Consider the following 83,596-nt stretch of genomic DNA (forward strand, 5'->3'; position numbering starts at 1 on the left):
CGCTTTTTGGTTGTTTGTTTATCTTGGTCGAAAACATCCTACCCAGGAAGCGCTCTTCTCTTACTCCCTCAACGGCTCAACGACGAACCCACACCCACGAAAACAACACAAGCGCCATTTTTTCACGCATTGAAGTCATGCCCCCGTATTCGGTTTGCACTGAATCATACCTAGTTGTCGGCTCTTTTGATTCTGAAGATGAAGCTCTAAATTGTGCGGAATATCTCAAGACTGCGTTCGTTAGATTCTTGGTCTCGACTGTTCTTCTTACCCAGAACATTACGAAGGGCAAATTTGAGTTTGTTCCACTAGTAGATTTCCGCAGGCGCTGGACTGATCCCGAACTTTTCGAAAAGTATGGCTTGTCATCAGATGAGCGCAGCTTCATCGAAAGTCGTATCCGTCCGATGAACGGAGCAGACAATGCCTGACAACTTCTTCCCGCAGCGTCCTGACATCACTCCAACCATCTATGCCTACGCGATTGACGCTCCGACTCATAAAGGTCTATTGAAGGTCGGATATACGGGACGTGATGTACCCACTCGTGTCAAGGAGCAGGTGAGTACGGCCCATGTCAGTTACAGGATCGTGCTGGAGGAAAGCGCGATGCGTGACGACGGATCTGCCTTCGACGATAACGCCGTACACAAGATGCTGGCCCAGCAATTCCCCTGTGAATTTGGTGAGTGGTACCGCTGCTCGGTCAAGGATGTGCGGAACGCTGTCGCGGCGGTGCGTGAGCGTCGTGATTCGATGACGCAGCGCACGCAGAGTTTCGGTATGAGGCCGGAGCAGCGTGCGGCAGTGGAGAAGACACAGGCGTTTTTCGCCCGGTTCGAGAAGGACAATCCGGGGGTTCCGCCGCGTTTCCTGTGGAATGCGAAGATGCGTTTCGGCAAGACGTTCACCAGCTATGAGTTCGCCAAGGCGCAAGGATATAAGCGCGTGCTTGTCCTGACGTTCAAGCCGGCCGTGGAGAACTCGTGGCGTGAAGATCTGGAGTCGCACAAGGACTTCGCCGGGTGGCAGTTCATCTCCCGCGAGACCGAGCTCGACTACGATCACGCGGACAAGAACCGTCCAATCGTGTGCTTCGGCTCGTTCCAGGATTACTTAGGCAAGAACGAGGCCGGCGGCATCAAGGCCCGTAATGAGTGGGTGCATGAGGTCAACTGGGATCTGGTCATCTTCGACGAATACCACTTCGGCGCTTGGCGTGACAGCGCACGCGAGCTCTTCGAGGAAGAGGACAAGCGCGAGCAGAACGACAACATGAACTCGGTCGCGCAGATCATCGACGAGAGCTTCGAGCAGGGCGACACCGACTTCCTGCCCATCACCACGGGCGCGTACCTGTTCCTGTCGGGCACGCCGTTTCGTGCTATCGCCAACGGCGAGTTCATCGAGGAGCAGATCTTCAACTGGACGTACTCCGACGAGCAGCGGGCCAAGGAACGCTGGAAGCCTGCGGACGGCAGGAACCCGTACGAGTCGCTGCCGCGTATGGTGCTGATGACCTATCAGATGCCCGACCAGATCCGCGAGATCGCATCTGGCGGTGAGTTCGACGAGTTCGATCTGAACGAGTTCTTCGCCGCGAAGGGCGACGGGCAGGATGCCGAGTTCAAGCATCCCAGCGAGGTGCAGAAGTGGCTCGACCTGCTGCGCGGCGGGTTCGCCGAAACCACGGTGGACATGCTCAAGATGGGAGCAAAGAAACCGCCCATGCCGTACTCGGACTCCCGCCTGAAGAACATCCTGACTCATACGTTCTGGTTCATGCCCTCGGTCGCCTCGTGCTATGCGATGGCGAACATGCTGGCGCAGCGGCAGAACGTGTTCTACCACGACTACACGGTGAACGTGTGCGCCGGCGCCGCCGCGGGCATCGGTCTTGAGGCGTTGGGCCCCGTGCGCAAGTCGATGGCGGATCCGCTGGAGTCGAAGACCATCACCCTGTCGTGCGGCAAGCTGACCACGGGCGTGACCGTCAAGCCGTGGACCGGCATCCTCATGCTGCGCAACCTCAAGAGCCCGGAGACGTATTTCCAGGCGGCGTTCCGCGTGCAGTCGCCGTGGACCATCGACAACCCCGACGGGCTTCACCCCAACGAGACCGCGATCCTCAAACGCGAGTGCTACGTGTTCGACTTCGCACCGACACGAGCGCTGCGGCAGATCGCGGATTACAGCTGCTCGCTGCACCCCGACCAGACCATTTCTCCGGAGCAGAGCGTGGGCGAGTTCATCCACTTCCTGCCGGTGCTGGCCTATGACGGCAGCAGCATGAAGCAGGTCAACGCCACCGACGTGCTCGACATCGCGTCCTCCGGCACCTCGGCCACCCTGTTGGCGAAACGTTGGGAGAGCGCTCTGCTGGTGAACGTGGACGACCTGACCCTGCGCAAACTGATGAACAACCAGCGCGCCATGGAAGCGCTCATGAGCATCGAGGGCTTCCGCAAGCTCAACGACGACTTGGAGAAGATCATCAACAAGTCCGAGCAGATCAAGGAGATGAAGAGCAAGGACGAGAAGCCCTCCAAGGAGGAAAGGAAGGAGCTGCGCGACGCGGAGAAGGAGACCAAGAGCCTTCGCAAGCAGGTGCAGGAAAAGCTCATCAAGTTCGCCACGCGCATCCCGATCTTCATGTACCTGACCGACTACCGCGAGCAGACGCTCAAGGACGTCATCACGAAGCTGGAGCCTGAACTGTTCAAGAAGGTCACTGGCCTGACCAAGGACGATTTCGAGCTGCTGTTGAGCCTGAACGTGTTCAACCCGGCGCGCATGAACGACGCCGTGTACAAGTTCAAGCGCTACGAGGATGACAGTCTCTCGTACGCCGGCATCGACAAGCACCAGCAGGATACGCAGGTCGGCCTGTTCGACACCGCCATCCCGGCGCAAGAGTTCGAGGAGATGTAAGGAGCAGTGCAAATCGGCGATTACAGTCTGCTATCTGTCGGTGTTGACACATCCGACAGTGTGGAGTGCGCTGTATTGGACACGAATGTCGTTATCGATATGGAGCATTTTTACTTCACTCAGACAAGCGAAGAGAGGCGTCAATCTCTAAAAGATTTACTGCTGTATCTTGTGAAGGACAGAGTGGAGCCCAGCATAGGTTTTGCTTTATTGGAATCGTGCCATCAGTGGCGTTCTGGCTTCGACGAGAATAATTTCCAGAGGAAGCGTTATGTCGCAGAGACCTTGTTCCAGTGGGATGAGGATGTGATTGAAAGACAATTCGCCAATCGGCATCCTCCGGCCAATCGTGATAAGAAATGGCGCGACCGTCCATACCAGACTCGAATAGACCCATTGATCTATGGTTTTGATGGGATAATCAGCGACCATATCCAATTTGCAATTCATTATGCTTCGTTGTTAAAAATAATGCTGTTGGCTCAAAAGATGAAGGCGGATAATCGTCTGGATTTGCTTGCCGATTATGTCTCGTGGGTCAACACTCGGTTGGGCTCACTTTCAGCGTATGAGCTTCAGGTCGCCGTTGATATGCTGGTTGGGAACAGCAGTCGATCGGAACAAGCACGTAAATTGATTAAGTATTCCGGCAATGAATCCATCGACGACTTATCACATAAGGCATGGAATGCCGCATGGGACTGTTATTTCATAAGCGTCACTGATGCTTATGAAGCAGGACTGGAATACGAAACGGGAATGCCTAAACGAAAAACGGTACTGGTCACAAGGAATATCGATCCAGTATGGCTGCGAGAAAAGGCCACCTTGTCCGATGTCGAAAGTGAGGGATATTCACTTCCGCTTCCTAAGATTGAGTGCACACTAGATCTCAGAAAGGGGATTACAGATTCAGAGGTTCTTTCCATACTGAACACCGTTCATGAAACGAAAAATGCACGTCAAATGGTGAACCCTGATAACAAATCAATGATGAAGTATATCCAGAGTTTTGAAGGCGAAGCCGGATTAAATCAGTCTGCCTTTGTGGATACACCTCTCAGATAGAGAACTTCCACTCTCAGGAAAGGCTCAGACATTGAAGAGGCGACGAAAACAGAGGTTACACGACGATCGCAGGTGACGTGAGTTGGGAGCAGCTGTCGCACTTCTCAGATCATCCGTTCGGCACAGGCCGGAGCGGGACAGGGGAAGCGCGGTAACAAACTTTTGAGACCGTGTTTCGACACGCCGAGTGATTCCGCCATTACGGGGCCTAATCACAGTAACAATCCAGTAACAATGACCGTCACGATTCGCCAATCCGAGTGGTCTGAGCAAAGAAACCGAAAACCCGAAAATGGCTTGATTCCAACGATTCTGAGACGCACCAAGATGGCTGTTCTGAGCCAAGAACCCCCGAATCCTAACAGAATGTCGCAGGTTCAAATCCTGTCAGCCCGACCCAAAAGCCCTGCTTCCGGTACGGAATGCAGGTTTTTTGCATGATAGGAGCGCTTATGCGGTGCGGGCCGCGCTAGGGTTTACAGTGCGGGCTCGCCGCATCATGTGCGTGTCGTGATTTGACGGAATCGCGATTGACCGATACAGTACCTATCTGTTGTCTGAATGACGCACTCGTCCGGGTGGCGGAATGGTAGACGCGCTAGCTTGAGGTGCTAGTGCCTATTTTATACAGGCGTGTGGGTTCAAGTCCCATCTCGGACACGAGCGAAACCCCGTGGAAACACGGGGTTTTCTTGTATCTGTCGCTGATCGCGGCGGCATATGTCATCATATGCTTGCCTGATAAGGAAGGACCTCACATGCTCGTGGCGTCATGCGTGTTCGCGATACTTGCCGGACTGCTTCACGTCCTGATCTTCGTACTGGAATCGTTTCGATGGACCGACCCGAAGACGATGACGACCTTCTCCATCCCCTCGGTCGAGGAGGCCGAAGCGACGAAGGAGATGGCCTACAACCAGGGATTCTACAATCTGTTCCTCGGTGTCATGGCTTTTGCGGGTGCCGTGACCGTTCTGGCCGGTCACCATACCGTCGGCGTCACGCTGATGGTCGCCGGCACGCTGTCCATGTCGCTCGCCGCCGTAGTACTGTTCGCGGGCAGTCCCGACAAGCGTGGGGCGGCCGTCAAGCAGTTCGCATTCCCCGCGCTTGCTCTGGCGTTCCTGCTGATCTCCGTCGTCCTGTAAGAGGCTTGTGTCGCGTCGCGCTGGCGACTGTTCGCGATCGACCGGCGTATGCAATCGCAAGGTGAATCATATGGAGCATTCGATCTCGTTACGTATCCGTGCATACCGATCGGATGATGCCGCCGCGACGATGGATGTGTTCCGCCGCGCCGTCACCGAGACCGCGTCGCGGGATTACGACGACGTGCAGGTTCGCACGTGGACCGGCAATACGGGAACATCGACGCAATGGGATGCGCGGCGGTCGGCCGTACACACGTGGGTCGCGGAGACGGCGGATCGCCGGCCATCGATCGTCGGTTTCATCGATATCGACGACGACGGCTATATCGACATGCTGTTCGTCGACCCGTCGATCGCACGTCGCGGCGTCGCCTCGCAACTGCTCGACCAAGCGGAACGGTATGCGGAGGCCAACGATATCGCTCGGCTCTCCGTCCACGCCAGCATCACCGCGCAACCGTTCTTCCTGCGTCACGGGTTCCGCGCGGTCGAAACACGCCATCCGCGCATCGGCAATGTGACATTCGTCAACTATCTCATGCTCAAACCGATGCCGGTATGATCGATGTCATGCGCATTGCGATCATCGGATACAGCGGCAGCGGCAAATCGACGTTGGCGAGGAAGCTCGGCGAACGGTTGGCCATCCCGGTCATGTACCTTGACCAAGTGCACTGGCTGCCCGGATGGAAAGAACGCGATGACGATGACGCTCGTGCCGTCGTCGCCACGTTCATGAACGATCACGAATCGTGGGTCATCGAAGGCAACTATACGAATCTGCTGTATGACGAACGCATGACGCAAGCCGATGTCATCATCGTCATGCTGTTCGGCCGATTCCGATGCTTCGCGCGGGCCGTTCGCCGCTGGCTGCGCTACCGCGGCGCCAGTCGACCGGACATGACGCCGGGCTGTCCGGAGAAGATCGATGCCGAATTCGCATGGTGGCTGCTCATCAAGGGACGCAATGCCGCCCGCCGGCAACGATTCGTCGACACGACGCATGCACATCCCGACACGGCGATCATCGTGCACAATCCCGCGCAACTTGCCCACGTATACGCCGATATCGGATGATCCGCGGGAACAACCGGCAGACGGATGCAGTGACGGCTGCGCTACCGTATCGGAATCATCATTGATGCCGGTGTCCGTCATGTAATGGACGTATTGCCGGTATGCGGCAAACGTAACATCATGGTCGTCGGTCATATGTGAGACGCATGGTTGAAACGGTCAGAAAATAAGGAAGGGACGGCATATGGTCACGTCACATCGCAGTCGTGTGGTGATCGTCGGCACGGGCAGCGTCGGCGCGGCGACCGCCGGAGCCATCGTCCTGCAGGGATTGTGCGACGAACTGGTACTCATCAACCACAATCCCGACAAGGCGTCCGGACTGGCCATGGACCTCATGGACGGCTCCGATTACACGGGCCGTTTCGTGTCCATCCGCCGCGGTGACTGGGCCGACTGCCGCGATGCCGACATCGTGATCGTCACGGCCGGACCGAAACCCAAGCCCGGCGAGACGCGGTTCCAGGAGCTCGGTGCGGCCATCGACATCGTCGACCCGATCCTGTGTGCCATCCGCGACTCCGGATTCGACGGCATCCTCATCATGGTCTCCAATCCGGTCGACGTGCTCAGCTGGTTCGCATGGAAGCGCACCGGACTGCCTCGCTCGCAGGTCATCGGCTCCGGCACGGCGCTCGACACGTCCCGCATGAAGGCGATCATCGGCGACATCACCAGACTCGACCCGCGCATGGTGTCCGGCTATGTGATCGGCGAACACGGCGATTCCCAGTTCGTGCCGTGGTCGACGGTCTCGTTCGTCGGCAAAAGCTTTACCCGATATCTGCAGGACAACCGGTCCCGCTATGTGGATATCACGCTGGACGGCATCGAGGAGCGGACGCGGCGGCGCGGTCTGCTCATCAAGTCGCTGCGCGGCGGCACCAGTCAGGGCATCGCCGCCACCGTTGCCGGACTGGCGCGCACGATCCTGTGGGACGAGCGGCGCGTGGTCCCCGTTTCCACGCTGATCGACGGCGAATACGAATACGACGAGCATGACGTGTTCCTGAGTCTGCCGGTCGCGTTGAACGCCGACGGCGTGGGTGATTTCGTCGACCTGCATCTCGACGAGAGCGAACTGGCCAAGTTTCATCGGTCCGCGCGCATCGTGCGGGAGCATTGCGCGATGATCGCGGATCGCCTGTAGAGGAGCGCTTGACTGTGATGGTGCCGGTACGCATCCGCGCATACCGATCGGAGGACGCCGTCGCGACGATGGATGTGTTTCGCCGCGTCGTCACCGGCATCGCGTCGTGCGACCACGATGCCGAACAGGTTCGTGCGTGGGCCGGCAATACCGGCACGGTGGCGCAGTGGGATGCGCGGCGGTCGGCCGTCCGTACGTGGGTCGCGGAGACGATGGGTGACGGTCCATCGGTCGTCGGTTTCGTCGACGTCGAAGACACCGGCTGCATCGATATGCTGTTCGTCGATTCGGCGGCCGCGCGCCGCGGCGTCGCCTCGCGGCTGCTCAATCATGCGCAACGATATGCGGCGGCCAACGACATCACACGGCTCACCGTCCATGCCAGCATCACCGCACGGCCGTTCTTCCACCGTCACGGATTCCGTACGGTCGAAACACGGCATCCGCGCATCGGCGAGGTGACGTTCGTCAACTACCTCATGGCGCGGGAGATGCGGTTCCCGGGATTACGCTCGGAAAATCCCGGGAACTGAAGCATGTTCACATGAACAAGCCATGCACGTCATATCGCGGTTGGCTGCTGACGTGATGTTCATTATTGTGCGTTTACCGGTTCCCGGGATGGAATGCGGTAATCCCGGGAACCGGACCCATACAGAAATCCTGTATCGCGCGTTGCCATGCCGCGGTGGTTGCCGAATAATCAGGGCATCGACATCCGCGACATCGAGAAACGAGCACATCATGGAACATCCATCGCACGTCCACATCGCCGGCCGGCCGCCCCGCATAGTCGCCGCGATCATTGCGGCCGTCATCATGGCGGCGCTGCTGATCCCGCTGGGACGGTCATTGGCCGTGCGCGCGGCATACGCGCATGTTGCCGTCACCACATCCGACCAATGGGCCGATCATTGCAGCGACATCGCAACCGACGATGCATTCGCGATCGACCGCACGCGTGCCGTCATGATCAACGGCGAAGCCAATCCGCTGCTGTGCACGTTCCGCGACCCATCCGCGGCATTGCGAGCGTTGCGCGGCGTCACTGACCTGTCTGCCATCCAGCGGCACTGCGTCCTGCCGCTGAACACGCTGACGTGGCGCTGCTACGCCGGCTGGGTCGCTGGTCATGCGCCGTACGACGACCCGCAGGTCGCCGCGTTCTTCGACATCTACGAGAACACGGCAGACAACGATCGCATCGTCACGACGCTCGCCGCCATGCAGCGACATGCCAAGGATGACATGCTTACCAATGCGCAGTTGGGTGAGCTGGCCATGCTGTTCCCCGACTACGCACCGATCAGTCGGTACGTGCGTACGTATGTGGATGATGCGGCGACGGCCGACGAGTGACATTGATATATGACCGGTCGATCAAGGGAAACTGATATGACGGACGTTATGGATCAGATGACGAACGATCACGACGGACGAGGACGGATGTCGCCGGTGATCATGACGATACTCGCCGTCGCGGTGCCGATACTGGTCATCGTCGGCGGACTGGGATTGAGCTACTGGTACACGCACCGCACGGCCGACACGTCACACATCATCTATGAATATTCGCGGTCCGCGAAATTCACCAAGGCGCAGCTCGACGCAGCCGGGCACAAAACCGCCGAAGTATTCTCCGGCTTTTCTGGCTGTACGATGAACGCATCTCCTACGACGAGACATGGGCCGACAGGCTGCTTGACCTCGAGGACGAATCCAAGGCCGAGTCGCCGTCCTACTGGTCGGCGATCTACGATGCCTACCACCGGTACGGCCGCAACCGTATCTTCATCGCGACCGTCGACCTCACCTGCGACGGCAGTGACGCGACGCTCAGCTCCGGCGAACAGTCGATGACTGATTACCTGTATCTCAACGATGACGGCAGAACCTGGACCGAAATCGATCACGGCAACGGCTGACGATTGGTCGGCGGCCGTTGCGTGACAGACGTTCGCCTGTCGATGAACGGACGATCGGTCTGCGGCGCGGCATAATGGATGACGAAACCATCTATGCCGTCAAGGAGGAATCATGGCCATCGAGAACGCCAAAGCGCTGATCATCGTGAACAACTGGGGCATCGAGGAGACGGAGCTGACCCGTCCGCTGCGCGACCTCAAGGCCGCGGGCGCCAAAGTCACGCTCGCCGCGACCGAACTGGAACCGTGCGAAACCGTACAGCACGACCGTTATGAAGGCGAGACGCTCACGCCGGACGTGAAGCTGTCCGACGTGCAGGCCTCCGACTACGACCTGCTCGTCGTGCCCGGCGGCACCTGCAACGTCGACCGTCTGCGCGTGAACGAGGACGCGATCACGCTCGCGCAGGAGTTCGCGCACGAAGGCAAGCCGATCGCCGCGATCTGCCACGGCGCATGGCTGCTCGTCAACGCCGGGCTGATGGAGGGCAAGACCGCATCGCCGTGCCGTTACATCGCCGCCGACATCGAAAACGCGGGCGGCCATTACGTCAACGAGGAAGTGACCGTCGACGACGCGAACGGCTGGCGGTTCATCACCTCGCGTACGCCCGCCGACCTCGACGCGTTCGTCGGCGCGATCAAGAACACGCTCGCCTGATCCACCAGTGCCGCAACGAGATCAACGTTGGTTCCAACGTTCGCCGTATGACGGCAGTTCATTGCGCGGATTGGCATCCTGCGCGGCCTGCCAGTTGGCTCGGTCGGCGAACAGCAGACTTTCGTTGATACCGTTGCGCACCGCGATTTTGATGACGTAGTAGAGCATCAGCAGTACGACCGCGATGATCGCGATGCCGGCGGCCAGCCAGAGGATGGCATACAACGGTTCCAACATGACAAGCTCCTTTGCCTGTGTGGATGACTGCTACCATCAAGAATATCGCTGGGGGGGTACGTCAGGCGACGAAGCGCAGGTAGGTGCGGTCGTCGAAGGATGCCTGACCGGGCGTGAAACCTTTGGTGGTGCGGTAGTCGCGGATGAGCTGCGGGTCATCGCGGCGCAGACGGTCCAGTTCCCGCTCCGATTCGGCCAGCGTCGGACGCAGCAGGGGATAGCCGTCCGAGGCGAGCACCACCTCGTCGCCTGGATTGATCGGGACCGTACGAATCGGATACATCGGGTCGGTGAACCCGTCGAACACGAAATAACCGTATTCGCCGCGCCGGTTCGCGAACCGCGACTGCAGACGCAGGAACGGCAGGATCATGTCACGGGCCGGATCAACCGTTTCGGGCGTCGCCGTCCGGCAGTTGGAAGCCGGTGACGACGTCATATCATCCTGCGTGCGGTCCGACGCATCGTCATCCAACGCCAACGCCTGCGCGGCGAACGATCGCAGTTCGCCCAGCAACTCGTCCACGCGCTTCACCGTCGGCGTCTGCACGCCATTCACCATGATCTGACAGTCGCCGAACAGCCACGCCTCATGCCGGGCCGCACTGTAGACCACCGCGTTCGCCTGCAACCGTTCCCACGGTTCACGTTCGAACAGGCGCGCGTCGGCGGTCGTGTCATATTGCGCTCGCAAGCGGCCATCCAGCGATGACTGCACCTGCCGCATCGTCGCATCCGCCGGTAATCCGGCGATCGCGTCCAGCAGCAGATCCTTCGCGACGACCCCGCCGCTCGGTCGCCACAACCGCCGCACGCTCTTGCTCGTCACGCCATCCACCACGGCCGCGAACCCGTCCGTGACGACGAGACCATCCTCATTCAACGACCGGTCGGCCCTCTTGCCCCGGCAGCACCGTTCGATCACACGCATGCCTTCCACCATAGTCCCATAACCGCAGCATGCGAATACGGACGCGACCCCGCCGTTTTTTCGATGGAACCGATACGATAAGGCACATGAGCGAAACGAACAATCCCGAACTGTGGCCCGCACCAACGGCGAACGGGCCGATCAACGCCACCGTCACCATTCCCGGCAGCAAATCGCTGTCCAACCGCTACCTCATCCTCGCCGCACTCGGCTCCAAGCCGGTAAAGCTGGTCGGTCTGCTGCGTTCACGCGACACCGAACTCATGATGGGAGCGCTCACCGCGCTCGGCGTGCGCTGTGACGTCGATCCGAATGTTGAAACGACTGTCACCGTGACGCCGCCGGCCTCCGGACGATTCCACGGCAACGTCGACGTGTACTGCGGTCTCGCCGGCACGGTCATGCGCTTCGTGCCCGGACTCGCGCTGTTCGCCGACGGGCCGGTGCGGTTCGACGGCGACGAACAGGCGTATGCGCGTCCGATGAAGCCAGTGCTTGACGGACTCGAACAACTTGGCGCGACCGTCGACTACCACGGCGAGATTGGACGGCTGCCGTTCACGATCACGCCGCCAGCGCAGTTGCCGGGCGTTGACGGTGCCGCTGGTGCCGCGCATGTCGCGATCGACTCGTCCGGCTCGTCGCAGTTCATCTCCGGACTGCTGCTGATCGGCTCGCGACTGCCCGGGGGGCTGTCGCTCACGCATACCGGCGAGAAGACTCCGAGCCTGCCGCACATCCGCATGACCGTCGCCGACGTGAACGGGGCCGGCGGGCATGCGCTCGCCGACGAGGACGCACGCGTGTGGACGGTGCAGCCGGGCGCGTTGCAGCTGCCGGAACGTGTGGTCGTGGAACCGGACCTGTCGAACGCGGCACCGTTCCTCGGTGCCGCGCTGATCGCGGGAGGTACGGTGCGTGTGCCGCATTGGCCGGTTGAGACGACCCAGCCGGGCGGCCTGCTGCCGGGGTATCTGGAACGCATGGGCGCAACCGTTACGTTCCCGGAACATGACGGGATTCGCTACTGCGAGGTGGCGGCTGAAGCCGGTGCGATTCGAGGCCTTGGAGACTTCGATCTGACGGCGGCGGGGGAGATCGCGCCGTCGCTGGCGGCGATCCTTGTATTCGCGGACGCGCCGACGCGCATGATCGGCATCGGGCACCTGCGTGGGCATGAGACGAATCGGCTCGAGGCGCTGGTCATTGAGATCCGACGCGTCGGGGGAGAGGCACGCGAACTGCCGGACGGCGTCGAGATCACGCCGGTGCCGCGTGCCTCGCTGCATGGTGCGGTGATGGAATCGTACGCAGATCACCGCATGGCCACGTTCGCCGCGATGATCGGACTCGCGGTACCGGGAGTAGAGATCGTGAATGTGGCGACCACGCGCAAAACGCTGCCGGATTTCGTGGGCATGTGGACTGGCATGCTGGCGTAAAGTGCTTCCTGAGGCTGCATCTTGCAGTTGTAGGGCCGCGCCGCTGCGATAGCCATTGATCCCTGCAATAATAATGGCGGAAAATGGCGGGAAGCTTATGGCGGTGTGCGTGCTTTCCGCCATGTAAGGCCCTACAACTGCAAGATGCGTGATGTGGCGTCGCATATGAAACGGCCCGGCGGTTCAAGATTGAACCGCCGGGCCGTTTTTTGCCATATCTGGGGATCTGTCAGATCAGTATCAGACTCACTTGGCGAACTTGTTGCCGTAGGTGTCCTCGCCGGCTTCCGCGATGGCGGCGGACTTGCGGGCGATGGCCAGCTCCTCGTTGGTCGGGATCACGGCGATGACCACGGACGAATCCGGGGTGGAGATGACGCGCGGCTCCTTGGAGCGCTTCGCGTTCTTCTCCTCGTCGAGCTTGACGCCGAACGGGGCGAGCTTGTCGCACACCATCTTGCGCACGATGTCGTCGTTCTCGCCGACGCCGGCGGTGAAGGTGATCACGTCCACGCCACCCATCTGAGCGGTGTAGTTGCCGATGTAGCCGACGATGCGGTGCACGTACACGTCGAGCGCCAGCTTGGCGTCCTCATTGCCCTCGGCCACCAGACGGTGCACCTCGCGCAGATCGCCGAAGCCGGTCATGCCCATCATGCCGGAACGCTTGTTGAACAGGGCATCCAGCTCGTCCACGTTCATGTGGGCGTTGCGGATGAGGTGGAAGACGACGGCCGGGTCGATGTCGCCGGTGCGGCCGCCCATCATGAGGCCCTCGAGCGGGGTCAGACCCATGGAGGTCTCGACCGGCTTGCCGGAGATCTCGGCGGAGGCGGAGGCTCCGTTGCCGATGTGCAGGACGATCTGCTTCAATCCCTCGGCCGGCTTGCCGATGACTTCCGGCACCACGGAGGAGATGAACTCGTGGGAGGTGCCGTGGGCGCCGTAACGGCGGATGTGGTACTGGTCGGCGATCTCCTTGTTCAGCGCGTAGGTGCTGGATGCCTTCGGCAGCTGGAAGAAGAAGGAGGAGTCGAACACGAAGATCTGCGGCACGTCCGGCAGCAGGGAGCGCATGACCTCGGCGCCCTTGGCCTCCGGGCCGTTGTGCAGCGGGGCGAGCACGGCCAGATCCTTGACGGCGTTGATGGTCTTGTCGTTGACCAGGGCCGGCTTCGGGAAGAGGGAGCCACCCTGGACCACGCGGTGGCCGACGGCGACGATGTTCGCGTCGGCGAGCTTCGGGCCGTACTCCTCGAAGAAGCCGAGCACACGCTTCAAGCCCTGCTCGTGATCGTGGATCGGCTCCTCGAGCTCGTGCTTCTCGCCGTTGTACTCGTGCTTGTAGTGGCCATCGACCGGCTCGCCGATCTTCTCGACGAGGCCGGAGGCGATACCTTCGCCGGACTCGAGATCAACCAGCTGGTACTTGATCGAGCTGGAACCGGAATTGATGACAAGGACGGTTTTCGCCATTGTGGGCATCCTCCATATTGTTTGCCGTGCCGCGAAAACGCGGCTTTCCAAATCTTCAGACTACTCGTTGCTTGCTACAAATCGTTTCGTTGAGTCTGATGTTCGTGACCGACTGGCGGGTATGTCCGTGGTCTGCTGGTGATGTGCGACGCCGAACACGCTCCAGGGCGCTCGCCCAAGTCTTACGGTCCGGCATCGCACATCACCAGCAGACCACTCGCCTCGACGATAACGGAACGTTTCCTGTATACGAGTGTTGGGTTGGGATATTGCGCTGCAGACCGTAAGACTTGGCCGAGCGGCCCAGAGCGTGTCGGCAGCGCAACACCCTCATCCCAACACGGGCACCCGCGAAACCGGGGTGAGGGGAAGGGGCTATTGCTGGGCTTCGATGGCGGTGAGGGCGATCGTGTTGATGATGTCCTGCACGAGCGCGCCGCGCGACAGGTCGTTGACCGGCTTGTTGAGGCCCTGCAGCACCGGGCCGATGGCGAGGGCCCCGGAGGAGCGCTGCACGGCCTTGTATCCGATATTGCCGGCGCACAGGTCGGGGAACACGAACACGTTCACGTGGCCGGCGACGTCGTTGCCCTTGGCCTTGGTGGCGGCCACGGTCGGCGACCATGCGGCGTCGAACTGGATGGAGCCGACGACCGGCAGATCCGGGGCCTTCTCCTTGACGATGCGGGTGGCCTCCTCGACGACGTCCACGTCCGGTCCCTTGCCCGAGCCGAGCGTGGAGTAGGAGAGCATGCCGACCTTCGGTTCGATGCCGAACGCCTTCGCGGTCTCGGCGGACTGGATGGCGATGTCGGCCAGCTGTTCGGCGGTCGGGTTCAAGTTGATCGCACAGTCGGCGAACACGGCCACATGATCCTTGAAGCACATGAGGAACGAGCCGGAGACGAGCGACTGGCCGGGCTTGGTCTTGATGACCTGCAGGGCAGGGCGCACGGTGTTCGCCGTGGAGTTGACCGAACCGGAGACGAGGCCGTCGGCGTAGCCGAGCACGACGAGCATCGTGCCGAAGTAGCTCGCGTCCTTGAGCTGCTGGCGCGCCTGGTCCTCGGTCATGCCCTTCTTGGCGCGCAGCTCGCACAGCTTGGCGACCATCGGCTTGACGATGTTCTCGTCGTTCATCGACTGGAAGCGTGCCTTGTCGAGCGAATGCAGCCCGAGTTTGGCCCCGCGGGCGAGGATCGCGTCGCGTTCGCCCACGATGATGAGGTTCGCGACCTCGCGTTCGAGCAGGTAGTCGGCAGCCTTGAGGATGCGGTCTTCCTCGCCTTCGGGCAGCACGATCGTCTTCTTGTTGACTTTCGCGCGGCCGAGCAGGCTGTGCTGGAACGCGTACGAGGTGACGGGGAAGTCGATGTCGACGTCGAGCGCCTTGAGCACCTCTTCGGTCGGCACGTTGTCCTGGAACGCCTTGAGCGCGGCGTCTGCCTGCGACGCCTCGGTGAACGGGGTCTGCGGGATGGTCCACACCGGCAGACCGAACTCGGCGAGCGTGTTCTTGACGAACACCGAATGACGCGGGTCGCAGCCGGTCACGAAGATGCCGAGCACCTTGTTGCCGGCGGCCTCCATGCCTTCGATCGACAGCTGCACGGTCTCGCGCAGCTCGTCGGGCCAGCGGTCGATCGTGCACACGGCGAGGAAGACGCCGGCCTGCAGATCGGCGGCGATGTTCGCATTGAACTCGTAGGCGGTCGGATCGTTGACGTGCGATTTGTCGGTGCCGACGATCAGCGCCGCGTCGGCGCGCGAGACGCTCATCGCATCGTCGAACGCCGCGACGATGTCGCCGCGCGATGCCTCCTTGTCGCGGCGCACCTTGTGGATGTCGAGTCCGGAGGACAGCGCCACGCCGAGGCCGGCGTTCGATGCGTTCAGCAGGATCGGCGTGAAGTGGTCGTGGTTGGACACGGCAGGACGGAACACCGCGGTCTTGTACTTGGTGGTCAACGCCTTGAGCACGCCGTATGCGACGACGTTGCGGCCGTTGGCCCCTTCGGGAGAGGCGATGTAGATGTTGGTGACTGCCACAGTGAAACTCCTTGCTTGGGAATGATGCTGCCGTGTGACCACGCTGTTCACACTTACCGATCATTCTAGTACGTGGCAGTTGCGGATACGGTTTGCCCCGCAATGTGACCTGCGTCACACTTGCGGGGCAAAACTTCGTCGCCGGAGCACGCGATTACTTGTGGTAGAGGCTTACGCGCTCGTACTTCGGTTCGCAGCACACGTTGATGCCGAGCTTGCGGTACAGCGCCTCGTCGGTCGGGGAGAGGATGACCGAGAAGAACGCGTCGCAGCCGCGCAACTGTTCCAGTCCGGCGATCACCTTGGCGGCGAGCGGACTGACGGAGCTGGTGATCGACAGCGCGATCAGCGTCTCGTCAGAATGCAGACGGCGGTTCATGCTGTTGAGATGCTCGGTCTTGAGCCGGCAGATCGGTTCGATCGTGTTGTCGTCGATCACCGGCAGTTCCGCGTCCACGCCGGTCACGGCTTTGAGCGCGTTCATGAGCAGCGCGCTGGCCGTTCCCATGAGCACGCCGGTCTTGCCGGTGACCACGCGGCCGTCCGGCAGCACCATCGCGCCGGCCGGGGCGCCGGTCAGCTCCTCTTTGCGCAACGCGGCCGCACGCGCCGGCGACAGGTTCTCGTCCACGCCGGCGCGCTGCATGATCGAACGGAGACGCTCGACCTGTTCCTCGCCGGTGCCGGTGCGTTTGAGCTGTTCGGCGGCCGTGAAATAGCGCCGCACGATTTCCATCTTCGCGGCCTCGCGGCATGCATCGTCGTCCGAGATCGCGTAGCCGGCCATGTTCACGCCCATGTCGGTGGGGCTTTGGTAGGGGCTTTTGCCCATGATCCGTTCCATCATGGCCTTGAGTACGGGGAACGCCTCGACGTCGCGGTTGTAGTTGACCGTCGTCTTGCCGTATGCCTCGAGATGGAACGGGTCGATGATGTTCGCGTCGTCGAGGTCGACGGTGGCCGCCTCGTATGCGATGTTGACCGGATGGTTGAGCGGCAGGTTCCAGATCGGGAACGTCTCGTATTTCGCATAGCCGGCCGTGATGCCGCGCTGATGCTCGTGGTAGAGCTGCGACAGGCAGGTGGCGAGCTTGCCCGAGCCGGGGCCGGGCGCGGTGACGACGACGAGCGGCCGGCTGGTCTCGATGTAGTCGTTGCGGCCGTAGCCTTCCGGCGACACGATGCGTTCGATGTCGTGCGGATAGCCGGCGATGGGGTAGTGCAGATGGCAGGTGATGCCGAGCTGGGCGAGACGGCGGCGGTAGACGTCGGCGGCCGGCTGGTTCGCGTACTGCGTGAGCACGACCGAGCCGACGTGGAAGCCGCGTGAGCGGAACACATCGATCAGGCGCAGCACGTCCTCGTCGTAGGTGATGCCGAGATCGCCGCGCATCTTGGCCTTTTCGATGTGATTGGCGTTGATCGCGATGACGATCTCCACGTCCTGCTTCATGCTGTCGAGCATGCGGAACTTGGTGTCCGGCTCAAAGCCGGGCAGCACGCGCGACGCATGGTAGTCGTCGAACAGCTTGCCGCCGAATTCCAGATACAGCTTGCCGCCGAACTGCGCGATGCGCTTTTTGATGTTGTCGGCCTGCAGCGCGATGTACTTGTCGTTGTCGAATCCCTGTCGCATGGTCGCCCACCCTTTTCGATGTCGTCGTAAACGCAAGGATTATACCGGAAAACCGCTCCGGTCGCGACATGCAAAAGCGGGTCGGAACCACAACGATTCCGACCCGCTTCTTGCTACGTTCCTTCAACCGGCAAGGACCATCTTATGAAGGTTTCCGAAGGAATAATTGAACAACGTGTGCGGCCTCTAGGCGCACCGAGGGAAGACGTACTCAGTACGCCGACCGAGGAGCAACGACGAGGACACTTGTCTGAGAGGAATAATGTGATGACGTGTGCGGTAGCAAGGCGCGGGAGACGAAGGCGTGCGAAGGTACGTCGAGTCTCCCGCAACGCAGCTAACGCTCCGTCATCCGGTGAAATTCGGCGATGCGTGCGGAGACCGACGTCTGAGGCCGAAGGCGTGCTGAGCACGTCGAGCGCCGAAGAAAGTCGGTATACGCACGCATCGCCGAATTTCACTCCCATTCGATGGTTGCCGGGGGCTTGGAGGTGCAGTCCAGCACGACGCGGTTGATCTGGCGGCATTCGTTGGTGATGCGCGTGGAGATCGTGGCGAGGACGTCGTAGGGCAGGCGCGACCAGTCGGCGGTCATGGCGTCTTCGGAAGAGACGGGGCGCAGGACGATGGGGGAGCCATAGGTGCGCTCGTCGCCCTGGACGCCGACGGAGTGGACGTCGGCGAGGAGCACGACGGGGCACTGCCAGATGTCGCGGTCGAGGCCGGCCTTGGTGAGTTCCTCGCGGGCGATGGCGTCGGCTTCGCGCAGCAGGTCGAGGCGTTCCTTGGTGATTTCGCCGATGATGCGGATGCCGAGGCCCGGGCCCGGGAACGGCTGGCGCCAGACGATCTCGTCGGGCAGTCCGAGTTCGGTGCCGATGGCGCGCACCTCGTCCTTGAACAGGGTTCGCAGCGGTTCGACGAGCTGGAACTTGAGGTCCTTGGGCAGGCCGCCGACGTTGTGGTGGCTCTTGATGTTGGCCGCGCCGTCGCCGCCGCCGGATTCGACGACGTCCGGATACAGCGTGCCCTGCACGAGGAACTTGACTTCCTTGCCGCGTGCGCCGGCCTCTTCGAGGACCTGGCGCTGGGCCTTTTCGAAGGTGCGGATGAACTTCTCGCCGATGATCTTGCGCTTCTTCTCCGGTTCGGAGACGCCCTTCAAGGCGGTGAGGAAGTCGTCGGCCGCGTCGACGGTGATCAGACGGATGCCGGTGGCGGCGACGAAGTCGTGCTTGACCTGCTCGACTTCGCCCTTCCTGAGCAGGCCGTGGTCGACGAACACGCAGGTGAGCTGGTCGCCGACGGCCTTGTGCACGAGGGCGGCCGCGACGGCGGAGTCCACGCCGCCGGACAGGCCGCAGATCACTTCGGCGTCGCCGACCTGTTCGCGGATCTTCTTGACCTGGTCTTCGATGATGCTGGAGGCGTCCCAGTCGTTGGGCAGACCGGCGCACTGGTGGAGGAAGGTTTCGATGAGCTGCTGGCCCATCGGGGTGTGCTTGACTTCGGGGTGCCACTGCACGCCGTAGAGCTTGCGGGATTCGTCCTGCATGGCGGCGACGGGTGCGCCTTCGGTGTGGGCGAGGACCTCGAAGCCGGCGGGCGCGGTCTTGACGGCGACGCCGTGGCTCATCCACGTGTTCTGTTCGGCCGGGGAGCCGGCGAGGATGCCGTCCGCGTGGTCGATCGTGGTTTCGGTCTTGCCGTATTCGCCGAGCGCGGCCTTGTCGACGTCGGCGCCGAGCGCGTAGGCCATTGCCTGGAAACCGTAGCAGATGCCGAGCACGGGGACGCCGGCGTCGAACAGCTTCGTGTCGACGCGCGGGGCACCCGGCTCGAAGACGGAGGCCGGGCCGCCGGACAGGATGATGGCCTTGGGATCCTTGGCGAGGATCTCGTCCGCGGGCATGGAATGGGGCACGAGTTCGGAGTACACGCCGGCCTCGCGCACGCGGCGCGCGATGAGCTGGGCGTACTGGGCTCCGAAGTCGACGACGAGCACAGGACCTGTTGCCATAATTCTCCCTTATATAACGAGATGACTGACGGACGGATAACAGATCCATTGTGGCGGCGCAAGGCGACATTGGGCCGTATCGCCACGCTGGTCAAGTAGGTGACCGCAATGTGACATCGCGTTATGTTCAGTTGAACAACACGCGCGTGTCTATCGGCTGAAACGAACGCGGCGAAACGGTTCGAGATGCTGTTTTCGCGCGGAATGGAGCCGTTTCCGGGTTACGATAGGGTAAACCGCGTGTTCACAAAATGACCATGAAAAGCAAACAAAACCGGAATTTTTTCTAACAATTACGAACACACACGCAAAAAATCGGCCAAAAGTCGGGCTTCGATCGTATGATGCCAAGTGATTGGGATTGAGCACGGCTAAATCGCAAGGTTCGGCACGGCCCATGACCTACCGATAACAATCAATCGCACAACACAGTGCAGGAGTACAGGAGTACATATGACGAGTCCTGTTATTGGCACCCCTTGGAAGAAGCTCAACGCTCCAGTTTCCGAGGAAGCCCTCGAAGGCGTTGACAAGTACTGGCGCGCCGCCAACTACCTTTCCATCGGCCAGATCTATCTGCGTTCCAACCCGCTGATGAAGGCGCCGTTCACCCGTGAGGACGTCAAGCACCGTCTGGTTGGCCACTGGGGCACCACTCCGGGCCTGAACTTCCTCATCGGCCACATCAACCGCTTCATCGCCGACCACGGCCAGAACACCGTGATCATCATGGGCCCGGGCCACGGCGGCCCGGCCGGTACCTCCCAGTCCTACCTGGACGGCACCTACACCGAGACCTTCCCGAAGATCACCAAGGACGAGGCTGGTCTGCAGAAGTTCTTCCGTCAGTTCTCCTACCCGGGCGGCATTCCGTCCCACTTCGCTCCGGAGACCCCGGGCTCCATCCACGAGGGTGGCGAGCTGGGTTACGCCCTGTCCCACGCTTACGGCGCCATCATGGACAACCCGTCCCTGTTTGTGCCGGCCATCGTCGGCGACGGTGAGGCCGAGACCGGCCCGCTGGCCACCGGTTGGCAGTCCAACAAGCTCGTGAACCCGCGCACCGACGGTATCGTGCTGCCGATCCTGCACCTCAACGGCTACAAGATCGCCAACCCGACCATCCTGTCGCGCATCTCCGACGAAGAGCTCCACGAGTTCTTCCACGGCATGGGCTACGAGCCGTACGAGTTCGTCGCCGGCTTCGACGATGAGGACCACATGTCCATCCACCGCCGCTTCGCCGAGCTGTGGGAGACCATCTGGGACGAGATCTGCGACATCAAGGCGACCGCCCAGACCGACAACGTGCATCGTCCGTTCTACCCGATGCTCATCTTCCGCACCCCGAAGGGCTGGACCTGCCCGAAGTACATCGACGGCAAGAAGACCGAGGGCTCCTGGCGTTCGCACCAGGTGCCGCTGGCTTCCGCCCGCGATACCGAGGCCCACTTCGAGGTTCTCAAGAACTGGCTCGAGTCCTACAAGCCGGAGGAGCTGTTCGACGAGAACGGCGCCGTGAAGGAAGACGTCACCGCCTTCATGCCGAAGGGCGAGCTGCGTATCGGTGCCAACCCGAACGCCAACGGCGGCGTGATCCGCAAGGATCTGGACCTGCCGAACCTCGAGGACTACGAGGTCAAGGAAGTCAAGAAGTACGGCCACGGCTGGGGCCAGCTCGAGGCCACCCGTACCCTCGGCGCCTACACCCGCGACATCATCGCCCGCAACATGCACGACTTCCGCATCTTCGGACCGGATGAGACCGCCTCCAACCGTCTGCAGGCCTCTTACGAGGTCACCAACAAGCAGTGGGATGCCGGTTACATCTCCGACGAGGTCGACGAGCACATGCACGTCTCCGGCCAGGTCGTCGAGCAGCTGTCCGAGCACCAGATGGAAGGCTTCCTTGAGGCCTACCTGCTCACCGGCCGTCACGGCATCTGGAGCTCCTACGAGTCCTTCGTGCACGTGATCGACTCCATGCTCAACCAGCACGCCAAGTGGCTTGAGGCTACCGTTCGCGAGATCCCGTGGCGCAAGCCGATCGCCTCCATGAACCTGCTGGTCTCCTCGCACGTGTGGCGTCAGGATCACAACGGCTTCTCGCACCAGGACCCGGGTGTCACCTCCGTCCTGCTGAACAAGTGCTTCCACAACGACCACGTCATCGGCATCTACTTCGCGACCGACGCGAACATGCTGCTGGCCATCGCCGAGAAGTGCTACAAGTCCACCAACAAGATCAACGCCATCATCGCCGGCAAGCAGCCGGCCGCCACTTGGCTGACCCTCGACGAGGCTCGCGCCGAGCTCGAGAAGGGTGCCGCCGCTTGGGATTGGGCTTCCACCGCGAAGACCAACGATGAGGCCGAGGTCGTGCTTGCCGCCGCCGGCGATGTCCCGACTCAGGAGATCATGGCCGCCTCCGACAAGCTGAAGGAACTGGGCATCAAGTTCAAGGTCGTCAACGTGGCTGATCTGCTCTCCCTGCAGTCCGCCAAGGAGAACGACGAGGCCCTGACCGACGAGGAGTTCGCCGACATCTTCACCGCCGATAAGCCGGTGCTGTTCGCGTACCACTCCTACGCTCACGACGTGCGCGGCCTGATCTACGATCGCCCGAACCACGACAACTTCAACGTCCACGGCTACGAGGAGGAAGGCTCCACCACCACGCCGTACGACATGGTTCGCGTGAACCGCATCGATCGTTACGAGCTGACCGCCGAGGCCCTGCGCATGATCGACGCCGACAAGTACGCCGACAAGATCGCCGAGCTCGAGGCCTTCCGTCAGGAAGCCTTCCAGTTCGCGGTCGACAACGGCTACGATCACCCGGACTACACCGACTGGGTGTACTCCGGCCTGAACACCGAGGAGAAGGGCGCCATCACCGCCACCGCCGCCACCGCCGGCGACAACGAGTGACGATAGCCTGATCGCTAGGTCATAAGGAGCAACGCTCCCCGAGGGAAATCTCGGGGAGCGTTTTTTTATCGCAACACACCGTGACGCGGAGCGTGACCGGGATCGGGCGCAATACACCGTTGATGCCGCAAAACCCTTATTTTTCAATGGTTCGAAGGTTTGATGACATTGGATGGCCCGATCCCGGTCACGCTCCGCGTCACGAAAGGTGGATCGGCCGTAGGCGATGGCACAACGATCGCAACACGACACGGATGATGTGACTACGTAGCCACGTATCGTATACAATCGGACTGTTCGATTCCCGCCCCTCGAAGAAGAAGGACCGATTCCCCGTGGATGTGTCCCTGTCGTATTTCGTCCAACAGGTGCTTTCCAATCCCGCATTGGCCGTGACAACGTTGCTGACGCTTGGCGTCATCTTCGTCAACGGATGGACCGACGCGCCCAACGCCATCGCCACCTGCGTGACCACCCGGTGCATGCGCGTGCGTTCGGCCGTCATCATGGCCGCCGTGCTCAACTTCCTCGGCGTGTTCCTCATGACGCAGCTCAACGCGTCGGTCGCCTCCACCATCTCCACCATGGTCGACTTCGGCGGCGACACGCACGCCGCGCTCATCGCCCTGTGCGCGGCATTGTTCTCCATCGTCATCTACAGCGTCGGTGCATCCATGCTCGGCATCCCCACGTCGGAAAGCCACAGCCTTATCGCCGGCCTGTCCGGCGCGGCCATCGCCATCCAGGGCGGCATGGGCGGCATCAACATGGGCGAATGGGTCAAGGTGCTCTACGGCCTCGTGGCCAGTCTGCTCATCGGATTCGGCATGGGATGGATCGTGTGCAAGGCCGTCACGCTGATCTGCGCGAGTCTCGATCGCCGCCGCACCAACGGGTTCTTCACCTATGCGCAGATCGTCGGCGCGGCCGCGATGAGCTTCATGCACGGCGCGCAGGACGGCCAGAAGTTCATCGGCGTGCTGTTCCTCGGCATGGCGTTCTGCAACGGCCAGCCGAGCGTGGCGGGCGTGGTCATCCCCGTGTGGCTCATGATCCTGTGCAGCACGATCATGGGCGTCGGCACCTCCGTCGGCGGCGAGAAGATCATCAAATCCGTCGGTCAGGACATGGTCCGCCTCGAAAAATACCAAGGATTCTCCGCCGACCTGTCGAGCGCGCTGTGCCTGCTGCTCATGACCGTGCTCGGCATCCCCGTCTCCACCACGCACACCAAGACCAGCGCCATCATGGGCGTCGGCGCGGTCCGTCGCCTGTCGGCCATCAACTTCGGCGTGGTGCGCGACATGATGCTCACCTGGGTGTTCACGTTCCCCGGCTGCGGCATCATCAGCTTCGTCATGGCCAAACTGTTCATGTTCGTGTTCTAAACCGCCGTATCCGAGTAAGTTCAGGAGGAAACCCCAATGGCAAGGAAAAACGACTCGTTCTATTTCGACGGCTTCAAGCAAAGCGCCGACTACGCCTGCCAGGCCGCGCACCTGCTGAGCGACGTGATGCACGCGTTCGACCCGACGCGGCTGCGTGAGCGGATGGACGACATGCACCGCATCGAGCAGTCCGCCGACGAGGTGCGCCACCGGATGCTCGACGAACTGGTGACCGCGTTCATCACGCCGTTCGACCGCGAGGACATCGCCGAACTGAGCCACATCCTCGACAACGTCACCGACAGCATCGAAGGCGTGCTCGACCGCATGTACTACGACAACGTGACCGTGATGCGCGAGGACGCGCTCGAGATGGCCGACATGGTCGTGCGCGCCTGCGAGCGGATCGCGGAGCTTGTCGCTCAACTGCCGCAGTTCAAGCGCTCCAAGACGTTGCGCGAACTCGTGTTCGACATCAACACCATCGAAACCGACGCCGACCATGTGTTCATCGAGGCGATGCGCACCCTGCACACCACCTGCGACGATCCGATGCAGGTGTTCGCTTGGCATGACGTGTACCGTCACCTCGAACAGTGCGCCGACGACTGCGAGCATGTGGCCGACACCGTCGACAGCATCGTGATGAAGAACAGCTGACGATAGTCATTGGTGGACGGTCGTCAGCTCTGAACAGATTTCTCGACTCGGCTTTGCCTCGCTCGAAATGACATGGTGGCGTCGGACCGAGAAAGGACGGACAATCAGCGGTGGGCGTTGAGCCATAGGATCGCGAGCTGGGTGCGGTTCGTCAGTCCCAGCTTGTCGAGGATGCCGCTGATGCGGTTGCGCACCGTGCCCTCGCTCAGGAACAGTCTGGCGGCGATGTCGCGGTTGTCGAGTCCCTCGGCGACCAGCGCGACGATGTCGAGATCGCGGTCGGGCAGCATGGCGAACGCCTCACGGTCGGCCTTGGCAGGGGATTCCGATTCGGACAGTTTGCCGAGCACTTCGGCGCCGAGCACGATCTGCCCGGCCATCACCGCCTGCAACGCCGGTCCGACCGACGCGACATCCTGTTTGATGAGATAGCCACGCGCGCCCAACGCCACCGCCTGCGTGATATACGACTTGTCCGCGAACGTGGTCAGGAACAGGATCTTCGCGGCCGGGTCCTTCGCGAGAATCTCCCGGGCCGCCGTCAGCCCGTCCTTGCCGGGCATCTGCACGTCGATGAGCAGCACGTCCGGTCGGCTCGACGGCGAGCGGAAATACTCCGTCGTCGCCGCATTGCCGTCGTTCGCCGTCCACAGCACGTCCGACACATGCGTCGCCGTCAGAATCGTCGCCAACGACTGGCATACGATCGGATCGTCGTCCACAATCGCCGTTCTCATGTCAGCTCCTTACGCGCTCCGACCAACAGCTTCGTCATGCTTCCCCTCAGCTTCATGGTACGTCCAGCGCCGTTTGGGAATCGTGACGAACACACGCCAACCGTCGTGATACGGGCCGCACGACGCCATGCCGTCAAGCGCACGCACACGGGCGTCGATATCGGCCAGCCCCATGCCGCGCATCGCCTCGGGGTCGGATTCGGCATGGCGGGAGGACTCAGGCTTCGCCGGCCCCGGATCTTCGACGATCAGCTGCCAGATCGCCGGAAAATCACGCAGCGTGACCGTCGCGACATTCGCGTCGCTGTGCCGCGCCACATTCGACAACGACTCGCGGATCACCGCGGCGAAACAGCGCGTCACCGGCGCCGGCGCATCCGTGATCTCGTTCGACAGGGTCACCGTGAACCCGGCGGACGTCTCGCCGAACGAGTGCGCCGCGTCCGCGATCTGCGCGACGAAATCCGTGCCGTCATCCTCCAGATCATGCACGGAGCGACGCACCATCGTCATCGCCTCATCCAACGTGCCGTGCAATGCGCCGAATCCTTGCGCGGCGACCGTGTCGCCCGTCGCATCGGCCACCGCCTTGCCGGCCTGCGCCTGCATGATCGCGCGGGTGAGCAGATGACCGACGTTGTCATGGATCTCGCGGGCGATGCGCGTGCGTTCGCCCAAGGTCGCCATACGCACCGACTGGGCGCGTTCCTCGGCGACATCGGCCATGCGGCGGCGGTTGACGCGATTGCCGTCACGGGCAAGATCCTGCGTGCGCCGCAACGACAGGCGCAGACGCATCGCCGTCGCACGCGACACGCCCAGCATCAGACCGATCACGGTGACCACAGCGGCCACGAGCAGCATCAGACGGTCGGCGACGGCAGCCGTCCGAACCATCGCGACGGCCACCGGCGCCACCGGCAGCAGCCATCTGATCAGCCGGTCCGCACGCGCATCATGCAGCATCGACGGCAGACGCGCCAAGTCATAGGCGACGACCGGCATGAACACGCACCAGCCCGGCACGAGCAAGGAAGCCGTCATCAAGACGAGCGCCGGCACGGTCGCCATGGCGCCGCGTCGCGCCATCAGCCATTCGGTCAGGTACGACAGGGAGATCGCGGCCAACAGGCCGACCAGCGAGAGCACATCAACGCCGGAGACCGCCGCCATGGCCGTCGAACAGGCCAGGAGCAGCGCTTTGTCCAGCAAGATGAGCATGCCCCCATGGTAGCCGGTTCCCGGGATTCGACAGGAACATCCCGGGAACCGTCACACGCACATAATCGAACATTGCGCACATTGCGACCGGCAGCATTCCAACGATTGCGGGAAAAACCGAACAGGGGGGCTGGTTCCCGGGATCTTCCGCCGGAAATCCCGGGAACCGGCAAACCCGTGACAAATGTCACGGACAAGCGCCCAAGTCGTGACGGATAGCTGTGGTGTCACCGCCGCCGACGCGCGATGATGAAACCACCCCCAAGGAAAGGAACGGACATGACCGACAACACACCGGCCGTCCACGTCAGCCAATTGGTCAAACGATACGGCGACATGGTCGCGCTCGACTACTTCGACCTTGACGTGAGCCAAGGCGAGATCTTCGGTCTGCTCGGCCCCAACGGCTCCGGCAAGACCACCGCCATCAACTGCATCCTCGCGCTGCTCACCTACGATTCCGGCACCATCCGCGTGTTCGGTCAGCCGATGACGCCGACCAGCTATGCGCTCAAACGCCGCATCGGCATCGTCCCGCAGAACGTCGCCGTGTTCAACGAACTGACCGTCACCGAAAACATCGACTACTTCTGCTCGCTGTACGTGCCGAAGAAAGCCGACCGCGCACCGCTCGTCGAAGAGGCGATCGACTTCGCCGGACTCAACGAGTTCCGCAAGTTCCGCTCCGGCAAACTCTCCGGCGGCCTCCTGCGCCGACTCAACATCGCCTGCGGCATCGCGCACAAGCCGGACCTGATCTTCTTCGACGAGCCGACCGTGGCCGTCGACCCGCAGAGCCGCAACGCGATCCTCGAAGGCATCCAAAAGCTCAACCAGGCCGGCGCGACCGTGATCTACACCAGCCACTACATGGAAGAGGTCGAACAGATCTGCGACCGCATCCTCATCATGGACCACGGCCGTCACCTCGCGCTCGGCACCGCCGACGAACTCAAAGCCATGATCGACACGGGGGAGCGGATCACCATCGAAACGTTCGATCTGAGCGACGACGCGCTCGCGGCCGTACGCGCGCTCGCCTTCGTGATCGACGCGACGTACGACGGGCACGAACTGACCGTGCGATGCCGGCGCGGCGACCACAATCTCGTCGACCTGATCGGCGTGCTGCGCGGGACGAACGCGAACATCGGCCACCTGACCAGCCGGCCGCCGAGCCTCAACGACGTGTTCCTCGAACTGACCGGCAAGGCGCTGCGCGACTGAGCGCACGCTCCCGACCGCGTGCGGCAAGGAAAGGAGAACACCATGTGGAGCACCTTCATCGTCACCCTGAAATCGAACCTGCGCGACAAAAGCGCGCTGTTCTGGCTCATCGTGTTCCCGATCGCGCTGTCGACCATGTTCAACGGCGTGTTCGGCGGACTCGACAAGGCCATGAGCATCACCCCGGTGCCCGTCGCCGTCGTCCAGGACACGAACTGGACGAACGCGCTCGGCGCGGACACGCTGATCGCCGCGCTCGCCGGCCAATCCGACGGCGGCAAGACCGGTGACAACGCGGACACGGCGATCGGCGACATCGACATCGGCGTACGGCTGCTGGACGTCACCAAGGTCGATTCCGCATCGCAGGCCCGCGACCTGCTGAACCAAGGCAAGACGGACGGCATCATCGCCGCGGACGACGACGGGCGCATCGAACTCACGCTCGGTTCCGACACCGTCGCCACCGCCAACAATGGCACGCAGGACGTGGGACTTGACGTCTCCCTGGCTGCGCTCGACAACGTGATCGACCAATACAACCGCACCAGCGCGACCGTGAAGTCCGCGCTCAAGGACAACCCGACCGCCGCCCTCACGCGCACGTTCTGGAACGGCATCGGTTCGTCCGTGAACGGCACGAAGGAGATCTCGCTCACCAATTTCAAACCCGACGTGATGGCCAGATACTACTACGCGCTCATGGGCATGGCCTGTCTGCTCGCCATGTCGTACATGATCCATACGGTCACCACCTCGCAGGCGAACCTCTCCGCACTCGGCATCCGCCGCACCGTCGCGCCGCTCGGCCGCGCCAGACAGCTGCTCGCCGGATTCCTCGCCGGATGGCTGTGCGCATGCGCGTGCCTGCTCGTCGCGCTCGCCTACATCCGCTACGGGTGCGGCATCGAGGTCGGCGGACGCGAACCATTGGCCGTGCTCGCCGTGCTCGTCGCCTCGTTCATGACCTGCTCGTTCGGCACGATGATCGGCGCGATCCCCAAACTCACGGACGGTGTCAAACAGGGCATATCCACCGCGATCGCCTGCGGACTGTCGCTGTTCAGCGGCCTGTACGGCGGGTTCGCGATGGAATTGAGCGACCTGATCTCGCGCAAGACCCCGCTGCTCGCCGCCATCAACCCCACCCAACAGGTCACCAACCTGTTCTACTCGCTCATGTATTACGACAGCACCCAACCGTTCGTCCGCACCTGCGTCATCCTGCTCGCGATGAGCGCAGTGTTTCTCGCGGCCGGCGTGATCATGCTCAGGAGGCAACGTTATGAACACCTGTAAGGCCACCGTGCGCGTCCTGCTCGCGCACCGCACGTACATCATCATCTATCTCGTGCTCATGGGCGTCATGATGTTCACGCTCAGCTGGTCGCAGATCACCGCCGCCAACCGGCCCGTGGCCGACACGTACGAGCCGGCCAAGGTCAACGTCGCCGTCGTCGACCGGGATGCGAACCGCGGCGGCATCGCCGACTGTTTGCGCGACTATCTGTCCGAATCCGCCACGCTGGTCGATCTGGACGACGACTCCGAATCGTTGCAGCAGGCCGTCGCCTCGAACTGGACGGATCTCATCGTCATCATCCCCGACGGCTATGCCGACCGGTTCCTCAAGGCCGCACGTTCCGGCGGCGACATGCCGCAGGTCGAGACGGTCACCAGCTACACGTCGGGAGCCGGCACGATCGGCGGCATGAACGTGAGCGGGTTCCTCTCGCTCGTCCGCATCGCGTTGATCGGCGGGCACGCGCACGTCGATCAGACGGAACTCAAGGCATGGTATGAACGCATGGCGGGCACCGTGAACGGCGGGGGAGCGCAGGCCGGTTCGTCCGCAAGCCCGGATGCCGGAACGGCCGGCGACTGGTCGAATCTCACGATCGACCCGTCGACGTTCGACTTCGACTCGCTGCCGGAAGGCACGCTGACCGATCTGACGATGGACGATGTGCGCGACGCGGCCGGGAACGCTGCGAAGACCGCGCACGACACGGACGTCAACCGGCCGGTCTCCGTGGAGAAAACCGAATCGCAGGACGAACGGGACACCGGCGCGGTCAATCCGGTCGCCTCCGGATTCGGCGACACGATGAAGACCGCGCTCTACCCGCTGTTCCTCACGCTGAGCGTATGCGTGAGCCTCGTGGCCCGCGTGTTCGGCGCCGGCGAATTGCGGCGCAGGCTCACGGCATCCCCGGTCAGCGCGTCGATCGGATTGAAACGCATGGGCGTGCTGTGCGTGTTCGCGCTGCTGATCTGCGTGGCCTATCTGATCGCCGCGCTGGGACTGACGGCGGCGGCCGGGGCGAATCCGGCCGCATTGCCGGCGGGCGGCGTGGCGATGGCGTTCGGTTCGGTGTGCATGTTCAGCCTCATGTGCGTGGCCTGCGGGTTCATGCTCGGCGAATTCGGGGCCTCCGACACGGCCGCCAACGGGTTCGCCAACGTATTCGGGCTGCTCATCCTGTTCACGTCGGGCATCGCGTTCCCCGTGAGCATGATGCCCGACGCGATCATCCCGTTCGTCAGGCTGACGCCCGGCTGGTGGTACACGTCGTCGATCGACGCGGCGCTCGGCGTCGGCGCGGGCGGTGCGGATGCCGTCGGCTGGATGGGCGGGATCGGCATCGTCGCCCTGTATGCGGTGACGTTCGTGTGCATCGGGCTCGCCGTGGGACGGGTGCGCAGGATGCGGCCCACGGATGCGGCCGCCGCGACGACGCAGCTCGCGGAAGCGTAAGACGCATCCCCTGCGGCGTCGGCCGTTCGGTCAGGAGTTGTGACCGATATTCAACCGGTACCGCTGGTCCGGGTCGTCCTGGAATCGCACCGGGGTGACCCGGCCTTCGCGCAGCAGTTCGCGCAGGCCGGCGGTGGCGGCGAGCGGGGTCAGCTGCAGCTCGCGCATGATCTCCTTGACGCTCATCGCCGAATGCCGTTCCAGCACCGTGGTGATCGCCTTGGAAATGTCGCTGGGCGAGCCGAGCCGTGCGGTGCGCTGTTTGGTGATCGTCATGGTGAACGTGTTGATCGTGTTCACCGTGGTCGCCGGTTCGATGCCGGCCTCGCGCAGGGCGGCGGCGATGCGCTGGTAGCCGTCGCCGCCCTCGGGGTTCACGTATCCGCCGCCCGGATACGGGGTCGATTCGAGCAGCGTGAACAGGAACTGGTTTCGGGTCGACTGGAACGGCGTGCCCGACACCGGATGGGGATCGGTGAGCACGTTGTGCGTGACGGTGCCGTACAGTCCGCCCGGATTGGCGATTTCGATGCGGTCGGTGAACACGTTGACATGCACCTGCGTGCCGCGGGCGTCGGGGGAGTAGTCGCGGTGGGTGAGTGCGTTCGCGATCGCCTCGCGCAGCACGACGGGCGGATAGTCGGGCTTCTTGGCGCCGATCCAATGCATCAGCGATTCGACCGTGTCGTCGATCATCACCGGGATCGGGCCGACGATCGACTTTGAAGCGACCAGCCGTTCGTCGCCGCGGAACACGTCGTTGAGGCTGGTTCCGGGGAACACGGCGATCGTGACGCCCAGACGCGGATGATACTTCTGCGGATAGCGCCCCAACGCCAGCAATCCGGCGAGCGTCGGGCGCAAAACGCCGCCGACATGGGTCTCGTCCGAATCGTCGTGGCGCAGCACCTGCAGATCCAGCAGCGTGTCGGTGTCGCTCCGCCCGGCGAACACGTGCGGATGCTGGTCGCGTACCCGCTCCAGCAGACCGGTCACGAGCGTGGGATCAAGATCGTCGAGCGTGGCGTTCGGCACGATATCCAGATCGTAGGTCGGCTGCAGATGCTCCTCGATGAGCCGGTCGACCTCGTATGAATTCATGTGCCGGTCGCCGTCGCCGGTGCGGATGTACGAGCCGTTGTACGGTCCCTGTTCGGTCAGGAAGCACGGCTTGTCGCGCGGCAGCATCTCGTCCACGCGGGCGAACACGAGATTCGTGCCCTCGAACGGGCAGGTCACGATCGTCGGACGCACCACCGGCGTCATCTTCTCGCATGCCTGGCTGAGCGACTCCTGCATGGCGCGCGCGTTGAATCCCTCGACCGGCGTGAACCCGGCCTTTTCCGACAATCCCAGGATGATCCAGCCGCCCGACCCGTTCGAGAACGCGGACAGCGTGTCGGTGATGGTCGACGAGATGTGGCGTTTGCATTCCTTGACCTCGCACTGCTGCGTGTCGTTGCCGATCAGACGCATCAGGTCGATCAGCTCGGTCATTTTCGCGGTGTAGTCGTCGGTCATGGCGCGCCTCCTTGACACCATTGTGCCGCAGGTCAGGCCGTCGGGACGGCGGTTCATGGAGAATTCACATACAGGAAAGGCTTCCCGTCGCGATCGGCGGGAAGCCTTGGAATGGTGATTATGACTGGTGCCTTGTCGTTTTATTCCCCGCTCTTCGCTGCGAGGAAGTGCTCCTCGCTCGGCAGGACGGCGTTGAGGATGACGGCGACGACGAAGGCGACGGCGATGCAGTTCGAGGCGAAGATCTGCTGGAACAGGGCCGGGAACTGGCTGAAGATGTCGCTCACCTGCGTGAAGCCGATGCCGATCGTCAGGGACAGCGCCGCGATCGTGATGTTGCGCTGCGAGAAGCCGGCCTCGGCGATCATCTGGAAGCCGGAGAGGATGATGTTGCCGAACATCATGATCGTGCAGCCGCCGAGCACGGCCTGCGGCAGCGAGTTGAACACCTCGGCGATGGCCGGCACGAAGCTCGCCAGCACGAGGATCAGGCCGCCGGAGAGAATCACCTTGCGGTTGACGACCTTGGTCATGGCCACCAGTCCGATGTTCTGCGCGAACGAGGTCAGCGGCAGGCAGCCGAACAGGCCGGACACGGAGGAGATCAGTCCGTCGCCGGCGATCGCGCCCGCGGTCTCGCGCTCGGTGGGCTGACGGTTCAGACCGACCTTGGTCAGAGCGGCCGTGTCGCCGAGCACCTCGACCGAGGAGACGACGTAGAGCAGGCCGAGCGAGATGATCGAACCCCAGTCGAACGTCGGCTTGAACGGCATGAACTGCGGCAGGGACACGATGGCGAGGTTCTGGAAGCCGGAGAAGTCGACCTTGCCCATGGCGATCGCGACCACATAGCCCACGACGAGGCCGAACAGCACGGACAGCTGCTTGGCGGTGCCCTTCATGAGCAGCTGGAACGCAAGGCAGGCCACGAGCGAGATCAGGCCGAGCGTCAGGTTCTGCCACGAACCGAAGTCCTTCGCGCCCGAACCGCCGCCGAACGAGGTCGCGCCCACGTTGAGCAGCGAGAAGCCGATCGACGTGACGACGATCGCGGAGACGATCGGCGGCACGAAACGACGCCAGTACTTGGCCGTCAGACCCAGCACGAGTTCGAGCAGACCGCCGACCATCACCGCGCCGACGACCGCGCCGTAGCCCTTGTCGGCGCTGATCGCGACGGCCGCGGCGACGTACGTGAACGAAATGCCGGTGACCATCGGGAGCCTCGAGCCGATCAGCCACGCGCCGTACAGCTGCAGGCAGGTGCCGAGACCCGCGACCAGCAGGCCGGCCTGGATGATCGCCGCGGACTGGGCGGCGTCCATCTTCGCGGCGGACGCGACGATGAAGATCGGGGCGAGATTCGCCACGAACATGGCCATGACATGCTGAAGTCCGAACGGGATACCCTTCCAGAACGAGACGGGCGCGTCGAGGCTGCTCAGCGCCTCGAACGAGACGGCTTCGGATTGCTTCTTCTCAGACAATGGGTTCCTCTCTTCTTGTCTTCTTGTTCTTCTCTTAGGAATCAGTGACGGAATTCGATGTCGCCGGTCTTCGGGTCCATCGACTCGACGATCGCGAGCGAATCGACGTCGTAGCCCTCCTCGCGCAGCTGGTCGCCGCCGCCCTGGAATCCCTTCTCCACGGCGATGCCGATGCCCTCGACGGTCGCGCCCGCATGCTTGCAGATGTCGATCAGACCGTGCAACGCCTTGCCGTTCGCAAGGAAATCGTCGATGAGCAGCACGTGGTCCTCGGGGCCGAGGTACTTGCGCGAGACGATCACCGGGAACTCGCGCTGCTTGGTGAACGAGTACACGGTCGTCACGTACTGGTCGCCGTCGAGGTTGATCGACTGCGCCTTCTTGGCGAACACAACCGGCACGTTGCCGAAGTGACGCGCGGCCACGCACGCCATGCCGATGCCGGACGCCTCGATGGTGAGGATCTTGGTGATGTGCTTGCCGGCGAAATGCTCGGCCCATGCCTTGCCCATGGCATCGTAGAGCGCCACGTCGCACTGGTGGTTCAGGAAGGCGTCCACCTTCAGCACATTGCCTTCCTTGACGGTTCCTTCCTTGCGGATGCGATCCTCGAGTTCCTGCATACCACTCCTTTGACGAATACGGATGGGCGAATATTGTGTAAGTTGCCAGTCTACGCCGTCCAGATGACCGCATCGGAGAATGAAAACACGCTCGCCATGCGGACGCTCACGATGCCCGGCCGACTTGCAAATCAGCCAAAAACACCCCTTGAATACCCCGATTCCACGCGTGCCCGATCATCCCACGCCGACCACCCCGTTTCTGTCCGCTCCCGTCGTAACATGACGGGGTGATGGAAACGCAAGCACAATCGACCAGACAACATTCCGCGGCCCGATACCGTTGCATGGACGGCATCAAGGGCATCGCACTCATCGGCATCATGTGGTACCACCTGTCGCAGCGCACGCTGCCCGGCGGCTTCGTCGGCGTCGATATGTTCTTCACCGTTTCCGGATTCCTGCTCGGCACGAGTCTGCTGCGCGAACTCGAACGCAACGGCCGCATCGCGTTCGGCTGGTTCTACCTGCGCCGGCTGGCCCGCCTGTGGCCGGCGATGCTGCTGACGATCGCCGCATCGGTGGGCCTTGGCTGGCTGGTGGATCACGATACGCTGGTCCATATCGGCGGCACGAGCGCCGCCTCCGCGCTGTTCGCATCGAACTGGTACGAGATCGCCACCGGCGGCAGCTATTTCGATTCGACGTCGCCGCAGCTGCTGCGTCACCTATGGTTCGTCGCGTTGCTGGCCCAGTTCACGATCATCATGCCGCTGCTGGTGATGCTGCTGCAGCGCATCCGTTCGTTCGTGGCCAGGCTGTCGGCGGTCGTCGTGCTGGCCGCGCTGTCCGCCGTGGGCATGGCGCTGCTGTACCGTCCGCAGGCCGACCCGACCCGCGTGTATTTCGGCACGGACACGCACTGCTTCGGGTTGCTGATGGGTCTCGCCTTGGCACTGGTCGTGCATCGCATCGAAACGGCGGCGGCCGACGGACAGCCGGTCGAGGCGACGATCGGAGCGGGCAAGTCGGCCGTGACGATCCCGGCCTCATGGACGCGCACCGGCGCCCCATGGCTGGCGACGGTCGCGTTGCTGACGCTGATCACCCTGATGATGCACGTCGGTCAGAATGCATCCGCATTCCGTGGCGGACTGTTCGCGGCGTCGATACTGACCGTGATCGTCATCGCCGGCAGCATCGTCGACGACTCGTGGATGAACGACCTGTTCACATGGAAGCCGTTGGCATTGCTCGGCAAGTATTCGTACGGCATCTATCTGTGGCATTGGCCGCTGTTCCTGCTGATCCAGCTGCTGCTGCCCGCGTGGCGCGGCCGTGGCATGTGGCTGATCTGGCTGCTGACGCTGGTGGCCAGCGGACTGATGGCGGCATTGTCGTGGTGGATGGTCGAACGTCCCGTCGCCGATTGGATCGCGGCGCTGCGGTCCCGTCGGGCCAAGACCGGCTCCGGCGCACAGGCTGCGCCCGCGCCCACCGCGCGCGTCGTGTCCAATGCGGATCGCGACGCGCCGGCGTTCGCCCCGATGAGCGAGCAGGAACAGGCCGCGCTGCGCCCGGTGCGTGGCATCCCCTCGTGGCAGCGGGTGACGGCCACCGTGGTCGTCGTCATGCTGGCCGCCGTCGGATTCCTCATGGGCGTCAAGGACGCCCCCGCCAAGTCGCGCATCCAGATGGAACTCGAACAGAACCAGGGCGTGCTCGACCAGCAGGCCGACAAGCGCCAAAGCGACGCGGCAGCGGCGAAGGCCGCCGCCGAAGCGCGCAAACGCGCCGAGGAGGCCGCCCGCAAGCGCGAACAGGCCAAGCAGGAGGCGTTGAAGCATCTCGACGGCAAGAACGTGACCGTGGTCGGCGATTCCGTGACGGTCGGCGCGTCCCCGGCCTTGAGCAAGCTGCTGCCCGGCGTGGTCGTCGACGCCCAGGTGTCCCGTTCGGTGCTCAAGGGCCCCGGCATCGTGTCCACGCTCAAGACGCAGGGCCAACTGCGCAAGTACGTCGTGATCTCGCTCAACACGAACTCGGAAACCAACGCCGAGGAACTGGATGCCGTCGTGAACGCGGCCGGCGACGGCCATGTGTTCATACTCGTCACCGCATACGGCGACCGGTCGTGGATTCCGCTCGCCAATCAGGCCACGTTCGACTACGCGAGCGCCCATGCCGGCAACGTGACCGTGGCCGACTGGAACGCGGCCATCGGCGCACACCCCGAATGGCTGGGCGCGGACGGCATCCATCCCGGCCCGCAAGGCCAGGAACTGTACGCGCAGACCGTCAAGGACGCGATCGCCGGCTGGATCGTCGACCACGACGTCTGACCGTGACCTATGGTAGACAAGTAGGGCCCGCACGGGCCGTATGAACCGAACGAACGTGAAGGGGAACAGCGTGCAGCAGGATCCGGATCTCATCGCCCGAACCGCAGACGAACTGGTGGGCGACCTCAACCCGCAGCAGGCCGAGGCCGTCCAGTACCGCGGTCCCGCGCTGCTCATCGGCGCGGGCGCCGGCTCGGGCAAGACGCGCGTGCTCACACGGCGTATCGCCTACATCCTCAGCCAGTTCAACGCATGGCCGAGCCAGATCCTCGCCATCACGTTCACCAACAAGGCCGCCGCCGAAATGCGCGAACGTCTCGCCACGCTCATCGGACCGGTCGCCGAACGCATGTGGGTGTCCACGTTCCATTCGGCCTGCGTGCGCATCCTGCGCCGCGACGGCAAGGCCATCGGCCTGAACTCCGGGTTCTCGATCTACGACACGGCCGACTGCGAGCGTCTCGTCAAGCTCATCGCTGCCGATCTCAACGTGGACGTCAAACGCTACACGCCGCGCGCGATCCTGAGCCGCATCTCGGACTACAAGAACAATCTCGAAAGCTGGCAGAGCCGGCTCAAGCAGTACGCGCCCGACTATAAGCCCGGCCAGCGCGGCTACCAGATCGGCAACCCCGGCGACATCGAAGTGCTGTACGCGGTCGTCTACGCCGAATACCAGCATCGTCTCGCCGCCGCGAACGCCGTCGACTTCGACGACCTGATCGGCCGCACCGTCGAACTGCTGCGCGCCGATCCGGCCGTCGCCGACTACTACCGTCACAAGTTCCGCTATATTCTCGTCGACGAGTACCAGGACACGAACCACGCACAGTACGTGCTGGTACGCGAACTGGCCGGCGTCGACGCGGCCCAGCACGCCGGCGCGACGCCCGGGGCCGTCGACTCGCCGTCTCCCGTGACCGCACCCGTTTCCGTCCTGCAGCCGACGCCGATGATGCCTCCCGCACCGCAGGACGAATGGGACGACTGGGGCGGCTGGGAGGACGAGACCGCACTGCCGATGATGCCGGTCATGCCGGCCGCCGCGCCGTCCGCTCCCGCCATGCAGCCCGTCCAGGCTCCGCGCAACGCCGGCCGCGACGGCCAGGCATGGATCACCGTCGTCGGCGACTCCGACCAGTCGATCTACGCGTTCCGCGGCGCGGACATCCGCAACATCCAGGACTTCGAGCAGGACTTCCCGAACGCGAAGACCATCATGCTCGAACAGAACTACCGATCCACACAGACCATTCTCGACGCGGCGAACGCGGTGATCGCCCGCAACGAGGGCCGCAAGCCGAAGAAGCTGTGGACCGCGCTCGGCAAAGGCGAGCCGATCGTCGGCTACGCGGCCGACAACGCGCAGCAGGAGGCCGGCTGGATCGCCAACGAGATCGCGCGGCTGCACGGCGAGGAGGGCATCGCGTATTCGGACATGGCGATCATGTACCGTGCCAACGCGCAGTCGCGCTCGCTGGAAGAGGGACTGATCAACGCCGGACTGCCGTACCAGCTGGTCGGCGGCACGCGCTTCTACGAACGTCGCGAGATCAAGGACGCGATCGCCTACCTGCAGGCCATCGTCAACCCGGCCGACAACGTGAACATGCGGCGCATCCTCAACGTGCCCAAGCGAGGGCTTGGTGCGCGCGCCGAGGCGGTGGTCGCGGGCTACGCCGATACGCATGCGATCCCGTTCTACGGGGCGATCGAACGGCTCGACCAGATCGAAGGCGTGCCGACCCGCACCGCGAACCAGCTGCGCGCGTTCCGCGACCTGATGGACGGGCTGCGCAAGTTCGCGGCCGACCCGGCCAACAAGCCGAGCATGATCGTGGCCGAAGTGCTCGCGAAGTCCGGGCTGCTTGACGAACTCAGGAAATCCGAGGACCCGCAGGACGCCTCGCGCGTCGAGAACCTCTCACAGCTGCAGTCCGTGGCGGCCGAATTCGAGCAGAACACGCCGGACGCGACGCTGGCAGGGTTCCTCGAGACGACCGCGCTCGTGGCCGACTCCGACCAGCTGCCCGCCGAAGGCGAGGATTCCGGCAAGGTGACGCTGATGACGCTGCACACGGCCAAGGGCTTGGAATACCCGGTCGTGTTCCTGACCGGCATGGAACAGGGCACGTTCCCACATTCGCGGGCGATGGAGGATGCCAGCGAACTGGCCGAGGAGCGGCGGCTCGCGTACGTGGGCATCACTCGCGCCAAGCGACGGCTGTACGTGACCCGCGCCGCCGTGCGCGCCCAATGGGGGCAGGCCAACGAGATGATGCCAAGCCAGTTCCTCGACGAGATCCCGGACGGGCTGATCGACTGGAAGCGGCGCGAGGCCGGCGTCGAACGCATGCGCGGCGGATGGCAGGGCGGCTTCGGCGACGATGACGAGTTCGGCGGCTGGGGCGACGACGACTTCGGCTCGGGCACCACGTTCGGCGGTTCGTCGTACGGCGGTTCCGGTTCGTCCTACGGCAGGGGAGGGTCGTCGTCGTACGGGTCGCGCGGATACGGTTCGTCGGGGCGATCGACGTATGGCGGGTCCTCATACGGATCGTCGTCCTACGGTTCCGGGTCGTCGTATGGCTCGGGATCGTCCGGCCGGTACGGTTCCGGTTCAACCGGCAGATCGCATTCCTCGTATGGTTCGGGAACATCATCCCGATACGGCTCTCGATACGGTTCGTCGTCCGGCTCCGGTTCGTCGCGAGGCGGCAAGGTGACCACGCGACGCGTCGCGCCGAAGAGCGGTTCGTCGTCCGGCGTGCCCGCATCGTCGCTGAACAAGGACAACCAACTCAACATCGCCGACTTCCACATCGGCGACCGCATCACGCACGACCAGTACGGTCTCGGCAAGATCGTCGACACGCAGGACAAGGGCCGCAACTCGATCATCACCGTCGACTTCGGCTCCGCCGGCGTCAAGCGCCTGATGCTGCGTGTTGCTCCTATTGAAAAGCTCTGATGAGCTTTCCAATAGGAGCCTTCGCGGCTGTGCCGCTCACTTCGCCTACGGACAGTCCACCGGACTGTCCGCTTAACGGCTCGCCTTCGGCTCTGCAATTACGGACTCGCCTACGGCGAGACCTGAATACACCTTCATTCGGCTATCGCCTCATTCAGGCTGAGCCTACGGACAGTCCACTGGACTGTCCGCTTAACGGCTCAGCTATTGAGAAGCTCCGAGGAGCTTCGAAGGGAAGGTATCGCGCTGTTGCGCGATGCTGTGTTGTTGGCGGCTGACGCCGCGTACCCCAACCCGTCAGCTTCGCTGACACCCTCCCCTGAAAGGGGAGGGAAAGGCCGAAACACTTCCCTCCCCTTTCAGGGGAGGGTGCCCGGCGAAGGCCGGGCGGGTTGGGGTACGCGGCGTCAGCCGCCAACAACACAGCATCGAGTGCACGATAGTGCAATCGATTCAGATACCAAGGTCATGATGTAGCAGAAAAAGCGGATAAGTCAAGTCTTGTTTTTTCATTTCGTTACTGGAATAATCTGCACAGTTCACAGACACCTACGAGAGGAAGACATGACCCGCAAACTGTTCGCCACCCTGCCCGCCATCGTGCTCGGCGCGCTGATCGCCGTCGCCCCGCAGACCTTCGCCTACGTGTGCAAGGTGGAGGACGGCATGAAGATGGCCTGCCACTACACCGCGCAGGCCGCGCTCGGCATCGGCGTCGTCATCGCGCTGCTCGGCGTGATCGGCCTGTTCGTCGAACCGAAGGTGCGTGCCGGCCTCAACATCGCGGTCGTGCTCAACGCCGTGCTCGTCATCGCCGTGCCGACCGTGCTCATCGGCGTGTGCAAGGGCGCGATGATGCACTGCCATATGGTCACCCTGCCCACGCTCATCGTGCTCGGCGTGCTTGCGATCATCCTCGCCGTCATCGCGGTGTGGCTTGACATCCGCGACACCAAGACGGCGCGGTGATCATGCCTCGCATCACCCTCGGGCGACTGCCCTTCGAGAACCTCAAGCGCAAGCCGTTCCGCACGGCCGCGCTCGTCATCGTCGTCACCATGCTCACCGTCGCGTTCTACGGCGGCGCATTGCTCGCGACGAACCTGAAAGCCGGCCTGGACAGCATGCAGGAACGCATGGGCGCCGATCTCATGGTCGTGCCGCAGAACACCGGTTCCAAGGCCGAGGCGCTGCTCACCAGCGGAAGCTCGAGCACGTTCTACTTCACCAACGACATCGCTGGCCTCGTCGCCAAGGCCGACGGCATCGGCCAGGCCACCAAGCAGACGTACATCTCGTCGCTCGCCGCCGCATGCTGCGACGAGAAGGTGCAGATCATCGGCTTCGACCCGGCCACCGACTTCGTCATCGAACCGTGGATCACCTCGCAGTACGACGGCACGCTCAAAAACGGCGAGGTCGTCGCCGGCGCGAACATCAACGTGTCCGAAAACGGCACGATCAGGCTGTACAACCATGATTTCCCGGTCGCCGCGCAACTCGCGTCCACCGGCACCAGCCTCGACAATTCGGTGTTCGTCAACGAGACCACCATCCCCGACGTCGTCTCGTATTCGGCCAAGGTCGGCCACGCCGCCATCCCGCAGGAATACGCCGACACGGCCGTTTCCGCGGTGCTCATCAAAACCGCGGACGGCTACGACGCGCACACCGTCGCCGCGAACATCACCAAGGCAAGTGGCATCAGCACCCTCGGCTACGTGTATCCGGGCGGCGTGACGGCCACCACCCGCGCCAACATCGGCGCGCTCGTCGGCTACGCCGGCCTGTTCCTCGCCGTGTTCTGGACGATGGGGCTGGTCGTGCTGTTCGCCGTGTTCGCTTCCTCGATGAACGAACGCAAGCGCGAATTCGCCGCCTACCGCATCATGGGAGCCACGCGAGGCATGCTCGTCGGCCTGATCGTCAGGGAATCCGCGACGATCGGCCTTATCGGCGGCGCGGTCGGCATCACCGCCGCGACGCTCGCGATCCTGCCGTTCAACACGCTGATCGGCAAGCAACTGCAACTGCCATACCTGCAGACCGGCATCGTGACCGTGCTCGCACTGATCGCGGCCGGACTGCTGTTCGCCGTGGCGACCGGCCTGATCGCCTCGATCGCGACGGCCGTGAAACTGTCCGCGCCGGAGACGTACCTGACGCTGCGTGAAGGGGAGTGAGGCATGGCGATACTCGACATCCACGACCTGACCCGCGAATTCACGCGCCGCGGCAGCGCGTTCGCCGCCGTCGACCACGTGAACCTGAGCGTCGACGGCGGACAGTTCGTCGCGATCGTCGGCCGGTCCGGCAACGGCAAAAGCACGCTGCTCAACCTGATCACCGGACTGCTCAGACCGACCTCGGGCACGGTGAGCGTCGACGGTCGGACGGTCGACTCGCTGAACGACCGCGACATGGCGCGGCTGCGCAACCGCACGATCGGATTCGTCACCCAGTCGGCCACATTGCTCGCGAACCTGACGGTGCTCGACAACGTGATCCTGCCGGCCGTGATGATGGGGGAGCCGTCGGTTGACGACGGTGCCGATGATTCGCCGTCTGATCGGCTCCAAGCGCAAGGCTCGACCACGGTGACCGCGGCCGACCCGGATATGCCTGACGTGATCGCCCCGGCAGATCGGGAGCAGACCGAGGATGCGCTCACACGCCGTGCCCGGATGCTGCTCGGCTCGCTGCAGGTGGCCGATCTGGCCGACTGTTATCCGAAGGAGCTTTCCGGCGGCGAGATGCGCCGCGTGTCCATCGCCCGCGCGCTGATGAACCGGCCGAAACTGCTCATCGCCGACGAGCCGACCGGCGATCTGGACGCGGACAGCACGGCGATCGTCATGCGGCTGCTGCGCGAAACCGCCGACGCCGGCACCGCCGTGCTCATGGTCACGCACGATCCGGACGCGCTCGACTACGTCGACCGCACCTACCGGATGGACCGCGGCGTGCTCGCACAGGCGTGATCGCGCCGTGTGCGGCATGCCGGATATCCCTGTCCGCACCCCATGTGTATAGTTGACGATTGGTGTGTGCCGTCAGGCCATGCCGTCTGGGAGCCTTAGCCCGTCAGCGGGTCGGCGACCGGGAACCGCAAGATTCCCTGCCGTTCGCGCGTCGCGCGAGACAAGCGCTGGAGAGGCCGGCTCAGCGTGGGCGTCACCCGATGCCCGCGTTCCGTTCAGACAACGACAGAACAACCAAAGGAATAAACCAATGACGAACGTTCAGCGTTCCCGCCGTCAGGTGCGTCTTTCCCGCGCCCTCGGCATCGCACTGACCCCGAAGGCTCAGCGCATCTTCGAAAAGCGCCCGTACGCTCCGGGTGAGCACGGCCGCACCCGCCGCCGCACCGAGTCCGATTACGCGGTGCGTCTGCGCGAGAAGCAGCGTCTGCGCGCCCAGTACGGCGTGTCGGAGAAGCAGCTGCGTCGCGCCTACGATGAGGCCACCCGCACCGCCGGCCAGACCGGCAACGCCATGCTGACCGATCTCGAGACCCGTCTCGACAACCTGGTCCTGCGTGCCGGCATCGCCCGCACCACCGCCCAGGCCCGTCAGTTCGTGGTGCACCGTCACATCCTCGTCGACGGCAACATCGTGGACCGCCCGTCCTACCGCGTCAAGCCCGGCCAGACCATCCAGGTGAAGGCCAAGAGCCAGACCATGGTTCCGTTCCAGATCGCCGCCGAAGGCGTGCACCGTGACGTGCTGCCCGCGGTCCCCGGCTACCTCGACGTGAACCTCGCCTCCCTGAAGGCCACTCTGACCCGCAAGCCCGAAGCCGAGGAGATCCCGGTTCAGGTCAACATCCAGTACGTCGTCGAGTTCTACGCTCGCTGATCTGGATCCTCTTCACCCTGTAAGAATTTACAGCTTAAGGACATACATACGCACGAACGCCCCGTGGCATACGCCCGGGGCGTTCGTGTATTCGCGGGGCGTTTGCGCGCAACGCGGGCGGTCCGTGGCCGGCGTCCGCGGCACGACCACATGCGGTGCCATAATCGAACCATGATTCTGCATCTGCATCTGGTCCGCCACGGGCAGACCACGTTCAACCGCTACAACCGGCTGCAGGGCTGGTGCAACGCGCCGCTCACCGAATCCGGACTCGCCGACGCCGACAAGGCCGGACACAAGCTCGAACACTACGACTTCGCCGCCGCGTACTGCTCTGACACGTCGCGAGCGCAGATCACCGCCGCCCGCATCCTCGACATCAACGAGGCCGCCGGGCACGCCCGCCCCGAACTCGTGTCCGACATGCACTTTCGCGAGCAGTGCTACGGCTACTTCGAAGGCCAGGACATGTCGCTCGCCTGGACGGCCGCCGGCGGCCCCCACGGCGCGAAGAACTACAACGACATCGTCGCCAAGTTCGGGCTGGCAGCCACGCGCGACTTCCTCAAGGAGGCCGACCCGTTCCACGATGCGGAATCCGACGCCGAATACTGGGAACGCGTCGAGGGCGCGTTCGCGCTGATCGCGTCCAATCCCGACCTCAAGGACGGCGACGACGTCCTGCAGATCTCGCATGGCAACACGCTGCTCAGCCTCGCGCACCGCTTCGGCGGCGACGATCTCGATTTGAGCGAGCGACCGGCCAACGGATCGGTCACCGACGTCGATTTCGACACGATGAAGCCGTTCGGCGAGGCACTCACGATCGTCGGATACAACCAGTGACCGCCCGATGGGCGCAGGCCGTCGGCTTGCGTGCGTCGCACCCGTTGGCTAGTGTGGTGCGGGTATTGTGTGCACGGCTATGCCGTGATGCAGGAAAGAGGTTCAGATGGGTGTTGGAGAAATCGCCGGACTGATCGCCGCGATCGCGTTCGCCGTGCTTGCGGGATTCATGATCTACCCGCTGATCCGCCTCGGCAAGCTGTTCGATCAGATCTCCGAGACGGTCAGGGAATCGGGCGAGCACGCGATCCCCGCGCTTGACGAGGGCGTGACCACCGTCAAGCAGGTGAACAAGTCCCTCGAGGACGTCAACCGCATCTCCGCCGCAGCATCCACCACGGCCAACAACGTCGGCGCGCTGACCGACCTGTACGGTTCGTTCCTCGGCAAGCCCATCATCAAGATCGTCTCCGCCACCTACGCGCTCAAGTCCACGGCGCGCTCCTTCCTCGCGAAGCAGACGGCCGGCAAGACGACCAAGGGGGAGTGATGTTCAAACGACTCTTCTGGATCGGACTCGGCTTCGCGGCCGGCGTGATCGCGGTATCCAAGGCGAACGCCTATGTGAAGGCGAACACGCCCGACGCGATGCGCCAGTTCGTGCTCGGCCCCGATCAGGACCACGTGACCATGCGCACGCTCGAAGGGCTGGTCAACGAATTCAACGCGACCCGTCGAGCCCGCGAGGCTGAACTGACCAAGACCTATACGGAGCGCGCGGGCCGGTAGCCGCAAACGTTCCGCAGTCTTCCATCCAGCACAGCCCTATCGGACGGCAACGCAAACATCCGGGCGGCTCGCATCGAGGTCCCGTCCAAAAACAAGGAGTTCAAACCACCAATGCGCACTTCAGAAATCGCGAAGCGCTATCTTGACTATTTCGGCAAGCACGACCATCTCATCGTGCCTTCGGCATCCCTGATCTCGCCGAACCCGACGACGCTGTTCACCATCGCCGGCATGGTGCCGTTCATCCCGTACCTCATGGGCGAGCAGACCCCGCCGAAGCACCGCATGGCCTCCAACCAGAAATGCGTGCGCACGCTCGACATCGACGAGGTCGGCAAGACCACCCGCCACGGCACCTTCTTCCAGATGCTCGGCAACTTCTCCTTCGGCGACTACTTCAAGGAGGAGGCCATCCACTACGCGTGGGAGCTGCTGACCACCCCGCGAGAGCAGGGCGGCTATGGCTTTGACCCGGAGAAGCTGTGGATGACCACGTTCACCGACGACGAGGAAGCCCGTTCGATGTGGAAGAACGAGGGCGTCGACCCCGAGCACATCCAGATCATGGGCATGGAGGACAACTTCTGGACCACCGGCGGCCCCGGCCCCGGCGGCCCGTGCTCCGAGATCTACGTCGACCGCGGCCCCGAATACGGCGTCGAGGGCGGCCCGATCGCCGACGAGAACCGCTACATCGAGATCTGGGACCTCGTGTTCGAGAACTACGAGGTCGACAACGTCAAGTCCAAGACCGACCTGCACATCGTCGGCGAGCTCGAGAACAAGAACATCGATACCGGCGCCGGCCTCGAGCGTCTCGCCTACCTCATGCAGGGCAAGCAGAACATCTACGAGACCGACGAGGTCTTCCCGGTCATCGAGGCCGCCGAACGTCTGTCGGGCCGCAAGTACGGCGAGGACGAGAAGGCTGACGTGAAGTTCCGCGTCGTGGCCGACCACGTGCGTTCTGCCCTCATGATCATGTCCGACGGCGTGCGTCCGTCCAACGTCGGCCGCGGCTACGTGCTGCGCCGCCTGCTGCGCCGCACCATCCAGGCCATGCGCGTGCTCGGCGTGACCGATCCGGTCATCCCCGAGCTGCTGCCCGTGTCCAAGGACGCGATGGTCGCCAGCTACCCGGAGCTCAACGACACCTTCCACGACGTGTCCGAAGCGGCCTACGGCGAGGAGGACGCGTTCCGCCGCACGCTCGACAACGGCATCCAAATCCTCGACGTGGCCGTCAAGAAGGCCAAGGAATCCGGCGCCGACGCCACCGTCTCCGGCGCCGACGCGTTCACGCTGCACGACACCTACGGCTTCCCGATCGAGCTGACCCTCGAAATGGCCGCCGATCAGGGCGTCAAGGTGGACGAGGCCAAGTTCCGCGAGCTCATGGCCGAGCAGAAGTCCCGCGCCCGCGCCGACGCGCTCAAGAAGCGCCACAATGTGGACCTGTCCGTCTACGACGACTTCAAGAAGACGCTCGCCAAGCCGATCGACTTCCTCGGCTACACCGAATACTCCGCCCGCGGCACCGTGCTCGGCATCATGCAGGAGGGCAAGGGTTCCGTGCCGGTCGTCATGGCCCCGGCGAACGTCGAGGTCATCCTCGACCGCACCCCGTTCTACGCGGAGGCCGGCGGCCAGCTCGCCGACCAGGGCGAGATCCTCACGGACGACGGCGCCGTGCTCGAAGTGGACGACGTGCAGAAGCCGATCAAGGGACTGACGGTCCACCAGTGCCGCCTGACCGAAGGCACGCTGCGCGTCGGCGCGCCGGTCAGCGCGAGCATCGACCTCGACCGCCGCGGCGCGATCGCCCGTTCGCACACCGCCACGCACATGGTGCACAAGGCGCTGCGCGAGGAGCTCGGCCCGCAGGCCACCCAGCGCGGCTCCGAGGATGCCCCGAACCGTCTGCGCTTCGACTTCCAGTGGTCCAAGGCCCCGTCGAAGTCCGTGATGAACGCCGTCGAGGCGCGCGTCAATGAGAAGCTGCGCGACAACCTCGCCGTCACCACCTGCGAGATGAAGTTCGACGACGCGATCGCGCTTGGCGCGATGCACCTGTTCGGCGAGAAGTACGGCGACATCGTGCGCGTCGTCTCCATCGGCGAGGACGGCTGGAGCCGCGAGCTGTGCGGCGGCACCCACGTCGACCACGTCGGCAAGATCGGCATGGTCAACATCATGTCCGAAGCGTCCATCGGTTCCGGCGTGCGTCGTGTCGATGCGCTCGTCGGCGCCGGCGCGTACGACTTCAACGCCCGCGAGCATGCGCTCGTCTCCCAGCTGAGCGACAAGCTCAACGCCCGTCCGGACGAGCTGGCCGAGCGCGTGAACACGCTGCTCGCCAAGCTCAAGGAATCCGACCGCCGTCTCGCGGCCATGTACGAAAGCCAGCTGGCCGCGGCCATGCCGGCGCTTGTGGCCGAAACCCGCGCCTCCGCGGCCCCGGTCAAGGTCGCCGCGAAGAACGTCGGCCACTTCGGCTCCTTCGACGCGCTGCGCAAGACCGTGCTCGACGTGCGCGCCCAGCTCGGCGATGAGGCTCCGGTCGTGGTCGCCCTCGCCGGCGTGTCCGAAGACGACAAGCCGATGGTCGCCGTGGCCACCAACGAAGCCGCCCGCAAGGCCGGCATCAAGGCCGGCGACCTCGTGCGCGGCGCGTCCAAGATCCTCGGCGGCGGTGGCGGCGGCAAGCCGGACTTCGCCCAGGGCGGTGGCGCCGATGCCTCGAAGATCGACGAGGCGGTCGCCGCGCTGAAGAACGAGGCGCAGAAGGGCTGAACCGCCTAGTGGTATGGCTCGGTGTTGATCTGGGTGACGCCCGGGTCGGACTCGCATTGTCCGACCCGGAGCTCACCCTCGCACACCCCGCGGGCAACGTGCGGGTGTATGGAGACTCTTTTCAGGCCCTGGACGAGGTCATCGGCGTCATCGAAGACGAATCGGTGGAACACGTCGTGGTGGGGCTGCCGCTCATGCTGGACGGTACGGAAGGCAAAAGCGCGAAAAAGGCCCGACGGTGGGCGGCGAACCTCGCCACCCGCATCCAACGGCTGATTGACGACGGGGAATGCGACATCGAGTCGGTTCCCGGGATAAGCCTGCTTGACGAGCGACTGACCACGGTCAGCGCGCACCGGCAGCTGCAGCAGGCGCAATTGAAGACGAAGAAGCACCGGCCGTTCGTGGACCAGCAATCGGCCGTGGTGATTTTGCAGACGGCGTTGGACGGTCGCATCCAACCATAACGGCACTATGAGGAAGGCGGAGTAGTCCAATGGCTGAGGATTTCGAGGAATTTTTCTCCGATAACACCCAGTGGGTCGACGATCACGGCGCGCCGGTCAGTTCGTCCGCACCGCAAAAACCGCCGAAATCACGCAGGGAGATGCGCCGCCGCCGCGAACAGCATCAACGCAAACTGCTCACGGTCGTGATATCGCTCATCGTCGTGATCGTACTGGCCGTCGTCTGCGGCAGGATCGGCTACCGTCAGCTTCAGGCGTGGAACGCGGCGCGCAACGGCAGCGTCACCGTGGTCGCCGACTACAGCGGACCGGGCACCGGAGCGGCGGCGTTCACCGTGGAATCCGGTCAGGGGCCGGCCGAAATCGGCCAGAACCTCATGGACCAGGGCATCGTCAAATCGGTCGAGGCGTTCACCAACGCGGTGGCCGCGACCAACGCCACGCTGTATCCGGGCACGTACCAGCTCAAGCTGCAGATGAAGGCGGCCGACGTGGTCACGATCCTGTCGGATCAGAGCAAGGCCGGCGGGTTCCTTGAAGTCAAGCCGGGGGAGCGGGTGAGCACCGTGCTTGCGAATGTGGCGAAGATCGATGGGGTCAACGTCGACGACTTCACGAGCGTGCTCAAGGGCAAGGGTGACGGCATCCTGCCGTCCGAAGCGGGCGGCAGTTTCGAAGGATGGCTGGAACCGGGCGTCTACACCGTGACGAACCGCAGCGCGTCCGACGTCGTCAAGGACATGGTCGACGCGCGCATCGCCAAGTTCGACGAACTCGGCGTGGCCGCGAAGGACCGCCAGCGTGTGCTGACGATCGCGTCGATCGCCGAAGCGGAAGTCAACCGCGACGAATACTACGGCAAGGTCACGCGCGTGATCGAAAACCGGCTCGCGCAGGACATGACGCTCGGCATGGACTCGACGGTCGCCTACGGCAACGACGTCGAACCGTCGAAGATCACGCAGGACATGCTCGACGACGCCAGCAACCCGTACAACACGCGGCAGAACAAGGGACTGCCGCCCACGCCGATCAGCAATCCGGCCGACAAGGCCATCCAGGCCGCGATGAACCCGGAGGAGGGCGACTGGCTGTACTTCGTCACCGTCAACCTGAAAACCGGCGAAACGAAGTTCACCACCGGAACGCTGGACGAACAGACCAGCCAGTTCCAACAGTACGTCAACGAATACAAAACCAACAACGAGAACGCGAACTAGACCAGCAGCGTCACGCACACCGCGATCAGACCCGCGATCACGATCACCGGAGCGAACGGCACCCTGCCCGCATACGGCGTATCGGATTGCGGGTCGAATCGTATCCAAAGCGCCATCCACGCCAATCCGACCAAACCCATCGCCAGCCACCAGACGACCATCGCCGTCAAACCGAACAGCCCCACGCCCAAACCGGTCATCAACGTGCAGGTCACGTCGCCGAACCCCAGCGCTCCTGGTCTGGCCAGCGCAAGCAGACATTGCAGCACGGCCGCGATGGCCGCGAACAGCAGCGACTGCACGACCACGAACAGGCTGTTGATCGCCAGCCCGTAGACGACGTTCGCCACCAGTTGCGCCAGCACGCCCGCCGCGATCCACGCACGCGGCACACGGCGGCGGCGCACGTCTTCGACACTGACCGCCAGTCCACAAAGCAGACTCGGCAACAACGCAAGGTAAGGCATACCGCTACAATAGCCCGCAGTTGACGACGACAAGTAAAAGGAGAACGGCATGTTGCGCTGGCAGACGGCGGGCGAATCACACGGCGAGGCGCTGGTCGCCATGATCGAAGGACTACCGGCGGGCGTGGAGGTGACCAGCGGCGACGTCGTGGACGCGCTGGCACGCCGCCGTCTCGGATACGGCCGCGGGGCGCGTATGAAGTTCGAGCAGGACAAGGTGCGTCTGCTCACCGGTGTGAGGCACGGCAAGACGCTGGGCTCGCCGGTCGCCATCGAGATCGCGAACACCGAATGGCCCAAGTGGACCGAAGTGATGAGCGCCGACCCGCTCGACCACGACATCCCCCGTGAGGGGCGCAACGCGCCGCTGAGCCGTCCGCGCCCGGGCCACGCCGATCTGACCGGCATGCGCAAGTACGGATTCGACGATGCGCGTCCGGTGCTCGAGCGTTCCAGCGCCCGCGAGACCGCCTCGCGTGTCGCGCTCGGCGCGGTGGCCGCGAAGTTCCTCGAACAGACGGTCGGCATCCGCACCGTCGCCCACGTGCTGTCCATCGGCGGGGCCGGCGTGGACGAGACGGCCGGCGACCGCGTGCTGCCGACGCCGGACGACGTCGCCGCACTGGACGCGTCGCCCGTGCGCACGCTCGACAAGGATGCCGAGGCCCGCATGATCGCGCGCATCGACGAGATCAAGGCGAACGCCGACACCGTCGGCGGCGTGATCGAGGTGATCGCCTACGGCGTGCCGGCCGGACTGGGCACGTACGTCGAATCCGACCGCCGGCTTGACGCCGCGCTGGCCGGCGCGGTCATGGGCATCCAGGCCATCAAGGGCGTCGAGATCGGCGACGGCTTCCTCGAGGCCGTGCGCGCCGGCTCCCAGGCGCACGACGAGATGGTGCCGGGCGAAGACGGCCATATCACGAGACTGACGAACCGTGCGGGCGGCATTGAAGGCGGCATGTCGAACGGCGAACCGATCCGCGTGCGGGCCGCGATGAAGCCGATCCCGTCCATCCCGCGCGCGCTGCGCACCGTCGACGTGGCCTCCGGCGACGCGGCGGCCGCGATCAACCAGCGTTCCGATTCGACCGCCGTGCCGGCCGCGTCCGTCGTGGCCGAGGCGATGGTGCGACTCACGCTGGCGAAGTTCGTGCTCGAGAAGTTCGGCGGCGACAGCGTCGAGGAGATCCGCCGCAACGCGGCCGGCTACCTCGCCTCTTGGCCGGAGCACATGCGATGAGCGATTCCGGAACACGACATCCCGTCGCCGTCATCATCGGCATGATGGGGGCCGGCAAGACCCGTGTCGGCCGTGAGGTCTCGCAGATGCTGGGACTGTCGTTCCGCGACGCCGATATCGAGATCGAACGCGAGGTCGGCATGTCGATCCCCGACTATTTCGCACAATACGGCGAACCCGCGTTCCGCGAGGTCGAAAGCGATCTGATCCGCCGTACGCTGGCCGATTTCGACGGCCTGTTCGCGCTCGGCGGCGGCGCGCCGATGACCCCGGCCACGCAGGACGCGCTGGCTGACTACATCGCCGACGGCGGCCGCGTGATCTACCTGCAGGCCGATCCGAAAGAGGCGATGGAACGGGCCAACCGCGGCGGCGGACGCCCCATGCTCAACGGCGGCGACGCCAACGAACGCTGGATGCGGCTGTACCGGCAGCGCGACCCCGTGTTCACCCGCATCGCCAACATCCACGTACGCACCCACGGTTCCACGCCGCAAATGGCGGCGAGAAAGGTGATGAACATGATCGAGGAACGCGTCGTCCACGTCGATGTCGTCGCCGCGGACGACTATAACGTGCGCATCGGCGAAGGGGCGCTCAACCATCTCGCCGGCGTGCTCGGCGACAAGCCGGCACGCATCGCGCTCATCCACACGCAGCCCGTGCAGCGGCACTCCGACCGCGCCCGCGCCCTGCTGCGCCAGGCCGGCTACGAGGTGTCGGACATCGTCATCCCCGACGCCGAGGCCGGCAAGACCATCACCGTGGCGAATGGCATCTGGGAACGGCTCGGCAATGAGGGCTTCACTCGCTCCGACGCCGTGGTCGGCGTGGGCGGGGGAGCGGCCACCGATCTGGCCGGATTCGTCGCCGCCACCTGGATGCGCGGCATCCGCTACGTCAACTGCCCGACCTCGCTGCTCGCGATGGTCGACGCGTCCACCGGCGGCAAGACCGGCATCAACACGAAGGTCGGCAAGAACCTCGTCGGCTCGTTCTACACGCCGGCCGGCGTGCTGGCCGACACGACCACGCTCGCCTCGCTGCCGAACGACATCTTCATCGAAGGCCTCGGCGAGGTTGCCAAATCCGGATTCATCTCGGACCCGGAGATCCTGCGCATCCTCGAGGACCACGCGGACGAACTGCGCGCGTTCGACGGCGCGACGCTCATCGGCTCGCCGCTCGAGGACGTGGTCGCCGAACTCATCGAGCGCACCGTGAAGGTCAAGGCACGGCACGTCTCCGCCGACCTCAAGGAGGCGGGCCTGCGCGAGTTCCTCAACTACGGGCACACGCTCGGCCACGCGATCGAGAAGCTCGAGCACTTCCGCTGGCGTCACGGCAACGCGGTCGCCGTCGGCATGGTGTATGCGGCCGAACTGGCCTCGCTGCTCGGGTACATCGACCGCGATCTGGTCGACTACCATCGTTCGCTGCTCGCCTCGCTCGGACTGCCGACCTCGTGGAACGGCGGCTCGTTCGAGGACGTGCTCGCGCTCATGCACCGCGACAAGAAGGCGCGCGGCAACAAGTTGCGTTTCGTCGTGCTCGATGGCATCGGGCACCCCGTGCACCTCGACGACCCGCCGGCCGACGCCGTCGAAGAGGCGTTCCGCCGCATCCAGCACTAGTACTTTGCCGGGCTTAATGTGATGGTCTGACGCTCCCTCAGTCCGCTTCGCGGCCAGCTCCCTCAACCGAGGGAGCCGAGAATACAGAACGCGTCAATATAAGTCCGACAGAGCATCGCCAGGAATCAGCAAAGGAGCCAACCATGACCACAGTCATCGTCGTCAACGGACCGAATCTCGGTCGTCTCGGCGTCCGCCAGCCCGACGTCTACGGGCGTCAGGATCTTGAGGAGCTGCGCCGCCTGTGCACCGCATGGGGAGCTGAACTCGGCCTCGACGTCGAAGTACGGCAGACGGACGACGAGTCCGAGATGGTGCACTGGATGCACCAGGCCGCCGACGAGAAGACGCCGGTCGTCATGAACCCGGCCGCGTTCACGCACTATTCGTATGCGCTGGCCGATGCGGCGCACATGGTCGGCGACGCCGGCCTGCCGCTCATGGAGGTGCACATCTCCAACCCGTCCGCCCGCGACGAATTCCGCAAGCGCTCCGTCATCAGCCCGGTGGCCACCGGCACCATCACCGGGCTCGGCTTCTACGGCTACAAGCTCGCCCTCGAAGCCATCGCGCACCTCGTCAACGAGTAGACGGACAGCGGCCACGCGCACCAGCGTGTTGCGCATGATTCCATTACCAGGCCCGTCCAGGCATGATCCCACGCGGAACCGTGGATGCTTGGACGGGCCTGTTTGCGGTAACACGCCGGGTCATATGTGGATGATAGAGTGAAATTCCATGGTTAGAAGACAACATGGTAATTCCCAAGAACACGTCACCAAGCATATCTTCGTCACCGGCGGCGTGGTTTCCTCCCTCGGCAAGGGCCTGACCGCATCTTCACTTGGCCGTCTGCTGCGCAGCCGCGGCATCCACGTTCTCCAGCAGAAGCTCGATCCGTACATCAACGTGGACCCGGGCACGATGAACCCGTTCCAGCACGGCGAGGTCTACGTGACCGAGGACGGCGCCGAAACCGATCTCGACATCGGCCACTACGAGCGCTTCCTCGACGTCTTCCTGAGCCAGAAGGCCAACGTCACCACCGGCCAGATCTACCAGGAAGTGCTGCGCAAGGAACGCGCCGGCGAATACCTCGGCCAGTGCGTGCAGGTCATCCCGCACATCACCAACGAGATCAAGTCGCGCATGCGCGCCCAGGCATCCGACGACGTCGACGTGATCATCACCGAGATCGGCGGCACCGTCGGCGACATCGAATCCCAGCCGTTCCTCGAGGCGGCCCGCGAGGTGCGCCGAGACCTCGGCGCGGAGAACTGCATGTTCGTGCACGTCTCCCTCGTGCCGTACATCTCCGCCGCCCACGAGCTCAAGACCAAGCCGACCCAGCACTCCGTCATGATGCTGCGCCAGCTCGGCATCACCCCGGACGCGCTCGTGCTGCGCTCCGACCGCCCGCTCAACAAGTCCATCAAGGACAAGATCTCCCTGATGTGCGACGTGGACGAGGAGGGCGTCGTCAACTGCGTGGACGCGCCGAGCATCTACGACGTGCCGAAGATCCTGTTCAACGAGGGCCTCGACGCGTACGTCGTGCGCGAGCTCGGACTGCCGTTCCACGACGTCGACTGGGACGAGTGGGCCGATCTGCTCGAGCGTGTGCATCACCCCAAGCACGAGGTCAATATCGCGATCGTCGGCAAGTACATCGACCTGCCGGACGCGTACCTGTCCGTCACCGAGGCCATCAAGGCCGGCGGCTTCGCCAACTGGGCCAAGGTCAACGTCAAGTGGGTCGCGGCCGACAAGTGCGAGACCGAGGAGGGTGCGGCCGCCGCGCTCGACCAGGTCGACGGCATCGTGATCCCGGGCGGCTTCGGCATCCGCGGCATCGACGGCAAGATCGGCGCGCTCAAGTACGCGCGTGAGAACAAGCTGCCGGCGCTCGGCCTGTGCCTCGGTCTGCAGTCGATGGTCATCGAATACGCCCGCCACGTCCTGGGCATCGAGGACGCGAACTCCACCGAATTCGAACCGGAGTGCGCGAACCCGGTCATCGCCACGATGGAGGAGCAGAAGGACATCGTCGCCGGTAAGGGCGATATGGGCCACACCATGCGCCTCGGCTCCTACCCGGCCGTGCTCGAGGAAGGTTCGCTGGTAGCTGAACTGTACGGCACCACGCATGTGACCGAGCGCCACCGCCACCGCTACGAGGTCAACGTGGCGTACAAGGACCGACTGCGCGAGGCCGGTCTGCGCATCTCCGGCCAAAGCCCGGACGGCGAGCTCACCGAGTTCGTCGAGCTGCCGCAGGACGTGCATCCGTTCTATGTGGCCACTCAGGCGCACCCGGAGTTCAAGTCCCGCCCGACCAAGCCGCACCCGCTGTTCGCGGGTCTGGTCAAGGCCGCGCTCGACCACCAGGAAGCCAGCCGTCACTGATGCATCGTCCGCTGTGAGATGATTCACAGTCCGACGCCGATTTCGCATGGTCATGGACTCGTTCGAGTTCATGACCATGCTGCATAATGGTGGACAGTGCACAACCAATCGGGCATTGTCCGGTTACCAAGAGAATGAACAGCAGTATGAACGAGAACAATGAGATGAGCAAAGCCGGTACCTACGCCGACGGCGAGGTGACCGCGGTGTTCGCGCCGCTCGACCTGAGCGCCGTCGCCACGCCGGCGCATGCACGCGGTACGCGTTCCTCCGTCCGCTCGCACAAGCGTCACGCCATCTGGCCGTGGATCGTATCGGCCGTCATCGTCCTGCTCGCCGCCGTCGCGGGAGCAGGCGTCTGGTTCTTCCAGTCCCACGCCCTGCCTGGCGTCACGCTGTGGGGCACGCCGGTGACCGGCCGCTCGTACAGCCAGCTGGTGTCGCAGATCGACGATGCCGTCGACAAGGCGGCCGTGAACGTCTCCTATAACGGCACGAGCGCGAAGGTCACGCTCAAGGACCTCGGTCTGAGCGTCGACTCCGAAACGATCGCCACCCAGGTCATGGACGCCAAGCGGTCCGACGCATGGTGGCAGCGCTACGCGTTCTGGAACACCACCGACGTCACCGCCGAACCCGCCAACCCGACGGCCGCCGTCTCCGACACGCTCAACCAGAAGCTGGGCATCGCGGAGGTCAAGCCGGTGGACGCCTCCGTGCAGCTCAACGTCGACGGCAACGGCTTCGACGTCGTCGCCGGCCAGCAGGGACAGGGCGCGGACCCGACCGAAGTCGCCAAGGCCGCGGTCAAGTCCGTCGAGGCGCTCGGCACCGGATCGGTGAAAACCGTCAACGTGACGCTCAAGTCAACCAACCCGTCCGTCACCGACGACATCGCCGCCAAGGCCAAGGACACGCTCGACAAGCTCGCGTCCAAGCCGGTCGCCATCACCATCGGCGACCACACGATCGCAACGCTCGACGCTGCCGCGCTGGCCGCATCGAGCCGTATCGACGCCAACGAGAACGGCAAGCTGTCCAGCAACGAGACCCGCAACGGCTACGTGGTCTTCGACGCCGACAAACTGCAGCAGTACTACGATTCCAACATCAAGAACACGCTGCAGTCGAGCCGTGAGGACCGCGACGTCATCGTCAACAACAACGGCGACGAGATAGACGTGCTCAAGGAAGGCCATGACGGCGTGACCATCGCCGCCGACGGCGACACGAACGTCGGCCACGACGCGGTCGCGGCCCTTGCCAACGGCGGCGGCTCCGTCACCGTCGAAGGCACCGTCGACCCGATGCAGACCAAGAAGACCAAGCGCCACGTCGTCGTCGACCTGTCCGACAACAAGGTGTACGCCTACGAGAACGACAAGCTCATCCGCACGATGAGCATGTCCGCGGGCCAGGGCAACGACCGCAAGACCGGCGAATGCACGGGCGGCGACCTGTGCACGCCGACCGGCGACTTCACCATCTGGCTCAAGTACGAGTCGCAGGACATGAGCGGCAACCTCACCCTGTCCGACGGTTCCAAGGAATCGTGGGACGTGAAGGGCGTCGGATTCGTCAACTACTTCTCGCACTCCGGCTGCGCGATCCACCGCATCGCCACGCAGACCGCCATGAACGACTCGCAGGTCGCCGCGCTCGGCAACACCTCCCACGGATGCGTCGGCATCGGCTGGGATCAGGCCGAATGGTTCTACGGCTGGGCCGTCATGGGCACCTCTGTGCACGTTCAGGTGTGACCTGTAGAGCGACTTCAGCCAAATCATCGCAAACCCCGCTTGAAGGCGGGGTTTGTTCGTTTTCCGGGCCTGTTGCCGCTCCGATTCGCGCAGCAGGCCACGGCCGACGCACTGTCGCGTGCATCACGTTTGCGCTCAGCCAATATTCGACGTGACTACTAGAGTCGGACCCCGGTATATGTTAGGTTTACGTAGGAACGTTGTGAAGTCGATTGGAGGGAAGCGTACGGTGAGCGAAAACCAAGCGCCAAACGCCGCGGCTGACGTGGAGATGAGCCAGTATGTGGCCGATCGCGCCCGCGTCAACGAGGAGAAAATCAAACAGGATGACGAGATCATCCAGCAGTTCGGAGACTACAGCTACGGCTGGCATGATTCCGACGCGGCCGGCGAGGCCGCGAAACGAGGCATCGACGAGAACGTCGTGCGGGCCATCAGCGCCGACAAGGGCGAGCCGGAATGGATGCTCGACATGCGTCTGCGCGGGTTCAGGGCGTTCCTCGACAAGCCGATGCCCGACTGGGGCGTCGACTTGACCGGCTTCAACGCCGACGACTTCAAGTACTACGTCAAGCCGATCGACAAGCAGGCCAAGACGTGGGAGGAACTGCCCGACGACATCCGCTCCACCTACGACCGTCTCGGCATCCCCGAAGCCGAAAAGAAGCGTCTCGTCTCCGGCGTCGCCGCGCAGTACGAGTCCGAGGTCATCTACAACTCCATCCAGGAGGACTTGAAGAAGCAGGGCGTGATCTTCGTCGACACCGACACCGCCGTGCGCGAATACCCCGACCTCGTGCGTAAGTACTTCGGCACCGTCGTCTCCCCGGAGGACAACAAGTTCGGCGCGCTCAACACCGCCGCATGGTCCGGCGGCTCGTTCGTCTACGTCCCCAAGGGCGTGCACGTCGACATCCCGCTGCAGGCGTACTTCCGCATCAACACGCCGGCCATGGGTCAGTTCGAACGCACGCTCATCATCGCCGACGAAGGCTCCTACGTGCACTACGTCGAAGGCTGCACCGCCCCGATCTGGTCCGAGGATTCGCTGCACGCGGCCATCGTCGAGATCATCGTCGAGAAGCACGCCCGCGTGCGCTACACCACCGTGCAGAACTGGTCGAACAACGTGTACAACCTCGTCACCCAGCGCGCCTACGTGCGCGAGGGCGGCACGATGGAATGGGTCGACGGCAACATCGGCTCCAAGGCCACCATGAAGTACCCGGCCTGCATCCTCGCCGAACCCTACGCCACCGCGTCCACGATGTCGCTCGGCTTCGCCGGCAAGGGCCAGTATCAGGACACCGGCGCGAAGATGATTCACCTCGCCCCGCACACCAAGTCCACGATCGTCGCCAAGTCGATCTCCCGCGGCGGCGGCCGTTCCGCCTACCGCGGCCTCGTCAAGATCGTCGACGGCGCGTACGGCTCCTCGAACTCGACCGTGTGCGACGCGCTGCTCGTCGACGACTTCAGCCGATCCGACACGTACCCGCATGTGGACGTGCGCGAGGACGACGTGACGATGGCGCACGAGGCGACCGTCTCCAAGGTCTCCGAAGACCAGCTGTTCTATCTGATGAGCCGCGGCCTCGAGGAGAAGGAGGCCATGGGCATGATCGTGCGCGGCTTCGTCGAGCCGATCAGCCGCGAGCTGCCGATGGAGTACGCGCTCGAACTGAACCGTTTGGTCGAACTGCAGATGGAAGGATCGGTGGGCTGATTCCATGCAAACGAACACAACTGAACTCAACATTCCCGTCGCTGACCCGAACGACCCGTACGCGATCCCGGCGGCCATGCCGTCGAGCGCCGACAAGGAACCGCGTTCGTTCAATGTGGCCGACTTCCCGCAGCCGACCCGCAAGCAGGAGGACTGGCGCTACACGCCGCTCGAACGCATCGAGGAGTTCTTCGACGTGTTCAAGCCGAGCGGCGAAACCACGCTGGTGATCTCCAACGTGGACGGCACGCCCGTCGACCCGGAGCATGTGACCGTCAGCCAGACCAAGCTCGGCGAGGGCGGCTCCGGCACCGTGTCCAAACCGAACGACCGCGCATCCGTCGTCGAATGGAACTCCGGACACACCGCCACCGTCGTCAACCTGACCGGCGAACTCGCCCAGCCCGTGCTCATCCGCGTGATCGGCGGCGGCGAGGATCTCGACGCGCTGCACCTGGTCATCGCCGCGGCCGACGGCACGCACGGCGACATCGTCGTCGAGCACAACGGCACCGCGCGACTCGCGGAAGGCGTCGAAATCACCACCGGCAAGGACTCCCACGTCTCCGCCACGTTCATCCAGGAATGGGACAAGGGTTCCAAGCATGTCGGCAACCACCGCATCCACGTCGGCGAGAACGCCTCGCTGCGCCACTCCGTCGTCACGCTCGGCGGCGACGTCGTGCGCATCCGCATGGACCAGGACTTCGGCGGCCCGCAGGGCGACCTCAACATGCTCGGCATCTACTTCGTCGACCCGGGCGAGCACATCGAACACCGCACGATGGTGGTGCACAACCATCCCGAATGCAAGTCGCGCGTGGTCTACAAAGGCGCGCTCGACGGCAAGGACGCGCACTCCACGTGGGTCGGCAACGCCCTGATCGCGCCCACCGCGCCCGGCACCGACTCCTACGAGCTCAACCGCAACCTCGTGCTCACCCCCGGCGCGATCGCCGACTCCGAGCCGAACCTCGAAATCGAAAACGGCAACATCATCGGCGCCGGCCACGCCAGTTCCGTCGGCCGTTTCGACGACGAGGAACTGTTCTACCTGCAGTCGCGCGGCATCCCCGAAACCGAGGCCCGCAAGCTCGTCGTGCGCGGCTTCTTCGGCGAACTCGTCGAAGAGATCGGTGTGCCGTCCGTCGCCCAGCACCTCATGGACGTGATCGACCGCCGCCTCGCGCGCGGCGAGGACGCGGCCATGCAGGCGGTGCTCGAAGACAAGTAACCCACAGACTTACATTCGTCAATCACAGGAGAATCCAATGTCCACTCTGGAAATCAAGGACCTGTACGCCTCCGTCGAAACCAAGGAAGGCCGCAAGCAGATCCTCAAGGGCGTGAACCTGACCGTCAACTCCGGCGAAACGCACGCCATCATGGGCCCCAACGGCTCCGGCAAGTCCACGCTCGCCTACACGCTCGCCGGCCACCCCAAGTACGAGGTCGATTCGGGCGAAGTGCTGCTCGACGGCGTCGACATCCTGAAGCAGACCCCGGACGAACGCGCCAAGGAAGGCCTGTTCCTCGCCATGCAGTATCCGGTCGAAGTGCCGGGCGTGTCGATGACCAACTTCCTGCGCACCGCCAAAACCGAGGTCGACGGCAAGGCGCCGGCCATCCGCACCTGGACCAAGGAACTGTCCGAAGCCATGAAGCGTCTGCGCATGGACCCGAAGTTCGCCACTCGCTCCGTCAACGAAGGTTTCTCCGGCGGCGAGAAGAAGCGCGCCGAAGTGCTCCAGCTCGAACTGCTCAAGCCCAAGTTCGCGATCCTCGACGAAACCGACTCCGGTCTCGACGTCGACGCGCTGCGCATCGTGTCCGAAGGCGTGAACCGCGCCAAGGAGGCCAACAACTTCGGCATCCTCATGGTTACGCACTACACGCGCATCTTGAAGTACATCAAGCCGGACATCGTGCACGTCTTCGCCGACGGCCACTTCGTCAAGACCGGCGGCCCGGAGCTGGCCGATGAACTCGAAGAGCACGGCTACGACGCGTACCTGCCCGAAGGCGCCGACTCCGAATCCGCACTGGCGTAAGTCGCTTTCGTTCAGTTAGTTCGCTCAGTTCCAGCGTTAGTCGCATGACGGTTGGTCCTTACCTGCGGGATGTTCCAACGCGATCGTAGTGGAGTGAGGATTGGCTGTATAAGTTCCAGCGGTGGCCGCAGGCAGTCGGGATGTTCTATTCTCGACACGCTCCGGGGCGCTCGCCCAAGTCTTACGGCCGCGAACAGAACATCCCGACTGCCTGCTCGGTAACGTTGTCCGATTGCGTAATACAAATCTGTACTCACTTGAGTTTGTATTACGCAACAGTTGTACGCAAGAGAGTGTGGGGGTGGACATATGCGTATCGCGACCGTAAGACTTGGCCGAGCGGCCTGGAGCGTGTCGAGATATGCATATGTCCACCCCCACACGGCAACGTCGGAACTTGTAAACGGTAAGCGCATAGAAAACAAGGGGAATATATGGTTGATTTTGGAGCGATTCGGGGGGAGTTCCCGATTTTGGATCAGGAGGTGCACGGGCATCCGCTCGTGTATCTCGATTCGGCGGCGACCTCGCAGAAGCCGCAGTGCGTGATCGATGCGGAGGCTGACTTCTACCGCACGATCAACGCCGGCGTGCACCGTGGGGCGCATGAGCTGGCGGCGCGTTCGACCGTCGCGTTCGAGGAGGCACGTGGCAAGGTCGCGCGTCTGGTCGGTGCGAACTCGGAAGAGGGCCAGGAGGAGGTCGTCGTCACCGGCGGTGCGACGGCTGGTCTGAACCTGCTGGCGACCGCGTTCGGCAACGCGAGCCTCGGACGCGGGGGAGCGGCGGCCAAGCGGTTCGCCCTGAAGCCCGGCGACGAGATCGTCGTATCCAAGGCCGAGCATCATTCGGTCTTGCTGCCGTTCCAGGAGCTGGCGTTCCGCACGGGTGCCACGCTCAAGTGGTTCGATCTGACCGAGGACGGTCGCATCCGCTCCGATACGGCCGATGAGGTCATCACCGAACGCACCAAGGTCGTGGCGGTCACGCATGTGGGCAACACCACCGGCGCGATCACCGACATCGCGCCCATCGTGCGCCGCGCCCACGAGGTCGGCGCCGTGTTCGTCCTCGACGCATGTCAGTCGGTGCCGCATCTCAAGGTCGACTTTCATGCGATGGACGTCGACTTCGCCGCGTGGAGCGCGCACAAGATGTACGGTCCGACCGGCGTCGGCTTCCTGTACGGCAAGCGCGAGCTGCTCGAGGCGTTGCCGCCGGCGAACTTCGGCGGATCGATGGTCGAGCTGGCGTGGATGGACAAGCCCGCGCAGTACATGGAGCCGCCGGCACGCTTCGAGGCCGGCACGCAGCCGGTCGCGCAGGTCGTGGCCGCCGGCGTGGCCGCCGAATGGATGATGAACATCGGCTTGGAGAACATCGAGGCACACGAGAAGACCATCGCCGCGGAACTCCTGAAGCTCGGAGACATCGACGGCGTGCGCATCCTCGGTCCGCGCGAGAACGTGGACCGCATCGGCACCGTCGCGTTCGACGTGGCCGGCGTGCACCCGCATGATGTCGGCCAGTTCATCGACGCGCAGGGCATCGCCATCCGCGTCGGCCATCACTGCGCCCAGCCGGTGCACCGTCACTTCGGCCTGTATGCGTCCAACCGTGCGTCCAGCGGCGTGTACAACAGCGTCGACGACGCGGCCGCGCTGGTCGAGGCGGTGGCGAAAGTCCGCCCGTTCTTTAAGGTGTGATATATGAACGATTTTGGTATGAGCGGCGACGACCTCGAGCAGATGTATCAGGAGGTCATTCTCGAAGCCGCACGCGATCCGCATGGCAAGGAGTCCTTCGCGCCCGACCTCGCGTCCGAGGACAGCGCGTCGGCCGGAGACAGCACGATCCGCGCCAGCCACGAATACTGCACGCCGGGTGAATCCCACCAGTTCAATCCGACCTGCGGCGACGAGGCGACTGTGCACGTCGAGGTCTCCGACGCCGAACCGCATCGCATCGAACGCCTCGTATGGGACGGTCACGGCTGCTCCATCTCGCAGGCGAGCCTGTCGGTGATGGTCGACCTGTGCGCCGGCAAAACCGTGGACGAGGCGATGGACCTGTTCCGCGACTTCCATGAGCTGATGGAATCGCGTGGCGCCGGCCTGAACGACGACGCCAAGGAGGAGAAGCTCGAGGATGCGGTCGTCTTCCAAGGCGTATCCAAGTATCCGATGCGCATCAAATGCGCCCTGCTCGGCTGGGAAGGCATGCGCGACTCGGTGGCCAAGGCGCTGGCAGCGAAATGACGGTTCCGGCTCTCCTCACAAGAGGGGAGCCGGAGTATATTGAATACCAACTGTTTCCCACAATGTCTGGAGTGATATGAGCGACAATCTGGTGCCCGAACCCGAGCCGTCGGTGTTCGACGCGGTGAACAAGGTGCTGGGCGACGAGGAGGCCGCGCGTCGCGTGATGGCCAATCCGAATCTGGCCGCGGGATTCCCGAACGGGCGCCCCGCGCCGGCCGGTTCGTCGGCGGACGGCGACGTCGAGATGTGCGCGTGCGGCCGTCACCCGAAGAGCGAATGCGGTCATGAGGGCGAACACAGCAGCGAGGACGACATCCCGCTCAAGGCCGTGGACGACATCGGCCGCGCCACCGCGGAGGACGTCAAGGAGGCCCTGCATCAGGTCATCGACCCGGAGCTTGGCATCGACGTGATCGATCTCGGTCTGGTCTACGGCATCGAAATCGACGAACTCAGCCGCGCGATCATCACGATGACGCTCACCACGCCCGCCTGCCCGCTGACCGATCTCATCGAGGACGAGTGCGCGAGCACGCTGGCCGGTCTGGTCGAGGAATTCCGCATCGACTGGACGTGGCAGCCGCGTTGGACGATGGACAAGATCACGCCGGAAGGCCGCGATCAGCTGGCCGCGCTCGGCTTCAACTTTGACAATCTGCCGAAGTACTGACCGACCCGACCGGTATGCGGCGGTGCGATGGACGAATGCGTTCGTCGCACCGCCGCTGTCGTATCCGCCGCATGCTGTCACGATGAAATCGGAAAAGCCCCGGCCATACGGTCGGGGCTTTCGTTATCCGGCTTGTTGCGCTGCCGATCAGTCGTCGACGATCGTGCCCTTCGGCACTACCGTGATTCCTTCCGGAGTCACGGTGAAGCCGCGCTCGAGATCATGCTCGGTGTCGATGCCGACGGTCGAGTTCTCGGTGAGCACGACGTTCTTGTCGAGGATCGCCTTGTACACGCGCGCACGACGGTTGATGATGACGCCGTCGAACAGTACGGAGTCCACGACCTGTGCCCACGAGTGGATGCGCACGTTCGGCGAAAGCACGGAGTGGTGCACCTCGCCGCCGGAAACGATCACGCCGGGGGAGACGATCGAATCAGTCGCGTGGCCCAGACGGTCGCGGCCGGCGTGCACGAACTTGGCCGGCGGCAGCGTGCCGGAATCGGTGTAGATCGGCCACGCCTGGTTGTACAGGTTGAACTCCGGCACATAGGCGATCAGGTCCATGTGCGCATCGTAGAACTGCTTGATGGTACCCACGTCGCGCCAATAGGCGTGATCGGTCTCCGTCGCGCCCGGGATGACGTTCGTATTGAAGTCGTACACGCCGGCCTCGCCTCGGGCCGCGAAGTATGGGGCGATGTCGCCGCCCATGTCATGCTTGGTGTCCTCGGCCTTCTCGTCCTTGGCCAGCGCGTCGAACAGGGCGTCGGTGTTGGCCACGTAGTTGCCCATCGAGGCGAGGAACGAGTTCGGGTCGTCCGGCAGACCCTCGGTCGTGGCCGGCTTCTCCTGAAACTCGCGGATCTGGTTCGGATGGTTCGGGTCGACGCTGATCACGCCGAACTGGTTCGACTGCGACAACGGCTGACGAATACCGGCGACCGTGAACTCGGCGCCGGACTCGATGTGCTGCTCGACCATCTGGCCGAAGTCCATGCGGTAGACGTGATCAGCGCCGACGATCACGACGATGTCGGGCTGCACGTCCTCGATGATGTTGATCGTCTGGTAGATCGCGTCGGCAGAACCGAGATACCAGTGCTTGCCGAGACGCTGCTGCGCGGGCACAGGGGAGACGTAGTTGCCCAGCAGGGAGGAGAAACGCCACATCTGCGAGATGTGACGGTCAAGGGAGTGGGACTTGTACTGGGTAAGCACGATGATGTGACGGTAATCCGAGTTCACCAGGTTGCTCAGCGGGAAATCGATCAGACGGAACACGCCTCCGAAGGGGACTGCGGGCTTCGCGCGATCACGGGTCAACGGCATCAGGCGAGTTCCTTCACCGCCCGCCAGGACGATGGACAGAATCTTCTGCTTGTTTTTCGCCATCCGATGCTCCTCTCTTTTCGGTCATCCACAGCGTCTTACGACACCGAACTGCTTGTACCCACGCTTCATCGCATGGGCGACACTGTCAATACTCGCACAAATTCGACGACACGCAAGGCAACCACGCTGGCATGTCGCCGTAATTTCATGACTTTTCAGCGAATTGCAGTCGAATAGAAAGCAACGGCGCTCGACGCGGCCACGTTGAGCGAGTCCACGCCGTGGCTCATCGGGATCTTCACCGTCAGATCGGCGTTCGCGATGGTGTGCCGGCTCAGCCCGTCGCCTTCGGTGCCGAAGATCAGTGCCAGCTTGTCGATATGGTCGGATTCGGCAGGATCGTTGTTCAGACGGCGCACCAGCTTGTCCAGACTGATCGAATCGTCGGTCAGCGCCATTGCCACGGTGGTGAAGCCGAGATCATGGAGTTCCTTCAGTCCCTCAAACGGCCATGTGTGCTTCGACTCCATGCCGATGCGGGTCCACGGGATCTGGAAGACGGTGCCCATCGACACGCGGGCCGCACGGCGGTACAGCGGATCGCCGCAGGAGGGAGTGACGAGCACGGCGTCCACGTCGAGCGCCGCCGCCGAACGCATCAGCGCGCCGACGTTCGTATGATCGACGATGTTCTCCATGACCGCCACGCGACGGGCATCGCGGCAGACCTCGGCCACGGACGGCAACGGCCAGCGGCGCATCGCGGCCAGCGCGCCCCGATGCAGACGGTAGCCGGTGAGCTGCTTCAACTGTTCGGGGGAGGCGACGTACACGGGGATGTCCGGGCCCCAATGTTCGTCCACGAACGCGAACGTGTCGGCCATGCCCTCGATCCACGGCTCCTCGACCAGCAGCGAGATCGGTTCGCGGCCGGCGGCAAGCGCCCGGTCGATGACCTTGGGGGATTCGGCGATGAACAGGCCCTTGGCCGGCTCCAGACGGTTGCGCAGCTGGATTTCGGTCAGGTTCGTGTACGCCGCGACACGTTCGTCGTCGATGGAATCGATGGTGATGAACCGCAAGGAAGCCTCCGCTGGTCGTCGCTCGAAAATCACTGGAGATACAAGAAAACCCCGTGTTTCCACGGGGTTTCGCTCGTGTCCGAGATGGGACTTGAACCCACACGCCTGTATAAAATAGGCACTAGCACCTCAAGCTAGCGCGTCTACCATTCCGCCACCCGGACGAGTGCGTTGTTCAGACAACGATTGATTACTATACTCATTCAGACTCAGACGTCAAATCGATCGGGTTTCACGGCGTGTTGCAAGCAATATCAACGGTTCCGATTGCGGAATAGGGGTTTGTGTACCCTAGTGTTCATGACGAATCCCCTGTTTCTTCTCGATCCTGCGCATGACGATGTGCCGGTGAACAGCGACGAACTCAACACCGGATGGAAACTCACCCTGCCGTCGGCGGTACGCCGGCATGCCATCCAGGTGATGAGACTGAAGGACGGCGACGAACTGGATCTGTCCGACGGTGCGGGACTGCGCATCCACGCCGTGATCGCCGACGCCGCGGCCGGATTGGCCGAAGTTCGCGAGGTCGGCCGCGAACCGCAGCCGGTCGCCAGACTCGCGCTGATCCAGGCGCTGGCGAAAACCGGACACGACGAACAGGCCATCGACATGGCCACGCAGATCGGCGTAGACCAGGTGATTCCGTGGCAGGCCGACCGGTCCATCGCCAAGTGGAAGGCCGGACGCACCGACCGCAAATGGGATCAGGTACTTGCCGCCGCAACCGAGCAGTCGCGCCGCACGTGGAAGCCGGAACTTTCCGAATGCGTCACCAGCAAGCAGGCGCTCGCCATTTGCCGACGCGCATGCGTGCACGGCGATCTGGTCGTCGTGCTCCATCAGGACGCGACCGACACATGGGATGGCATCGAACAACTGGCGCGGGCGCTCGCCGACCAGTGTCTGGATGACGGCAGGCCACGCACCATCAACGTGATGGTCGGGCCGGAAGGCGGCATCAGCGAGGATGAAGTCGCCGCGTTCCGTGACGCGGGGGCGCATGTGTGCGTGCTGGGCGGCAACATCCTGCGGGCCGCGACCGCCGGCCCGGTCGCGCTGACCCTGCTGGCGCGGGCGCTTGGCCGCATATAGGCGGCGGACAGTATCGTCGCGGACTGCGGCGCGCCGCTTCCCGCATTGCCGATCGTATGCGGATGTATCGCGGACTGCATGTGCCGCGCGGAACGGGACGTACATATTCCCACAGCCCAAACGACCACCCTGCGCAATAGCATGGAAGACGGCAACGAAACGCAACAAAGGAGCGATATGAGCGAGTCCACGGACTGCCTGTTCTGCAAGATCATCGCGGGTCAGATCCCCAGCACGAAGGTGTATGAGGACGACACCACCTACGCCTTCAAGGACATCAACCCGAAGGCCAAGGTGCACGTGCTCATCGTGCCGCGCAAGCATTACGCGAACGTGGCGGAACTCGCCAAGGCCGATCCGGCCGAACTCGCCCACATCGTCGAAGTGGCGCAGTCCATCGCCGACAAGGAGTTCCACGGCGCGTACCGTCTGATCTTCAACACCGGCCTCGACGCCGGCCAGACCGTATTCCACGTGCACGCCCACGTGCTCACCGGCGAGACCCTGGACGAGTAGCCCGTGGCGACGACGACACGAACCATCGCCATCCCGTCCGAACTTGACCCGGTCGCCGTGCTCGGCCCGGTCGACGAGGTGCTGCGCGAAGTCGAACGCGCGTTCCCCGACCTGACCATCATCGTGCGCGGCAACCGCGTCGCGATCATGTCGCACGGCAAGCAGACCGAATCCCAAGCCGCTCAGGCCGAGGACGTGGTCAACACGATCATCCAGGCGGCGTACAGCGCGCCGATGGACGCCGACACCGTGCGCAGGATGCTCGACCAGCAGGTGCTGCCCAACCATGTGCGCCAGGAACGGCTCGCGCAAAGGGCCGGGCAGACCGGACGCATCTCGCGCACGGGCCGCGCATCGTTTGCGGCGAGCGGCGAGCGGCACGCCGATCTCGCCCAGGATTCCCGTCATGCGGACGATCCAGCGCAGCGCAAACCGCGCGTTCCCGGCGTGATCACGTATGCGCTGGGAGTGCCGGTGCGGGCGAAGACCGCCGGCCAGATCGCCTACGTCAACGCGATCGAATCGCATACGATCACGTTCGCCATCGGCCCGGCCGGCACCGGCAAGACGTATCTCGCCGTGGCCAAGGCCGTACAGGCGTTCCAGGAGAAGAAGATCCGGCGCATCATCCTGACGCGTCCGGCCGTCGAAGCGGGGGAGAATCTCGGCTTCCTGCCCGGCACGCTCAACGAGAAGGTCGACCCGTACCTGCGGCCGCTGTACGATGCGCTCTCCGACATGCTCGGCGCCGACCAGATGCGGCGCTACATGGACGACGGCACGATCGAGGTCGCGCCGCTCGCGTACATGCGCGGCCGCACGCTCAACGACGCGTTCGTGATCCTCGACGAGGCGCAGAACACGACCGAACAGCAGATGAAGATGTTCCTGACCCGACTCGGCTTCAACACGACGATGGTCATCACCGGCGACATCACGCAGGTCGACCTGACCGTGCCACGCTCGGGTCTGGCCACCATCGAGCACATCCTCGGCGGCATCGACGACATCGCGTTCGCGCATCTCGAAGCGGCCGACGTGGTACGCCACCGGCTCGTCGGCCAGATCGTCGCCGCATACGAGCGACATTCGGCCATCGCCGGAGACCACAGCACCAAGGCACGTCGCGAATACGGCGAGGCCAAGCAGCGCGGACTGCACGTCGGCGCCGCGAACAACGGCGGCACGCAATCCGGTACGACGAACGATCACAGCGAAGGAAAGGACGAGCGACGATGAGCGTCGATGTCACCAACGAAACCCCTTGGACCATCGATCCGAAGGTGTTCTCCGACCTCGGCGTATGGGTGATGGACCAGATGCGCGTGAGCACGCAGTCCGACCTGACCATTCTGTTCGTCGACCCCGAGCCGATCGCCGAACTGCACGAACGCTGGATGAACCTCGAAGGCCCCACCGACGTGATGAGCTTCCCGATGGACGAACTGCGCCCCGGCGACGGCAAGACCGTGATGGAAGGCGTGCTCGGCGACCTCGTTATCTGCCCGTGGGTGGCCGCCCAGCAGGCCGCCGCGGCCGGTCACAGCACGCTCGAGGAGATGATGCTGCTTACCATCCACGGCATCCTCCATCTACTCGGCTACGACCACGTCGGTCCCGAACAGGAACGGCAGATGTTCGGTCTGCAGCGCCAGCTGCTGCTCACGTTCATCGCGGTGCGCCAGACCATCGGCGACCCGGTCGTCCTGCCGGCCGGCACTCCCGACGTGCTCGCCGAATACGATCGTGTCCACGGCAACAACCGTCATCTCGGCCACTGATCCGACTCTGGCCGGGTTCTGCCGATGTGCCGTCGTACCGGTCTGCCTCTTGGTACGACGGCGCACGGCAGCCGCGCATCAGCCGTCCAATCATCAATCCATTCATCCCAATCCACGAACCGATAAACCGTAAGGAATCCAGATGCCATCCGACACGTCGGCGATAGTGCTGACCGTTATCCTCATCCTTGTGGCCGCCCTGCTGGTGTGGCTCTCGCTCACGCTGGCCGCGGCCGAAGGCGCCGTGTCCCGCGTCACGCGGGCCAGCCTCAACAACCTCATCCTCGAAGTGCAGACCGACTCGGAGACATCGCAATTCCTGCGCATGAAGAAGATCGGCCGAATCCACAAGGTGCAGCATCTGATCGCCGACCGCTACGCCACGGCCGGTTCCTGCGCGTTCTTCCGCATCACCTGCAACGTGCTCGACGGCGTGCTGGTCGCATGCATCGCCGCGCTGTTCGAGGCGCCGATGTGGGCGGAACTGCTGGCCGGTTTCGTGTTCGCGATCATCGTGGGCGTCGTATCGATCCTCGTGCGCCCGCGGTCGGCCGGGGCGCTCAAGCCGGTCGACATCATGCTCGGCCGCGCCACGCTCGTGTCGATCGCCGCATGGCTGACCCCGTTCGCCCGCATCGGCGGCCAGCGTGACCCGAAGAAGCGCGACCGCGACTCCGACCTGTCCGATGACGAGGAGCTGGAGAAAATCCAGCTCGAACAGGGTCGCGCCACCATCGATCGGCTGGTCGAGGCGAACGACTTCGACCCGGAGGTCTCCGAGATGCTGCGCAACGTGCTCACATTGTCGGAGACGCTCACGCGCGAGATCATGGTGCCGCGCACCGACATGATCTGCATCGAGAAGACTGAGACGCTCGAAAGCATGCTCAAGCTGTGCTCGCGTTCCGGCTTCTCCCGCGTGCCGGTGATCGGCGACGACGTGGACGATCTGATCGGCGTCGCCTATCTCAAGGACGCGGTGCGGGCCACGGCGTTCAACCCGGCAGCGATCAGCCGCGAGGTCGCATCGATCATCCGCCAGCCGATGCTCGTGCCTGAATCGAAGCCCGTGGACGACCTGTTCCACGAGATGCAGCGCACCCGCCAGCATGTGGCCATCGTCGTGGACGAATACGGCGGCATCGCGGGACTCGTGACCATCGAGGACGCGATCGAGCAGATCGTGGGCGAGCTTGAGGACGAGCACGACCGCACGCAGCACGCCGAACCGGAGAAGATCGGGGATCACAAGTGGAGCATGCCCGCGCGTACGCCGATCGCCGATCTGGAGGAGATCTTCGAGATCGACATCGACGAGGACGACGTGGACACCGTGTACGGTCTGCTGACCAAGCTGATCGGCCGCGTGCCGATCGTCGGCGCGTCGGCCGTGACGCGTGGCCTGCGTCTGACCGCCGTGGATTCGGCCGGCCGACGCAAGAAGGTGTCCACGATCGTCGTGGAGCCGGCGCACGTCGAGGGCGTCGGGGATGATGGCGATTCATCGGATGAAGCAGATGGCAGCGCCGACAACGGTGCGCAGGCCGCCGACCGGGCGGGCCGTGACGACAGCAGCAAGGAGTGACATGAGCGATATCGAGCAGCAGTACGACGAGGACGCCGTCGACGACGTGAGCGAGGTGACGGATACCGAGGCGAATGATACGGCGAGCGACGGCCCGGTGCAGGGCGAACAGCCGTACCGTTCCGGCTTCGTGGCCGTGGTCGGACGCCCGAACGTCGGCAAGTCCACGCTGATCAACGCGCTGATCGGCAAGCAGATCGCCATCGCATCGTCCCGTCCGGAAACCACGCGTAAGGCCATCCGCGGCATTCTCACCACCGACAACGCGCAGCTCGTGCTGGTCGACACGCCGGGCATCCACCGCCCGCGCACGCTGCTCGGCCAGCGGCTCAACGACATCGTCGAGGAATCGTTGTCCGAAGTCGACGTCGTCGCGTTCCTGCTGCCGGCCGACCAGGAGATCGGCCCCGGCGACAAGCGCATCCTGAGCAGGCTCCGCGCCGATTTCGCGACCAAGCGCGACGACGGCACGTTCAAGTGGAAGGTGCCGCTGATCGCGATCGTCACCAAGATCGACGAACTGAACCGCGAGCAGCTCATCAACAAGCTCATCGAGATCAACGAATTCGCCGACTTTACGGACATCGTGCCCGTCAGCGCGCTCGAACACGACAATCTGAACGAAGTCAAGAACGTGCTCATCGACCACACGCCCGAAGGCCCGCAGATGTACCCGGACGACCAGATCAGCGAGGAACGTCCGGCGGAGACGATCGCCGAACTCGTGCGCGGCGCGTTCCTCGAGGAACTGGACGACGAGCTGCCGCATTCGCTGGCCGTGGTCGTCGACTCGATCGAATACCCGCAGGACAACGAGTCCGGCGCATCCTACGACGGCAAGATCCAGGTGCTCGTCTCCGTGTACGTGGAACGCGACTCGCAGAAGCCGATCATCATCGGCAAGGGCGCGGAGCACCTCGTACGCGTCAAGAAGAAGCTGCGCACGCCCGTCAACCGCATCGTCGGAGGCAAGGCCAAGCTCGACCTGCACGTCAAGGTCGCCAAGGGCTGGCAGTCCGATCCCAAGCAGCTTGAGAAATTAGGATTCTAATTTCTCCAACTGCTTAGGATCGCTTCACGGCTCGCTATCGTGGCCGCTCACTTCGCCTACGGACAGTCCACTGGACTGTCCGCTTAACGGCTCGCCTTCGGCCCTGCAATTTAGGACGCGCTGCGCGCGCGTATATATTGCTCGCCTTGCTCGCCTTCGCCTACGGACAGTCCACTGGACTGTCCGCTTAACGGCTCAGCCAAGCAGTTGGAAAAATTAGGATTCTAATGTTTTATGCTGCAATGGCCGAAATCGAACTCAATTTCGGCCATTCCAGCATAAAACGGGGGTCATCATGTGATGAGGCATTATTCGACGATAATTCAATTCCTGTAATGTTTGCGTCGTACAGTCAAGCATGGCTGGAGACTTCGAACAGAAGGACAGGGAATGAAGAAGATATATCTTATCGTCGGATTTATCGTTGGGTTCTGGCTTGTCGCCGTGATGATACGAACCAGTATGGATCCCGGAACCGGAATGGGCTTTGCACAGGGCTTGAGCTCGCTGCCGTTCGCGGCCCAGATCTTTGCCGTGTTGAATTCAATGATGCACGTGGACACCACGCTGTTCAACATCACTTCCGGCCCGTTCTTTCTCACGGCCATTCTGGTGCTCATTGTACAAGGAGCCATTCAATCGCCGCTGATGATGCTGCTGAATGGCATATTTGGCCCGTTCCTGTTCTCCCCGTACCAGCGGCGCGGATATTCGATCATAGGCGATCCCAATTCCACCCGTGCCAAGGAGAAACTATTCCACAAGATCTGGCAGCTGCTCGGTTCTCTGATCGCCACAATCGTCATCGCCTTGTTCGCTGCGTGGATAGTGAATTATGCGTTCGAATGGGTGAATAGCCAGATGATCGTATGGCGTATTCTCATTTATGTCGTCGCCGTCGTGATCGCCGCCGCAATCGTCGTCCTTCCGTTCCTGGTGACTTCGAAGGCTGGACAGAATTTCATTCTTGGCGTGGTCGGCAATCTCGTGCAAAGCAGTCTGTATGCCTTCATCACCAACGCGTGCATCATCGCCGTGGTCATGTCGCTCAGTGCCGGACGTTCGGTCGGGCAGATAGCACTCGCCATGATCGCATTTTTCGTGTGGATGGTCATCTACACCGACACAGATGGTTTCTTCATTCATAATCGCTGATGGGAGGAATAGCAATGAAGAGAGATCCTAAATACCGTATAGCGGCAAACACGTTGCGCACATATGCCCAAGGATATCACGGGGCAAATGGGGTGACGGCCGACCAGGCGAGAGAAGCGTTGTCTACGCTGATTCAAGGCGCAAAGAACGGGGTTCCGAATGCGTTGTATCAACTTGCCACATGCTACCGAGACGGTATCGGGGTGGAAAAGGACGAGCAGAAGTATCAGCAACTGATGCAGGACGCCGCGGACAAGGACGATATAGACGCGCTTCGCGTGTTCGTGAGAAAATATGAGCGAAGCAGTGATCCGACGGAGCGGGCCAAGGCCGTTCTTATGGCACAGAAGGGGGTCGAGCTCGGCGACGGGGTCGCCGCGTTGACTCTGGGCGATTGGTATATGTACGGTTATCTCGTTGATACCGACAAGCAAAAAGCGGTTCAGCTGTACAAGCGGGCGGTTCAAGACAAGGAAGGATTCGGTACCTCCGGATTGCGGCTTTTGGGTAACTGCTATGCCGATGGTATAGGCGTTGAGCAGGATTGGAAACAGGCTGCTCAGTGGTATGCGAAGTCCGCTGCCGAAGAAGATCCATATGCGCTGATCAGTTTGGGATTCTGCTATCGACATGGTCTGGGCGTCAAGCAGAGCAAGCAAAAGGCGGATCAGTTATTTAGCCAAGGATATGCCGCATGCTCGAGGCGTCCTGCACGGTCAGGCGCATATCTGCTCGGTTTGTGCGAACAGCGCGGATATGGTGTGAAGAAGGATGAGGCACAGGCGTTCCGTCACTTCCAAGACGCAGCTCAGCATAATAGCGCGGAAGGTTGCCAAGCATTAAGCGTCTGCTATTTGCAAGGCATCGGCACGCAGGCGAACGCAGCTGAAGCCGCGTCTTGGCAGCATGAGTTCAATGAACTGAATAATCCAAATGCAAAGGGCTATTCTGATGTGCATCTCAGTCAGGCGCTTGTCAATTGGCAGGAAACCGGCGACGATGCGAAAGGCGATACGACGAGCACCGCGTTGCTGATTGTGGCCATCGCATGCTTCGTGATCGGCGTCTTGAAGCTGCTTCCGCCGGCGAACTTGCTGTTCTGGATAGTGGTAGGCTGCGCTTGCCTGGTTATTCGTTATGTACTAGGCAAAAAGGGAAAGCCGCAAAAAGGGAATACCACAAAAGCATAGTGCAGTTGTCGATCCCTATTACCTTGTCGGACCTAATGTGGATGGGTTTGACGCTCCCTCAGTCGGCTTTGCCGACAGTTCCCTCAGCCGAGGGAGCCGAGAATGAAGACGCGCCAGTTTAGGTCCGACAGAGCACATATCGGTCGGCTACCAATTATGGAAATGCGGTGAGGTTCGTTCCACACGTGGCATGCGTAAAACGAACGCACCGCATTCTTCTGTATAGGGCGATATAGGGCGGAAGACTACTTCTTCTTGGTGTACATCTGCGTGTTGAGCAGGGTGGAGTAGCGCTTGATGACCTTCGGGCGGATCACCTTGAGGGATGCGGTCATCAGGCCGTTCTCCTGGGTGAAGTCCTCGGGCAGGATGATAAACTTGCGCACGGATTCGGCGCGGGAGACGCCCTCGTTGGCCTGATCGACCCACTTTTGCACTTCGGCGCGCACGGCCGCATTGGTCGCCGCATCCTCCAGCGACATGTCACGGTCGAGGCCCTTCGCCTCGAGCCACGGGCGCAGCGTCTCCTCGTCCAGCGTGATGAGCGCGGAGATGAACGGGCGCTTGTCGCCGAGCACCAGCGCATGTGAGACGAACTCGCAGCGCTGGATCACCTCTTCGATCGGGCCGGGGGCCACGTTCTTGCCGCCGGCGGTGATGATGAGGTCCTTCTTGCGGCCGGTGATGTACAGGAAGCCATCGTCGTCCAGCCGGCCCAGATCGCCGGTCGCATGCCATCCGTCCGGCGTGAACGCGTTCTCGGTCGCCTCGTCGTTCTTGTGGTAGCGGTGGAACACGACCGGGCCTCCGACCTGGATCTCGCCGTCTTCGGCGATGCGGATCTTGAAGCTCGGGAACGGCACGCCGACCGAGCCCTCGTGGAACGGCACGCCGAGCGGGTTGAACGCGCACGGCGCGGTCGTCTCCGTCAGACCGTAGCCCTCGTAGACCGGGATGTTCGCGCCGCGGAAGAAGTTCATGAGCTCCGGGTCGAGCGGGGCGCCGCCCGAGACGATCCACTTGGCTCGTCCGCCCAGAGCCTCGCGCAGCGACTGGTAGACGATCGGGTCGAACGAGGCGCGGCGCATGGCGGTCAGCGTTTTGGCTTTGCCGAACTCGCTGACCTCCTTCATATACTGCTGCGCCGCGGTGACGGCCGCCGCGAACACGACGCCCTTCGCGCCGTGGCCGGCCTTCTGCGAGGCCGCGTTGTACACCTTTTCGAGCACGCGCGGCACCACGATCATCACGGTCGGCTTGGCGACCTGAAGATCGGCGAGCAGCGTCTTGATACCGGTCGCGATGTAGATGCGCATGTTGGACGCCACGCAGATGTAGTTGATCGCGCGTGCGAACGTGTGCGCCTGCGGCAGGAACAGCAGGATGGAGCCGGACTTGTCGTGCTGGAGCAGGTCGGGCATGTAGTCGCGCAGGTTGAACGCGTCCGTGCAGTAGTTCTCGTGCGTCATCTCGACGCCCTTCGGCGCGGACGTGGAACCGGACGTGTAGATGATCGAGCACAGGTCGGTCTTCTTGAGCGAGGAGATGCGCTCGTCGAGCTGTTCGTCGCTCACCGAGCTGCCGTATGCGGCGATCTCGTCGAGGCCGCCAGTCTCGATGCAGATGATGTGTTCGAGCGACGGGCATTCCTCGATCGCGCCGTCCGCCTTCTCGCGCATGGCGGTGTCCTGCACGATGAGCAGACGCGCGTCGGAGTTGTTCACGATGTTGCGGATCTGCTCTGCCGAATCGGTGTCGTAGATCGACGCGAGCACGCCGCCGCACGACATGATCGCCGCGTCGGCCAGATCCCACTCGTATGAGGTGCGGCACATGAACGCGACCGCGTCGCCTTTCTTCAGGCCGTAGTGGAGCAGGCCCTTGGCCACCTTGCGCACTTCGGCGAGGAACTCGTTGGCGGTTTTGGTCACCCATTCGCCGTTCGACTTGAACGTGTACAGCGGTTCGTCGCCCATGCGCCGGGCGCGGTCCTCGTACACGCTGTAGATGGTCGTATGCTCGTCCAGCGGCGGGTTGCCGGCCGTTTCGGCGGTCAGCAGACCGGTCGTCGGGTCGATGAACGTGGTGGTCGGATATCCCGGACCCCACTCGTCGGTGTGCGGCAGAGCTCGGTTCTCGTCGACGATGCTGTCGGGGGACACGTAGTCGGGCGCGTCGGATGAGTCGTCGCTGATCGGGTGAACGAAATCACCCCCCAGCCGCAGTGCCTTCTGCACAAGACCGGCCGCTTGTTTGTTCAATGAGGTGATGACGGACACGTGACTCTCCTTGACGTTCTCAAACCCACTTCGATGGTCAATCAATCTTCACATATTAATCGTTCTTCGCCGAGCCGTCACCTTACGGTAGCGTAAGGAATGGCGTCATCGGGCCGTTTAGGGACGGAACGGACACGAGTGAACGACGTCGATGTGCGATTGACAACAGTTGCATACGTATTCACTACGTGGGACGATCGAGCCGAAAATCCCTGAGACGGCTACACTGGGGCGATGTAAGCAATGGTTGCTTAGGAAAGAAAGGGCTCTCATGGCTGAAACCCAGAAAGCCGTCGTGACGTTTGGTGTTCTCAACGAAACATCGGATCATGAATCGCGCGTCGCCCTGACGCCGGACATCGTCGCACGGCTGCGCAAGGCGGGCGTGTCCTGCCTGTTGGAAAGTGGCGCGGGACTGGCCGCGCAATATACGGACGATGATTACGTGAAGGCCGGAGCGCAAGTGCTGCCGGCCGACGAGGTGATCGACAAGGCGGATGCGCTCGGATTCGTGGACCGGCCGTCCGCGGAACTGCTCGGACGGCTCAAGCCGGGCACGTGGGTGATCGGCATGCTCGGCTCGTTCACCGACGCCGAATACGTGGCCGCGCTCGACAAGGCCGGACTGGTCGGCGTGGCGATGGAGAAGCTGCCCCGACAGCTCAGCTCCGCGCAGTCGATGGACGAGATGACCTCGCAGAACTCCGTGATGGGCTACAAGGCCGCGCTCGTCGCCGCCAACGCCTACGGATCGTTCTTCCCGATGATGACCACGGCCGCCGGCACCATCCGCCCGGCCAAGGTGCTCATCCTCGGCGCCGGCATCGCCGGCCTGCAGGCCATCGGCACGGCGCGCCGCCTCGGCGCGGTCGTCACCGCATACGACGTGCGCCCGGCCTCGCGCGGCGAAGTCGAATCGCTCGGCGCGAAGTTCCTCGACCTCGGACTCGACTTCTCGGCAGGCCAGGGCGAAGGCGGCTACGCGCGCGCCCTCAGCCCCGAGGAGCAGGCCGCCCAGCAGGCGGCGGTCGACCAGAAGGCCTCCGGATTCGACGTCATCATCACCACCGCGAAGGTGCCTGGCCGCAAGCCGCCGGTGCTGCTCACCAAGGCCGGCGTGGACGGCCTCAAGCGCGGCGCCGTGATCGTCGACTGCGCGGCCAGCGATCTCGGCGGCAACGTCGAAGGCTCCACGGTCGGCACGAGCGTCACCGACGGGGGCGTCACCATCATCGGCGCGCCGTATCTGGCCAGCGACGTCTCCAACACCGCCGCGAACCTGCTCGCCCGCAACGTCGGCGACGTGCTCGCTCATTTCGTCAAGGATGGCAAGCTGAGCATCGACCTGAACGAGGAACTCGACGACGCGCTCATCGTCGCCGGCCGGCCCGCCGCGGCCTCGGCGCAGGCGTAAGGGAAGAAAGGGGAACCCAATCATGGATATCGTCGTAGCGATCACCCTGTTCGTGCTGGCGCTGCTCATCGGCGTCGAGGTCATCGGCAAGGTGCCGGCGACCCTGCACACGCCGCTCATGTCCGGCGCGAACTCCATCCACGGCATCGTCATCGTCGGCGTCGTCATCGTCGCCGCGCACGCCACCAGCCCGCTCGCCTGGGTGTTCATCTTCCTGGCCGCTGTGCTCGGCACGATGAACGTCGTCGGCGGCTACGTGGTCACCGACCGCATGCTCGAGATGTTCAAGTCCGACAAGGCCAAGAAGAAGGACGCCGACAAGAACGAGGAGGCCAAGTAAATGGGTACGTTGGAACAGACGCTGGGCACGCCGCTCGGCGTCGTCGAATGGTTCGTCTACCTGCTGGCCGCCGTCATGTTCGTCATCGGCCTGCATCTCATGAACTCGCCGAAGACCGCCCGCCGCGGCAACCTGATCTCCGCGGCCGGCATGGTCATGGCCTGCGTCATGGCGTTCATCGTGCTGTTCGTCGGCGAGATCGGCAACGGCTTCCAGCATGGCGTGGCCGTCGCGCTGCTCATCGCCGGCATCGCGATCGGCGCGATCGCGGGCGTGTGGAGCGCCAAGAAGGTCAAGATGACCGACATGCCGCAGCTCGTCTCCGTGTTCAACACGGTCGGCGGCGGCGCGGCCGCGCTCGTCGCGCTCAACGACATCCTCAACTCCGAGGACGCCGCTGGCCCCGGCCTCGTCGTGCTCATCACCGCGGGTCTCGGCATCATGATCGGTTCGGTCACGTTCACCGGATCGCTCGTTGCCGCCGGCAAGCTGCAGGGCGTCAAATTCCTCAAGAAGCTCACCCTGCCGGCCAAGGGCGTGTGGAACATCGCGTTCATCGCGCTCACCGTCATCGCGTTCGTTATGCTGTGCGTGCAGCCGTCCAACGCCGTGCTCTGGTGCATCCTGACCACCGTGTTCGCGCTCGGCTACGGTCTCGTGTTCGTCATCCCGATCGGCGGCGCCGACATGCCCGTCGTCATCTCCGTGCTCAACGCGTGTACCGGCACCGCCGTCGCCATGAGTGGCCTCGCGATCAACAACATCGCGCTCATCGTCGCCGGCGCCCTGGTCGGCGCAGCCGGCGTGACCCTCTCGCTCGCCATGAGCAAGGCCATGAACCGTCCGCTCATGAGCGTGCTTGCCGGCGGATTCGGCGGCGGCTCCGATGCGGCCGGCGGCGCGGAAGGCCCCGAAGGCACCATGAAGGAGACCTCCGCCGACGACGTGGCCGTCCAGCTCGTCTACGCCGACAAGGTCATCTTCGTGCCCGGATTCGGCCTAGCGCAGGCGCAGGCGCAGCGCGAGCTCGCCGATCTGGGCGAACTGCTCAAGGGCCACGGCGTCGAGGTCGAATACGCGATCCACCCGGTCGCCGGCCGTATGCCCGGCCACATGAACGTGCTGCTCGCCGAGGCCAATGTGCCTTACGAGGAGCTCGTCGACCTCGACGACATCAATCCGCAGTTTCCGAGCGCCAACGTCGCCCTCGTCGTCGGCGCGAACGACGTCACCAACCCGGCCGCACGCCGCCCTGGCACCCCGGTGTCGGGCATGCCGATCCTCGACGTCGACAAGGCGCAGAACGTCGTCGTTATGAAGCGCGGCCGCGGCAAGGGCTACGCCGGCATCGAAAACGAGCTGTACTTCAAGGACAACACGCAGATGCTGTTCGGCGACGCGAAGGCGGGGTTGCAGGCCGTCATCGCCGCAGTCAAGGAGCTCATCGCGTAGCGTAGGCTAGCAAGAAAGAGTGGCTTCCCTTCGTTGATTCGAAGGGAAGCCACTCTTGTTGTATGTGTAGTGTCGTATTTACAGTGCGAACACGCCGCGCACGAAGCCGGTGACCTTGCGCCAGTAGACGTCCGGGGCAGTGCTGGCGCTCATCGTGTGACCCGCGCCGGGTACGAGCAGCTTTTCTCGATGGATGCTCGCGCAGGCGGCATAGTTGCGGTTGAGCGCGGCGGGGGAGACGAAGTCGTCCGCGCCGCCGTGGATGAACAGCATCGGGATCGTCGCATGGCGCAACGCCTTCGTGCAGGACGCGTCCTCGAACCGGTAGCCGGCGAACCGACGGCACACGCGGCTCGCGACCTTGACCATCAGCGAGGCCAGCGGCCGCGGCATATGGAACATCGTCATCGCCGTATCGGTGAACTGCCGGACCGTCGACGAATAGCCGCAATCGCAGACCGCGGCCGTCACGTTGCGCGGCAGTCGCGCGTCTCCCGCCGTCATCATCACCGTCGCCGCGCCCATCGAATTGCCGTGCAGCAACACGCGGGCCTGAGGATCGGACTGCACGATCAAATCGATCCAATTCAGCAGATCGACGTGCTCCAGCCAACCCATGCCGATGTACCGTCCCTCGCTCAGCTCATGCGCGCGCAACGCCGGCACCAGCACCGTGAACCCGAGCTTCGCGTAATGGTGCGCCCATTTCGCCATCTCGCGCGGCTCGCCGGTGTAACCGTGGCAGCAGATCGCATACAGATGTGGCTTGGGCGACGCGCAATCAGGGTCAAGCAGCCAGCCGTGCAGCAGCAGACCGTCCTCGCTGCGCATCGTGACCGGCTGTTTCGCGATGTCGAACCAGGACTCTGAGTGTGCGATGTCTGCGGCGTCGCGCACGACCGGCTGCACGGCTGCATCGTCGGCTTCGGACGGACGGTTCGGAATCGACCACGGCATCTTCGTGTCGAGCGCGAACCGGAACAGGACATGAGCGGCACCGATCACCGAGCCGGCGACGATACCGGCCGTCGCGGCTGCCGCTCCGACCGCGATCAATGTGGTTCTGGTGGTCTGCTTCATCGCATCCTCGATTCTTCTGGCAATACGCTGCCTTCCATTGTAGGTCCGCTTGTTTGACATGTCCGGCGGCCGTGTATACTTAACCACTGTTGCTTTGGCGAGGGAAGACACAGTCTCGTAAGAGTCCGTTTCTTCCGTAATCGACTCGGCGTATGGCTCACCTCCTTGGTGCGTTCTGCGACGCGTCGTGGCGTCAAACAGACAGAACGACAAGTAACAAACCAAGGAGACCAATCATGGCTACCACCATCAAGCTCGAGGGCGAAGTCCGCGATGAGTTCGGCAAGGGCGCTGCCCGCCGTATGCGCGTCGCCAAGCAGATCCCGGCGACCATCTACGCCGGCGGCGAGGCCCCGGTGTTCGTCAAGCTCCCGATGAAGGAGACCACCCTGTCCCTGCGTCACACCAACGCGCTGTTCTCCATCGCGTTCGGTGACCAGACCAAGCTGGCCGTCGTCAAGGACGTGCAGCGCAACCCCGTCAAGCGCATCGTCGAGCACGTTGACTTCTACGAGGTCAAGGCCGGCGAGAAGATCGACGTCGAGGTCCCGGTGTTCGTCGAGGGCACCCCGAAGGGCGTCGCCGTCGCGTTCGTCGACGTGCAGGAGCTCAAGGTCCGCGCCGATGTCGCCAACCTGCCGGAGAAGATCGTCGTGAACGTCGACGGCCTGACCGACGGCACCAAGGTCCTGCTCAAGGACGTCGTCCTGCCGGAGGGCGTCGAGCTCGACATGGATGACCTCGAGGAGTCCGTCGTCACCGTCGAGGTGCCGGAGGATGCCACCGAGTCCACCGCCGCTCCGGAGGCCGCCGACGCCGCCGCCCCGGCTGATGCCGCTGCCGCTCCGGCCGCGGACGCCAAGTGATCTGCACGCCGATCATCTGACGCTCGATAATCTGAGATGACCGGTACGGCATCGACACCGCTCGATGCCGTACCGGTAACGCGAAGGTCCGTACGAGACAAACTTGTACGGACCTTCGTGCATTCGTGCGACCCGTATCACGTCCCGCGCAATCCATATTCATAATGTGAAATTCCGCATGCCCGCCGGCGCAGGTGTGTGAGAGAGTAACAACCAGAACCGGTGCCACAAGCGCCGATTGCATACACCATCACATGCCGGCCGCGGCAGACGCAGCATAACGAGCGTCGCGGCGGGCATCGTACAAAAGAAGTTAGCAATGACTGAACAATCCCATCACGATCCCGCGGCCCTCGACAAGCTCACCGAGCCGTTCACCGTCCTGCCGAACGACAACCCGGCCTCCGACGCGAAGCGCAACGAACTCATCGACAAGCCGGCCTTCGGTCAGGTCTTCTCCGACAACATGGCCCACATGACCTGGACCAAGGGCGAAGGTTGGGGCGACCGCCGCATCGAGCCGTACGCGCCGCTCAAGATGGACCCGGGCGCATCCGTGCTGCACTATGCGCAGGAATGCTTCGAAGGCCTCAAGGCCTACCGTCACGCCGACGGCTCCACGTGGCTGTTCCGCCCGGACGCGAACGCCGAGCGTTTCCAGAACTCCGCCAAGCGCCTGTACCTGCCGGAACTGCCGATCGACGACTTCCTCGGCTCCGTGGCCGCGCTCGTCAAGCGTGACTCCAACTGGGTGCCGTCCCGTCGCGAGTACACGCTGTACATGCGTCCGTTCATGTTCGCCTCCGAGCCGTTCCTCGGCGTGCGCGCCCCACAGGAGGTCGACTACTGCGTGATCGCCTCCCCGTCCGGCCCGTACTTCCCGGGCGGCGTCAAGCCGGTGAGCATCTGGGTCGAGGACAAGTGGTTCCGCACCGGCCCTGGCGGCACCGGTTTCGCCAAGTGCGGTGGCAACTACGCCGCCTCCCTGCTCGGCGAGTACACGGGCATCGCCAACGGCTGCCAGCAGGTGTGCTTCGTGGACGCGGCCACCAAGACCTACCTTGAGGAGCTTGGCGGCATGAACATGATGGTCGTGCACAAGGACGGCCACGTCGAGACCCCGTCGCTGACCGGCAACATCCTGCCGGGTGTGACCCGTCGTTCGCTGATCCAGCTGCTGCAGGACAAGGGCCATGACGTCGTTGAGACGATGATCGCGCTCGACCAGCTGCTCGAGGACATCAAGTCCGGCGAGGTCACCGAGGTGTTCGCGTGCGGCACCGCCGCCATCATCACCCCGATCGGCCGCTTCAAGTCCGAGAAGTTCGACGTGACCGTCGCCGACGGCGGCTCGGGCGAGCTGACGCTGGCGCTGCGCAACGAACTGCTCGGCATCCAGCTCGGCGAGATCGACGACCCGCACAACTGGATGTGGAAGGTTTGCTGAGATTGATTCTCGGTATTGATTAGCTGTAGGTCCCCGTGAACGGTACTGTTCTCGGGGACCTTGCTATATCTGGGATAAGGCAGGCTCTCACAGTGACGGCCGGGCGTAATTTTTTTTGGCGCTTGTGTTGTTTTCGTGGGTGTGGGTTCGTCGTTGAGCCGTTGAGGGAGTAAGAGAAGAGCGCTTCCTGGGTAGGATGTTTTCGACCAAGATAAACAAACAACCAAAAAG

General features: G+C 63.4%; 68 protein-coding genes, 2 tRNA genes and 1 pseudogene. 54 read left to right on the top strand and 17 right to left on the bottom strand.

Translation table 11 applies throughout. The features are described 5' to 3' along the window. From AC1A0G_RS07845 to AC1A0G_RS07895, 11 genes and pseudogenes are all read left to right on the top strand, one after another. Window positions 1-431, top strand: a pseudogene (locus AC1A0G_RS07845) (hypothetical protein); the annotation flags it as partial. Continuing rightward, the gene (locus AC1A0G_RS07850; RefSeq protein WP_476528697.1) at window positions 424-2,931 is read left to right on the top strand and encodes a GIY-YIG nuclease family protein; all 2,508 of its coding nucleotides are present in this window, start codon (window positions 424-426) and stop codon (window positions 2,929-2,931) included. The pseudogene AC1A0G_RS07845 and the gene AC1A0G_RS07850, both read left to right, overlap by 8 nt. Before the next feature lie 6 nt (window positions 2,932-2,937). Further along, entirely contained in the window at window positions 2,938-3,999 is a 1,062-nt protein-coding gene (locus AC1A0G_RS07855) for a hypothetical protein (protein ID WP_476528699.1), read from the top strand. A gap of 572 nt (window positions 4,000-4,571) precedes the next feature. Next, window positions 4,572-4,659 (top strand) — tRNA-Leu (locus AC1A0G_RS07860). A 98-nt stretch (window positions 4,660-4,757) separates the two neighbouring features. After that, entirely contained in the window at window positions 4,758-5,147 is a 390-nt protein-coding gene (locus AC1A0G_RS07865; RefSeq protein WP_476528700.1) for a DUF1304 domain-containing protein, read from the top strand. Between the two features lie 70 nt (window positions 5,148-5,217). Continuing rightward, window positions 5,218-5,712: a GNAT family N-acetyltransferase gene (locus tag AC1A0G_RS07870; RefSeq protein ID WP_476528702.1), complete on the top strand. Its 495-nt coding sequence runs from the start codon at window positions 5,218-5,220 to the stop codon at window positions 5,710-5,712. Continuing rightward, window positions 5,709-6,230 (top strand): P-loop NTPase family protein, encoded by a 522-nt coding sequence (locus AC1A0G_RS07875; RefSeq protein WP_476528704.1) that lies wholly within the window; start codon window positions 5,709-5,711, stop codon window positions 6,228-6,230. The genes AC1A0G_RS07870 and AC1A0G_RS07875 overlap by 4 nt, the downstream gene beginning before the upstream one ends. A gap of 184 nt (window positions 6,231-6,414) precedes the next feature. After that, complete coding sequence (locus AC1A0G_RS07880; protein WP_476528706.1) at window positions 6,415-7,380, top strand: L-lactate dehydrogenase; 966 nt, start codon at window positions 6,415-6,417, stop codon at window positions 7,378-7,380. Between the two features lie 17 nt (window positions 7,381-7,397). Beyond that, window positions 7,398-7,913, top strand: a complete 516-nt coding sequence (locus AC1A0G_RS07885; RefSeq protein ID WP_476528805.1) for a GNAT family N-acetyltransferase — start codon at window positions 7,398-7,400, stop codon at window positions 7,911-7,913. Between the two features lie 211 nt (window positions 7,914-8,124). Continuing rightward, window positions 8,125-8,739 (top strand): hypothetical protein, encoded by a 615-nt coding sequence (locus tag AC1A0G_RS07890; RefSeq protein ID WP_476528707.1) that lies wholly within the window; start codon window positions 8,125-8,127, stop codon window positions 8,737-8,739. Between the two features lie 678 nt (window positions 8,740-9,417). Next, window positions 9,418-9,966 (top strand): type 1 glutamine amidotransferase domain-containing protein, encoded by a 549-nt coding sequence (locus tag AC1A0G_RS07895; RefSeq protein WP_476506348.1) that lies wholly within the window; start codon window positions 9,418-9,420, stop codon window positions 9,964-9,966. A 21-nt stretch (window positions 9,967-9,987) separates the two neighbouring features. Here AC1A0G_RS07895 and AC1A0G_RS07900 read toward each other — a convergent pair whose 3' ends face one another. After that, complete coding sequence (locus tag AC1A0G_RS07900; protein WP_476528709.1) at window positions 9,988-10,203, bottom strand: DUF6019 family protein; 216 nt, start codon at window positions 10,201-10,203, stop codon at window positions 9,988-9,990. Window positions 10,204-10,264: 61 nt separating this feature from the next. Further along, window positions 10,265-11,134, bottom strand: a complete 870-nt coding sequence (locus AC1A0G_RS07905) for a hypothetical protein (RefSeq protein WP_476528711.1) — start codon at window positions 11,132-11,134, stop codon at window positions 10,265-10,267. A gap of 86 nt (window positions 11,135-11,220) precedes the next feature. Between AC1A0G_RS07905 and aroA the strand changes: the two genes are divergently transcribed. Then, window positions 11,221-12,576, top strand: a complete 1,356-nt coding sequence (aroA, locus tag AC1A0G_RS07910; protein WP_476528713.1) for a 3-phosphoshikimate 1-carboxyvinyltransferase — start codon at window positions 11,221-11,223, stop codon at window positions 12,574-12,576. 246 nt (window positions 12,577-12,822) lie between these two features. On the opposite strand, the gene AC1A0G_RS07915 is transcribed toward aroA, so the two are convergent. The 4 genes from AC1A0G_RS07915 to guaA form a co-directional block, all read right to left on the bottom strand. Continuing rightward, window positions 12,823-14,052 (bottom strand): acetate/propionate family kinase, encoded by a 1,230-nt coding sequence (locus AC1A0G_RS07915; protein WP_476528714.1) that lies wholly within the window; start codon window positions 14,050-14,052, stop codon window positions 12,823-12,825. A 375-nt stretch (window positions 14,053-14,427) separates the two neighbouring features. After that, entirely contained in the window at window positions 14,428-16,101 is a 1,674-nt protein-coding gene (gene pta / locus AC1A0G_RS07920; protein WP_476528715.1) for a phosphate acetyltransferase, read from the bottom strand. Between the two features lie 154 nt (window positions 16,102-16,255). Further along, a complete protein-coding gene (locus AC1A0G_RS07925; protein ID WP_476528716.1) occupies window positions 16,256-17,737 on the bottom strand; it encodes a DUF1846 domain-containing protein in 1,482 nt (493 codons plus the stop codon). A 457-nt stretch (window positions 17,738-18,194) separates the two neighbouring features. Continuing rightward, window positions 18,195-19,757 carry a glutamine-hydrolyzing GMP synthase gene (gene guaA, locus AC1A0G_RS07930; protein WP_214373469.1) on the bottom strand — a complete coding sequence of 521 codons (1,563 nt, stop codon included), beginning with the start codon at window positions 19,755-19,757 and terminating at the stop codon, window positions 18,195-18,197. A gap of 453 nt (window positions 19,758-20,210) precedes the next feature. On the opposite strand from guaA, the gene AC1A0G_RS07935 reads away from it, so the two are divergent. The 3 genes from AC1A0G_RS07935 to AC1A0G_RS07945 all read left to right on the top strand — a co-directional run bounded on the left by AC1A0G_RS07935 (window position 20,211) and on the right by AC1A0G_RS07945 (window position 24,736). Beyond that, window positions 20,211-22,688: a phosphoketolase gene (locus tag AC1A0G_RS07935; RefSeq protein WP_163230528.1), complete on the top strand. Its 2,478-nt coding sequence runs from the start codon at window positions 20,211-20,213 to the stop codon at window positions 22,686-22,688. 335 nt (window positions 22,689-23,023) lie between these two features. Next, on the top strand, window positions 23,024-24,076 hold the full coding sequence (locus AC1A0G_RS07940) for an inorganic phosphate transporter (protein WP_476528719.1): 1,053 nt from the start codon (window positions 23,024-23,026) through the stop codon (window positions 24,074-24,076). Window positions 24,077-24,112: 36 nt separating this feature from the next. Next, on the top strand, window positions 24,113-24,736 hold the full coding sequence (locus AC1A0G_RS07945; protein WP_476528721.1) for a DUF47 domain-containing protein: 624 nt from the start codon (window positions 24,113-24,115) through the stop codon (window positions 24,734-24,736). Window positions 24,737-24,840: 104 nt separating this feature from the next. Here AC1A0G_RS07945 and AC1A0G_RS07950 read toward each other — a convergent pair whose 3' ends face one another. Together AC1A0G_RS07950 and AC1A0G_RS07955 are read right to left on the bottom strand one after the other, a co-directional pair. Then, the gene (locus tag AC1A0G_RS07950; RefSeq protein ID WP_476528723.1) at window positions 24,841-25,473 is read right to left on the bottom strand and encodes a response regulator transcription factor; all 633 of its coding nucleotides are present in this window, start codon (window positions 25,471-25,473) and stop codon (window positions 24,841-24,843) included. 9 nt (window positions 25,474-25,482) lie between these two features. Further along, entirely contained in the window at window positions 25,483-26,694 is a 1,212-nt protein-coding gene (locus AC1A0G_RS07955) for a sensor histidine kinase (RefSeq protein WP_476528725.1), read from the bottom strand. A gap of 246 nt (window positions 26,695-26,940) precedes the next feature. Here AC1A0G_RS07955 and AC1A0G_RS07960 point away from each other — a divergent pair, with 246 nt between their 5' ends. From AC1A0G_RS07960 to AC1A0G_RS07970, 3 genes are read left to right on the top strand one after another with little or no spacing between them, the layout of a single operon-like run. Further along, a complete protein-coding gene (locus tag AC1A0G_RS07960; protein WP_476528727.1) occupies window positions 26,941-27,921 on the top strand; it encodes an ABC transporter ATP-binding protein in 981 nt (326 codons plus the stop codon). A gap of 42 nt (window positions 27,922-27,963) precedes the next feature. Then, window positions 27,964-29,220, top strand: a complete 1,257-nt coding sequence (locus tag AC1A0G_RS07965; protein WP_476528729.1) for an ABC transporter permease — start codon at window positions 27,964-27,966, stop codon at window positions 29,218-29,220. Further along, window positions 29,207-30,679, top strand: a complete 1,473-nt coding sequence (locus tag AC1A0G_RS07970) for an ABC transporter permease (RefSeq protein WP_476528731.1) — start codon at window positions 29,207-29,209, stop codon at window positions 30,677-30,679. The genes AC1A0G_RS07965 and AC1A0G_RS07970 overlap by 14 nt, the downstream gene beginning before the upstream one ends. A 30-nt stretch (window positions 30,680-30,709) precedes the next feature. On the opposite strand, the gene AC1A0G_RS07975 is transcribed toward AC1A0G_RS07970, so the two are convergent. The 3 genes from AC1A0G_RS07975 to AC1A0G_RS07985 all read right to left on the bottom strand — a co-directional run bounded on the left by AC1A0G_RS07975 (window position 30,710) and on the right by AC1A0G_RS07985 (window position 34,310). After that, window positions 30,710-32,200 carry an ATP-binding protein gene (locus AC1A0G_RS07975; protein ID WP_476528733.1) on the bottom strand — a complete coding sequence of 497 codons (1,491 nt, stop codon included), beginning with the start codon at window positions 32,198-32,200 and terminating at the stop codon, window positions 30,710-30,712. A gap of 140 nt (window positions 32,201-32,340) precedes the next feature. Continuing rightward, complete coding sequence (locus AC1A0G_RS07980; protein ID WP_476528735.1) at window positions 32,341-33,687, bottom strand: nucleobase:cation symporter-2 family protein; 1,347 nt, start codon at window positions 33,685-33,687, stop codon at window positions 32,341-32,343. A 41-nt stretch (window positions 33,688-33,728) separates the two neighbouring features. Next, window positions 33,729-34,310 (bottom strand): xanthine phosphoribosyltransferase, encoded by a 582-nt coding sequence (locus tag AC1A0G_RS07985; RefSeq protein WP_476528737.1) that lies wholly within the window; start codon window positions 34,308-34,310, stop codon window positions 33,729-33,731. A 233-nt stretch (window positions 34,311-34,543) separates the two neighbouring features. Between AC1A0G_RS07985 and AC1A0G_RS07990 the strand changes: the two genes are divergently transcribed. From AC1A0G_RS07990 to mltG, 12 genes are all read left to right on the top strand, one after another. Then, window positions 34,544-36,592 (top strand): acyltransferase family protein, encoded by a 2,049-nt coding sequence (locus tag AC1A0G_RS07990; RefSeq protein WP_476528739.1) that lies wholly within the window; start codon window positions 34,544-34,546, stop codon window positions 36,590-36,592. A gap of 40 nt (window positions 36,593-36,632) precedes the next feature. Beyond that, a complete protein-coding gene (locus AC1A0G_RS07995; protein WP_476528741.1) occupies window positions 36,633-39,563 on the top strand; it encodes an ATP-dependent helicase in 2,931 nt (976 codons plus the stop codon). A 564-nt stretch (window positions 39,564-40,127) separates the two neighbouring features. Beyond that, on the top strand, window positions 40,128-40,532 hold the full coding sequence (locus AC1A0G_RS08000) for a DUF4418 family protein (protein ID WP_476528743.1): 405 nt from the start codon (window positions 40,128-40,130) through the stop codon (window positions 40,530-40,532). Window positions 40,533-40,534: 2 nt separating this feature from the next. After that, window positions 40,535-41,746: an ABC transporter permease gene (locus AC1A0G_RS08005; RefSeq protein ID WP_476528745.1), complete on the top strand. Its 1,212-nt coding sequence runs from the start codon at window positions 40,535-40,537 to the stop codon at window positions 41,744-41,746. Window positions 41,747-41,749: 3 nt separating this feature from the next. Beyond that, window positions 41,750-42,544: an ABC transporter ATP-binding protein gene (locus tag AC1A0G_RS08010; RefSeq protein ID WP_476528747.1), complete on the top strand. Its 795-nt coding sequence runs from the start codon at window positions 41,750-41,752 to the stop codon at window positions 42,542-42,544. Between the two features lie 250 nt (window positions 42,545-42,794). Next, window positions 42,795-43,421, top strand: a complete 627-nt coding sequence (gene rpsD, locus AC1A0G_RS08015; protein ID WP_214373483.1) for a 30S ribosomal protein S4 — start codon at window positions 42,795-42,797, stop codon at window positions 43,419-43,421. A 171-nt stretch (window positions 43,422-43,592) separates the two neighbouring features. Further along, on the top strand, window positions 43,593-44,267 hold the full coding sequence (locus AC1A0G_RS08020) for a histidine phosphatase family protein (protein WP_476528749.1): 675 nt from the start codon (window positions 43,593-43,595) through the stop codon (window positions 44,265-44,267). 106 nt (window positions 44,268-44,373) lie between these two features. Next, entirely contained in the window at window positions 44,374-44,757 is a 384-nt protein-coding gene (locus AC1A0G_RS08025) for a DUF948 domain-containing protein (RefSeq protein WP_476528751.1), read from the top strand. Next, window positions 44,757-44,996 carry a hypothetical protein gene (locus AC1A0G_RS08030; protein ID WP_476528752.1) on the top strand — a complete coding sequence of 80 codons (240 nt, stop codon included), beginning with the start codon at window positions 44,757-44,759 and terminating at the stop codon, window positions 44,994-44,996. Before AC1A0G_RS08025 ends, AC1A0G_RS08030 begins: the two co-directional genes overlap by 1 nt. A 111-nt stretch (window positions 44,997-45,107) precedes the next feature. Then, window positions 45,108-47,789 (top strand): alanine--tRNA ligase, encoded by a 2,682-nt coding sequence (gene alaS / locus AC1A0G_RS08035; protein ID WP_476528754.1) that lies wholly within the window; start codon window positions 45,108-45,110, stop codon window positions 47,787-47,789. Window positions 47,790-47,797: 8 nt separating this feature from the next. After that, window positions 47,798-48,256, top strand: coding sequence for a Holliday junction resolvase RuvX (ruvX, locus tag AC1A0G_RS08040; RefSeq protein WP_476528756.1), 459 nt, complete (start codon window positions 47,798-47,800; stop codon window positions 48,254-48,256). A gap of 29 nt (window positions 48,257-48,285) precedes the next feature. Beyond that, window positions 48,286-49,476: an endolytic transglycosylase MltG gene (mltG, locus tag AC1A0G_RS08045; RefSeq protein WP_476528757.1), complete on the top strand. Its 1,191-nt coding sequence runs from the start codon at window positions 48,286-48,288 to the stop codon at window positions 49,474-49,476. On the opposite strand, the gene AC1A0G_RS08050 is transcribed toward mltG, so the two are convergent. Then, window positions 49,473-49,943: a peptidase A24 gene (locus AC1A0G_RS08050; protein WP_476528759.1), complete on the bottom strand. Its 471-nt coding sequence runs from the start codon at window positions 49,941-49,943 to the stop codon at window positions 49,473-49,475. The two genes, mltG and AC1A0G_RS08050, sit on opposite strands and share 4 nt — an antisense overlap. A 49-nt stretch (window positions 49,944-49,992) precedes the next feature. Between AC1A0G_RS08050 and aroC the strand changes: the two genes are divergently transcribed. The 11 genes from aroC to AC1A0G_RS08105 all read left to right on the top strand — a co-directional run bounded on the left by aroC (window position 49,993) and on the right by AC1A0G_RS08105 (window position 63,697). Then, on the top strand, window positions 49,993-51,189 hold the full coding sequence (aroC, locus tag AC1A0G_RS08055; RefSeq protein ID WP_476528761.1) for a chorismate synthase: 1,197 nt from the start codon (window positions 49,993-49,995) through the stop codon (window positions 51,187-51,189). Beyond that, a complete protein-coding gene (locus AC1A0G_RS08060; RefSeq protein ID WP_476528763.1) occupies window positions 51,186-52,823 on the top strand; it encodes a bifunctional shikimate kinase/3-dehydroquinate synthase in 1,638 nt (545 codons plus the stop codon). Before aroC ends, AC1A0G_RS08060 begins: the two co-directional genes overlap by 4 nt. A gap of 143 nt (window positions 52,824-52,966) precedes the next feature. Beyond that, a complete protein-coding gene (gene aroQ / locus AC1A0G_RS08065; protein ID WP_476528765.1) occupies window positions 52,967-53,413 on the top strand; it encodes a type II 3-dehydroquinate dehydratase in 447 nt (148 codons plus the stop codon). A 148-nt stretch (window positions 53,414-53,561) separates the two neighbouring features. Continuing rightward, window positions 53,562-55,229 carry a CTP synthase gene (locus AC1A0G_RS08070; protein ID WP_476528767.1) on the top strand — a complete coding sequence of 556 codons (1,668 nt, stop codon included), beginning with the start codon at window positions 53,562-53,564 and terminating at the stop codon, window positions 55,227-55,229. Window positions 55,230-55,375: 146 nt separating this feature from the next. Next, the gene (locus AC1A0G_RS08075) at window positions 55,376-56,989 is read left to right on the top strand and encodes a L,D-transpeptidase family protein (RefSeq protein WP_476528769.1); all 1,614 of its coding nucleotides are present in this window, start codon (window positions 55,376-55,378) and stop codon (window positions 56,987-56,989) included. A gap of 271 nt (window positions 56,990-57,260) precedes the next feature. Beyond that, the gene (sufB, locus tag AC1A0G_RS08080) at window positions 57,261-58,715 is read left to right on the top strand and encodes a Fe-S cluster assembly protein SufB (protein ID WP_476528807.1); all 1,455 of its coding nucleotides are present in this window, start codon (window positions 57,261-57,263) and stop codon (window positions 58,713-58,715) included. 4 nt (window positions 58,716-58,719) lie between these two features. Then, entirely contained in the window at window positions 58,720-59,949 is a 1,230-nt protein-coding gene (gene sufD / locus AC1A0G_RS08085; protein ID WP_476528771.1) for a Fe-S cluster assembly protein SufD, read from the top strand. A gap of 37 nt (window positions 59,950-59,986) precedes the next feature. After that, a complete protein-coding gene (sufC, locus tag AC1A0G_RS08090; RefSeq protein WP_152358532.1) occupies window positions 59,987-60,766 on the top strand; it encodes a Fe-S cluster assembly ATPase SufC in 780 nt (259 codons plus the stop codon). Between the two features lie 434 nt (window positions 60,767-61,200). Further along, complete coding sequence (locus AC1A0G_RS08095) at window positions 61,201-62,472, top strand: cysteine desulfurase (protein WP_476528773.1); 1,272 nt, start codon at window positions 61,201-61,203, stop codon at window positions 62,470-62,472. 3 nt (window positions 62,473-62,475) lie between these two features. Beyond that, window positions 62,476-63,024 (top strand): Fe-S cluster assembly sulfur transfer protein SufU, encoded by a 549-nt coding sequence (sufU, locus tag AC1A0G_RS08100; protein WP_214373498.1) that lies wholly within the window; start codon window positions 62,476-62,478, stop codon window positions 63,022-63,024. Between the two features lie 76 nt (window positions 63,025-63,100). After that, entirely contained in the window at window positions 63,101-63,697 is a 597-nt protein-coding gene (locus AC1A0G_RS08105) for a metal-sulfur cluster assembly factor (RefSeq protein ID WP_476528775.1), read from the top strand. Between the two features lie 147 nt (window positions 63,698-63,844). Here AC1A0G_RS08105 and glgC read toward each other — a convergent pair whose 3' ends face one another. From glgC to AC1A0G_RS08120, 3 genes are all read right to left on the bottom strand, one after another. Beyond that, a complete protein-coding gene (gene glgC / locus AC1A0G_RS08110; RefSeq protein ID WP_476528776.1) occupies window positions 63,845-65,092 on the bottom strand; it encodes a glucose-1-phosphate adenylyltransferase in 1,248 nt (415 codons plus the stop codon). Window positions 65,093-65,247: 155 nt separating this feature from the next. Then, the gene (locus AC1A0G_RS08115) at window positions 65,248-66,114 is read right to left on the bottom strand and encodes a TrmH family RNA methyltransferase (RefSeq protein ID WP_476528777.1); all 867 of its coding nucleotides are present in this window, start codon (window positions 66,112-66,114) and stop codon (window positions 65,248-65,250) included. 76 nt (window positions 66,115-66,190) lie between these two features. Continuing rightward, a tRNA-Leu gene (locus tag AC1A0G_RS08120) sits at window positions 66,191-66,278 on the bottom strand. Window positions 66,279-66,414: 136 nt separating this feature from the next. Between AC1A0G_RS08120 and AC1A0G_RS08125 the strand changes: the two genes are divergently transcribed. The 8 genes from AC1A0G_RS08125 (at window position 66,415) to AC1A0G_RS08160 (ending at window position 74,487) form a co-directional block, all read left to right on the top strand. Further along, complete coding sequence (locus AC1A0G_RS08125; RefSeq protein ID WP_476528779.1) at window positions 66,415-67,209, top strand: 16S rRNA (uracil(1498)-N(3))-methyltransferase; 795 nt, start codon at window positions 66,415-66,417, stop codon at window positions 67,207-67,209. Between the two features lie 177 nt (window positions 67,210-67,386). Beyond that, entirely contained in the window at window positions 67,387-67,725 is a 339-nt protein-coding gene (locus AC1A0G_RS08130) for a histidine triad nucleotide-binding protein (RefSeq protein ID WP_476528781.1), read from the top strand. A 3-nt stretch (window positions 67,726-67,728) separates the two neighbouring features. Then, a complete protein-coding gene (locus tag AC1A0G_RS08135) occupies window positions 67,729-68,964 on the top strand; it encodes a PhoH family protein (RefSeq protein ID WP_476528783.1) in 1,236 nt (411 codons plus the stop codon). Then, entirely contained in the window at window positions 68,961-69,506 is a 546-nt protein-coding gene (gene ybeY / locus AC1A0G_RS08140) for an rRNA maturation RNase YbeY (protein ID WP_476528785.1), read from the top strand. Before AC1A0G_RS08135 ends, ybeY begins: the two co-directional genes overlap by 4 nt. 142 nt (window positions 69,507-69,648) lie before the next feature. After that, window positions 69,649-71,091 (top strand): hemolysin family protein, encoded by a 1,443-nt coding sequence (locus AC1A0G_RS08145; RefSeq protein WP_476528786.1) that lies wholly within the window; start codon window positions 69,649-69,651, stop codon window positions 71,089-71,091. A gap of 1 nt (window position 71,092) precedes the next feature. Then, window positions 71,093-72,142 (top strand): GTPase Era, encoded by a 1,050-nt coding sequence (gene era, locus AC1A0G_RS08150; protein WP_476528788.1) that lies wholly within the window; start codon window positions 71,093-71,095, stop codon window positions 72,140-72,142. A 390-nt stretch (window positions 72,143-72,532) separates the two neighbouring features. Further along, a complete protein-coding gene (locus tag AC1A0G_RS08155) occupies window positions 72,533-73,297 on the top strand; it encodes a hypothetical protein (protein WP_476528790.1) in 765 nt (254 codons plus the stop codon). 14 nt (window positions 73,298-73,311) lie between these two features. After that, window positions 73,312-74,487 (top strand): tetratricopeptide repeat protein, encoded by a 1,176-nt coding sequence (locus AC1A0G_RS08160; protein ID WP_476528791.1) that lies wholly within the window; start codon window positions 73,312-73,314, stop codon window positions 74,485-74,487. A 245-nt stretch (window positions 74,488-74,732) separates the two neighbouring features. On the opposite strand, the gene AC1A0G_RS08165 is transcribed toward AC1A0G_RS08160, so the two are convergent. Further along, on the bottom strand, window positions 74,733-76,766 hold the full coding sequence (locus tag AC1A0G_RS08165; protein WP_476528792.1) for an AMP-dependent synthetase/ligase: 2,034 nt from the start codon (window positions 76,764-76,766) through the stop codon (window positions 74,733-74,735). A gap of 271 nt (window positions 76,767-77,037) precedes the next feature. Between AC1A0G_RS08165 and AC1A0G_RS08170 the strand changes: the two genes are divergently transcribed. From AC1A0G_RS08170 to AC1A0G_RS08180, 3 genes are read left to right on the top strand one after another with little or no spacing between them, the layout of a single operon-like run. Beyond that, entirely contained in the window at window positions 77,038-78,180 is a 1,143-nt protein-coding gene (locus AC1A0G_RS08170) for an NAD(P) transhydrogenase subunit alpha (RefSeq protein WP_476528794.1), read from the top strand. Between the two features lie 22 nt (window positions 78,181-78,202). Then, on the top strand, window positions 78,203-78,520 hold the full coding sequence (locus tag AC1A0G_RS08175) for an NAD(P) transhydrogenase subunit alpha part 2 (protein WP_476528796.1): 318 nt from the start codon (window positions 78,203-78,205) through the stop codon (window positions 78,518-78,520). Then, window positions 78,521-79,972: an NAD(P)(+) transhydrogenase (Re/Si-specific) subunit beta gene (locus AC1A0G_RS08180; RefSeq protein ID WP_476528798.1), complete on the top strand. Its 1,452-nt coding sequence runs from the start codon at window positions 78,521-78,523 to the stop codon at window positions 79,970-79,972. A 78-nt stretch (window positions 79,973-80,050) separates the two neighbouring features. On the opposite strand, the gene AC1A0G_RS08185 is transcribed toward AC1A0G_RS08180, so the two are convergent. After that, a complete protein-coding gene (locus AC1A0G_RS08185; RefSeq protein WP_476528800.1) occupies window positions 80,051-81,052 on the bottom strand; it encodes an alpha/beta hydrolase in 1,002 nt (333 codons plus the stop codon). 236 nt (window positions 81,053-81,288) lie between these two features. Between AC1A0G_RS08185 and AC1A0G_RS08190 the strand changes: the two genes are divergently transcribed. Together AC1A0G_RS08190 and AC1A0G_RS08195 are read left to right on the top strand one after the other, a co-directional pair. Further along, window positions 81,289-81,918: a 50S ribosomal protein L25/general stress protein Ctc gene (locus tag AC1A0G_RS08190; protein WP_476528801.1), complete on the top strand. Its 630-nt coding sequence runs from the start codon at window positions 81,289-81,291 to the stop codon at window positions 81,916-81,918. A gap of 319 nt (window positions 81,919-82,237) precedes the next feature. Further along, window positions 82,238-83,365 (top strand): branched-chain amino acid aminotransferase, encoded by a 1,128-nt coding sequence (locus tag AC1A0G_RS08195; protein WP_476528803.1) that lies wholly within the window; start codon window positions 82,238-82,240, stop codon window positions 83,363-83,365. The last annotated feature ends 231 nt before the right edge of the window (window positions 83,366-83,596 follow it).

The organism is Bifidobacterium sp. LH_230 (assembly GCF_056357555.1).

Excerpts from the sequence above, each read along its gene's own strand:
- AC1A0G_RS07850 (WP_476528697.1), top strand. The coding sequence starts at position 424 with ATGCCTGACAACTTCTTCCCGCAGCGTCCTGACATCACTCCAACCATC.
- AC1A0G_RS07865 (WP_476528700.1), top strand. The coding sequence starts at position 4,758 with ATGCTCGTGGCGTCATGCGTGTTCGCGATACTTGCCGGACTGCTTCAC.
- AC1A0G_RS07870 (WP_476528702.1), top strand. The coding sequence starts at position 5,218 with ATGGAGCATTCGATCTCGTTACGTATCCGTGCATACCGATCGGATGAT.
- AC1A0G_RS07875 (WP_476528704.1), top strand. The coding sequence starts at position 5,709 with ATGATCGATGTCATGCGCATTGCGATCATCGGATACAGCGGCAGCGGC.
- AC1A0G_RS07880 (WP_476528706.1), top strand. The coding sequence starts at position 6,415 with ATGGTCACGTCACATCGCAGTCGTGTGGTGATCGTCGGCACGGGCAGC.
- AC1A0G_RS07885 (WP_476528805.1), top strand. The coding sequence starts at position 7,398 with ATGGTGCCGGTACGCATCCGCGCATACCGATCGGAGGACGCCGTCGCG.
- AC1A0G_RS07890 (WP_476528707.1), top strand. The coding sequence starts at position 8,125 with ATGGAACATCCATCGCACGTCCACATCGCCGGCCGGCCGCCCCGCATA.
- AC1A0G_RS07895 (WP_476506348.1), top strand. The coding sequence starts at position 9,418 with ATGGCCATCGAGAACGCCAAAGCGCTGATCATCGTGAACAACTGGGGC.
- AC1A0G_RS07900 (WP_476528709.1), bottom strand. The coding sequence starts at position 10,203 with ATGTTGGAACCGTTGTATGCCATCCTCTGGCTGGCCGCCGGCATCGCG.
- AC1A0G_RS07905 (WP_476528711.1), bottom strand. The coding sequence starts at position 11,134 with ATGCGTGTGATCGAACGGTGCTGCCGGGGCAAGAGGGCCGACCGGTCG.
- aroA (WP_476528713.1), top strand. The coding sequence starts at position 11,221 with ATGAGCGAAACGAACAATCCCGAACTGTGGCCCGCACCAACGGCGAAC.
- AC1A0G_RS07915 (WP_476528714.1), bottom strand. The coding sequence starts at position 14,052 with ATGGCGAAAACCGTCCTTGTCATCAATTCCGGTTCCAGCTCGATCAAG.
- AC1A0G_RS07925 (WP_476528716.1), bottom strand. The coding sequence starts at position 17,737 with ATGCGACAGGGATTCGACAACGACAAGTACATCGCGCTGCAGGCCGAC.
- guaA (WP_214373469.1), bottom strand. The coding sequence starts at position 19,757 with ATGGCAACAGGTCCTGTGCTCGTCGTCGACTTCGGAGCCCAGTACGCC.
- AC1A0G_RS07935 (WP_163230528.1), top strand. The coding sequence starts at position 20,211 with ATGACGAGTCCTGTTATTGGCACCCCTTGGAAGAAGCTCAACGCTCCA.
- AC1A0G_RS07945 (WP_476528721.1), top strand. The coding sequence starts at position 24,113 with ATGGCAAGGAAAAACGACTCGTTCTATTTCGACGGCTTCAAGCAAAGC.
- AC1A0G_RS07950 (WP_476528723.1), bottom strand. The coding sequence starts at position 25,473 with ATGAGAACGGCGATTGTGGACGACGATCCGATCGTATGCCAGTCGTTG.
- AC1A0G_RS07955 (WP_476528725.1), bottom strand. The coding sequence starts at position 26,694 with ATGCTCATCTTGCTGGACAAAGCGCTGCTCCTGGCCTGTTCGACGGCC.
- AC1A0G_RS07960 (WP_476528727.1), top strand. The coding sequence starts at position 26,941 with ATGATGAAACCACCCCCAAGGAAAGGAACGGACATGACCGACAACACA.
- AC1A0G_RS07965 (WP_476528729.1), top strand. The coding sequence starts at position 27,964 with ATGTGGAGCACCTTCATCGTCACCCTGAAATCGAACCTGCGCGACAAA.
- AC1A0G_RS07970 (WP_476528731.1), top strand. The coding sequence starts at position 29,207 with ATGAACACCTGTAAGGCCACCGTGCGCGTCCTGCTCGCGCACCGCACG.
- AC1A0G_RS07975 (WP_476528733.1), bottom strand. The coding sequence starts at position 32,200 with ATGACCGACGACTACACCGCGAAAATGACCGAGCTGATCGACCTGATG.
- AC1A0G_RS07985 (WP_476528737.1), bottom strand. The coding sequence starts at position 34,310 with ATGCAGGAACTCGAGGATCGCATCCGCAAGGAAGGAACCGTCAAGGAA.
- AC1A0G_RS07990 (WP_476528739.1), top strand. The coding sequence starts at position 34,544 with ATGGAAACGCAAGCACAATCGACCAGACAACATTCCGCGGCCCGATAC.
- AC1A0G_RS07995 (WP_476528741.1), top strand. The coding sequence starts at position 36,633 with ATGAACCGAACGAACGTGAAGGGGAACAGCGTGCAGCAGGATCCGGAT.
- AC1A0G_RS08000 (WP_476528743.1), top strand. The coding sequence starts at position 40,128 with ATGACCCGCAAACTGTTCGCCACCCTGCCCGCCATCGTGCTCGGCGCG.
- AC1A0G_RS08005 (WP_476528745.1), top strand. The coding sequence starts at position 40,535 with ATGCCTCGCATCACCCTCGGGCGACTGCCCTTCGAGAACCTCAAGCGC.
- AC1A0G_RS08010 (WP_476528747.1), top strand. The coding sequence starts at position 41,750 with ATGGCGATACTCGACATCCACGACCTGACCCGCGAATTCACGCGCCGC.
- rpsD (WP_214373483.1), top strand. The coding sequence starts at position 42,795 with ATGACGAACGTTCAGCGTTCCCGCCGTCAGGTGCGTCTTTCCCGCGCC.
- AC1A0G_RS08020 (WP_476528749.1), top strand. The coding sequence starts at position 43,593 with ATGATTCTGCATCTGCATCTGGTCCGCCACGGGCAGACCACGTTCAAC.
- AC1A0G_RS08025 (WP_476528751.1), top strand. The coding sequence starts at position 44,374 with ATGGGTGTTGGAGAAATCGCCGGACTGATCGCCGCGATCGCGTTCGCC.
- AC1A0G_RS08030 (WP_476528752.1), top strand. The coding sequence starts at position 44,757 with ATGTTCAAACGACTCTTCTGGATCGGACTCGGCTTCGCGGCCGGCGTG.
- alaS (WP_476528754.1), top strand. The coding sequence starts at position 45,108 with ATGCGCACTTCAGAAATCGCGAAGCGCTATCTTGACTATTTCGGCAAG.
- mltG (WP_476528757.1), top strand. The coding sequence starts at position 48,286 with ATGGCTGAGGATTTCGAGGAATTTTTCTCCGATAACACCCAGTGGGTC.
- AC1A0G_RS08050 (WP_476528759.1), bottom strand. The coding sequence starts at position 49,943 with ATGCCTTACCTTGCGTTGTTGCCGAGTCTGCTTTGTGGACTGGCGGTC.
- aroC (WP_476528761.1), top strand. The coding sequence starts at position 49,993 with ATGTTGCGCTGGCAGACGGCGGGCGAATCACACGGCGAGGCGCTGGTC.
- AC1A0G_RS08060 (WP_476528763.1), top strand. The coding sequence starts at position 51,186 with ATGAGCGATTCCGGAACACGACATCCCGTCGCCGTCATCATCGGCATG.
- aroQ (WP_476528765.1), top strand. The coding sequence starts at position 52,967 with ATGACCACAGTCATCGTCGTCAACGGACCGAATCTCGGTCGTCTCGGC.
- AC1A0G_RS08070 (WP_476528767.1), top strand. The coding sequence starts at position 53,562 with ATGGTTAGAAGACAACATGGTAATTCCCAAGAACACGTCACCAAGCAT.
- AC1A0G_RS08075 (WP_476528769.1), top strand. The coding sequence starts at position 55,376 with ATGAACGAGAACAATGAGATGAGCAAAGCCGGTACCTACGCCGACGGC.
- sufB (WP_476528807.1), top strand. The coding sequence starts at position 57,261 with ATGAGCCAGTATGTGGCCGATCGCGCCCGCGTCAACGAGGAGAAAATC.
- sufD (WP_476528771.1), top strand. The coding sequence starts at position 58,720 with ATGCAAACGAACACAACTGAACTCAACATTCCCGTCGCTGACCCGAAC.
- sufC (WP_152358532.1), top strand. The coding sequence starts at position 59,987 with ATGTCCACTCTGGAAATCAAGGACCTGTACGCCTCCGTCGAAACCAAG.
- AC1A0G_RS08095 (WP_476528773.1), top strand. The coding sequence starts at position 61,201 with ATGGTTGATTTTGGAGCGATTCGGGGGGAGTTCCCGATTTTGGATCAG.
- sufU (WP_214373498.1), top strand. The coding sequence starts at position 62,476 with ATGAACGATTTTGGTATGAGCGGCGACGACCTCGAGCAGATGTATCAG.
- AC1A0G_RS08105 (WP_476528775.1), top strand. The coding sequence starts at position 63,101 with ATGAGCGACAATCTGGTGCCCGAACCCGAGCCGTCGGTGTTCGACGCG.
- glgC (WP_476528776.1), bottom strand. The coding sequence starts at position 65,092 with ATGGCGAAAAACAAGCAGAAGATTCTGTCCATCGTCCTGGCGGGCGGT.
- AC1A0G_RS08125 (WP_476528779.1), top strand. The coding sequence starts at position 66,415 with ATGACGAATCCCCTGTTTCTTCTCGATCCTGCGCATGACGATGTGCCG.
- AC1A0G_RS08130 (WP_476528781.1), top strand. The coding sequence starts at position 67,387 with ATGAGCGAGTCCACGGACTGCCTGTTCTGCAAGATCATCGCGGGTCAG.
- ybeY (WP_476528785.1), top strand. The coding sequence starts at position 68,961 with ATGAGCGTCGATGTCACCAACGAAACCCCTTGGACCATCGATCCGAAG.
- AC1A0G_RS08145 (WP_476528786.1), top strand. The coding sequence starts at position 69,649 with ATGCCATCCGACACGTCGGCGATAGTGCTGACCGTTATCCTCATCCTT.
- era (WP_476528788.1), top strand. The coding sequence starts at position 71,093 with ATGAGCGATATCGAGCAGCAGTACGACGAGGACGCCGTCGACGACGTG.
- AC1A0G_RS08155 (WP_476528790.1), top strand. The coding sequence starts at position 72,533 with ATGAAGAAGATATATCTTATCGTCGGATTTATCGTTGGGTTCTGGCTT.
- AC1A0G_RS08160 (WP_476528791.1), top strand. The coding sequence starts at position 73,312 with ATGAAGAGAGATCCTAAATACCGTATAGCGGCAAACACGTTGCGCACA.
- AC1A0G_RS08170 (WP_476528794.1), top strand. The coding sequence starts at position 77,038 with ATGGCTGAAACCCAGAAAGCCGTCGTGACGTTTGGTGTTCTCAACGAA.
- AC1A0G_RS08175 (WP_476528796.1), top strand. The coding sequence starts at position 78,203 with ATGGATATCGTCGTAGCGATCACCCTGTTCGTGCTGGCGCTGCTCATC.
- AC1A0G_RS08180 (WP_476528798.1), top strand. The coding sequence starts at position 78,521 with ATGGGTACGTTGGAACAGACGCTGGGCACGCCGCTCGGCGTCGTCGAA.
- AC1A0G_RS08185 (WP_476528800.1), bottom strand. The coding sequence starts at position 81,052 with ATGAAGCAGACCACCAGAACCACATTGATCGCGGTCGGAGCGGCAGCC.
- AC1A0G_RS08190 (WP_476528801.1), top strand. The coding sequence starts at position 81,289 with ATGGCTACCACCATCAAGCTCGAGGGCGAAGTCCGCGATGAGTTCGGC.
- AC1A0G_RS08195 (WP_476528803.1), top strand. The coding sequence starts at position 82,238 with ATGACTGAACAATCCCATCACGATCCCGCGGCCCTCGACAAGCTCACC.